The sequence below is a fragment of the Chitinophaga sp. genome, assembly GCF_017745275.1.
Classification (GTDB): domain Bacteria; phylum Bacteroidota; class Bacteroidia; order Chitinophagales; family Chitinophagaceae; genus Chitinophaga.
The window spans coordinates 1-115,343 of the sequence record NZ_JAGHZS010000006.1; the positions used below are offsets into that span (position 1 = coordinate 1).

Below are 115,343 nucleotides of genomic sequence, written 5' to 3' on the forward strand. Positions count from 1 at the left end.
AAGAAGCCTTATTCAGTAACCTGGATAATACCCGTGCAGCTAAACCGGTAGGCTATCCTGCGGAAGACAATGGCAGCAATAACCAGTCCGTGGCAAAATTAACCGCTGCCAATGGCGGAAAGAAAATAGGACCTTCTCTTGTATTACGTGTAATGGCAGGGGATACCATTCAAATAGGCGCTAAAGCATTTTATAAGTCATCAGGTCCTAAGGATAAAACATCTGGTAATAGTACTGCTGAAAATATGCTGGCAGACCTGGTACAAACATTCAGCGGTGCTTCTTCTTCTGGCGGAGCTCATGGTATCAGTGGCAATAGTAACGCAACGCCCTTTAATGCGAATTTCTATAAAAACGATTACCAGCGTCTGAAAGAAAAGGACCCGGATCAGGGCAAACCAGATCGCCCTAAGGCTTATCTTAATTTTGTTTTATTTGATGATCAGTTTAACTTAGTTGAAGAGAACAGTGGGGTGAAACAGGTGAAAGCTGAGCCAGATCAACTGCAGACACTAGCCCAGGATAAAATGCCGGTTAAGAAGAGTGGTTTCCTGTATGTGTACACCAGTAATGAAAGTCAGCAGGATGTGTTCTTTGATAATGTAGTAGTGGCGCAGGCATCAGGGCCGGTATTGGAGGAGACGCATTATTATCCGTTTGGGCTGACGATGGCGGGGATATCTTCTAATGCGCTGAAAGGAACTAACTATGCGGAGAATAGACTCAAGTATAATGGTAAGGAACTGCAGAATAGGGAGTTTGGAGATGGGAGTGGGTTGGAGTGGTACGACTATGGAGCAAGGATGTATGATGTACAGATAGGAAGATGGCATGTGCAAGATCCAATGGCATTTAAATATTCTAGTGTGTCAGTCTATAATTATGCGGCAAATAATCCTGTTATATTGATTGATCCAAATGGAATGGAGGTGGAATGGAAACGAGGAGAGAATGTTACCAAAAAAGATTTGCGGGAAGCAAAAAGATTAGCTAGACAAGCAAGTAGAGAATCAAGTGCTTTCAATAAGATGTATGGTGATTTGAAAAAGTCTGATAAAATGCATACGATAACTGTTACTAAACAAACTCCGAACGCAGATGGAAGTTCTCATAGTCAGACTGAGGCTAAAGGGGGAAATGAAAATATTACACGCAAAGGAGATGGAACTAATATCACATTTGATCTCAATGATAGAAAGTGGGATTTACCGGACCAATCTGAGTCAACTCAACAGACGATGGTCTTGAGTCATGAATTTGCACATGCCTGGGAGATTGATAACGGTTTGGTAAAGGCGGAGCCTGGGAGATATAAAGGCGATGTGATGGATTTTCAAAGTGTCAAAGAACATGTGAACTCTATGTTGGAATGGAGGAAGGGTGTTGAAACATCAGCAACACATTTAGAAAATATCATCCGAGCGCAGATAATGGGAATTGATAAATTAAGAGAGTATTTCCAGCCACCCAATAGAGCTGGTGATAGGTGGCCAACCATTAAACCGGGCTTTGACTATAAGAATGTGTCACCTGATTATTTTGATATGTTAAAAAAGCGGATTCAATAAGAGAAGCTTAAATAAGATAGAGATGAATGCAATACTATTGTTTTTAAATTTTTTGACTGTATATCATGCAAGGTTTCCTTTGAATGTGCAAGACACGTGTAAAGTGTTTGAGACCCCCATATCGAGCCCATTTAGAGAGATTGATAATTATAAAGATTATTATGTAAGATTCAGCGGTAACGATTCAAGTGATTATCAGGTTCTTTGTATTTCTATGCCATATGATGACTCTTATGGACATCTTGTATATTTTAGAATGGATGATAGTATAACAACTTCAGAGGTTGGCACAGCGGCGAGCATGAAGAAAAGCATTTTTTTAGCTAACGAGATCGAAAAAGTTAGAAAACAACTGGAAGTTATTGAAACAGGGGGCTATGGGTGTATATGCAATATGAACGCTTATACTATGGTTTATTCTATTTGTATTATTAAGAAGCAAAAGAATATAGTCTTTCAATACCAGGGTATCAATAAAAATATTCTTGCATTAAAGGGAAATGAAGGCGAAAGGTTAAAGAACGTTATAACACTGATTAGATCATTGAGGAGAGAGTAAGCTAAATTTGGAAGAGGGAACGCACTATTATCTATTTGGATTGACGATGGTCGGGATTAGTTCTAGTGCGTTGAAGAGGACTAATTACGCCGAAAACCGACTGAAATACAATGACAAAGAACTACAGTCAAAAGAGTTCGGAGATGGTTCAGGATTAGAATAGTATGACTATGGAGCGAGGACGTATGATGCATAGATAGGGAGGTGGCATACATGATACCCGTGACCGGTTGGTGTTTATGCAAGATGGCAACTTGAAAACGGCTAATACCTGGTTGGTTACTTTCTATTTTTGTGATTATGTTTTTAGTTGGGTTGTTAGCAGGAGGAGTTGTTTATTTAGCCAGAAAGTTATTTAAATAGGGTTGCTAAATAAAAAGGACACAAATATGACGTGCCCCCTAAAAGTTAGACACTTTTAGGGGGCTTTTTTATGAAATATAGTATTAAGAAAAAATTGAAGGCAGTAAAAAGTATGCTTTCAGGACCTAAGCAATAATTGCATGAAAGGAATAAAAGGCCATGTGCGACGTGTATTCAGGGATATGAACATGATATATGTGAACGCGTCCTTTGATTTAATGGGAGCAATTTTAGAATAACTGTTTGTGAGATCCTTTAACTTTTAAAAGACGATAACCTAAAGCCTGAATTTGAAGTTCGTTTATTGGCAAAGACTTGATAATCTGGAACCGGCCCAGTGAGTCTGTTCCTAACATTTCTTTGGTGTTATTCTTTCTTATCACCTTAACAGCTGCCCAGGTAATAGGTTTATTGGTTTTTACATCTCTAACGATGCCGTCTATTTTTAGGGAATCTACATCTTTTAATTCCAGTGTAATTTGTTCTTCAACTATACATCCATCTTTCCCGGCAATTCCATAATCCGGAATACGGTCAACAATTAATTGGTTGAGATGCACTCCATTATAAACAAACTGAGAGTACCTGTCTTTCTTTTGACAGAATGCAGTTAAAGATGTACAGAGTATAATAAGGGCCACGACGAGTGACTTTGATAGGTAGGGCATTGTGAATATTTTGAGTTAAGGTAAGGGATTTTAGTATCATCTTTATACCACCGGTCAGACCCCTTCAACAAGGATAGAATTTGTATTCGAAATACACCTTGTCCTCTCTCTGGATATACTAAATTTTCCATTTAAAAAATTGTCTCTTTTAGCTATTTTGTCAATAAGTCGCAGCATGATAATTTAAATTTATGTAGAGACGCCATTTGAACTATAGAAGTGTCTGTAAATCATTATGAAACAACGATGAGTGCATGTTTTTGTTCTGTTATTCTTAATTCATTACGATTCTAATCGCCTATTCCAATAACCATTAAGTAGATCATCCTGAACCTACTACGCCTACCTGTCAGTTAATCGAAAGCTCATTTACATATAACATATATTCAGTAACCTAAATCAATTATGTATGAAACATGTTGCTTCGCCCTCTAATGAGGCTTTTGCTGACATTTATTATCCTATCCACAATTTAGTTAGTAAGCATTCCGATGTCATGGAAGAGATAACAAGAAATTGGGTAGATAGCTATGACTGTCTGTCAACCGCATTCAAACAAAAAGCTAAAGGAGCTAATTACGGTGTACTAACCGCCGCAGTGATTCCCCGTGCCGAAATAGAAGTGTTGATACCTATTACCAGGTGGATGTTATGGGCATTCTGCTGGGATGATTATTACGGGCCATATGAGAAGCAGGACTTAAAAGCAATTTGCAAAACGGCATTAAGAATATTGAAAGGTATTGAGAAAGAAGGACAGTATGAAAACGCGCTCTTTAGCCAGTTGGCTGTAATACGGGAGGAATTGCAGGGAGTTTCTAATAGCGAATGGATGAGGAGATTTATAAATTCGCATATTTACTATTTTCAGGGATTATTGATGGATACTTATAGCTACAAAAAAAACTTGCAATATCCATCGGGTGCGGAGTATTTCAAAATCAGGGATAGGTTGATAGGCGGTTTTATGGTAATGGATTTGCTGGAATTGGTCGGCACTATTTTCCCCAAAGGGCTGTTTGAAAATCCTAAAATTCAAAAGTTACGTCTGTTGGCTTCCCGTCTTATGATTTATGATAATGATATATTTTCTTATAAAAAGGAAATTAAAGAAGGGGAGGCAATGAACATTGTACTTGTTTTACAGGCGGAAAATAAAATAAGCATCAATGATGCCCTGGCACTTGCCATTAAAATGAGAGAAAAGGAATATATAGAGTTATTGGCTTTTGAGCATCATTTCAGAGAATTTGGCAGGTATAGCAATATTGTGAGGAACTATTGGCAGAATACCATGATTTTGTTAGAAGGGCAGCTCAATTGGTACCGGCTCATGTCAAAGAGATATGAATGACATCCGAATAACTCCGATTCCCGACTTATTTTAGTATTATATGCTTATATTCACAGTGCCATGAAACCTACAACATGGCATTGTGAATATTTATTGTCCTCATATAACCCAAAAAAGGATCATGAACGCCTTCGGTATTTCTCAAATTGAAACTGTACTTAAGAAGATCTGTTATCTGATTGCTGCATTATCACTAACACTTGGCCTTTATGTGTATAAGATATTGGACTATACGCCTATGTTATACATTGAGTTGGCCATAGGGGTATTCTTCCTTATCATGCCATCGTTCACGAAAATAATAGGACTCGATTTAAACATTTCACTTTTTTTTATTGTCCTGAATTCAGCGCTGGTCTACTATGGTGTAATATTAGGTCCATTGTCAGAAATACATCTGTTAGTAGTTTTTTTAGTGGGTGCTTCTGTGTGTTTATTATGGGGAAAAAAGCTGATGTACTTCCCGGTTACGCTGGTGCTATCAATGCTGGTCTTTCTTGAACTCAACTACTATTATTTTTGGTTTGTTCCGCTAAATATAGAATATCCCAAAGCAATGATTGTCAGGTGGGTCGTTGTTTTTACCGGGAGCTTATTATCTATCGCTACTTTCTGGTATTTCGCAAAGCAGTGGGTTGCGGAAAAATTCAGAAAATTAATTACAGATTTGCGTAAGGCAAATGAGTCTAAATCCGTTTATTTACGTGAAACTTCACATGAATTACGAACACCGCTTTCTTCGATATTCGGTATAGCCCAATTATTACATTCGAAAAGAAATACCATCACGGATCCTGAATTAAAGAAGGAGATCGAGTATTTATTTGAATCAGCTTTTGTTGCAACTAAAATAGTAGATAATATTTTAGACATGTCGAAGATTGAGGCGGGAAAGTTTGATGTTATAAAAGAAGAAACAATAGATTTGAAGAAAGCCATAGAAACCTGCATGGTAATGCAGCGATATGTAGCAAGTTCCAGAGGGATAAAGATACGTTTAGACTATGATGAACAATTACCGCCTTACATTATTACGGATAAAATAGCACTATATAAAGTTATTAATAACCTCGCCTCAAATCTCGTAAAATATGCGCCAGAGCAAAGCAATGTTGAGATAAAAGTACTTCGTGAAAAACAAACGATCATCTTTCAAACAAAAAATACGGGGGGTATCAGCGCTAAGGGATTAAAGACAATATTTGAACCTTTTGCCTCCAGTAATGATACCGTAATGAGTACGGGATTAGGGTTACCTATCACCAAACATATTGTTCAACTACTTGGCGGTGATATTACAGTAGAATGTATTGACGAAAGCACCGTTTTTAAGTTGTTTATTCCGCTGATAATAGGGCATGAAGAAGATTTGTCGGCAAGCGATCGACCGTTTAAAGAGGGATCACTAAAGGGATATAGAATTTTATGTATTGATGATGATCCAATACAACAACATATTTTAAAAGTGACGGTTAAAATGACGGGAGCGGAGTCGATAATAGTAGATGGAGGAGAAGCTGCTTTTGATTTTCTGAATAAAGAAAAACCAGCACTTATCATTTGTGATGCAAATATGCCTTTAATGAATGGAAAACAATTTCTATCTAAATTAAAAGCGAGCGCGGAGTGTAAACACATTCCAGTTATAGTAATCTCTGGCGATGCCTTTGAAACCGAGAAAGAAGAAATGATGAAAGCCGGAGCTGATGAATATCTTACTAAACCTTTTCAGTTTGGAACGTTTTATTCTATACTGCAGAAGTATTTACCTCCAATTAGGATTTTGCTGGTGAATAAATGAACATTATTGTTATTGACTTAGAACACTCTGCGTGTAAATAACCTTTGGCATTACTCAATTATGAAATAAGTAGCATGGAAAAAGCTGTTCAACGTATAAAAAAGAAGTATAAATTAAAGCTAAACCGGGTATTTGGAACCTTTGCAGATAGAGGTCATTTCGTTTTTCAACTTGGTAATGATGGACAACTGATCTGTTGTTCAATAGAAGTATTAAATGAGGAACCGTTTTTGATTGGATACCCTAATGTTTGGCAGGTATCTGACGTTTCTCCAGAGGGAAAACAAATTGACGGAAGATTATTTGTGTCGGAATGCCCGAAGGGACCCTATAGCTGGTTTGATGTTCAAAGTATAATTTATTTATTGCCAAAACAACAGGAGCGTCTCTACAGGGACACGATTTAGGTCCTTGAAAAAGTAAGCCAGCCACAAGTGCACTGTTTGAATCGAATCAATATTCCTGGGTTTAAAATTATTTTTTTAACACTGTTATCGTCTGTGCTAGCCTGCCAGCCGTAAGGAAATAATTATTAAAATGAAAATCAGTGCTGACGCACTTAGGAAAAGGAAACTAGTGAATCTTTGTAAGTTTTTTTTGCAATATCTTACAATTTTGGCTATTGAAAACCCGGAAAAATAAATAAAGGTCCGCTACTGTAGTGAACCTTTATCTGTGACCCTTTCGGTACGGCTTTCCAACTTTTTTAAGGAAGATTTAAAGAGTCTCGCAAGCATGGTTGTTGAATAAACAGCCTGCCTGTGGGCGCCTTTTCTACAACGTTCTCAACACTCCACCATCGGCCCTTAGAGCGGCGCCGTTGATAGCGGAAGACAATGGGCTGGCTAAATATGCCGCCAGGCTTGCTATTTCAGCAGGTTCGATAAAACGTCCAAGCAATGAGTGCGGATTAGTACTTTGTATGATCTGTTCCTTTATCACCCCCACAGGCTGTTGATGTAGCGTTGCCAGATGTTCTATCGCAGATGCAACGCCTTCTGAGTAAGCAGGACCTCCCAGGATTGTATTGACTGTCACCGCTGTACCTTTGGTGAGTTTTGACAACCCATTACCCAGGGCTATCATGGCAGCTTTCGTGACACCATAATGAATCATATTGCCCGGAATATTCATGCCCGACTCGCTGCTGATAAAAATAATCCGGCCCCAATTCCGGGACAACATCCCTTGTAATACTTGCCTGGAGAGCCTTACTGCGCTCATTACATTCACCTGGAAAATATCATTCCACTCATCGTCGGTTATCGACTCAAAATCTCTTAATCCAAATACGCCTGCATTGTTGATCAGTATATCCACTACAGGCAACTGCCGTAACAGGCTTTCAGTCTCTTCCGCGATGCTGAGATCCGCTGCCCATCCACTGATGGCTGCTGTTGGGAATTCCGTCCGGAGTTTTTGCGCCGTGATGTCTACTTTAGTGGATGTTCTTCCATGAAGTATTACCTCCACACCTTCCTGTAGCAGCTGCCGGGCAATGGCAAATCCTATTCCCCGGGTAGAGCCACTGATAAAGGCTGTCTTACCGCTTAATTGTAAATCCATAAATATATTTTTGTAATGATCATTACATAATTAAACAAAAAATTTTACCGCAGTATGCTTAATTGCATTTCGATGAGCGCCTTCAGCTTTTCTTTATGAGGGTGCATTCGTCTGGTTACATTGAGACCATTCCAGCAGGTAATTAAATATCTACCTAAAACAGCTGCATCCGCAGGATTGGTAACAGCGCCTGTACGCTGGGCTTCCCGGATAGTGTCAGTAAACATTTTTTCTACATCCTTTAATATATTAACGGCTTCCGCTTCCAGGTCGTTATCGATAAAAGCCAGTGCTGTTGCCGTATTGGCCACAATACATCCCTTGAGGTGCGTATGCTCGTCTGCCAATGCCACACTGCTGAAAAAGTCCCTGATCAGATCCATCGGCGAAGCAGATTGTTTCAATTCCTTCTTAAACGCCTGGAAAGCTTCCCGTCGCTGCTGCAGCGCCTTTGAAAAAAGTTCCTTTTTACCACCCCTGAATGTGTTGTACAAACTGCCGCTACCCATCTGTGTAGCGTTTTGCAGGTCCTGCAAAGATGTAGCGCTGTAGCCCTTTTCCCAGAATACTTCCTGGGCTTTGAGCACCACCGCATCATTATCATATGTAGCTGGTCTCCCTCTCATTTTATTTCTGTAATGATCGATACAAAAATAATAATCCTGATGATTATTATCCAAAATTTTCTTTTATCCTGCCTAAATATTACTCGATTAAGATAATAAACTAGAAAATTTCTATCCTTAGTCTTGCCGATAGACACCCATGACGAACGGAATAGCAACATTATTTTTAGGGCTTCGGATCCTTAGCCGCAACTTATAAATACTGATGAATCAAGTAACTGTTGGATTTACAAATACCGGGGCACACAAATTGTTTTCAAGTTGGCAGGTTAGCAATTTCCATGCGTCTTCAATTTTTGGGGAGTAGATGTTGGGGTATCCGGAAATTAAATCTTTCTTTATCTCTCTTTAATTTCCTTTCTGTGGAAACAGGCCACCAGTAAAATAAAACACCCAACCTCAGTAAAACTAAGATTGGGTGAATTAAGTTTCAAGTGACCCCCCTGGGGCTCGAACCCAGGACCTACTGATTAAGAGTCAGTAGCTCTAACCAACTGAGCTAGGGAGTCATTCCAACGCGCTCTGTTAAAAAACGTGAGGGCAAATTTAACGGTTCTTCTGAATATTCGTGTACTTTATTTAATTAAATTTGGAAACAAGGACGAAATGTGGATAAATATCAATTATGTTGATAATCTAACCGTTAGCTCATTATAAAATTTTTTTTCATGCAGGAAGCTTATATAGTAGCCGGATACCGCACTGCGGTGGGTAAGTCTAAAAGAGGGGGATTTCGCTTTTACAGACCGGATGATCTGGCTGTTGATGTCATTACCGGGTTGCTGCAATCCTTGCCACAGCTGGATCCTAAGCGGGTCGACGACCTGATTGTGGGGAATGCGGTGCCGGAAGCAGAACAGGGTTTACAGATCGGCCGTATGATTTCAGTCCGGGCTTTAGGCATTGATGTGCCGGGCATGACGGTGAATCGTTACTGCGCCTCAGGACTGGAAACGATTGCCATCGCTACAGCTAAGATCCAGACAGGCATGGCAGATTGTATTATCGCTGGTGGTACAGAAAGTATGAGCCTGGTGCCTGTAGCTGGATGGAAAACCGTACCTAATTATACCGTAGCCAGCACTAATCCCGATTATTATATTGGCATGGGACTCACCGCTGAAGCAGTGGCCAACGAATTTAAAGTAAGCCGCCAGGACCAGGATGAGTTCTCATATAAATCACATCAGAAGGCATTGAATGCCATACAGCAAGGGTATTTTAAGCCAGGCATTTTACCAATTAATGTAGAAGAAGTGTACGTAGATGGAAATGGTAAAAAGCAAAAACGCACCTATACAGTAGATACAGATGAAGGGCCGCGTGCTGATACTTCCCTGGAAGCATTGGGTAAACTTAAGCCTGTTTTTGCAGCCGGCGGTTCTGTAACAGCAGGTAACTCGTCGCAAACTTCAGACGGCGCTGCCTTTGTGGTAGTGATGAGCGAAAGAATGGTCAATGAGCTGGGATTGAAGCCTATTGGCCGTTTGGTGGGGTGCGTGTCTGCGGGGGTACATCCGCGTATTATGGGTATAGGGCCCGTAGCAGCGATTCCGAAAGTATTACAGCGTGCCGGCAAAACCTTGCAGGATATAGATCTCGTTGAGCTGAATGAAGCATTTGCCTCTCAGTCTATTGCGGTGATCCGTGAGCTGGGAATTAACCCGGATATCGTGAATATCAATGGTGGCGCTATTGCGTTGGGACATCCCCTTGGATGTACCGGCGCTAAGTTAACCGTGCAGTTGTTGGGCGATTTAAAGCGACTCAATAAAAAATATGGTATCGTTACGGCCTGCGTTGGCGGTGGACAAGGAATTGCAGGTATCATAGAGAATATCAGTTAATATGGTCAACTCATCTTATAACGGAAAAAGGAGCCTACGGGCTCCTTTTTTTTATGCTTCCTGTTCCGGTGTATCATATACTTCCAGCTTGCTCAGATAAGCATAAGCGCTGGCTGAAATGCGACCTGGATCTGTAAATACAATTTTATGCAGATTTGGATGCTGACGTAAATCAATGCCAAATACTTCTATCATTCTAGTATGAAAAAAATCGCTACCTCTGGATCTTCCGGACTCGTAATGAACAAAACTTCCTTTTGATATACCAAGGAGGCCGCTCATTTCATGTTGTTTTAGTTTTAGCGCTGTGCGGATCAGTTTAATAAACCGCTTATTATATGGATACATAATGTCAGAGTTAAAAAAGTTACAAATCTGTTCCTACTGTAATAATAATTGACTATATTTGTATTGTAATATGTAAATCATTGATAACAATAGAATTAAATTGATCTGGACGAAGGTTTTTTGATTCAATGATTTTCATATTGAGCAAAGGGTCTCCGTTACCGATAATCTCGGTAGAAAAAGAAGGGGAAAGAAAGTCATCATAGTTTTGTGATACTATCGGCTGTCAAAAAAATCGGGTGGCTTAAAAGGAGGGGGACCAATAAAATTTCCTGATTGGATAAACCGGCGGATCGCCGTTTTCAATGTTACCATTTTGAATTCTTTTTTGTGTCACAACAAAAAACCAAAGGGGCTGTCTTTCTTACCAGGAATCGTCAGCTCCCTTTCGGTATGCCTGTATATCGACAGACATTTTTCAAAGATACTTATTTTCTGATCCGTGCGCAAATATTTCTATTTGTAAATGATTGATAATGAATGTGTCATAATGATATTTCCAAAATCATTTTGATAAATAAAAATCATCTTCCCATTTCTTAATAATATAATATCCCTTTCTCTTTAATTAGATTAAACTTTTTGTTAATTTGGACGAATAATCGGCCCCCTAGCCATCAACCATATCATTTTTTATGGATCGCAGACAATTCCTAACCTTATCGCCTAACCGCAGCCATACACAATATGCTGCCGCTTCGGCACGTACCGACTCCGGCATAACGCCTTATACCGGCAACTGGGAATCAACACAACTTATACACCTGCTGAAACGTACCCTCTTCGGCGTTTCTCCCGCTAACGTCAACGCCTTCAAAAGCATGACCATGCAACAGGCCGTAGATACCCTGCTCACCGCACAACCCGATCCCGCACCTCCCGTAAACAACTACGGTGTAGACGATACCGGCGTTACTCCCGGCGCTGTATGGGTGAAAGCCCCACTCGGCAACGAAATGCTGGAAAGGAAAAGAATCGCCTCCTATAAAGCCTGGTGGACCGGACAAATGATTAACCAACCTGCAAGCATACACGAAAAAATGGTGCTGTTCTGGCATAATCATTTTGTAACCGAAACAGGAATGGTCAACGATAGCCGATTTATCTATCAATATAACCTCACCCTGCGTAAACACGCACTCGGGAATTTCAAGGCGCTCACAAAAGCAATTACCCTGGATCCAGCCATGCTGGTATATCTCAACGGCTACCTCAACTCTAAGGAAGCAGCTGATGAAAACTACGCCAGGGAACTACATGAACTTTTTACCGTAGGAAAAGGCCCGGATTCTCATTATACGGAAGATGATGTACGCGCCACTGCACGCGTACTCACCGGTTTCCGCGTCGATAGAACAAACATCACCAGCTTCTTCGATACCACAAAACATGATATCACCAATAAACAGTTTTCCGGATTCTATCTCAACAAAGTAATATCCGGCCAAACGGGCCCCGATGGCGCGTCTGAAATAGATAACCTCCTGGATATCATCTTCGCACAACCAGAAGTGGCAAAATTCATCTGCCGGAAATTATATCGCTTCTTCGTATACTACGACATAGATCAGGCTACCGAAACGAATGTGATTGCACCACTCGCAGAAATATTTCGCAGCAGCCAGTACGATATAAAAACAACACTCAACGCCCTGTTTATCAGTCAACATTTCTTTGACCCGCTGAACATGGCCTGTCTTATTAAAAGTCCGGCCGACTTCTGCATCGGTATCTGCCGCGAATACAATATTACCTTCCCCAGTGATTATCCCAGTCGCTACACCGCCTGGATGGCCATACACGACAGAGCCGCATCAATGCTGCAAAACTTCGGGGATCCCCCACTGGTGGCCGGATGGGAAGCCTACTACCAGGAACCCGCCTTCCACGAACTATGGATCAATACCGATACACTACCTAAACGAAATAAACTCAGCGATGCCCTTATCAGCACCGGTGGATTCGCCGGCCTGCACATAGATACCATCGCCTTCGCCAGCCAGTTGCCTCATCCCGAAGATCCTGTGGCACTGGTCAGCGACTCCCTCGATATATTATATCGTGTAGGCGTTTCCGATACTACTAAGGCATTCATGAAAAATAATATTATCCTCTCCGGCCAGAATCCTAACAGCAATTACTATTGGACAGACGCATGGAACGCCTATAAAGCATCCCCTGGTGACGCTGCAGCAAAAGATAACGTGGAAACCCGCCTTAAAGCGCTGTATAAATACATCATGGACCTCTCAGAATATCAATTATCCTGATAGCTGAAAAACCTTTTTATGAAAAGAAGAGACTTTCTTAAATATACAGCGCCAGCCGCTATCCTGCCAACATTAATCAACGGCTTTTCTATAAAAGCATTCGCTGCTTCTCCTATGCTCAACGCATTGAGCAGCGCCTCCGCAGATAATGACCATGTACTCGTCATGATCCAGATGACCGGCGGAAACGATGGTCTTAACATGGTAATACCATTGGACGTATACGGTAAATACCAGGCAGCACGTACTAATATCGCCATCCAGGAAGGTAAAGTACTGCGATTGGATAACTATACTAAATCCGGGCTGCATCCGGCAATGACAGGTATTCAGCAGTTGTATAGCGATGGTAAAGTCAGCATCGTGCAAAGTGTGGGATATCCTTCTCCTAACTACTCGCATTTCCGTGCTACTGACATATGGCTCACCGGCTCCGATTCAAACGAAATACTCACTACCGGCTGGGGTGGCCGGTATCTCGATACACAATACCCTAACTTCCCTGATGGGTATCCTAATACTGACGCACCAGATCCACTGGCCATCCAGATAGGATCCATTGTATCGCCGGCATTCCAGGGACCTAATGCCAGCATGGGCATCGCTATTACCAGTGCAGATGATTTCTATAACCTGATAGATGGTATCAATGATCCTGTGCCCAATACCAAATGGGGAAAAGAACTGGAATATATCCGCCTGATCGCCAAACAAACCAACAGTTATGAACAGGCGATTACCAAGGCCGCTAAAAAAGTAACGTCACAGGGAGCATATCCGGCTAACAACAACCTGGCCGCGCAACTGAAAATTGTGGCGCGCCTCATCGCCGGCGGGCTCAAAACCAGGCTCTATATGGTGAGCATTGGTGGCTTTGATACACATGCCAATCAAACTGAAGGTGGCGATACCAGCAAAGGTGGTCACGCACAACTCCTTGGAGGCCTCTCCGATGCTATTAAAGCCTTCATGGACGACCTGAAAGGATTGCACGCTTCCCGCAGGGTAGTGGGCATGACGTTCTCCGAATTCGGCCGCCGTATTAAATCCAATTATAGCATGGGTACCGATCACGGCGCCGCTGCACCCATGATCATTTTCGGCGACTATGTCAACCAGGGCGTATTGGGTAATTCACCTGCATTGCCAGACAATAGCTCAGTGATTGATAATATCCCTATGCAGTACGACTTCCGTTCCATCTACGCTTCTATCCTGGAACAGTGGTTCTGCGTAGATACCACGGCCCTGCAAAAAATTATGGGGAAAGATTATCAACGCCTGCCACTGGTTAGCGGCGTGGCCTGTGGTACCATCACCGGTTTACCGGATCTGGATACCGATGGCAAAAAGCTCATCTTTAACGCACCCAATCCTTTCAGCGACTATACCTACATCACCTATATTACAGGCAGCGGTAATACCCTGATCCAGATTTTTGATACCACTGGTCGCCTTATCCAGGTGCCTGTTAATAAAGTACATACGCCAGGCACCTACAAAATCACCTTCGATGGCCGCCAACTGCCCGCCGGTATTTATTATGCCCGCCTGCAAAACGGCCCTATACAACAGGTTTGGCCTATGCTTAAAGTAAGATGATGTTAGATATCAATTAAAAATCCATGCAACATTGTTGCAAATAAGTAGATTTTGCTACCTTTGCTTCCGTGTATAAAAGCTATCTGCATAAAATAATAGCCATCATTCTCCTGGGAGTATTTACTATAAATACCCTCCCACGGGAATTTATACACGAATTTTCGGGACACCACGACACGACAGACGTGATACATCATCACGATGGCGTTACCATTTCTGAAGAGCACCGGCACTGTGATTTCCTGCAAATAGGCATTGAACCATATGAGCCGTTCGCTACCGTTTACATAGCACCGGCTCAAAAAGTAACCTGGGTATTTTACCCGCTATCCATCCCGGAAACAACCTATGCTACTTATTATAACCTCACTCCACGGGCGCCTCCTGCAGTAGCTTGACTCTTTTTATGCTGACGTGAACCTGTAATACACGTCGGTGGTTCATGATGGGCGATAGTCCATGCTTTACTGATTCTATATAATTTCAGATATGCATTATTTGCGTGTATTTATACTCGTTTGTGCGGGTATAATGTTACTGGCGTTGCCTGCTGCCTATGCAGGTACTACCCCCGAAGAAGGGGAATATGCGAATTCATTGTCCGGTAAGGTGGTGGATAAATTGTCTCATACGCCTTTACCCGGCGCTACAGTATACCTGCCGGATCTGCATGTGGGTGCAGCGGCCGATGCACAGGGTAATTACATCATTAAAAATCTGCCTAAAGGAAAATTCCTGGTGGAAGTACATTATATAGGCTATGCCGCTTATACGGAATCTGTTGCCATTTCAGGCGCTACCACCAAAGACTTTGTACTCGCCGAAACACTGATAGAAAAGAATGAAATAGTGATCACCGGCGCTAACCTGGCTACTTCTGTGAAGAAAACGCCTACGCCTATCAGCGTGATCCGCCGCGATTATCTCGACGACAATATCTCTACCAATATCATAGATGCTATTGCCAAAGTACCCGGCGTTACGCAATTATCTACAGGACCTGCCATCTCCAAACCCTTTATCCGCGGGCTCGGCTACAACCGTGTGGTGGTTGTAGGCGATGGCATCCGCCAGGAAGGCCAGCAATGGGGCGATGAGCATGGTATCGAAATAGATGATTATAATGTGAGCCGGATTGAAGTATTGAAAGGACCGGCCTCACTGATCTATGGCTCAGATGCACTGGCAGGTGTGGTGAATATTGTGCCGCCTGCACCACTGCCGTTGGGGAAAATAAAGGGAAATGTAGAGGCAAACTATCAAACCAACAACGGACTGATGGCTTATCACGCCGATATTGCCGGTAATAACAACGGCTTTAGCTGGGGGGCTTATGTGACACAGAAACAGGCACACGATTATAAAAATAAATACGATAACTACGTTTTCAATTCCCGCTTCAATAACACCAACTACGGCGCTACTATCGGTATCAATAAGCAATGGGGATACTCCCGCCTGAGCTTTTCGTCCTTTAATCAGCACCTCGGACTCGTGGAAGGCGACCGTGACAGCACCGGTGGTTTTATTAAGCCGGTCAACGAAAACGGGGTTGCAGAAGAAGCACCGGTTACTGGCAGCGATAATAAATCCTACAGCATGGCTGTGCCTAAACAACAGATCAATCACCAGAAAATAGTATGGGATAACAACCTGTATCTTCATAATGGTGGCCGTTTGGGACTCACGCTGGGATACCAGCTGAATCAGCGCAGGGAATATGGCAATGTGCTGGAGCCTAACACACCGGAATTATACCTGCATCTGCAAACATTCAACTATGCCCTGAAATATTACCTGCCTGAAATGAAAGGCTGGCAAACAACCGTAGGGGTAAATGGTATGCAGCAAACCAATCAAAACAAAGGAGAAGAGTTCCTTATTCCGGCGTACGACCTGTTCGACGTGGGCGCTTTTGCAGTGACCAGTAAAACATTCAATAAGCTCACGCTCAGCGGTGGGGTGCGCTTCGATAACCGTTCCATGAATGCTAAAGCATTGTTGCTCGATGCCAATGGCAAACCAGCTAACGCCGGCGAAGCAAAGTTCGATGCCTTTAAACGCAACTTCTCCAATGTGTCCGGTAGTGTAGGCCTCAGCTATGAAGCCAGCGATCGCGTAACCTTGAAGCTGAATGCTGCCAGGGGTTTCCGCGCACCTAATATCGCAGAGCTTTCAGCTAATGGCGTGCATGAAGGAACTATCAAGTATGAGTACGGTAACCAGGACCTGAAGCCGGAAGTAAGCACACAAGTGGATGCGGGCTTAGATTTCAATACGCAACACGTTTCCTTAACGGCCAATGTCTTCTACAATCATATAAATAACTTCATCTTCTCCCGCAAACTCTTTAACCAGGCGGGTACCGACTCAATCCCGGCTACAGATAATGAAAACGGCTTTGCCGCTTTTAAATATCAGCAAACAAATGCCAACCTGTACGGTGGGGAATTAATGCTGGATATACATCCGCATCCGATCGACTGGCTGCATTTCGAGAATACCGTTTCTTATGTAAGAGCCACCACTGCTAACAGTACCGACTCTACGAAGTATTTGCCAAATATTCCGGCGGGACGTTGGTTATCTGAGCTAAAAGGGAAGTTTAAAAAAGTGGGTAAAAGTCCGTTACAGAATGCTTACGTAGGCGTGCAGATGGATATGAACTTTGCCCAGAACAATATCTTTTCCGCTTATGAAACAGAAACAGCTACACCCGGTTATACCATTTTCAATGCCGGTATTGGATCTGATTTTGTGAACAAGAAAAGCAAAACCTTGTTCTCCCTGCATTTTGCGGTAAACAACTTTACAGATATCGCTTATCAAAATCACCTGAGCCGGCTGAAATACGCGGCTGTCAATGAAGTGACCGGCCGCACAGGCGTATATAACGTTGGCCGGAATTTCAGTGTTAAACTGGCTATTCCGATTGATTTCAAATAGTAGCTGCTAATTAATTTTCCGCTACATTTTGCTAAAAGCCGTTTTCTTTTAAGGCTCCTGCGTCAGCGGGAGCTTTTTTTATGGAGTCAGTGGCAGCCGGATTGTCTGCCGTTTTCGTATAGGTGGCCTTGTTATTTTTTATTTTGAAGAAGAATTTTCTGGCAGATGGTGCAGAAATGTTAAACCCTACAGAAGTATCTGTACCCACTATCAACAATTCGGGTACTGGAATCGTTGTTACATTTGAGTCAATGGCGCGCATGTAGTTAATCAGCCGTTTGCCATTTTGCGTAATGTGAATAGTTTGCATCCCTTCCGATGAATGTACAATGGTAGCTGTAATGCCTTTTGCTTCAAATACGGCGCTATCGCGGCTGTTGCTGCCATCAATCCGTTTAAATGGAACTGGTGCTGCGGCTTTGGACGGTTTGGCAGAACTGGTTCCGTTGTTTGTTCCCTGCCGGGCAGGTTCCTGGCAGCTAAATAGTAAAACAGGTAGCAATAGTAATATTCTGTACACGATAAGTTGGAGTTTGAAAAGATAAAGCTATCAAATTTTTATGGATCTCCTTTGGGAAGGTTTTTGTTATATAAGGTATAGTTATATATTGTATAAATATATTACATTATCTTTAATTATTATGCATAAAAGAACAGTGTAATAAACGGGAATCCATGTCAGACGGGCTTGATAAATAAAATCGTTTTAGTGCTACAATTGCCACGACTATTTACCATTGATGTAAATATTTAACCAAAATAAACGGAGATTTTGTAGTTTCGAATTATGTTATGGATTATGTGTGTGACTGAATGTCCTGCCCGGTAAAACAGATTCCCTCAGTTTTTTCAAAAATCGGTTTTTGCATTATTAAGTTTTTCTGACCACCATTGGTTCAGATTTTGGTTGAAAAAGAAAGGGGCTGTTTTTACAGCCCCATACTTTTTAAACTATTTTTCATGATGATGATGCGGTTTCTCCAACTTCGCCGTATCCTCGTCATAATACACAAAGAAGTAAAGATAAATTGCCCTCGATAAGCGCATCAGCCACGGCTGGATAAGTACCAGCAACACACCGTTGATACCAAGCCACCAGAATATACTGTTATCTCTCCAGCTGATACCAAAAAATACCCAGTACCAGATCAGGTTGAATACGCTGAAAGCCACCGACAACGCGTAACTCACATAACCCGTTCCAAACCAGAACCCGGTTTCCAGTTCGTACTTCTGCCCGCATACCGGACAGTTGTCATACATGTTGAAGATCTTCGAAAATTTCAGGTGAAAGGGATTCTGATCTTTGAACATATTTCCTTTCCTACATCTCGGACATTTCATTGTCAGCATGCTGACAAAATAGTTAGGGCGTTGTGTACTCATGTTGCAAAATTAATCAATTAATGCGAAGAGCCTGCAGGCTGCATTTTAAACTGCCTCCACTTTACGCTCTCCGATCTGTTGCCGCCACATGGCGTAATACAGCCCTTTTTCATCTACCAGGTCTTCATGCTTACCTACTTCCACCACACGACCCTTTTCCAGTACGTAGATACGGTCAGCATGCATAATGGTGCTCAAACGGTGCGCAATCATTACGGTAATATGCTGTTTGCTGGCAGTTACGTCCCTTACCGTAGTGGTAATTTCTTCTTCTGTGATAGAGTCCAGCGCAGACGTGGCCTCGTCAAACACCAGTAAACGCGGTTTACGTAACAGCGCCCTGGCAATGGATAAACGTTGCTTTTCACCGCCGGAAATTTTGATACCACCTTCGCCAATCACGGTTTCCAATCCTTTGTCTGCCCGCGCCAGCAAAGAATAGCACGACGCTTTATCCAATGCTTCCATCACTTCTGCATCTGTAGCACCAGGATTTACGAACAATAAATTTTCTTTGATAGTACCTGCAAACAACTGCGTATCCTGTGTTACAAAACCCACCTGGTGACGAAGATCTTCCATATCCACTTCACTGGCGTCTATACCGTTGTAGTAAATATGTCCTTCATTGGCTTTATATAAGCCTACCAACATCTTTACCAGCGTGGTTTTGCCGGAGCCTGAAGGTCCTACAAACGCAATGGTTTCACCTAGTTTGGCCGAGAAATTAACCTGGTCCAATGCCTTGGTAGCAGCGGTCAGGTGTTTAAATCCTACCTGTTTAAACTGCAACTCGTTGATATGGTTCACTTTCACCGGATTGGCAGGCATCTGCTCTACAGGCGTATTCAAAATGCTTTCAAAATTCAGTAACGATACCTGCGCTTCCCGATAGTTAAGAATAATATTGCCTAACTCCTGTAAAGGTCCGAAAATGAAGAAGGAATACAGCTGTAAGGTCATCAGTTGCCCAATACTTACTGAGTCGCGATAAATGTAAAATAAGAGCAGGAACAGGATGCTGGAGCGCATCAAGTTCACAAAAGTACCCTGCACAAAGCTGATACTGCGGATGCTCCGCACTTTCTTCAATTCCAGCGTTAAAATTTTCAACGTGGTGGAATTTAACCGGCGTATTTCCTGGTTGGTTAATCCCAAACTCTTTACCAGTTCAATGTTACGAAGCGATTCGGTAGTAGATCCGGCCAGTGCAGTCGTTTCTTTTACAATCGTCTTCTGTATCACTTTAATTTTCCGGCTTAATACGCTCATGAGAATGGTCAGTAAAATACAACCCGCCAGGTACACAAAGGGCAGGGTCCAGTGCACGCTGGTAGCATACACCATCACAAACACAACACCAATCAGTGATACAAACAACACATTCACAAAAGAAGTGATAAACTTTTCACAGTCTACCCGTACCTTTTGCAGAATGGCCAGCGTTTCACCGCTGCGTTGGTCTTCAAACTGCTGATACGGCAGCCGTAGAGAATGTTTTAGCCCATCCTGGTACACCTGGGCACCAAATTTCTGAACAATAACATTTACAAAATAGTCCTGGAATGCTTTCGCAATCCTCGATACCATGGCCACGCCTATGGCAGCACCTACCAACAGCAGTACGCCCCATAAATATTCGTTTTCCGGCCTGAAAATAGTCCCCCCTTTGGTAGTCACTTTAGGGTGAGAAGCAAACCTGTCAATGATCCATCCAAAAATCATCGGGTCCATCAGCGAGAAAAGCTGGTTAATACTGGCCAAAGCCATTGCTAATACAACCAACCATTTATATCTCTTTAAATAATGCAGTAGTAGTTTCATATATCCAATTTCCTGAGGTGCAAAGTTACTGTATGTTGTAACATATTGCGGGGAAAAGTGCTGGCTATTTTGAGCAAAAAACGTTAACTTAATAGTAGGTTCTTTCAAAAGCACAGGTGACAAAGGATTACCCAAAAAATCTCCACATATGAAAACGTATGATGAAAAACATATCAAAAACATCGTACTGTTAGGTGCACCCAAAAGCGGCAAAACTACCCTCTCTGAAACCATGTTATTCGAAGCCGGCATCATCAGTAAACGCGGTACTATTGAAGAGAAAAACACCATCTCTGACTATCATGAAATTGAGCATGAACGAGGGAACTCCGTATATGCTACCCTGATGCACACGGAATGGAAAGATTATAAAATCAACATTATAGATACCCCTGGCCTGGAGGATTTCATCGGGGAAGTAATTGCCGCCATTCGTGTATGCGATACCGCTGTATTACTGCTCAATGCCCAATACGGCGTAGAAGTAGGTACCGAACAGATATGGGATTATGTGGATAAATTCCAAAAACCAACCATATTAGCCGTTAACCAGCTGGATGCTGAACTGGCCAATTTTAATAAAACCGTAGAGGATGCAGAACGGGTACTCGGCCGCGCCGTCACGGTGATGCAATATCCCGTGAACCAGGGCCCCGGATTCAATGCCATCATCGATCTGCTGAAAATGACAATGTACCGTTTTCCCGAAAATGGCGGAAAACCGGAAAAATTACCCATTCCTGACAACGAAAAAGAACGCGCGGATCAGCTCCACAACGAACTGGTGGAAAAAGCCGCCGAAAATGATGATAAACTCATGGAGCTGTATTTTGAAAAAGGAAGCCTGGATGAAGATGAGTTGAGAGAAGGCATCAAGATAGGCATGCTGAATCACCAGGTATTTCCCCTCTTTTGCTTATCCGCCAAAAAGAACATGGGAAGCGGCCGCCTGATGGGCTTTATCGATAATGTAGCCCCCTCCGCGGTGGAAATGCCGCCGGAAACCACCACCAGCGGCACCGCCGTTCCCTGCGATGCTGCCGGCCCCACTGCGCTGTTTGTATTCAAAACTTTACAGGAACCACATATCGGCCGGCTTACCTATTTTAAGGTAATGTCGGGAGAAGTGAAAGGCGGTATGGAACTCATCAATACAGCCGAAAACACGACCGAACGTATCAGCCAACTGTTTATTGCAGACGGTAAAAACCGCAACACGGTAGAACGGCTGCAGGCAGGCGACATTGGCTGTACCCTCAAAATGAAGAACACCTTCACTAATCAAACACTCGCGGATAAAAATTTCCCCGGGGAAATAACGCCCATCGAGTTCCCATCTCCCAAAGTAAGAGTGGCCATCGAAGCTAAAAATAAAGCAGATGATGAGAAACTCAGTGAGGTATTGGCCGAAATACACATCGAAGATCCCACCCTGCAAACAGAATTCAACCGGGAGCTGAAGCAGGTCATCCTCCATGGACAAGGAGAACTGCACCTGCTCGTTACCAAATGGCGGCTGGAAAACATTTATAAAATGCAGATCGCCTACCATACAGCGAAAATTCCCTACCGCGAAACCATACAAAAGCCTGCCCAGGCATCTTATCGTCATAAAAAGCAATCCGGCGGCGCCGGCCAGTTTGGGGAAGTATTTATGAAGATAGAACCCTGGTACGAAGGAATGCCTCCCTATAAAGAACATGCTGTGCGCGACTCGGAAGAAATAGCCCTCAACTGGGGCGGAAAATTGGTATTCAATAACTGTATCGTTGGTGGTGCTATCGACAATCGCTTCCTGCCCTCCATCCTCAAAGGTGTTATGGAAAAAATGCAGGAAGGGCCACTAACGGGATCGTATGTACGTGATATACGCGTCAGCGTATACGATGGCAAAATGCACCCCGTAGATAGCAACGATATCTCTTTTAAAATCGCCGGCATGATGGCCTTCCGCGAAGCTTTCCACCAGGCCGCCCCACAATTGCTGGAGCCGGTATTCGACCTCGAAGCCACCGCCCCGGATGTGATGATGGGCGATATTATGAGCGAATTGCAAACACATCGCAGCATTATAACGGGAATGGATACACTGAATGGCTACCAGGTCATAAAAGCGCGCACCCCGCAGGCAGAAATTGATAAGCTCTTCGCTGCTCTCCGCAACGTTACACAAGGCAAAGCCAAACTGACATCCCGGTTTGCAGAATACGCCCCGGTACCTGCAGAAATGCAGAAAAAGCTTAGCGAAAGCTATAAGGAAGACCTGAATATTTAGTTACCCCAGCCTTCCCTGTCCAGGCTCCGGAACTGTATCGCTTCGGCCATATGCGCCGGCGTTACGTGTTCGCTGCCCTCCAGGTCTGCAATAGTGCGACTCACTTTCAGTATCCGGTCATATGCCCTTGCCGATAGCTTCAACTTTTGCATGGCTTGTCCCAACAATTCCAGGCAACGATCACTCACTACACATACGGTAGCCAGTAATTTACTATTCATCTGTGCATTGCAGTAAATATGTTGATAGCCCGTAAACCGGGCCGCCTGTATGGCTCGCGCGGCAATAACACGGTCACGGATATACGTACTTTTTTCGGTAACTGCACCCGACGATAAATCCTGGAATTTAACCGGCGTTACTTCTACATGTAAGTCGATACGATCCAGCAGTGGCCCGGATACTTTATTCAGGTAATGCTGCACCTGCCCGGGGGCGCAGGTACATTCTTTCTCGGGGTGGTTAAAATACCCGCAGGGACATGGATTCATAGAGGCCATCAGCATGAAGCTGGCGGGAAAATCGATGGCTGTTCTGGCGCGGGAAATAGTAACCTTTCTTTCCTCCACAGGTTGTCGCATCACCTCTAATACTTTGCGTTTAAACTCCGGTAATTCATCGAGGAATAATACGCCATTGTGGGCCAGTGAAATTTCTCCCGGTTGCGGAATACTGCCACCGCCTACCAGCGCTGCATCACTGATGGTATGATGCGGAGAACGGAAAGGCCGGTGTACAATCAGCGAAGCATGCGCTGGCAGCTTACCCGCCACGGAATGTATTTTAGTGGTTTCCAGCGCCTCCTGCAAGGTGAGTGGTGGCAGAATAGTAGGCAAACGCTTGGCCAGCATGGTTTTTCCTGCTCCCGGCGGCCCAATGAGAATCGCGTTATGTCCGCCTGCTGCAGCTATTTCCAGGGCCCGTTTTATTTGGTGTTGTCCTTTTACATCACAGAAGTCTACTTCAAACTGATCCTGCGTCCGGTAAAAATCATTTTGTGACGGAGCTGTTGGCGATAATGTATCCGGGTCATTTAAAAACTGGATGGCTTCCGAAATATGCGAAATGCCATATACTTTTAATCCGTCTACCATGGCGGCCTCCCGGGCATTCTGTTTGGGAAGTATACATCCCCGGAAGCCATCCTGTTGCGCCTGCATCGCCATAGGTAGCGCGCCTTTAACCGGCAATATGGTGCCATCGAGCGAGAGCTCGCCCATCATCAGCCAATGCTCCAGGTGGGTGGCTGGTATTTGCCCGGAAGCAGCCATGATACCTGCCGCAATAGGTAAATCATAAGCTGCGCCGGCTTTGCGGATATCTGCAGGCGCCATATTGACCACTGTCCGCGTTCTGGGCATACGGAAACCCATACACTGGATAGTAGATTCAATGCGTCGCTCACTCTCCTTTACGGAATTATCCGGTAAGCCTACTATAAATAATCTGTTGCCCTGAGAAGATACATTCACCTCTATGGTAATGGTGATGGCATTTACGCCCTGTATAGCGCTGCCGAAGGTTTTAACAATCATGTTTTGGGGTATGGTTAACAATACGAAGATAATTAAATTAAATGCAGAAAGCGTAAAGCAGAAAGCAAAAAGCTATTGAAGCGAATGACAAGCGCGGGTATTTTAAATATTTATCCGCTCCTATCATTCGCTTCAATAGCTTTTTGCTTTACGCTTTATGCTTTAAGCTCTCTAAGATATTTCTTTCAGCAAATCCAACACCTTCTCGCGTTTCAGGATCAGGTACCCGATTTTTTCTTTGGCAATACCATCTTTCAATAAATATGTAAAACGCAGGTCATCATCTATTACAGTTGACTCAAAGTATTTGAACTGTATGCGCTTCTCTCCACGTAATTCTTCTGCAATTTCATAGAGGTGTGTAGATAGTATAAAGAGGCAGTTAGTACTTTGTAATAATCCCCTGATAACGGCCAGGGAGCAGTTTCTGGCGTCTTCTATATTGGTGCCCTTAAACATCTCATCAATCAGCACCAACCAGTTTTTGCCGTTATTGATTTGCAGGATGGTATTTTTGATGCGTAATACTTCACTGTAGAAATAGCTTTCGCCTTTGAAGATATTATCCTGCACCTGTATGTTACTGAATATACCATGGAAGAAACTCAGCTCCATGCTTTTTGCCGGTACGCCCATACCAATATGCGCCAGGAAGGTGGCTACCCCAACGGCTTTGATGAAGGTGGTTTTACCTGCCATATTTGCGCCGGTCAGGAACATAAAATGGGTGGTTTCATCCAGCGTTACATCGTAAGCGATTGGTTCAGGTAAAATGATATGATAGAGTTGATCCGCTTTAATAACTGGTCTTGTGCTATTGGTGAAGGTGGGAAATACCAGCCCGTAATGCTTAATAGCCTTGGCCATGGCATAATACGCATCCAGTTGCTGATACAGGGTAACCAGCTCTATAATCACTTTTTTATGGCGCTTCCGGATATAGTTATCGTACCGGAGAATTTCGATATAGTTCAGTTTATTTTCTTCATCTGCTTTCAGGATATCATAAAAATCTTTCTTGGTAAGCAGGTGTTGTGCGCGATCCAGTAAGGATTTCAGTACTTTAGGGGTCGTATCTGAATTGAAGGCATTGATAAAAGAACGGAAGCCTTTCAACAGGTTTACCAGTTGGGTAAAAGAGAATTTGATAAATCCGAAGTCCGGTGCATACAATGTTTTGTTGATAACGGCCTGGATATACAAGGCCAATCCTTCGGTATTGGAAATCGGTTCTATCTGGGCCTCCATATAGTTTTCCACCACTACTACGGTACCATTGGAGATAATGGAAGGCCAGTTGTCTGCCCGCTCCAGTATATACTGTAATGCCTGCTGGCGCTGCTGGATTTGCGGAATATCTTCCAGTGGATTACTGAACAATTGCCGCAAAAATTCACGGCCGCCGGAGGTAGTAGTAAAGTCAAGGCGGTGAAATAGGGAATACTCTTCGTCGCGATTAAAGATAGACAGGTCGTAGTAGGATGTTTTGTCCAGTTGCATGCAGCATTCTTTTGGTGAATATATGGTGGAAGATGCAAGGATAGGGAAAATCCATAAATATAAGAAGCGGAAAGGTGAAAGCGGAAAGCAAAAAGCCATCGAAGCGACAGACAGCAGCGGATGAGTATCTTAAAAACCCGCTCTGGTCAATCGCTTCGATGGCTTTTTGCTTTCTGCTTTCAGTTACCGGGAAAAAGCTAACCGCTGTCCCCGTATATTTTCATTGAAAACACCATTTTCGTATGCCAGGTGGCCGCTCACAAAAGTATGCGTGATGGCTGCCGGGAAGGTATGACCTTCAAACGGGCTCCAGCCACATTTATATTGAATGTTGTCTTTGTTTACGTTGGTATGGCCTTGTAGATCTACGATGACGCAGTCTGCAAAGTATCCTTCTCTCAAAAATCCTCTTTCCTTTATCTGGAAACAGATAGCGGGCGCATGGCTCATCTTCTCTACTACTCTTTCGAGGGTAATATCTCCTTTGCGGGCATGTTCCAGCATCAGCAGCAGGCTGTGTTGTACCAATGGCACGCCGGAAGGGGCCTGCAGGTAAGGAAGCTGTTTTTCTTCCCAGGTATGGGGAGCATGATCGGTAGCAATGATATCCAGCCTGTCGTCCAGGAGGCCCTGCCACAGCGCAGTTTTGTTCTCCGGTGCTTTAATGGCCGGATTACATTTGATGAGATTGCCGTATTGTGCATAATCATCTGCGGTGAAATGAAGATGATGAACGCATACTTCTGCCGTAATACGTTTTTCTGCCAATGGCAGCATATTGCTGAACAGTTGCAGTTCGCGGGCTGTGGAGATATGCAAAATATGCAGACGGGCATTGTGTTTTTGTGCAAACTGTATGGCTACCAGCGAGGACTCAAAACACGCGTCTACATTACGTATCAGCGGATGATCAGCGGCGGTGAGGTGATCGCCTTTCTCGCGTTGAAAAGCTTCCATATTAGCGCGGATAATCTTCTCATCTTCACAGTGGGTAGCAATCAATAATTCACTGTTGGAAAAAACGGTTTCGAGGGTGAGATAGTTGTCTACCAGCATATTACCGGTGGAAGATCCCATGAATATTTTTACGCCGCAAACGCTTTCTTTTTTGGCGTTTGTTTTCAGGATTTCTTCTACATTATCATTGGCAGCTCCCATAAAGAAGGAGTAGTTCGCCAGTGAATGTTGTTGGGCGATGGTGTATTTATCTTCCAGTAATTCCTGGGTAAGCGCGGCGGGCTTGGTATTGGGCATTTCCATGAAACTGGTGGTACCACCGGCTACTGCTGCACGTGCTTCTGTATAAATAGTAGCTTTCTGTGTAAGACCGGGCTCGCGGAAATGTACCTGGTCGTCTATAACACCGGGGAGTAAGTGCTTTCCTTCTCCGTTAATTTCCGTGTATTGGCCACTGACAGTAATATGAGGCGCTATCTTTTCAAGGCGGCCGTTTCTGATCCATACATCCTGTACCGTGGTGTGGCCTTCGTTTACCACGGCTATATTCCTGATGAGGTAATTTTGCATGCCGCAAAAATAAGAATTACGAATTACAAATTACGAATTACGGATTTGTAGGGAGATGTAGCGCTGGTGTTACTCGCGTTTACGATCTTCTCACAAATCCGTAATTCGTAATTTTTAATTTGTAATTCTTTCTTACCCTTCCAGGTGGATGGAAAATACGATCATGCGCGACTGTAACTTTTCGATGACATTGGAATAGCGCAGGTTCGGATCTTTTACGAGTACATTACCAAAACCATTGCTGATTTTGAATTCAGGAGAGAAAATGAAGCTCTCAAAGTAAAACTCAAACCCGGCGCCCACTTCATAGCCATAATCGCCTTTCCTGATTTTCACCAGGTCGTCGGCCCGGCGTAAGCGGGCATTGGAGGCCAGATCGTAGTCATATTTAAGACCGGCGATGGTATACACCCTCATATTGCCGATCCGGTCCGATTTGAACTTGATCTGTATCGGAAAGCTCAGTAAAATAGACTCTATTTTCTTCTCCGTATCCTGTTGTTTGGGATAGGTATCGCGGTAATACAGATTTTTGGAGGCAAAGATGAGCTGCGGATTAAAACGTAGGTCAAAGTGCTCAGTCAGCCTGGCATTGGCCAGCAAGCCGAGGTTAAATCCCATTGTTTTCAATGGCTCCGCTACCATGGTAGAATCAGAGGCCAGGAAAGCAGGAGAGTGCTCGAGTTTAAAATAGGACTGGTTGGCAGCCAGCGTAATACCAAAGTAATAGGGTTTTGCATCATGTTCAATCATATTCATATTGGTTTGCGCCCTTGCAGGAAGCATTCCAACCAATAAAATGAATATCAGCGCGTAGCGCAGTAAATGGAACATATGCCGAATGTTAGCGTTTTGCATGTAACGGCCTGGAAACGGGTGTTAGTTAAAATAGTTCGCATTGCTTCACCCTGCGGAAACGCTTTCACAGATTCTGGCAGATAACTGTAAGCCGCCTGGCTCTTCGCTATCCATTTCCCGAGCAGCGGTGTAATATAACGAAAATACAGATTATATAATTGTTTAATGGGAAAAACAGTGGGATTGGAAAATTCAAGAATTACCAGTTTCCCGCCCGGCTTTAGCACACGATACATGTCAGACAGCCCCTTTTCCAGGTTCTCAAAGTTCCGCACGCCGAAAGCCACTGTTATGGCATCAAACGTCTGGTCCGGAAAACTTATTGTTTCACTATCACCTGATTGCAGGGTAATTTTATCTGTTAAGCCCAGTTTTTCGATCTTTTCCCGGCCGTGATTTAACATCCCCTCAGAAATATCAATGCCCACAATTTTATCCGGATGAAGGGTCTTCTCTGCCATAATCGCAAAATCCCCCGTGCCGGTAGCTACGTCCAGCATGAGTTTGGGCTGAATTGACTTCAAATACCCCAGCGCTTTTTTACGCCAGATAATGTCGATTCCCAGCGACATAAAATGGTTAAGAAAGTCATAGCGATGAGCAATATCATCAAACATGGTCGCTATCTGCTCCTTCTTGCTTAATTTTGACCCTTCAAAGGGAACGATCTTCTGAACATTTACATTTTCTGACATAGTCCGCAAAGTTAAAGAAATGTAGGTTGTAAATATGGAGATCCGGGTTTTTTAATGGAACAAAGCAAATATCATTATGGTAATTAAGTCAGCAGAATACCTTGTCAGTAGTCCGGATTGGGAAAAGTGCCCCAGCCCGATATGGCCGGAATATGCATTTATAGGCCGTTCTAACGTGGGTAAGTCTTCGTTGATCAATATATTGGCAAACAATGAAAAATTGGCCAAAACTTCCGGTACACCGGGAAAAACACAGATGATTAATCATTTTGCCATGAATAAAGCCTGGTACCTGGTAGATTTACCCGGTTATGGTTTTGCGAAAAGAAGTATGTCGCAACGCCGCCAGTGGGAGCAAATGATTGAAAATTATCTCCGTAAACGTCCTAACCTGGTAAGCGTATTTGTATTAATCGACAGCCGCCACCAGCCACAGAAAATAGACATCGACTTCGTCAACCAGCTGGGCGAATGGAATATCCCCTTCAGCCTCGTGTTTACCAAAGCTGATAAAAGCACCCAGGCGGAAGTGAGCAAAAATGTAAAGGCTTTCCTGAATAAAATGAAGGAAACCTGGCAGTTCCTGCCGGCTAATTTCGTAACCTCCACCGTAAAGAAAAGCGGCAGAGATGCGATCCTGAATTATATCGATGAATTGAATGCACAGTTCCGGGCCATTGCCTGATGAAGAATTGCTGAAAAATATAAGACCTGCATATAATTATATGCAGGTCTTTCTTTTATGCTGAAACCTATCATGTTTTCTTATAAATCAGCCCCACGCTATCCGCTTCAGGGCTATACAGATGAAGCAAGCCATCCTTGATGCGAATAAAGTATATTTCCCGGTACCCGATTCTTAACTGCCAGGCCTTGTCACCACTGCCCTTTCCGGGTTCTATACGATACGTATTGGCATTGAGTTGTAAATCGTTTGCCAGTAATTTATAGGTACCGTCCTTGAAGATGGCGGTTTGTTTATTGGTAATCGGCGTGCCTTTTTCACTGATGCCACCGGTAGTGGCAATTAAAATCCATTTCCCTTCCAACTGCGGGGCAGGAGTATTCACTTCTTTTTCACAGGCAGCCAGGAATACCAGTAGTAGTAATGCTACCAGTAAGTATTTATTTTTCATTCGCAATAAGTAAAGGATTCAATAGTTTATAATCGGTAATAATTTTATTGATACTTTTCATGAAATCATCCATGTAAGTTGCTTGCAGGAAAAAGCAGATGACAATGCCCAACAGCATCCCTGCTACCAGTGATTTTGGTGATTTCATAACAGTAAGGGTATTTGCTATATGAAGCGCAGCAACAAAAGAAAAGTTACAATCAGGGGGAAATTTGTAACACTGGATAAGAGGGGAGAGAAAGCCACGTGACGTGTTTTCACGTCAGGAAAATATTTGAGAGAGGTACAAAAAACAGGCGCCTTAATTCACTACTTTATTGGCGCAGCTGCTACTGGCAAAGGCTTCTGGCTTAGCTTTGAAGGCAAAACCCATACCGAGAATATAACCCATTGCTTCACGCAATGCCAGGTTACTTTTGAATTGAGGATTCGTATTGATGTCAGCGTGTACTTCCATGTCTACATCATACTCAGTAAACAGGTCGCATAATTCATACGCAATCTCAATACTCTTCGCTACTTCTACGAGCATACGCTCTTTTACAGAATAGCGGTCTTTCGTTTTTTCGTTGTGGATAAACATAAATCCGCCATGACCTTCCCGGAGGAAAACAATCACGGTAGCGAATTCTGTATCCAATCCTTTTACCTGGGAGTCGGTGCCAATGCATACTTTCAAACGAAAGCCCCTGGCGGTTTCCCGGACAATGGCCTGTCGTACTTCTTCCTTGACCGGAAGGTGGATGACCTCTCCATTAAATCTTCTCCATTGCATAAAATGTATATTAAAGGGTGAACATGCAAATTGGGTAATGCTATAATGCCTGCCTGTTGAAGTAATTCCATGCGTTGGATGGGGTAACAATATGGGATGTTTTCATTGGGGGATAACAGCAATATATACGAATATACGAAAAAGCTGTTAGCAAACACTAACAGCTTAATATTAAAAAAATAAGAAGAAGTAAAAAGAGGGAGCAGGCTAAAACTGGCCGGTGCTCAGCAACACCAGCGTACAAGCTTCAACAGGCTGAATATTATTTTGCTTCGCGATAGCTTCCAGTTCTTCATTTTCTGCACCCGGATTAAAAATAATGCGGCGGGGATGCAGTTGTAGAATGTAGTCGTAGTAAGCTTTCTGCGCTATCGGATTAAGATACATGGTCACCGTGTCTACCTGTTCCAGTGGCGGATGTTCCGTTATCACCGGAATATCGCCAATGCTGGCTGGCCTGTTACCAATAGCCACTACCGGATGTCCTTTGGCGGTAAGGCGGTTCACTGCCATGTTGCTATATCTTTCCGGGTTGGGTGATGCACCCAACACTACCGTGAGTTTTTTATCGTTGTTGGTTTCCATCCCACTAATTTACGGAATTCAGAACAGTTGGTAAGCGTGCCGCGGCAGATGCGCCAGGATATCACGAAACGCAGGTTTCAACTGCGGAAAGTTAAACCGGAAGCCAGCTTGCAATACCCTGGACGGAATCACCCACCTGCTTTTTAACAACAGTTCCGTTTCAGTACCAATGAGGGCTGCGCCTAATTTCAGTAAAAGAACAGGTGCCGGTAACCCGAACGGCTGACCACTTGCTTCCCGCAATGATTGCATAAACACTTTATTGGTAACAGGATCAGGGGCGGTGCAGTTAAAAGTACCGCTAAGTGTTTCATTTTCGTATAGCCACGCCATTATCCGGCAAACATCCGTGATATGTATCCACGTAAACATTTGTTTACCGCTGCCCTGGTGTCCACCCAGCCCAAATTTTACAAGATTCAGGTAAGGCTGCATTACGCCTCCCGGCTGCCAGCCAATGGTAACGCCTATACGTAGAACGATTTTCCGTGTATGCGGCAACGTAATATCATTAAAAGTTTGTTCCCATTGTTTACATACCTGTACTGAGAAGTCATTCGCTATCTCCCCGGTAAATTCGTCCATTGCCCGATCCTCCGCGTGGCGGTAAATAGTAGCGCTGCCGGCATTGATCCATACTTTGGGCGGGTGCTGCAAAGTGAGGATAACCGCGCCCAGTACGGCAGTGGCCTGTAGCCGGCTATCCAGTATAGCTTGTTTGTTAGCCGGAGTATAACGGCAGTTGACGCTTTTTCCTGTGAGATTGATAAGCAGGTCGGCCTTTTCCAGTGCGGCAGTCCAGGCGCCATGGCTTTTACCATCCCAGGCTACATAGCTGATATTACCAACAGCCTGGCGGGGACTGCGGGTCAGAATAATAATATCATTGTCGCTCCCGAAATAATCAACCAGGCTTCTGCCGATAAATCCTGTGCCGGCGGCTATTACAATGCGTTTATTCTTCATGTTGATCAATGATTACAATGGTTTCAGAAAAAGTGAGCAATAGGTAATAGCTGATTAACGAAGGTGTGCCGTACAAGAGCACTACCAGACCAGCCAGCGCAAAGTCGAGATGTACAATGAAAAATAGAAAGGCAAACACAGCACCAGGTGCAAGGATAAGTATCAGCAAAAAGTGATATAGCTTTCGGAAAGGAGAAGCGGGAAATTCCAGGTGAATAATGCAACTGAGCAACTGGTAGAGAAAAAGCGCTGAGAAGAAGCGCGTAAGTTCCTGCTGATTGCCCCGAAGCGCTAATACCAGGAGCAAAAGCTGTATAAGGATATCTGCCAGTAGTAGTAATTTTTTTATTTTCATATTTCAGAATTTTCAGAAAAAAATGAAATATTTAAGCAAAAAAAATTATTTGATGAGTTTCAGTAAACTGCTATAAAACCAGCTTTCTTCTGATTTGATAAATGCACCAATAGTTCTATCTGTTTGTTGGGCAAACTTGGTGATATTGGCAATAGAATCCTTAAAAGCCTTCATTTCTTTGTCTTTCGGGTCACCTTCGGCCTGTTGTAATTGCAACAACACCTTCATAATAGGATCGAGTTCACGTTTCTTCCTTTCACGGGCAATATAAGTAGCTACCTTCCAGATATCTTTTTCAGCCACAAAAAACTCCTTTCTTTCGCCCGGAATGAGGATACGCTCCACCAGTCCCCAGTTAATCAGTTCCCGCACGTTCATATTGGTATTACCACGGGAAATATTCAGCTCCTCCATGATATCATCTGCCGACAACGGATCTGGCATTACCAGCAACAACGCGTGAATTTGCGCCATGGTACGGTTAATGCCCCACTGAGCGCCCAAAGATCCCCAGGTTTGGATAAACTGTGCTTTTGCTTCCACTAAGTTCATGTAGGTTGTAATTTATATAGCGTTTGACAATTTACAGGATCAAATGTATACCAGGTTTTTGAACTTTCAAAATATAATGAAACATTTTACTGCAGAATGACGGGAAAAAACAAAAAAAGGCGGAGTATATCACTCCGCCTTTCGTATAGTTATTTATATTTTTTATACCAGCATGGTTACCGGATTTTCGAGGAATCCTTTCAGGGTAGCCAGGAAACGGGCGCCTACAGCTCCATCCACGCTTCTGTGGTCGCAGCTTAGGGTCAGTTTCATGATGTTGGCTATTTTCACCTGACCTTTTTCCACGATAGCGGTTTCGGTGATATTACCTACTGCCAGGATCGCAGAATCCGGAGGGTTGATAATAGCAGTGAATTCATCGATACCGAGCATACCCAGGTTGGAGATGCTAAAGGTATTGCCACTGAATTCCTGTGGTTGCAGTTTTTTGTTTTTAGCTTTATCGTAAAGACCTTTCGCATCGGCTGCAATCTGGCTCAGTGTTTTCTGATCAGCAAAGCGGATAACCGGTACAATCAAACCTTCTTCAATAGCTACTGCAGAACCAATGTGTACATGTTGATTCTGACGGATGAAATCTCCCATCCAGCTGCTGTTTACTGCAGGATGCTGACGCAGCGCCATCGCCGAAGCTTTGATCACCATATCGTTGAAGGAAATTTTCACCGGGGAAATTTCGTTAATTGATTTACGCGCTTCAATGGCTTTATCCATATTCACATCTATCTTCAGGTAGAAGTGAGGAGCGGTAAATTTACTTTCGCTGAGACGTCTGGCAATTACCTTACGCATTTGTGTCAGCGGAATATCGGTAAATCCTTCCTGTCCGGCCGGTACAAAGGCTGGAGCTGCAGGAGCAGCGCTGCCGGCGCTTTGTTGAGCAGGAGCCGCTGTTTTAGCAGCAGGAACGAAGTTATCCACATCTTTCTTAATAACACGGCCACCATCACCTGAACCAGGGATCTGGCTAATGTCAAAACCTTTTTCCTCCGCTATTTTCTTAGCCAGTGGAGAAGCTTTAACACGACCATCAGTAGTACCAGTAGCTTCAGCAGCAGGAGCGGCAGGAGCTGTGGTGGCGGCAGGAGCCGTACCATTCTGTGAAGGAGCAGCAGTTGCAGCAGGCGCGCCGTTTTCAGCAGCCAGTATAGCATCTACGTTGGTACCCGCTTTACCTACAATGGCAATAATACCATTTACTTTGGCAGCATCACCTTCTTTCACACCTATATATAATAAAGTACCGTCAGCATAACCCATCACTTCCATGGTCGCTTTGTCCGTTTCCACTTCCGCCAGTACATCATCATTTTTAACTATATCGCCTACTTTCTTATTCCAGGCAACTATTTTACCTTCTGTCATGGTATCGCTCAGCAGCGGCATACGGATAACAGTGGCATTTTTTAACGCTTCTTTTAAAGCAGCATCATCAACCGGTGCAGCAGTAGCAGCAGGAGCAGCCTGTGGTGCAGGTGCAGGTGCGGCAGCGGCCGGAGCAGCAGCAGGTGCAGCCCCTTTATTATCTTCCAGTAAAGAAGTATAATCTTCTCCTGGTTTACCTACAATGGCAATAATTCCATTTACTTTAGCTGCTTTTCCTTTCTCTACACCAATGTACAGGAGGGTACCTTCTGCATAACCCATCACTTCCATGGTTGCTTTATCGGTTTCCACTTCAGCTATAACATCGTCTGCCTTTACTGTATCGCCCACCTTTTTATGCCATTCCGCAATCACCCCTTCCGTCATCGTATCACTCAAAAGGGGCATTCTGATAACTTCTGCCATAGTGTTTTATTCAAAATTTTGTTCAAACCTACATGTTTTTGCGCAAAAACGCAAAGAAGGAATTGTAAACTGTTTAAAAATGTCTATCTCTCGTTAATATTTAATTACTGTAGCTGAACTAGAAATCCAGCTCCATATTAAGTCTGTCTTTGAGCTCTTTTACCAGGGGATATTTCTCTGCCATCAGCTGGAATTGTTCCCTGCTGGATAACGGAGCCGGGCCAATATCCTGCGTTTGCTGGCTCTCGTCCAGTTGCAGGGTAAGCACAATGGCCGGGTTGTTGAACTTCTTTTTCAGGAATTCGGCAATGATCAGTTTCTCTTCTTCCATAAACCGGAACTGCACAATATTACGACTTACAATCCCTACTTCGGCCGCTCCCAGCAGCTTCAGCTGGGCAAGCTGTAAGTTACTCACCACCGTCATTTTGTTCGCCTGCCGGTACAGATCGATAAATTCTTCCCAGTACACATGAATAGCTCCCTGGGTAATAGGAATCACCTGGACAGGCGTAGTACCCTGTTGTTTCGCCGCCATGGCTTCTTTCATCGCCGCCAGCCCGGTCAGTTTGCTGGTCGGAGCTGCGGTAGCTGCGGTATTGCCGGCTGCCGTAGCTGTAGCCGCCGGTGCTGGTGTGGCAACAGGAGCCGCTGGTGTAGAGGCGGAAGGTACTGTGACCGGTGGCGCAGGTGCTGCCGGTACAGGAGCCGTTTGTGAGGGACGTGGCGGAACAGGCGCTGCTACAGGCGTTGCCGTAAGTACCGGATTCCCGGCAGGTGCGGCGGCTCCACCGTCTACCGTTAAACGGGCTGCAGGTGCAGCAGCTATACTTTCTGTAGTAGCCGGTTTATCAGTGATTGTTTTGGCGGTTACCGGCTGGGCAGCAGGAGCGCGCAGCTTTTGTGGCACCGACCCGTCAGGAACTAATTTTTTTTTTGCCACCTCTCCGGTGCTGTCATCGCTGACCAATGTAACGGCTTGCTGCAGATAACACAGTTTAATCAATGCCATTTCCACATGTAAACGTTTATTACGCGCCATGCGGTAATTGATCTCAGTTTCATTGAGCAGGTGCAGGGCAGTAATCAGGTAAGCCGGACTTATCTGGCCGGACAATTGTTTGTACCGCTCTTTCAGGTTGCCGGATACTTCTACGAGGTGTAACGCTTTCTCTTCCTTGCACAATAAAAGGTTACGCAGGAATTCTGCCCATCCATTCAGGAAGTTATCTCCTTCAAATCCTTTCTGTAAAATTTCATCAAACAGGAGCAGGGCATTGGCGATGTCCTGTTGTAAAACACAGCCCATTACCCGGAAGAAATAATCGTAATCCAGGATGTTCAGGTGTTCCAGCGTATTCTGATAGGTGAGATGTCCACTGGTAAAGCTGACAATCTTGTCCAGGGTACTCAGGGAGTCGCGCATACACCCATCAGTTTTTTGCGCTACCAGGTGCAGGGCATCTGCATCTGCCTGGATATGTTCTTTGGTACAGATTTCCTGTAAATGGTCTACCGTATCCTGTATGGTAATGCGTTTGAAGTCGAAGATCTGGCAACGACTCAGGATAGTAGGTAATATCTTATGTTTTTCTGTAGTGGCCAGGATGAAGATAGCGTAGGAGGGCGGCTCTTCCAGCGTTTTCAGAAATGCATTGAAAGCCGAGGAACTAAGCATGTGTACCTCATCTATAATATAGATCTTATATTTCCCTGCCTGTGGCGCAAAACGCACCTGTTCTACCAGGGTACGGATATCATCTACCGAGTTATTGGAGGCGGCATCCAGTTCATGGATGTTAAACGAACTGCCTTCATTAAACGATTTACAGGAATGACATTCGTTACAGGCTTCTCCATCCGGCTGCAGGTTTTCGCAGTTAATGGTTTTAGCCAGGATACGCGCACAGGTAGTTTTCCCTACTCCGCGAGGTCCGCAAAAAAGGAAGGCATGTGCCAACTGGTTGTTGCGGATGGCATTTTTGAGAGTGGTGGTAATATGTGCTTGTCCAACAACAGTTGAAAAGTTCTGTGGACGGTATTTACGGGCTGAAACGATAAAATTCTCCATATGACTGCTACGCTTTCGCGAGCGCCGAAAATACGCACAAATTCAGTAAGAGAAAAATGCGCAGCAGGATCAGCGCTGACACAGGGTTTTAGTCCACTGTGTGTAAGGTTAAAATAAATTCCAGGTACGCTTTTTTTAATAATATGACCCCGTTGTTATAATGCTCCATCATCAGTGAGCTGATTTCATGCAACTCCTGTATGGCTACATAATTCGGGATCATGTCATCTATAAAGGTGCAGTCCTGTTGCCAGAACTCCTGCAGCTTCTGGTGAAGGTTGTCCGGAAAAGCGTGATAGAGCGGGGAATTGCAGATGTTTTCTGCCATCATGCGAAAACTCCAGCATTCGGCGGATAGTTCGTCAAACAGCGTGGGCATATTTTCCATTTCATGGTCCCCTCCGTTAAATAATAAGCTGATACAATGTATGATCCGTATTACCTGGTCATTCAGCTGGTGGCCGGTTTGCTGGTATTCCAGCAACTGCTCGTACTCTTTCTTTAAGCGGGCCGCTATGGCCGGATCCTTTTGCCATGCCAGTGTATAGTGGTACCGGAAGGCCGTTTCATCCTGCTGCAGTAGCCACTCCTGCTCCTCCGCCACCTTGGCAGACAGCATCCTGGCCAACTGCCTGGCCCGGGGTGCGCTGTATTTTTGCCCGTCAAATTCAAAATAACGGGTCTGAAATTGACCGCTGCTGATCGCCTGCAGGGTTTCTGCATCCTGGCGGTCCCGGTAAAAAGCCCGCATCCGGGAAATAATGTCCGAATGGTATATCTCCCGAAGACTATATTTTTTTATTTCTTCCGGAGATAACAACCGCGTATAGGCTTCCGTCATTTCATTAAATGGCCGGTTGTCATAGTAATCATTGAATACACGCGGATATTCATATAGCCGGTGACGTTGGGACAATTCGTCAATATATGCCGCCGGGCTTATTTCCGTGAAAGTATCTGTTGTAGGAGAAATAGTATAATTATACACCAGGGCTGTCATTTGCTGCTGCAATTGCTCCGGGTCATTAAACAGCACCCATGCGCTGTTATCAGGCATCGTACAGGATACATTGGCTTGCAGAAAGTGGGCTTCCCGGTCTTCCCTCGTTAAATGCGAGGTCCACTGTTCCCGCAACTGTACGCGGCTTTTTAGGAAATTTTGAAAGTAATGATTGTTGATAACAGGCAGCCCCGTTGGGTCCAGCGACAAATGATTCTGGGACGCATAATAATGAATGAGCGCGCGCTGAACGCTGAAAATATTGGAAAACCGAACTGTTTTTTCTGCCAGCTCCGGGAGTTTATGAAAGCAATGATCCAGACAGTAACCGCCCATTTCCACCCGGCGTAGGCCACTCACAGCGGTTTCTGTGCTGGTAAGCCCTACCGCTACAGTATCGGTGTAGAATTCCATTTCCCGGCTCAGGGTGAGATACTGCTGGTTAATCAGGAAATATATTTTCCGCAGTATCCACTGCATAAAATTTAATATCCGTGTAGTAATATGCGCAAAGAAACTTAACAGGCTGCCACCATTGCTCCAGCGCATTTCCATTTCTGTCCACCGCTCATTTTCATACAACATGTTGTACAATACCTTATTCAGGGAATAGATATAACTACCCAGTTTCATACTTCGCCGGGAAAAGTGCGCAAACTCATGGGCCAGCAACATTTTAAATTCACTGATATTCACGCTGTTAATAAGTCCCAGTCCGATTTCAAGGTTTTTACGGGCAGGGAGGAATAATCCCAGAAAGCTGGAATTATAGAAGATCGTGGCGTTCATATCCGGCACTACAAACACTTTATTCGGAAAACGCATCCGCGTTTCTTTCACCAGCCGGGTAATGAAATCAAACAAATCAGGATGATTGTCTGCAAAAATCTGAGTACGGTATGGGTTGGTAGCTGGCCGTTTGTTAAAAAGAAATTTGATGAGAAAAAACAACACCATGCCTCCCAGTAACACAAGACTAAATCCCGTGATACCGGAGAGCCAGGTAGGATACCTGCGGAATAGTATGATTCCTCCTGATATACAGGCTACTGCCAGGGCAACAGCTGTTACCAATAATACCACGTAGAGAATAAAGAACAAGACAACGCAGCTAAGGGCTTTCATTATCTGTTGTCTAAATAATACCGTGGGTTGAATGAGTGCCAGATCCGCATTTTCCGGACACCCAGGGTATAAGTTGGTCATAACACAGCATCTGGTTAGATACGATCGTAACTGCCCAAAGGGATTTAAAAGTAGGTAATATTCAGAAACTTCCCTGCTATCAATACCAGATCAGATATTGATATGGGGGAATGTGATAGTTACTGATTTGGCTTTGAGCGTGTTGATGTGATCTATATTTTTTATGGTAATGTATTGAATGTCTGAAGTATGGGCTAAGAGGGGAAAAGAATAGGGTAATGGCCAGGGAAAACATTAACAGATAAACGGCTCCGGATACAGGAAACTCCCGTATCCGGAGAGAAGACTTATCACACCATAGGATGTCTTTTATATGGGATGGTACGGTCAAATAAATAACGGTATGTAGTTAATTGCCTGGACGGTACAGCTCCCAGGCTTTCGGCTACATTTTGCATTCTTGGATTAAAATCGCCGATCCACTGCATTTCATAATCCACATAATGTTCGCTGTCGCTCTGAATGAGTTTAGCGCCTTCCACAATCATATAGGCATCAATGCCTTTGCCCTGGAATTCAGGGACAATACCGAATATAACCCCAACTATTTTTTTGCAATAACCGGTATTTTTCAACCACAGGAATTTGAGTTTTTGCCACAGGCCAAACTGCCCATTCATATGTTTAATATACTGGTTCAGATCGGGAAGATTAAGCCAGATTGCAATAGGTTCATCGTGATGGTATACGAACCAGGCGATCTTTTCATCCAGCAAAGGCTTCATCTGTTTAAAAATAGCGAGCGCCTGTGCTTTTCCCATTTCCTTACCGCCGGCATGTTGCGCCCAGGCCTTGTTATATACGATGCTGAACGCTTCGGCAAATTTAGGAAGTTCGTTTTTCTTAATATGCACCGCTTTAAAGGCCGGATCTTTGGCAATGGCATCATGCCGTTCAAAAAACTTGGACTGCAGTTGATCGCGTACTTTCATGCCATAGCAAATCTGGTGAAAGAACACCTGGAAGCCATATTGTTCAAATAAGCGGACATAGTATGGCGGGTTGAAGTTCATGCAGTAAATAGGCTCGTGGAAGCCTTTGGTCAGCAATCCCCACCAGTTATTACGCTCCCCAAAGTTAATAGGGCCGTCCATCGCCTGCATGCCTCTTTCCTGCAGCCATTGTTTAGCAGTATCAAAAAGCAGGTTAGCTGCCTCCTGGCTATCAATACAGTCAAAGAAGCCTACGCCACCTACCGGGCATTCGTCTCCTTTGTTTTTATATTTCTTATTCACAAAGGCCGCGATTCTTCCGATAAGCCTACCCTTCTCATCTTTCAGAATCCATCGTACCAGTTCTCCATGGCGGTATGCCTTGTTGTGCTCCGTATCAAATACGGCGTTGATATCCTTATCCAGGGGCCTGATCCAGCCCGGTACATCTTTATTCAAAGTAATATGTACATCGAGAAATAGCCTGGCTGTTAGTTCATCGTTTACAATAATCAGTTGCATTGAAACCATTTGTACAAATGTAATAAAAACTGTATTGGCATTATTTTTTCTCTTTCACGCCACATGAAAAGAACATATGTTTATCCCCTAATATTAGTACTACTGGTAGTTGTTTTTGGGCTGGGCTATTGTCAGCAACAACGATACGTCCGCAAAGTACTGGCTGAAAATCAACGTCTGTGGAACGAAAACCGCGATTTACGCAAAAGCCTGGATCAATCCGGGGTAGTAGACACGCAGATTGCTAATCACCAGGCAGTACAGCAAAGAGTAGCCGGACAGTTTATTGAACGCAGGGCTTATTACCGCCGTAACTGGCGCCAGTTCATTGCGGTGAGTGCCGGTGAATACCGTACCGGACTGCTCGGCGGTATCAAAGACCTGAACATCATTGTCAATAACCAAACAGAATATGCGCTGGATAATATAGTGGTGAAAGTGGAATACATGCGTAACAACAATGACATATTTAAAACTGAGCAGTATACCATCAGCAATATCCCTGAAAAGAGCACCCGTAGCGTAGCTGCTTCCAACAGCCGGAAAGGCAGTAAAGTGAACGTAACGCTGATAAGTATCACCAGTCAGCCCATGAACTTCTGCTGGTCTGTTAATAAGCCCGTTCCTGCCGGTAATCCGGATCCTTTTGAATGTGTACCTTCTGCTAAGGATAATCAGTAACTTGGCGATATGATTCAAATGAAACCGGTGAGTGTTGCCGATGCGGCAATACAAGACCTTTATGAAGAAGCATTTCCAAAGGAGGAAAGAAGACCCTGGCCCCAGCAGTTATCGCTCATTGCCGCGGGAAAGATCAGGATATTGCGTATCAGCAAGGGAGATCTTTTTGCAGGCTTTGTATTTTACTGGCACCTGCCCCTGTTTAATTTTATTGAGCATTTCGCTATTCACGCGGATGCCCGCGGTGGTGGCGCCGGTACCCAGGTGATGCAGTTGCTCGAAAAGCAATTAGGAACGATCATACTGGAAGTAGAGCCGCCAATAACGGAGCAGGCTATACGTAGAATTGCATTTTACGAAAGGCTGGGATATCAGACTTTCCCCGATGCATATGAGCAGCCTCCCTATTATCCTGAATTCCCGCCGCTTGCGTTACGCATTATGCACAAAGGATTTCCTCCGGGTGAGGCTAATTTTGCAGTGGTAAAAGATCAGCTTTATCAATACGTATACACAAAATAAAAGTACGAATGAAGAACCGGGTAAGCAGGATGTTATCTCACTAAACATCCGTTTCGGTTATCATTCGTACTTTTTTATTTTATACAGCGTTAGTGCTATCTGTTATCTTCCTACGCGTTGTGGTCTTCCCTGATCCTGTTGTGGCTGTTGTCTCTGCTGTTGTTGCTGTTGTTCTCTTTGTATACGCTGCTGTTGTTGCTGTTGTTGTTGTTGCTGCTGTTGCTGCTGTCGTTGTTGCTGTTGTATCTGTTCCCTTTGAATGCGTTGCTGCTGCTGTTGTTGCTGTTGCTGTTCTCTTTGTATACGCTGCTGTTGCTGTTGCTGTTGTTGCTGTATCCGCTGTTGTTGTTGTTCCTGTTGTATCCTTTGTTGGTCTATTCGCTGTTGCTGTTGTTGTTGCTGTTGTTGCTGTTGTATTCTCTGTTGTTCTATCCTTTGCTGTTGTTGCTGTTGTTGATCTCTCTGTACGCGCTGTTGTTCTTGCTGCTGTTGTTGTTGTATCCGCTGTAATTGCCGTTGCTGTTGCTGCTGGTCAAAAGATCTGTCTGGTGTAACCCTGGATGGTCTATTATAATCCGGATTATTATTGCCGGGTTGTGTATTACCATTTCCGGGATTAATCCTTCCGTTGTTATTATTTACCGGTTGATTGTTGTCGCGACCAGGATAATTAATCCTTCCTCCACTGTTATTTCCATTATTTACCGGCTGATTATTATCGCGGCCCGGATAGGTAACTCTACCACCACCGTTGTTTCCGTTATTGCTGTTATTACCGGAATTACCAGGTGTAATACGGCCAGGCCGGTTATTGTCAATTGTCTGAACCGGTCTGTTACGATCCGCTTCACGGCCTCTTTGTATAGCAGTAGCATCCGGACGGAAAATCTGCAGGCGGTTGTTGTCTATTCTGCCACTACCAGGTCTGTTCGTATTTTCCACTCTTATTGGTCTGACCTGCTCGCCGGAATAACGTTGTACCTCGCGGGCGTCCGGTCCGGTGTATACTCTGTTACCACGGTAGTTATTATAATTATTGATAACGGTGGTGTTGTTAATAATAGTTACGTTACGGCTATTGTTAACGTAGTAGTTGTTAATATTTCGGTTACCGATATATTGTCTGGGTACAAACGCCCAGTAAGCGGCAGGGGCGTTATAGGAATACTGAGGCCCCATTGGTGCCCATCCGTAATAATCGCCACCGGTTCTCCAGCTTACCCATGCCGGACCCCAGTCGTTGCCAGGTACCCACATCCAGCCCTGGAAATCGTCATATAACCAGCGACCGTAGTGGAAAGCGGCCCAGCCCCATGCATAATCAGACATCCAGGTCCATCCGTAGTCGGTATATACCCAATGCCCATTTGTATAGTAAGGTCTGAAGTCACGGCCTGCATTAGGGATCCATACCTGGTCATATCCAGGATAGCTTACCCAGCGGCCATAAGGGCTCAATTGATCATAAAAGGAAATGGAACCGCTGATTTGTACCTGCGGGCCTGATCCATAATCTGATCCGTAAGAAGAGCCGTATTGATCGTATTGATCATTGTAGTTGCCAGGTGCGTAAGTTGATGCGCAACTGCCTAAAAAGAAAGATATAAGTAACAGGGATAGACCTGTGTATTTCATTAATTGGTTCATAACTTCTGTTTTTTTAGTCCTGATAGGTTATTGTGAAGACCCTGGAGATGTCATGAATGTTGTTGTGTGTAAAGTTATTTTATCTCAACAAGCATTTTTTTAATGGTGTTTTTGAATGTTAAATTGCTGGCGGTATCATGGTGAAATGTTAAAGGATATTGTTAAAAATTTTATAACGCTTTTGCTGCAGTTCCGGCGTCTGTAGGGTATATGACAAAAATGATTCCAAAATAATTTTCGGTTGTAACCGCTTGTAGTACAGTGCTTAACGGAACAGTGATGGGAATAATAAAACATTCCTGTAATATTGCAGCGGTCGAATCAAATTATACAATGAATTCATTTTTCAGTATTGATCATACCTTCTTTACCGCGTTAGGATATTCCGTTAGTTATATAGAGTTTATAGGCACGCTAACAGGGTTACTATGTGTGTGGCTGGCGGCCCGTGATCATATACTGACCTGGCCTATAGGTCTTATTAATGTAAGTTGTTTCTTCCTTCTTTTCTGGCAGTTGCGGTTGTACGCCGACATGTTTTTGCAGATTTACTTTTTTGCTACGGGAGTTTATGGCTGGATATTCTGGTATCAGAAACAGCCTGAAAATGAACCAATATATGCTTTGTCAAACAAACGGCGATGGCTGCTGGGAGGTGCTGCTATCCTGCTTTCCGGCGTAACCGGTTTTGTGATAAGCCGCCTGCATACCTGGTGGCCGGGCACATTTGAACATCCCGCTGCCTATCCTTATACGGATTCGGTGGTGGCCGTGTTAAGTGTAATGGCCAACCTGCTGCTGGCAAAACGTATCTGGGAAAACTGGCTGCTATGGGTGATGGTAGACATAGTAGCTACTATCATTTACTTCCAGAAGGGGGTGAAGTTTTTAGGAATAGAATATTTCATTCTGCTCGTAGTTGCTACGCTGGGGCTCATTAAATGGGTGAAAGCATATCAACAGCAACCTGTTCAACCCAATTTATAACAATATCATATTCTCTAACCTATGTTAACTGTGAGGCAAAAATTCCGGCGTTTAGCCGTGGCATTTATAGCCCTTTTTATTGCCATGTTTCTTTTTAGAATACTCTATGGATATACCTATAAAGGCGTGGAATATGAGGAATCCGGAAGTCGTGAGTTTTTATCAGGAATTGAACGGGAGCGGAAAAATTATGCTTCTGAGAAAACGAAAGATTATAACCCTGTGAAAGGTGGCACTGCTGCGCCATCCAACATTACCAACAATCAGAAATATGAAAAAGTAGCAAGCGTACGTGCAAAGTCGTCGCATTTCACAGAAGATGAAAAGCTGCTCCACAGCATGGTGAAGCAGTTTGATGCGATTGTGCAATATCAGCAGGAATCGGGAAATAAGGGCAGCCGGGAAATCCAGATGTTGATTGGCGTATTGCCGGAGAAGTTCGATTCTTTTTATCATGCAGTGCAGGGAATAGGCACGATCAGGCATACTGCTATTACCAAAACAGATAAAACCAATGAATATCGTAAGCTGAATGCCAAGAAAATATCATTGGAGCAGTCGTTGGCGTCGTTGAATGAACTGAAAAAGAAGCCGGGAGAAATTAAAGAGTTTATTGATCTTGATACCCGGATTTCGGAGGTAGAAACGGAGTTACAGGGACTGGGGGTAGAGTTGGGAAACTTTGATTCAGAGAATGAATTTTGCACGGTACAATTTTCTATGTATGAAGGCAGTGCTGCAAAAACAATTGGGATAGTAACCCGGTTAAAAGTAGCGCTGGATTGGACTATCAAGTACTATGCAGTATTAGTGGCGAGTATTTTTGTTGCGGCAGCAGCATCCTGGATATTGCTGAAAGTGTCAATACTGGTAGCTACATTGGTAGCAGCAGCGAAAAAAGAAGCGTAAAGCAGAAAGCAAAAAGCTATTGTAGTGAATGATCAACGCGGATAATCTATACGCGCTAATCATTCACTACAATAGCTTTTTGCTTTCTGCCTTCTGCTTTCCGCTTTTACACGGTGTATTCGCCCACTTTGGTGCCATCATCTTTCAGCATGGTGAGTACCAGTTGCTGTTGATTGGCTTTTATTTTAATCAATGTTCTGGCGCCGTCTTTAGGGCCGCCACCAATGATCAACGGATATTCGTGTTGTCCTTTCACGGGGGCGTATACGCCGTATTGATGGGTATGTCCGCAAATAAGGATATCGATTTTGTGTTTGTTGAATAGGTCGCCGAATAGTTCGCGGCAATGTTTTACGCCATGCCATTCGCCGGAGTGGTAGTGTGGTATGTGCATCATCACTACTTTGTGTTTGGCTTTTTTAAAGGCGGGGCTTTGCAGTTGTTGTTCCAGCCAGTGTGCCTGTTGTACCCGGTAGGCGTCAAAGTCAACGATGCCCGCGTATACCGGGTGTTCATCTTCTTTATCTTCTCCCGTATCTAAAACAATAGCGGACACAGGTCCGATGGTAAATGTAAAATAGTTGCCATGGCCGGGATTGTTGAAGTACTGGTGCCATTCCCGGGCGTATTTACCGCGCGTTTCATGGTTGCCTCTTACATACATAAAAGGCGTTTGCGTGGAAAAGGTATCGCCGCAGGGGATGAGCAGATGGTCGATGATCTGTTGCTCATCGGCCTGGTAGTCGAATACATCTCCGTTAAAGAATACAAAGTCGTAAGGATCGTTCCCGTTCAATCCCATCAGGTGTGGGATAGAGGCGGGGCGGTCGTGGATATCATTGATGATGACCCATGATACTTCTTTTGCCTGCGGGTCGGGAGCGGTGAATGTATAGGTTTCACTGCTGATCGTTTCTCCGTAGATGAGTTTGTAGGGTTCAAAAGAGAGGATATCTTTCGAGTATACTTTATAGCTATATTTTTTTCCGGGCTCCAGGTGACTGAGTTCGATGCGGTGGAGGCGGTTGTTGGCGTCTACCAGTCCGTTGGTGATGCTATGGGCCTTTTTGTTGAGTTGTCCGTCGGTACCATATTCCACCCAGCTGTAGCAGGGGCGTCCGGTGAGCCACATCACGGAAATGCTGTTTGGGCCGGGATATTGAAGGTAGGGTTTGCAGAGGAAGCTATGTTCGGGAGCGGCGGTAGTGGGCTGGCTGGCCAGGTTGCCTGCTTTGGCAACGGCTGGTACCAGTCCGCTGATGCCGATGAGTCCGGCCGTGGAAAGATGTCCGAGGAATGACCTGCGGGATTGTTCACTGTTAATTTTTTTCATATTTATATATTATATATATCAGGATAGTGGCTAAAAATAGTAAACGGACCAGGAAAAGGAAGCTATTTTTATATGGACGGCGGAGCGTTGCAGGTACTTATTTATAAATAATAATTATTTATAATTTGATAGACTGCGCTTTGCATTGCCGGGGGATAAAAGTTTATTAATGATAAAAACGTGGAGAAATGGGCCGGGAAAAGGTTTTTTTTCATCGTTAGCGTTTTGATATTCACCTATTAACTCTTACCTTTGCGGCAAATTTTGGAGACTGTAGTGACGTATTGCTACGGTTTTTAGAACAGTTACATTTTAGTATTTTTATAAACCGCTTTAAAAATATGCCTAACACAGGTAAGATCAAACAAATTATCGGTCCCGTGGTGGACGTGCACTTTGATGACAAATTGCCCGAAATCTACAGCGCATTGGAAATTACCCGCGAAAATGGTCAGAAGGTAGTATTGGAAGTACAGCAGCACCTGGGTGAAGACAGCGTGCGTACCGTAGCGATGGACTCCACAGATGGTATGGTTCGTGGCATGGCTGTAGTTGATAAGGGCGCGCCTATTAAAATGCCAATTGGCGACCAGGTTAAAGGACGTTTGTTCAATGTGGTAGGTGAAGCGATTGACGGATTAGGAGATATCGATACTTCAAACGGTTACCCTATTCACCGTGAACCGCCTAAATTTGAAGATCTGGCAACTGAAACAGAAGTACTGTTCACTGGTATCAAAGTAATTGACCTGATTGAGCCATATGCAAAAGGTGGTAAAATTGGTTTGTTCGGTGGTGCCGGTGTGGGTAAAACAGTATTGATCCAGGAGCTGATCAACAACATCGCAAAAGGTTACGAAGGTTTGTCCGTATTCGCCGGTGTAGGTGAGCGTACCCGTGAAGGGAACGATCTGATGCGTGAGATGATCGAAGCGAACATCGTAAAATACGGTGATAAATTTAAAGAATCAATGGAACACGGTGACTGGAACGTTGCCGCTGTAGATAAAGAATTACTGAAACAATCACAGGCTACGTTTGTGTTTGGTCAGATGAACGAACCACCTGGAGCACGTGCACGTGTGGCTTTGTCTGGTTTGACCCTGGCAGAATATTTCCGTGATGGAGATGGCACTGCAGGTGGTGGTAGAGATATCCTGTTCTTCGTAGATAACATCTTCCGTTTCACCCAGGCAGGTTCTGAAGTATCCGCGCTGTTAGGCCGTATGCCTTCTGCGGTAGGTTACCAGCCAACCCTGGCAACTGAAATGGGTCTGATGCAGGAACGTATCACCTCCACTAAAAATGGTTCCATCACTTCCGTACAGGCGGTTTACGTACCTGCGGATGACTTGACGGATCCGGCTCCGGCAACAACCTTCTCCCACCTGGATGCTACCACCGTATTGGATCGTAAGATCTCCGATCTTGGTATCTATCCTGCGGTGAGCCCGCTGGAATCAACTTCCCGTATCCTGACACCAGCTATCGTGGGTGAAGCTCACTATAACTGTGCTCAGCGTGTGAAAATGATCCTGCAACGCTATAAAGAACTGCAAGATATCATCGCCATCCTCGGTCTGGATGAATTGAGCGATGAAGATAAACTGACAGTATCCCGCGCCCGTCGTGTACAACGTTTCCTGTCACAACCTTTCCACGTGGCAGAACAGTTTACCGGTCTGAAAGGTGTACTGGTACCAATCGAAGAAACTATCCGTGGCTTTAACATGATCATGGACGGTGAAGTAGATGAGTATCCTGAAGCAGCTTTCAACCTGGTAGGTAACATCGAAGCAGCTATTGAAAAAGGTAAGAAATTACTGGAAGCAGCGAATAACTAATTAAGTCAATGATCCCGGTTCCGCCGGGATCATTACCCTTCACCATTTACGATCATAACATGCTATTAGAAGTATTAACACCAGAAAGAAAATTATATGCCGGAGAAGTGTACGGAGTACAACTGCCGGGCATTGACGGTTCTTTTGAAATACTGGATAAACATGCGCCATTAATTGCAGCTCTCGGAAATGGTAAAATGAAAGTGCTGACAGATAAAACTCACGCCGAGTTTTTCACTATCAGCGGTGGATTCGTGGAAGTATTGCGCAATAAGGCTACCGTACTCGTAGAAGGCGCTGTAGCAGTGGAAAAATAAGCATACCAGCTAAAGATAATAACCAGGCCGGGTAAGATTACCCGGCCTTTGTTTTGTCCTAACTATTCCAATCTTAGATGACCCGCTTGTAAACAGGACTGCTCACCGGGATTTCCTCTCTATTCATCTATATACAATACATCACCTCCACGGCTATACGAGATAACCGCAGTGATATACTGTACATCAATAGTCAACCCCTATCAAGGGCTGAGTATATTACCTAATGAATATGCCTTGACAATAAATTATTAGTATTCAGGTAGAATCTGGTATCGGTTCGGTTCTATAGAAGGAGCAAAATGTTTTTCATAGGTTTTGCCTTCATAGGTGTATTCTTATCGGTTATTTACTTACCTGAAAACGGGTTATGTAACTGGTAATAATTAGCAATTACTTTAGCAAGATATCTAATTTGTTTTAAATAACTAACATTCCCGCTGTTCATTTTTTACTTTAAAAAACGAACCCGGCCGATGTTGTTCTTTTTCAGATTATTACCATCAGTTTAAGGAAGGATCAATAGGGTAATTTGCCATCAGGGCAAAGCTGCTGCCAAGATTTTTAAGAGACTGCTGCCATATTTGCTGCTCATTTGATTCAAATACCAGCGACGCATCCGTTTGAGAGAGAATCCACGACTTATCCTTCACCTCTTCCTCCAGTTGTCCTTCTGTCCAACCAGAATACCCGATAAAGAATTTTACTTTGTCCGGGTCCAGCAAACCCTGATTAAGCGCCGCTACCACCTCATCAAACCTGCCACCCCAGTATATACCAGGCATGATTTCCAGTCCCCCGGTTATCAATTCCGGCTGCCGGTGAATAAAATGTACGGTATCCATTTGTACCGGCCCCCCATAATAAACCGGTACATTACCAATCAACACTTCCGGTACCAGGTCACTCAGCGTTTGATCGAATAACTTATTGATTACAAAGCCAAAACTGCCTTTTTCCTGGTACTCGCAAAGCAATACTACCGTGCGGGTGAAATTCGGATCTTTTAAAAATGGATCAGCTATCAGCAAAATGCCGGGCGACAAAGTTACCATAGACATACAATTTTATAGCCTGTTCAAATTTAAATAAATGATTGAATAGTAAAGAAAAAAGAAAGCGGAGAGTAGGAAAAATAAAAAAAGGAGGCTAGAAAACCTCCTTACCATTTTATCAACCAAAATCTAAATCGCTTATGGAACGAATCCACATCGATGTATGTAGAAAGTTTAATTACTTTGTTATGATCTTATACTAATCAAATTTAGTACCAGATTCTGAAGCAAAGGTAAGGAAAGATGAATTAATAAAATCAGCAGTGCCCAGTTAAAATTACGTTAAAGTAATGTTGTATTGCTGTTAATAAAGCTGCTTGCCAGAGCCAGCCCGGAATTTTGTATCATAGTTGCTACAGCAAATATCTTTTTTAACATATTTTAGTATTTCTGTACACTTATCTTTGACGTAATTTAAAGTCTGACAAAAAGTTACATGATACCACTCAAGAAAATCTTTCCCGTTATCGTTGTGCTCATTACCTTGTCCCTGCTGGGAATTATTTACATCCAGGTAAGCTGGATCAAAAGTGCTGTTCTTATTAAACAGGAACAAATCTTTCAGCGGGCGGTTAGTATGACTAATGATGTATACAACGACATGATGTCACGCCGCCAGGCTGCCGTGTTGTTTAAGCTGGATAATTCAGTGGTAAAAGACCAGTCAGGCGTATCGAAAGGCTTTAACCTCGACGTAGCCCGTATGGGGTTTAATGCACCGGCAGTGAGCGATTTTTTCACAGTACAGGAAGTCAGACGTTGCATCAAGGCCAATATGAGGAAAAATCACCTCGATTCTACCAATTTTGAATTCGCCATCCTTGGACTAGTTCCAGGGTCAGATATCGCCACTATCAAAATGCAATCGGCCGGATTCGTGAAAATGTATGAAAAGAGCCAGAAAGATAGCCTGAAGAATATCAATGACTATAAAATACAGGTGATCCCCCTCTCGGAGCAGAACGACTACAGCGCCAAAGCAGAACGGCTCATGATCGTAATGCCTACTGATGACTCTATTGCAAAACAACTGGGAATGATGATTACGGGCGGGATCCTGTTCACCATGATCATCATCACCGCTTTTGCGCTCACTATCCGGACGCTGCTAAATCAGAAAAAACTTTCGGAAATAAAGTCGGACTTCATCAACAACATGACCCATGAGCTGAAAACGCCACTGGCCACCATCTCCCTGGCGATAGACGCCATCAGGAACGAAAAAGTCATGTCCAAACCGGAAAAAATCCAATACTTCTCCGGTATCATAAAAGAAGAAAATAAACGCATGAATAAACAGGTGGAAAGCATTCTGCAATCTGCCCTGCTGGAAAAAGATGAAATAGCCCTGAAATTACAGGCCACCGACGTACATGCTGTTATTCAGAATACCACTGATAACCTGCAATTACAGCTTGCTGCCAAAAATGGCGTAGTGGATCTGCAACTGGATGCCATTAACCCCGTAATTATGGCAGATGACGTGCATTTCTCCAACCTGATCTTTAACCTGATGGACAATGCCATCAAGTACTCCAATGATCAACTGGAAATAAAAATACAAACGTATAATACCCGCAAAAGCCTGTTCATCGTGATTGCCGACAACGGTATCGGTATGAGCCGCGATACTATTTCACGTATCTTTGAAAAATTCTATCGCGCCCATACCGGGAATGTGCATAATGTAAAAGGATTTGGGTTGGGACTCACCTACGTGAAGGCGATTGTGGATGCACACAAAGGAAAAATTAAGGTGGAAAGTACCATTGGTAAAGGCAGTAAGTTTACCCTGGAGTTTCCACAGGACTAGATAAACGAGAAAGCACATGATACTGAGTGAAAAAGAGATACAGCATTTCAAACATCCTATTGCCGTGCCGGGCATGGGGATCGGTATGCAGGAAAAGCTGAAGGAAGCCCGTGTACTGGTAGTAGGTGCCGGCGGACTAGGAAGCCCGGTGGTACAATACCTCAGCGCCAGCGGCATTGGTGTACTTGGCATTGCTGATTATGGCGTGATCAATGACGAAGATATGCACAGGCAGCCGGTATACCAGATGCAGGATATCCGTAAGCATAAGGCTAAAATGGCCGCCAGCAGGCTTTGGGCGGTAAATCCATATACCAAACATTATCCCATCCTCATGCAGGTAAAACCGGAATCCATTGGGATGATGCTGGTTGGATTTGACCTCGTAATAGATTGTACCCAGCATTCACCTACTCACCTGGTGATCAACGATGCCTGCCTGGTACATAACAAACCCTTTATTATCGGTGAAGTACACAACTGGATGGCCTGGTTTGCCGGCTTCAATATGCCGATGCCGGATGGCTCAAACCCTGCTTCTTACCGTTGTGCATTGCCACTTACAGAAGACTACCGCAATTTCGACGCAGGTGCTATCGGCGCAACCCACGGGGCTTTGGGCATGCAAATCGTGTGTGAAGTTATTAAATACCTGATGGGAGTTTCCGGAGGAATTGCCGGAAAATTATATGGTATTGATTACCTCCATAATCAAACCCAGGTGCATGAATTACAGGCGGATACTGCGCTGATTGAAGCCACCCGTGCGGCGGGCGTACTCACCGCAGAAGAATACGGACTGGAGATTGTACCGGATGTGGAAGACTAAATATTTGCTGTAACTCCCGTTGGCCGGGAGTTACAGCACCTTATATTTCAGATAAGATTGTTTTAGCCCCGATTTTCAATTCGTGCTTTACCCCTAATTTCAATGTGTAGTTAGCTGCCTGGTGCCCGCTGGGAAATCCAAAACAGATAGGGTATTCATAATCCTTGGTGATATTGCTGATGATTTCATATTCCGTTTGACCAAAAGGCGTATCGGTTTCTTTGCCGTCTGTAAAGGCGCCAACTACCAGTCCGGCCAGTTTATCCAGCCATCCGGCGCGTTTCAGGTTGTACATCATGCGGTCAATGTTATACCGGTATTCACCGATATCTTCGATCAGCAGGATTTTACCTTTGGTATTGATTTGCGATGGCGTTCCGGAAAGATTGGCGAGCAGCGATAAATTACCGCCTACCAATATGCCTCTCACTTTGCCTTCTTTGTTCAGTGGGTGTGCGGGGGCCGTGTAACGGTATGGTTTGCCTTTCAGGGCAGTAGCCAAACTGTGCACATATTCATTATCCACCGTTTCAGGAGTAATACCGCTGCACATCATGGAATGCATGGTGGCAATCCCAAACTGTCGTTGTATATGTGAATGCAGGGTGGTGATATCGCTATAGCCGCACAGCCACTTGGGTGATTTGCGGAAACGGGTAAAATCCAGTTTGTCGAGGATGCACACCATGCCGTAACCACCACGACCAAAAACGATGGCTTTTATTTCCGGGTCGTCGAGCATATCCTGTAGCTCTTCTAACCGCAGTTCATCCGGTGCGGAAAAATTATGAAAGCTGGTACCTACGGTGATACCGAGATGTACACGATACCCCCAGGACGTGAGTACACCCCTTGCGTACTCGGCTGCCAGCAGGTCCATTTTGCTGCTGGAGCAGGTAATTCCGATCAGATCACCTTTTTTCAAATATGGCGGAATTTTTACCATTGTACCTTTTGTTTACCTTTGCAGATTAGTTAGTGTAAATTCAATCATTATTTGCTGACTAAGGTGATAAATTGTTATGGGGATTCCAAAAACAATCGCCTGATTTAAAGTTTATTTAAGCATTCGTTAAGAGAATATGACAAAATTTAATAGATATTTAATAACTGCGGCATTACCGTATGCGAATGGCCCGGTACACATCGGTCACCTGGCTGGCTGCTACCTGCCTGCAGATATTTATGTGCGTTATTTACGCGCTAAAAAAGCTGATGTAAAATTTGTTTGCGGAACAGATGAACATGGGGTACCCATCACTATTAAAGCGATGAAAGAAGGCATCACTCCGCAGGATGTGGTAGATAAATACCATAAAATTATAGGCGACAGCTTCGCCGCCATGGGTATATCTTTCGACATATTTGCCCGCACCAGTGCCCCAATCCATCATAAAACTTCCCAGGACTTTTTCCTGAAGATGTACAACGATGGCCTGTTTGAAGAAAAAGAATCAGAGCAATATTTCGACCCGGAAAAACAAATGTTCCTGGCCGACAGATACATTGTAGGTACCTGCCCTAACTGCGGCAACGACAAAGCTTATGGTGACCAGTGCGAACGCTGCGGCAGAACCCTCAGCCCGGACGAACTCATTAACCCACACTCTGCCCTGAGCAACGCACCATTGGTGAAGAAAACCACCAAACACTGGTACATGCCGCTGCAGAACTATGAGCCATGGTTGAGAGAATATATCATTGAAGGCCATAAAGAGTGGAAAAATAACGTATACGGTCAATGTAAAAGCTGGTTGGATAGTGGCTTACAAAGCCGTGCCATGACACGCGACAGTAATTGGGGTATCAAGGTGCCTTTGGCGGATGCAGAAGGAAAAGTCTTGTACGTTTGGTTTGATGCACCTATTGGTTATATCTCTGCCACCAAAGAACTCACCGAAAACTGGGCAGACTACTGGTGTAAAGACGATACCAAACTGGTTCACTTCATCGGCAAGGATAACATCGTATTCCACTGCATTATTTTCCCGGCGATGCTGAAAGCTCATGGTGGTTTTGTTGTACCGGATAATGTACCAGCGAACGAGTTCCTGAATATCGAAGGAGAGAAAGTATCTACTTCCCGTAACTGGGCGGTATGGGTGAATGATTATATCCAGGATTTCCCTGATCAACAGGATGTGCTTCGCTATGTGCTTTGTGCTACTGCACCTGAAACAAAGGATAACGACTTTACCTGGAAAGACTTCCAGGATAGAAATAATAATGAGCTGGTAGCCGTTTTCGGCAACTTTGTGAACAGAACAATGGTGCTGATGCATAAGTTGTGTGGCGGAAAAGTACCACCATTGCATGAAGAGTTCATGGAAGACATGGACCGTGAAATGCTGAAGGAATTTGGACTGGCTAAAGAAAAGATAGAGAATAGTATTGAAAACTATCGTTTCCGTGAAGCATTGTCAGAGGTAATTGAGTTCGCCCGTAAAGGAAATCAATATCTTCAGAAAAGCGAACCATGGATACTGTCCAGTGTACTTGAAAAGATAAAGAGCGGAGAGCCCAATACCAAGCATCCTCAATATGAAGGCAAAAGCGAAGCATACTTGCAGGCGCGCATTGACATTAGCATGCATATTTGTCTGCAAATGACAGCGAACCTGGCAATTTTCGCCAATCCTTTCCTGCCCTTCACTACTAAGAAGATCTGTCACATGTTGAAAGTGGTAGATCGTATGCTGGAATGGGACAATGCCGGCAGTGCCACATTACTGAGCGTAGGCTACACATTACGTGGACCTGAATTGCTGTTCAAGAAAGTAGAAGATGAAGAAGTGACAGCCCAGGTAAAGAAACTCCATGATGGTCTCAAACAAGCCATGGAAGCAGCAGCAGCTGCAGCTCCGGCGCAGGTAGAAGAAACCCCTGTTGCTCCTGCTAAACCAGAAATCCAGTACGATGATTTCGCTAAACTGGATCTGCGTGTAGGCACCATCCTGCAAGCAGAAAAAGTGGCAAAAGCGGATAAATTGCTCAAATTGCTGGTAGATATCGGAACAGAACAACGTACCGTAGTATCAGGTATCGCGATGCATTTTGCACCGGAAGACATCATTGGAAAACAGGTAACACTTGTAGCCAACCTGGCGCCCCGCAAAATGCGCGGTATTGAAAGCCAGGGTATGATCCTCATGGCTGAAGATAACGGGAAACTGGTGTTTGTCAACCCTGCGGAAGCGGTAAAACCAGGTAGCGGAGTGAACTAAGCAGTTAGCTATTAGCTTTTAGCAGTTAGCAAGCGAAGATAGAAGCGGAGCTTGATTTTAAAGAATAATCTTAAAGTAGGCTGGTACTTATACCAGCCTACTTTTTTATATTTGGTATGTAAGATTTAGTTGTTAACCCAATATTTGTTTATCCAATGAGAAATTTCAAAAATCTAATCGTCTGGCAGAAATCCTTTAACCTTTGCCTGAAAATTTATGATCTTACAAAATCATTTCCTCCAGAAGAGAAGTTTGGCTTAGTGAGTCAGCTAAGAAGAGCTGCAGTATCGATCACTAGTAATATCGCCGAAGGAGCCGCCCAACCAACTAATGCACACTTCAGAAGGTTCCTGCTTATCGCTATTGGTTCTTCCTTTGAAATAGAATCTCAATTGTTAATCTCTTCCCAAATTTACCCATCACTCCAAAAAAGTATAGCAGAAAACCTTCTTCCTCTATTGATTGAAATCCAAAAAATGCTAAATTCAATGATCAGTAAACTTATAATCGCTGTCAGCTCCGCTAAAGACTAACTGCTAACAGCTAAAAGCTAAAAGCTATGAGACACATCAACAAAGTAGCCGTTTTAGGCTCGGGAGTAATGGGATCAAGGATTGCCTGTCATTTTGCGGGCATTGGCGTACAGGTTTTGCTGCTGGACATAGCGCCCAAAGAGCTGAATGACGCAGAAAAGAAAAAGAACCTGACCCTGGACCATCCCGCTGTGAAGAACCGGATCGTGAATGATGCACTGCAGGCTGCCATAAAATCTAATCCATCACCGGTGTTTACGAAAGAAGTGGCCAAACGTATCAAAACAGGCAACTTCACTGATGATATGAAGCGAGTGGCGGAAGTAGACTGGATCATTGAAGTAGTAGTGGAAAATCTGGAGGTAAAGAAAATTGTGTTCGAACAGGTAGAACAATTCCGTAAGCCCGGCACACTGATTACCTCCAATACTTCCGGTATTCCGATTCACCTGATGACAGAAGGCCGCAGTGCAGATTTTCAAAAACACTTCTGCGGTACACACTTCTTTAACCCTCCCCGCTATCTCCGTTTACTTGAAATAATTCCTACTCCACATACAGATCCTGCCATCATAGATTTCCTGATGCACTATGGTGATCTTTACCTCGGTAAAACAACCGTGTTGTGTAAAGATACCCCGGCGTTTATTGCCAACCGGGTAGGCGTATTTTCTATCATGGCCATTTTCCACATCATGCAGGAAATGGGATTGGGTATAGATGAAATAGATGCCCTCACCGGACCGGTAATTGGTCGCCCTAAATCGGCCACTTTCCGCACAGCAGACGTAGTAGGGATAGATACCCTCGTGAAAGTAGCTAAAGGGGTGATGGACAACTGTCCGCAGGACGAAGCCATCGGCATTTTCAAAATACCGGGCTTCCTGCAAAAAGTAGTAGAAAACAATTGGCTGGGAGATAAAACCGGACAAGGATTTTATAAAAAGACCAAGGGGGAAGGTGGCAGCAAGGAAATCCTGACGCTGAACCTGCAAACCATGGAATATGGCCCTAAGGTGAAAGCGAAGTTTGCCAGCATAGATGCTGCTAAACCAGTGGAAGACCTGAAGCAACGGATTAAAATGTTGTCCGCTGCGTCCGACAAAGCCGGTGAATTTTACAAACAATTCCATGCATACCTGTTCTCTTACGTTTCTCACCGTATCCCGGAAATAGCAGATGATCTCTATAAGGTAGATGACGCCATGAAAGCCGGCTTCGGCTGGGAGATAGGGCCATTCGAAACCTGGGACCTGCTGGGCGTGGAGGCATCTGTGAAACTCATTGAAGAAAAAGGACTCACCGTAGCTCAATGGGTAAAAGACATGCTGGGCAAGGGAATCAAGTCGTTCTATAAAGTAGATAATGGTAAGAAGTTCTATTATGACGCCGCTTCCCAGGCTTATAAAACATTGCCGGGAGAAGGTCAGTTTATTATCCTCGAGAATTTCTCTAACAATATTGTCTGGAAAAACAGCGCCTGCAACCTCATCGACATTGGAGATGGCGTGGTTTGCTTCGACTGGAAAACAAAAATGAATACCATTGGCGGTGAAGTGCTGGAAGGGTTGAATAAAGCGATAGACCGCGCTGAGAAAGATTTCCGTGGGTTGGTAGTAGGTAATGAAGGCACTAATTTTTCTGCCGGTGCCAATGTGGGTATGATTTTCATGCTGGCAGCCGAACAGGAATATGACGAGCTGGATATGGCAGTACGCCTGTTCCAGCGCAGCACCATGCGTTTACGTTACTCTTCCATCCCCGTAGTAGTAGCACCGCATGCACTCACCCTCGGTGGTGGTTGCGAAATGTGCTTACACGCAGATAAGGTACAGGCCGCGGCGGAAACTTATATCGGCCTCGTGGAGCTGGGCGTAGGCCTGATTCCTGGCGGTGGTGGTACTAAAGAAATGACGCTTCGCGCCAGCCTGGAATTTAAGGAAGGACGTATTGAAGAAGAGCCGTTGAAAGATTACTTTATGACCGTGGCTACTGCTAAAGTGGCTACTTCTGGTTTTGAAGGTTTTGAAATGGGCGTAATGCGCAAAGGACATGATGAAGTGACCATGAATCTCAGCCGCCTGATTGCAGATGCCAAGCGCAGCGTGATTGCGATGGCAGATGAAGGATACACCCGTCCGGTAGAAAGGACAGATATCAAAGTGATGGGCCGCGGTGCGCTGGGAGCTTTGCTGGCAGGCGTTTACGCCATGAAGTTCGGTAATTATATTTCCGAACACGACCAAAAAGTAGCGAATAAACTGGCGTATGTGATGTGTGGTGGAGATCTCACAGAGGCATCTTATGTAAGCGAACAATACTTGCTGGACTTAGAACGGGAAGCATTCCTGAGTCTTTGTGGAGAACGTAAAACATTGGAACGCCTGCAAAGTGTGATTAAAACGGGTAAGCCCGTACGAAACTAAAAACTGTTATTTTAAATTCAGGGAAATGTAGTGAAGATTAGCCATAAGATCATTCGCTGCATTTCCCTTTTTTATTCTCCATTTTTAATTATTTCCCGTGCCAATTCTATCCTTAAAAAATGTATCCAAGAAATACGGACCAGTACAGGCGTTGTCGGATATTTCCTTCGATGTACCGGCTGGTAGTGTTTTTGGGGTACTCGGTCCCAACGGTAGCGGCAAAACCACGTTGCTGGGCATTGTTACCGATGTACTCAAAGCCGACACCGGCAGTTTTACCTTATTCGACAAAGCACCTACCGGGCGTGAACGCCGGCAAATAGGAACGTTGCTGGAAACCCCCAACTTTTATCATTATCTCAGTGGCTATAAAAACCTGGAAATTGCTGCGGCTATCAAGCACCGGGATAAGGAAGACATTGGGCGTGTACTGGACATTTGCGGGCTTACCCAACGCCAACATTCTCCGTTCAAAACCTATTCATTGGGGATGAAGCAACGGCTGGCACTCGCATCTGTGCTGCTGGGTGACCCGGATGTCCTGATCCTGGATGAACCCACCAATGGGCTGGATCCCTCCGGTATCGCGGAAGTAAGAAGCCTGGTACGCAAACTGGCAGACAGCGGCAAAACCATTATCCTGGCCAGTCACCTGCTCGACGAAGTAGAGAAAGTATGTACGCATGTGGCTATTATCCGGTCGGGGAAATTATTGTTGTCGGGTGCGGTGAATGAAGTGATCAGTCGTAATGATTTCGTGGAATTATCGGCCGCTGATAATAATGCGCTGAAAGCTGCCCTGCTACAATATCCTGGGTGTACCAATGCAGAGGTATCCGGTGAAATAGTGAAGGCTTTCTTTGCCGTACCTCCTGATGCTGCGGCGATTAATAGCTATTGTGCACAACGGGGCATCTGGCTGAATCATTTACAACGCCGGAAGAAAAGTCTGGAAACCGCATTCCTGGAAATTACTAACCACGCTACCTCATGAAACAAATTATATATACTGAATGGCTGAAAGTGAAGACTTACCGCACTTTCTGGGCGATGTTGCTACTGGCACTGATTATTATTCCTGCAGCCAATTTTCTGGGAGCAGATAAGTTGAGTGGTCAACAGTTTAAGCAGGTAAGCAAGATGTTCGGTAATCCGTTTAGCTTCCCGGATATATGGTTAACCATGGCATCCATGAACAGCTACATGTCGCTGTTGTTTGGACTATTGCTGATTATCCTGGTCACGAATGAATATACTTATCGTACTAACCGGCAAAATGTGATAGATGGCTGGGAGCGACGGGATTTTGTGTACGCCAAACTCTTCTGGTTGCTGGCTATTTCGGTGACTACCCTGCTGGTAGCTACTATTAGCGCCACGTTGGTGGGGGTGATTTATGGAGAAAAGTCTTTCAGCCTGGAAGGATATCAATACATGCTGTATTATTTCCTGCAACTCAATGTGATGCTGACTATTGCACTGTTGATCAGTGTGTTGGTAAAACGGGCAGGGCTGGCTATTGTATTGTTCATTGCTTATAATATCATGGTAGATCAGTTATTGTCTTCCGTGTTAAAAAAATACGTGGGCGCAATAGGAGGGCTGCTACCGTTGCAAAGTGGCGACGAAATATTGCCCTGGCCTATGTTTGGCAAAATGATAGGTTCGGATAACCAATATGATACTTATGTATATGTCACTGTTATGTTTGCATACATTACTTTAGGCATCTACCTGGTTTTCAGGAAAATATTAAAATCCGATCTGTAGAATAATCCATATATTTCACATTCTTTTAAAGCGAAATGTTTGGCAGAGAGCTTAAATTTGTTCTGCAAAGCAAAAATGTGAATTATGGCTAAAAAGGAAAGGATAATTTTGGTAACGAATGATGACGGCATTACCGCACCGGGCATCCGTGCATTGATTGAAGCAGTAAAACCACTGGGTAAAGTGGTGGTGGTAGCGCCGGATAGTCCGCAGTCAGGTAAGGGGCATGCGATTACCATTGGTATTCCTTTGCGTTTGAACCAGGTCGATATTTTTGAAGGCATAGAAGCATGGCAATGTTCCGGTACACCGGTTGACTGTGTGAAACTGGCCCGCGATAAAATACTCCATGGTAATAAACCGGATATTTGTGTGAGTGGAATTAACCATGGCGCTAATCATTCCATTAATGTTATTTATTCCGGCACCATGTCAGCAGCCATGGAAGCGGCTATTGAAGGTATTCCTTCTGTTGGATTCTCTTTCCTGGAATACAGTTACGATGCAGACTTTTCTTTGCCGAAGAAGGTAGCGCATGAAGTAACCAAACGTATGCTGGAATCTGATTTACCTCCGGGTACGTTGTTCAACGTGAATATTCCGATTGTCAGCGAAGCAGAATTTAAAGGATTGAAAATAAGCCGGCAGGCAGATGCCAAGTGGGTAGAAGAATTTGACGAACGCCGGGATCCACATGGAAAAAAATATTATTGGTTAACAGGTGAATTTAAAAACCGGGATACGGGGGAAGATACAGACGTTTGGGCATTGGATAATAACTATGCCTCTGTTGTACCGGTACAGTTTGACCTGACGAACTATTCATTGAAAAAGAAGCTGGAGGCGGACTGGAAGGATCTGTAGAGAAATACATTCTCGTACATCATTGCCAGGCGCTAAAAGCCAAATGCTACTATCTGTATGTTAAAAAAAGACAATCTTTCATTAGGGATTTTGCTGGGGTTATTGACACCGGTGGCCGCGTTTTTTCTGTACTATATTTTTGTGATCCGGCTGAAGCACACCGATGTTGGATTTGGTCAGTTCCTGGGTATCATTAAAGACAACCGGCAAATGTTGCCTAAGCTTACCAGTATCTGTTTGTTACTGAATGGACTGGTATTTTTCCTATATACCAGGAAGCGGCTGGATATCACTGCCAAAGGCATTTTCCTGATGACCATGTTGTATGCGATTGTCATTTTATTGCTTAAACTCATCAGATAATTTTTAATCTATACGAAGTTGAAATATTACATTATTGCAGGAGAGGCGTCAGGTGATTTGCATGGCAGTAATCTTGTAAAACAATTAAGGCAGCTGGATACGTCTGCGGATATACGTAGTTGGGGTGGTGATTTGATGGAAGCCGCCGGCGCCCACGTGGTAAAGCATTACAAGGAACTGGCTTTTATGGGTTTTGTGGAAGTGGTGATGAACCTGCGTACTATTTTGCGTAATATAGATATCTGTAAAAAAGATATTGCCGCCTACCAGCCAGATGTATTGGTACTGGTAGATTATCCCGGTTTTAATATGCGGATTGCCGAATGGGGTAAGCAGCAAGGCTATAAAATAGTATATTATATTTCTCCGCAGGTATGGGCCTGGAAAGAGAATCGCGTGAAGAAGCTCAAGCAGAGCGTAGACAAAATGCTATGTATCCTTCCTTTCGAGAAAGCATTTTATCATAAATGGAATTACGAGGTAGAATATGTAGGGCATCCGCTGGTAGAAGTTATTAAAGCAGCGAAGGAGCAGCCGGCAGATGCGCCGTTGTCTGATAAACCCGTAATTGCCGTATTACCCGGTAGCCGTAAGCAGGAGGTAAGTGTAAAATTGCCGATCATGCTCACAATGGCCAAACATTTTCCGGAGTACCAGTTTATAGTAGCCCAGGCGCCAAGTTTAGATGACCACTTCCTGGAGGGCCTCACCGGTCAGCATCCTAACGTATCTATGGTAAAAGGGCAAACGTATAACTTGTTACGTCAGGCGAAAGCGGCATTGGTGACTTCCGGTACCGCCACCCTGGAAACAGCCTTGTTTGGTGTGCCGGAAGTAGTATGTTATAAAGGAAATCCGATCTCCTATTTCTTCGCAAAACATCTCATCAAGGTAAAATATATTTCGCTGGTAAACCTCGTAATGGATAAGCTGGTAGTGAAGGAACTGATTCAGCACGATCTTACGGAAGAGAACCTGTTGAAAGAACTCACCGCTTTGTTGAAAGACGATGCTGCCAGAAGTCGCGTCATGAAAGACTATGCAGAATTATGGCATAAGCTGGGGGAAAAGGATGCTTCCCGCCGCGCTGCAGAAGTGATTTATGAGTATGCGATTTCCTAATGTCTTCTGATCAGCTTAATGATCATAATTATAATCGCGATAATAAAAAGTAATAAGGATATTCTGTTCATCCCATGCATCATTGCCACATACCGTGTTTTTGGTGCATTGGGATCCTTCTTACCAATGTAGAGATACCTCAATATTTGTTGCCAGACACTTTTCATTTCTCAAAGATCGTAAATCAGTATTATTTTTGGTTCTTCTGAAAAAATAAGAGCATGAAATATTTTCTGTTTACGGCTTGTTTGTTTTTAGTCGTTTTTGCACATGTAGCAGCGCAGGACAACAGCCACCATCCCTTGTCTTCCGGATGGGAGTTTTCCCGTGCCGATGAAGGGATCTGGCGGTCGGCCACGGTACCAGGCACCGTGCATACCGATTTGCTGGCCCAGCATTTAATCCCTGATCCTTTCACAGGTACCAATGAAAAAGCCGTACAGTGGGTAGATAAAAAGGACTGGCAATACCGTAAAAAGTGGAAACTGAAAAAAGAAGAACTTCGTTTTGACGTAATAGAACTGGAGTTTAAAGGTTTGGATACTTATGCAGATGTATACCTCAACAATCACTTGATACTACAGTCGTCCAACATGTTTGTATCACAGATCGTCAACGTCAAAGAATGGTTGGTAGCGGGCGACAACGAATTACGTATCGCGTTTAAAAGTCCCATAAAAACGGATATGCCCAAATTTTTGCAGGATAGTATCATCTATCCTGCCGGCAACGATGCCAGTGATATTCCTTTAAGCATATATGCCCGCAAAGCCCCCTACCACTATGGATGGGATTGGGGCCCGCGCCTGGTAACCTCCGGCATCTGGCGCCCCATTTATTTGCATAGCTGGAATAAAGCTACTATCCGCGATGTATACTGGCAGCAGCAAAAACTGGATACCACTGTGGCGGAGATGACGGCTGAAATAACGATCGCTGCTGCCGTAGCAGGAGATTACAAAGTACAATTGCAGTCAATGGTACCGAACGTAAAAGCGCCGGAACTGGCTATGCAAACAGTGCAGCTAAAGGCTGGCGATAACGTAATAAAAGTACCTTTCTCCATCAAAAATCCCGCGTTATGGTGGCCTGCCGGTATAGGAAAGCCAGTGCAATACACGCTGCAAGCCAACTTACTGGATAATAAAAAAGTAATTGCCTCCCAACGCAACAAGGTGGGGCTACGTACTATTGAAGTAGTAAATAAGCCAGACAGCCTCGGAGAAGCTTTCTATGTGAAAGTAAACGGCAGGCCCGTGTTTATGAAGGGCGCCAATTACATTCCGCAGGATAACTTCCTGCCGCGGGTTACCAAAGAAAAGCAGGAGAAACTGTTTGCCGATATGACCGAATCACACTTCAACATGGTGCGCGTATGGGGCGGTGGTATTTACGAAGATGACCTGTTCTATCAGCTCGCCGACGAGAATGGTATTCTTGTGTGGCAGGATTTTATGTTTGCCTGTACGCTTTATCCTTCTGATCCGGCTTTCCTGGAAAGTGTAAAACAGGAAGCCGCGGACAATATCAAACGGCTGCGCAATCATCCTTCTATTGCTTTATGGTGTGGTAATAATGAAGTAGCCGTGGCGATTAAAAACTGGGGTTGGGAAAGTGGTTACGCCTATACGAAACCACAGTGGCAAAGCCTGTTGAAAGGTTATGACCAGTTATTTAAGGAAGTATTGCCCCAGCAGGTGGCAGCGTATCAGCCGGGAACCTTCTATTTCCACTCTTCTCCCATCAGCAACTGGGGTAAAACGGAAGATTTCACCAAAGGAGATAATCACTACTGGGGCGTATGGCATGGAATGGAGTGGTTCGAAGCTTTTAACACACACATTCCCCGCTTCATGAGCGAATATGGTTTCCAGTCCTTCCCATCCATGGAAACGATCCGCACATTTGCTACGAAAGAAGACGATGATATTTTTTCTAACGTGATGCAATCGCATCAAAAGAGCCCTGCTAAAGGAAATGCGGCGATCAAAACATATATGCTGCATTATTATCGTGAGCCGAAAGACTTCCCTTCATTTGTATACCTGAGCCAGGTGCTGCAGGCGGAGGGCATGAAAGTGGCCATAGAAGCACATCGCAGGGCCATGCCGTATTGTATGGGTACCCTTTACTGGCAACTGAATGATTGCTGGCCGGGTGCATCCTGGTCGGGGCGTGAATACAATGGCCGCTGGAAGGCACTGCAGTACTACGTAAAAGAGGCCTTCAAGCCATGCATAGTTTCCAGCGTAATAGAGAAAGGACAGCTTTGTACCTATGCCGTAACAGATGAATTCCGGGGTACTGCACAGCTGAAGCTGACAGCAACAGACCTCACCGGAAAGGTGATCTGGCAGGAAGAAGTAAACGATGTTCCGTTAAGCAGTAATAACAGTGTTCGACTCCATGCCGTAGACACGGCGGCTGTATTAAAGGGAAAAAATGCGTCAACGGTAATATTCTATGCGCAATTGCGAATTGACAATAAGGATATCGCAAGAAATATCTTTTATTTCGCTCCTGCGAAGGAGATGAACCTGGAAACACCACACCTGGAAATAGTCACCAGCAAAATAGCCAGCGATAAAAACGGGGTATACATCCGCCTCAAAACGGATAAATTGGTGAGGAATGTTTATTTGTCGCTGGACAACGCACCAGCGGCCACACATTTTGAAGAGAATTATTTCGACCTGTTGCCCGGAGAAACCCGGACCATCAGGTTGCAAACAAATCAATTGCCTGAAATTGTTCAGCAGGCATTGAAGATAACCACTTTAGAATCCACTTATAAACACTGACGATGAAGAAATTCTGGATTGTATTAGGCTGTGCATGGATGGGCATCAGCGCCGCGAACGCACAGAGCGGAGAGCCGGCTTACGTACCTGAGACGGATCAGGCAGTTGTACAGAAACTGGACGAATGGCAGGACTGGAAATTTGGGATGCTTATGCACTGGGGACCTTATTCCCAATGGGGCGTAGTGGAATCATGGAGCATTTGTCCTGAAGATGAGGGCTGGACACAGCGCAAACCAGCAGGTATTCCTTACTACGACTACCTGAAAAAGTATGAAGCACTGGGAAAAACATTTAACCCGGTTCACTTCAATCCGGAAAAATGGGCCAAAGCCGCCAGGGATGCAGGTATGAAATACCTGGTATTTACTACCAAGCACCACGACGGTTTCTGTATGTTTGATACCAAACAAACGGATTACAAGATAACCGCAGCGGATGGCGCTTTCAGCAAAAATCCACGCGCTAACCTGGCGAAAGAAGTATTCCAGGCATTCCGTGAGGAAGGTATTCACGCGGGCGCTTATTTCTCTAAACCTGACTGGCACACGAATTTCTACTGGTGGGATTACTTCCCTCCACGTGATAGAAATCCGAATTATGAGTTAAAGAAGTATCCGGAAAGATGGGAAAAATTCAAGCAGTTTACTTACAACCAGATCGAAGAACTGATGACTGGTTATGGTAAGCTGGATATCCTTTGGCTGGATGGTGGCTGGGTACGCCCGCTTAAACAGCAGACCAAAGAGTCGCTTTCCTGGAATCAGACAGCGCCGCAGGACCAGGATATTGACATGGGTAAGATCACGAAGATGGCCCGCAGTCACCAGCCCGGACTGATTGTGGTAGATCGCAGTGTACACGGACCGTACGAGAACTACCGTACTCCTGAACAGGAAATTCCTGCTGCTCCGTTGAGCTATCCCTGGGAAACCTGTATGACCATGGGAGCTTCCTGGTCTTACGTACCGGACGATAAATATAAATCCGTAAACACCCTGATCCACAACCTGGTGGACATTGTAGCCAAAGGAGGTAACTACCTGCTGAATGTAGGTCCTGGTCCGGATGGCGAATTACACGAAGCCGCTTATACTACTATGAAAGGTATTGGTGCCTGGATGCATGTGAATGGTGATGCTATTTATGGCACCCGCGCAGTAGCGCCTTATAAAGATGGTAAGGTATGTTTTACCCGCAAGAAGGATGGCAGCGTTTACGCCATCTACCTGTTGGATGAGAATGAGCAGTTACCAGCCGTCATTACGTTCAAAGGACTGAATCCTGCAAAAGGTACCCGCCTGCAGATGTTGGGAACCACCAATAACCTGGTGTGGAAAACTACAGCAGCCGGTGTAGAGATAAAAGTGCCTGCATCCCTTCGTCAGAAAGGATTTAAGCATGCAGTGGCTATAAAAATAGCTAGTGTGGAAAAAGTGTGAATTGATGTGAATTAGTGTTAATTAATAAAAAAAAGAGAGGATCGCTTACCCGCGGTCCTCTCTTTTTTGTTTTATAAACGGAGCGTGACATTCATCCTGCTTTTCAGCGGACCGAAAACCACGAAAACGCTTCCTGGCCCATTCAACTTTTGTAAAAAAGGATCAGCCAAAAAAGTAAAATCCGTTTGTTTAAAACAAATGGGACGTTCACAACCGGATTATCACAAATGATAGCTTTATGAACAGAAACCCAAGAGTCTTACTTGTTGAAGATGATAAAGCCTTTGGAGGCATTGTAAAACAACACCTGGAACAGGCCGGCTACAATGTAGAACACTGTTATGACGGGATAGACGCCTGGAATCTTTATAACCGGAACCGCTACGACATTTGCCTGATAGACATCGTTATCCCAAAGATGAATGGGTTTGAGCTGGCAAAGGAAATCCGGAACAGCACTATGCTGACCCCCATTTTCTTCCTGTCCTCTGAAAAGGTACAGGATGAAGACCGGATCAACGGCTTTACCCTGGGGGGAGATGGATACATGATAAAGCCCTTCAGCTTTGAAGAACTGGTGAAACGAATCCGCGTGATGCTGAAGTGGACCCGCCCTAACCGGACCGAATTACTGATCGGGCATAACCTGGGCACCTACACCTACCATTACCGGAAGCTGAAAATTTATGAAACAGAAAGCAAGCTGGTAAAAAGTAAGCTGTCGCCCATTGAAGCCAAAATGCTGCGCTATTTCCTGAGTCGCCCCAATATCATTGTGCAAAAAGACGAAGTGCTGCTGCGGGTTTGGGGGAAAGAGGATTTTTATGCCAGTCGCAGTATGGATGTATTTATTGGCCGCATCCGCAAGCAGTTGAAGCTGGAGCCGCGTGTAGAGCTGGAAACAGTGTATAATGTGGGGCTGCGGTTGAATGTACCAGAAACATTACTGCCAGTTAAAATATGTGTTCCTCTTACGTGACCTGCGAGTCATATAGCTAACCTAAACAATCATTTCCATCCTGCCCTTTCCTGGTGTAAAAGCCGGAAAGGGCAGGACATTTGTAGTCAACCCTGCTTTTTCCCTGTCGGCGCTTCTTTCAGATTATATTAAATCGTAACTTTATTGTAATGGAAACAGTGGTAGTACAAAAATATAATTTAGACGAAGAGCAGGAAAAGAAAGAGATCGTTCGGCATTACCGTGCTTTATTAAGGGCATTAAAACCCCGTTTGAAAAAAGGCGACAGGGAGCTGGTACGTACTGCTTTTGAAATGGCAGCTGATGCACATAAGGAAATGCGGCGTAAATCCGGAGAACCCTATATCCTGCATCCGCTGGCCGTAGCGCAGATTTGCGTGGAAGAAATCGGATTAGGTGTGCGCTCCGCCATCTGTGCCTTGCTGCACGATACGGTGGAAGATACTGAAGTAACCCTGGAAGATGTATCCCGTGAATTTGGTAATGAAATAGCACATATCGTAGATGGTCTGACCAAGATCTCTACCGTGATAGACTCCAGTACCAGTACGGCGCAGGCAGAAAATTTCAAGAAAATATTATTAACCCTGGCTGATGATCCCAGGGTAATTCTGATCAAGCTGGCCGACCGCTTACACAATATGCGTACGCTCGATAGCATGAGCCGGGAAAAGCAATTGAAAATAGCTTCTGAAACCGTATTTATATACGCCCCGCTGGCACACCGCCTCGGGCTGTATAATATTAAGTCGGAGATGGAAGACCTGGCCATGAAGTATACCGAGCAGCAAACCTACCGGGAAATCGCCAAACGCCTGAAAGAAACCAAACGTGAGCGCACCCGCTACATCAATGAGTTTATCAAGCCTATTAAGGAAGTGCTGCAGGAAGAAGGATTTCAGTTCGAAATATACGGACGTCCGAAATCCATTCATTCTATCCATAATAAAATCAAAACCAAAGGCGTAGCCTTTGAAGAAGTATACGATCTTTTTGCCATCCGTATTATCCTGGATTCCGCGCTGGAAAAGGAAAAGGCGGATTGCTGGAAAGTATATTCCATCATTACCGATTTTTATCATCCCAGCCCTGAAAGAACCCGCGACTGGCTCAGTAACCCCAAATCCAATGGGTATGAGGCGTTGCACGTAACAGTGATGGGCCCTAATGGTAAATGGGTGGAAGTACAGATCCGCTCCAAACGTATGAACGATTACGCGGAGAAAGGAGTGGCGGCGCACTGGCGGTACAAAGAGGGCAGTGGTGCATCTACCCAGCAGGAGTCTAAATTTGACCAGTGGTTTACCCAGATCCGGGAAATCCTGAACAACCCGGACTCTAATACCCTCGACTTCCTGGCTGATTTTAAAAGCAACCTCTTTACAGAAGAAATTTATGTTTATACGCCTAAAGGGGATCTGAAAATATTGCCGGTTAACTCCACAGCACTGGATTTTGCTTACTCTATCCACAGTGCGGTGGGAAATAAATGTATCGGCGCCAAAGTGAACTATAAGCTGGTACCGCTGAGCCATAAACTGCGCAGCGGTGACCAGGTAGAAATCATTACTTCCAATAAACAAAAGCCGTCGGAAGACTGGCTCAACTTTGTTTTAACGGCCAAAGCCAAATCCAAGATCAAAGATGCGCTCAAGGAAGAAAAGCGGAAAGTGGCTATGGACGGGAAGGCAGCCCTTGAAAGGAAGTTGTCTCACATGAATATTTCTACCAGTCAACATAATATCAATGAACTGGTACAATTCTATAAACAACCATCCCCGCTGGATCTGTATTACCAGGTAGCGGTAAAGAATATTGACCTGAAGGAGCTGAAACAATTCAGCATACTGGGTGATAAACTGGAACCCCCAAAACCGGTGAAGCTGCCGGAACACGTACCGGAGGAGCATGTGAAACATCAGCTGCCGTCTAAGAAAGATGCAGAACTGATTATTTTCGGGGAAAGCTCCGATAAAATAGCCTACAAACTGGCCAATTGCTGTCGCCCTATCCCGGGAGATGACGTATTTGGCTTTATTACCGCCAGCGAAGGCCTGAAAATACATCGTACCAATTGCCCCAATGCCGCACAGTTACTGGCTAATTACGGTCACCGGGTGGTGAAAACCAAATGGGTAAAGAACCGGGAAATTTCTTTCCTGACGGGTTTACGTATTATCGGTATGGACGATGTAGGTGTGATCCACAAAATCACCAATATCATTTCCGGTGAGTTGAAGATTAATATCTCGGCCCTCAGTATTGAGTCGAAAGAAGGCTTATTTGAGGGTTTGATTAAAGTGTACGTACATGACAAGGAGGAGTTGGATGAGTTGGTGGAGAGGCTTAAAAAGCTGGAAGGAATTCAATCTATACAACGCCTCGAGGAATCCTGAGGAAGTTTTTAGCTATTAACTTTTAGCTTTTAGTAAATGCAGCGAAGATATACGTAATTTAGTCTTCGCTGCATTTACTAAAAGCTAAAAGCTAATGGCTAAAAGCTGACAAAATTTGTATTTGTTAATATTCGCCTTAATTTTGCGACTTCTTTTAAAGCAACAACCTCCGATAATTAATTAAATCATTATGGTAGACGTTTTGTTAGGCCTGCAATGGGGCGACGAAGGCAAGGGTAAAATTGTGGACTATTTTGCCGGCAGGTACGACGTGATTGCCCGTTTTCAGGGTGGCCCGAACGCTGGTCACACCTTGTATATAAACGGACAGAAAGTAGTATTGCGTACAATCCCCTCTGGTGTATTCCATGATAAGACCATCAACCTCATTGGTAATGGTGTAGTGCTGGATCCCGTAGCTTTCAAAAAAGAAAGTGAAGATATTTCAGCACTGGGTGTGGATCTGACAAAAAATCTGTTTATAGCAGAAAAAACGCATATCATTGTGCCTACGCACCGTGCGTTGGATAAAGCTTCTGAAATGGCTAAAGGCCATGATAAAATCGGCTCTACTTTAAAAGGTATCGGCCCTGCTTACATGGACAAAACCGGTAGAAATGGTTTGCGTGTAGGAGACGTTTTATCCCCTGATTTTAAGACCTTGTATGAGAAGCTGAAGCAGAAACACCTGCAATTGCTCTCTCACTATGATATGAGCGAATTCACAGAAGATATTGCCAACTGGGAAGCTGAGTTTTTTGAAGCTATTCCTTTCCTGCAAAAAATGAATGTAGTCAGTGGTGAATATTTCCTGAATGAAAAGCTGAAAGCAGGTAAAAAAGTATTAGCAGAAGGCGCGCAGGGAAGCATGCTGGATGTGGACTTTGGCACCTATCCGTTTGTCACTTCTTCCAATACCATTTCTGCAGGTGTATGTACCGGTTTAGGTATTGCTCCTCAATGGATTAAAGAAGTAATTGGTGTTACCAAAGCTTATTGCACCCGTGTTGGTAGCGGACCTTTCCCTACTGAACTGCATGATGCTACCGGCGAACAGCTGCGTAGTGCAGGTCATGAATTTGGCGCTGTAACCGGCCGCCCCCGCCGTTGTGGCTGGATCGACCTGGTGGCACTGAACTATACCTGCATGCTGAGTGGTGTAACACAACTGGTAATGACGAAGAGTGATGTGCTGGATGAATTTGATGAAGTATTAGCCTGCACTGCATATGAAATTGATGGTAAACAAACTAAGCAATTGCCTTACCAGATAAACGGTCTGGACATTAAGCCTGTCTGGGAGACATTTAAAGGATGGAGTGATAAAACTTCTACCTGCAAGCAATTCAATGAGTTACCAGCAGAGATGAAAGCATTTGTTACAGCAGTAGATAGCTACCTGGGCGTTCCTGTGAAATACGTTTCCAATGGACCTGGACGCGATCAGATCCTTGAAAAGTAAAAGGAAAAAAGTAAGGAAAAAAAACGGCAAAAAAAATTTGGCGAATAAAAAAAACTATTAAAACTTTACGGCAAAGAAATAAGGCAACCTATTATGAAATCAAAATCTGATAAAGAGAAAGAGACCAAAAAAACTACTTCTCCTAAGACTGCAAAAGACGCTCCTAAAGCTGCGGCCAAGCCTAAGAAAGAGGTGGATGATGATGACGAGGAAGATGATGATGAAGATGTGAAACCTTCCAAATCTGCCTCAAAGAAATCAGATAAGTCCGCATCTAAATCCAAACGTAGCAAAGACGACGATGAGGATGATGATGACGCAGACGATGACGGAGATGATATTGATGATGCCTGGGAGAAAGGAGATGATGATGACTACGATCCTGATTTTGAAGAATTTGACATGCCTAAGTCAAAAGGAAAACGCGGTCGTCCTAGCACCGGTGGTAAAAAATCCTCCGATGATGACGATGATTTAGGTATCGATGATGAATTCAAAGACATGGACCTGTTCAACGATCGTTTTGACGATGACGATGATGATTTTTAAGCATTAAAAAACGATTGTTATCAGGATATTTCACACTTTTCCGGTAGATAATCAGAAAATATTTAAGCAACAAATGTTGGATTGGGCTAACCAGTTCAACATTTGTTGTTTTTTAGACAATAATAACTACGATTCTCCCTGGCACCAATATGAGGCAATGCTCGCTGCAGATGCATTGCATACCCTCGAAGTAAACGCCGGAAATGCGTTCCCCGCTTTACAGGCATTTCACCATACACATCAGGACTGGCTTTTTGGGCATCTCGCATATGATCTCAAAAATGAAACTGTTCCCGGTTTACAATCGCAACACCACGATGGGATCGGCTTCCCGGATATGTGCTTTTTTGTGCCACGCGTAATCATACAACTGCAGAAAAACGAAGTACATATTGGCGGCGAAGATTTCACTGAACAGGATGCCCACGACGTGCTGATGGCTTGTTTGCGTATGCCCGTTAACGTGGTGGCGCCTGCAACATCCCACTTACAGCCACTGCGCAGCCGGCTGGATCATGAGCGCTATATTACTGCAGTGAAAGCACTGCAACAACACATTCTTCACGGCGATTGCTATGAAGTCAACTTCTGCCGGGAAAACTACATGGAAGGAGTAACACTTCATCCACCGGCGTTATTCAGGCAGTTGAATACTTTATCACCAGCCCCCTTTGCCGCATATTACCGGCTGAACAACCGGTACATGGCTTGTTCCAGCCCGGAGCGCTTTATGCAGAAAAAAGGGAACACGGTGATTTCCCAACCTATTAAAGGCACCAGCCGCAAAGATCCTGACCCGGCGAAAGACCGGCAACTGCAGGAACAACTATTCAACAATGCAAAGGAACGCGCCGAAAATGTAATGGTTGTAGACCTGGTGCGCAACGACTTATCCCATACAGCGTTGCAGGGCACCGTGGCCGTATCGGAACTTTTTGGGATCTACTCTTTTGCACAGGTGCATCACATGATATCTACTGTCACTGCACAATTGCCGCCTCAGCAGCCATTTACAGAAGTATTACGTACGGCTTTTCCTATGGGATCTATGACGGGGGCGCCTAAAATACGGGTAATGCAACTCATTGAACAATATGAGGAAACCCGCCGTGGACTTTATTCCGGCGCAGTAGGCTATATCACTCCCAACGGTGATTTCGATTTTAATGTGGTGATTCGTAGCATGCTGTATAATGCAGCTAACCAATACCTGTCCTTCCAAACCGGCTCCGCTATTACTTTTTACAGTGATCCGGAAAAGGAATGGGAAGAAGTATTACTGAAAGCAGCAGCCATGAAAAAAACGATTACCGGCTGAATAACTGCTCCATCGCCTCATCAATGGTAGGATAAGAAAACTGAAAACCAGTTTGTTGTATTTTGCTGGCAGAAGCTTTCACACTTTTTAACACCTCTATACTCATTTCTCCCAGCGCTATTTTCAATGCAAAAGTAGGTACATAGGTGGTCATGAAGCTACCGCCTTTGGCGATGCGGCCCATGCTGTGAATCAGTTCGCGGTTGGTCACCGGGTTGGGACTCACGGCATTATATACGCCTTCCAGTTTATCATTCACAATCGCATTAAAGTATAAGCGAACAATATCGTGAATATGAATCCAGGGCACAAACTGTTCTCCTGAACCGAGTACAGTAGCAAAGCCAAACCGCAGCGGCTTATAAAATTCTTTGATGGCGCCGCCATCCCGGCTCAGCACAATGCCGGTACGGAAAATAACGAGCTTTTTATTCAGGGTAGTTACTTTCGAGATGCTGTCTTCCCAGGCTTTGGTAGTAGTACCGAGGAAGTCGGTATATGCCGGATCGGTTTCGGTAAAAGCGTGGTCTTTAAATTCGCCGTAATAGCCGGTAGCGGAAGCGCTGATCACCTTCTTTACTTTATTCGGAATGGTTTGCAGTGCAGTGAAAAGGAGCTCGCTGCTTTTGGTGCGGCTATCCACAATCTCCTGTTTCCTGGCGGCTGTCCATCGTTTATCGGCTACGTTGGCCCCTGCCAGGTGTATGATGTAGTCGGCCTCCTGGATGGCGGCTTTGTCTATTGTTTGCGTATCCACATTCCAATGGGCATAGCTGACTGCTTTATTGCTGCCGTTTTCAGGCCGCCTGGTGAGAATCGTTACTTTGTAGCCGCGTTCCAGCAGCAGCCGGGTCAATGCCGTCCCTATAAGTCCTGTTCCACCGGTAATAATAACGCTCTCCATCAAGTATAGCTGCTTTTTTAAAATAATTTAATAAAAATACACAATAAATCGGGCCTTTTGGAATTTATGTAAAAGCAGGACTTACCCACTTTAAATTGACAACTTAATTTCTGAATTTTAGTGTAAGTTTGAAAATGGGGCATGCAAATGTGCCATCTGCTTTATCATACAATACTTGAAACCTAATTTACCGCATGCATACGCTATACCGCCTACAGTTAGTATTGTTGCTGCTTTTTGCCGGCACGGCAGCAATGGCACAGAAAATTACTTATTCAGAACCGGAGAAAGACGATTATAAAAGCACAGAGTTTGAAATTATAGGCAAGGTAGCAGGCAATATCCTTGTATATAAAACAGACCGGGGAGACTATGTGGTATCAGTATATGATAACGAGATGCAGCTAAAGAACCGGGTTAAACTGGACTTCCTGCCCCGCAAGGTGGTAAGTATGGACTTTGTGGCCTATCCGAATAAAATACTGATGATTTATCAGTTCCAGCGTAAGGACGCGGTATACAGCTTTTGCGCTACCATGTCGCCGGAAGCCACTTTCAGCGATGCACCCATCCTGATTGATTCTACCCGTATCGGTATGTACTCCAAGGAGAGTAAAGTGTATTCTGTTGAAGTTTCGGAAGATAAGAACCGCATCATGGTGTATAAAATCAACCAGGACCGGGAAGACAACAACGTGTTTTATACCTTCCTGTACGACAGTGCCATGAGCCTCGTGAACAACAGTCGCTTATCACTGCCTATGCAGAAAAGACAATTCCTCAGCAACTTTAACCTCACTAATACCGGTGACTTCATCTTCAATAAACTGGAGCGCACATCCAACCGGGATTATGTAGTGAACGGCAGCATGGTCATTAAACGCTCGCTGGTAGATAGTTTTGAAACATCTCCCATGGCCTTTAAAGCCCAGTTGCTGGACGAGGTAAAAATGAAACTTGATAACAATAAGCACACCGCGCTGGTCACTGCTTTTTATTATAAACAAAAAAGAGGGAACGTAGAGGGACTATACCTTTACAAGTACGATTATGGCAATTACAAAACGCTTTATGAGAAATCCACCATATTTCCGGAAGATCTCAAAGTAAATGCCCGTGGAGAGTCCAGTACCAATGCCGCGTTTAACGACTACTTTATCCGCAAAATTATTAATACCGCTAATGGAGGCTTTTTGCTGACAGCAGAATCATTCTCTACCTCCTCCCGTTACCAGCCCTGGAACCGGTGGAATTATATGTATGGCAGCCCGTATGGCGGTATGTATGCACCTTACTACTATTCGCCTTATTCCTCTATGTACTACAACCCGTACTACTGGAACAATTCACAGGGACTGCGTTATCATTATGACAACGTAGCAGTGATGTCTTTTGATGATGAAGGCAATATGCAGTGGAACAACTTCGTCCATAAGAGCCAGTACGACGATAATGCGGATCTGTACCTGTCTTACCTGATGGTAAACGTAGGTAGTGAGCTGCGTTTCCTGTATAATGAGCTGGACAGAAGGAGCTATATGTTAACAGATGTGAGCCTGGCACCGGGTGGTAAGGTAAATCGTATGCCTACCTTACGTAACCTGGACAAGGGTTTTACCTGGATGCCCCGTTATGGAAAACAAATTACTGGTCGAACTGTAGTGATACCATGTATTTATAGGAATTATATTTGCTTTGCTAAAATTGAGTTTTAATCACACCTTTGTATTGTGATACGTTTTTTCCGTTCAGGCAATCCGCTTACGGTATTGCTGTTGCTGATATACACATTGCTGGTTAAATTTTATTATCTGATTCATCCGTCCACCTTTATGGCAGATGGATCGGAGGGACTTTTGTATCACCTGTTGGTGAAATGGATGCATAGTCTGGCAGGAGATAGTCCCCTGTTGTTTACATCGCTGGCGATACTGTTGTTGTTCCTGCAATCGCTGCTGTTTACCCGCATTATCAACCATCACCGGTTGTTTCCCCGGCCTACTTATTTGCCGGCTATGTGTTACCTGCTTTTTACGTCGATGCTGCATAGCTGGAATGTGTTTTCGCCGGCATTGCTGGTGAACCTGATTATGTTGTGGGTATTCTCCAGTATAACGGAATTGTATACACGTACCTCCGCCAGGGATGTGGTATTTAATATCGGTTTTGCGTTGGGTGTGTGTGGATTATTTTATTTCCCTTCTGTTATTTTCTGCTTTTTGCTGCTGGCGAGTATGTTGATTATGCGGGCTTTCAGGCTGGCGGAGTGGATTATTGCGGTGCTGGGATTGATTTGCCCGTTGTACCTGATGGGGACCTACCTGTTCCTCACCGGGCAAATGACGTTATTATGGAAGATTCCGAATATAGGGGCATCGTTGCCGATGATCACCGATTATAAGGTATGGGGTGCTATGGTGGCTTGTGTACTCTTTTTTGTGATTGGGTGGCTGTTACTACAGCGTCCGTTGAAGAAGATGCTGATACAGGGCCGTAAGATATGGGCGGCATTAATCATATATGTTGTAGTGGCTATGCTGGTACCGTTCTTTAATATACATTTTTCGGCTGCTTACTGGGTATTGGCGGTGTTGCCGGTTTCCATGTTTGCGGGGAATGTATTCTGGTCGGTTACCAACGATACTTTTGCCAACATTATCCACTTCATTACGCTGGCATATGTAATTGTTATGCAATATTTCAGCTAAATTCTCCATTTTAAGGGGCTGATTACCAGTATTTTGTTAAATCAGGACAAACGGCAATGGAAAATTGCGAACGGCGAAGTAATTTTGTCCTTTCCCAGTAGCTTTGTCGTTCGTGAAAAATGAGGATAAAATACCGGGGAAAAACGGATTTTAAAGCATTATTTACACATAAACACAAAACATTTTCAGATGAAATTTGGCGTTGTCACCTTTCCCGGTTCTAATTGTGATCATGATATGATTGATTCCCTGCGTAATGATCTGGGACAGGAAGTAATAGAACTGTGGCATAAGGATAAAGACCTGAGCGCATTCAGCACAGAAGATTGTATCATATTACCGGGTGGTTTTTCCTATGGTGACTACCTGCGTTGCGGCGCCATCGCAAGATTCAGCCCAATGATGCAGAGTGTGATCGAGTTTGCCAATAAAGGTGGCCGTGTAATTGGTGTTTGTAATGGTTTCCAGGTATTATGTGAAGCAGGTTTGTTGCCAGGCGTATTATTACAGAATGAGCGTCAGCAGTTTGTTTGCAAAAACGTATACATCAAAAGTGAAAACCCTACCGCATCCCTGACTAAAGACGTAGCTGGCAGATCCCTGATGATTCCTGTAGCTCACGGAGAAGGTCGTTACTATGCGGATGACGCCACCCTGGACGAACTGTTTAAGAACAACCAGGTGATTTTCCGCTACTGCGATGAGTTTGGCAATATTATTGAATCTGCTAACCCTAACGGCGCCATCCGTAACATTGCAGGTATCTGTAACAAAAACAGGAATGTTTTTGGTATGATGCCTCACCCGGAAAGGGCTACCAGCCTGGCTTTGGGTAATACTGATGGTCAGCTGATATTACAGAGTCTGATCAATAACAATTAATAGATTAAATCAACCAACCAATTAAAAAAGAAAAGCATGAAAAAATTACTCACAGCACTGGTTTTGTTCGCCTTGCCCATCCTGGCAAGCGCACAGATCGAAAATCCGGTAAAATGGAGCTTCACAGCTAAGAAAGTAAATGCCACTACCTACGAAGTACATGCTACTGCCACTATCGAATCCGGCTGGCACGTATATGCACAGGAAGCAGGTGAAGGACCGGTTCCAACCACCTTCAAATTCACTAAAAACCCGCTGGCTGCCGTATCTGGTAAAGTGGAAGAAGTAGGTAAACTGCACAAATCATTCGACAAGAACTTTAATTCTGAACTGAAATACTACGAGAATACCGTAAACTTCGTACAGAAAGTAACTGTTAAAGGTAAAGCCGCTACTAAAGTAAAAGGTTCGGTAGAATACATGGTTTGCGATGACCACCAGTGCTTGCCTCCTAAAGAAGTAGAATTTGCGGTGACTGTTGGAGGAAAATAATTTGCATCCGGTAACCGATAACAATATTCAGAGAACGAGTTCCTCCTTATAGGAACTCGTTTCTTGTTTTCTCAATTCTGTATTATTTAAAGCCTATTGACTTTATGAAGCATCTGCTTTCATTTTTAATACCTGTCTTTGCCATTTTTGCGCTTCGCGCAAATGCGCAGGACGCCAGCCCGAAGCCTGTTAAATGGCAGTTTTCTGCAGAAAAGAAAAGTGACCAGGAATATGTGCTACACTTGAAGGGGACTATAGAAAAAGGCTGGTTGCTTTTTTCTACCACTATGGGAAATGATGATCCTAATACGAGAGTGGTGCTGGATAGCAGCCTGAAGGCAACTATTGCAGGGATTACTGAAAACGGTAAACTGGAGAATCGCAAGGAGCCTTTATTCGATAATCTTGAAATAAAATATTTTGAGAATGAAGTAGAACTGTTGGCAGATGTGAAAGTGACAGTACCTGCTGATAAAATAAAAGGTACCATTAACTATATGGTGCTAAAAGGCGATGATGCAGTACCTGAAGAAGAAGCGTTCAGCGTAGCCGTAGAAAAGTCTGCTACCACCGCTGCTGCTACAACAGCTAATACAAGTGCGTCGCAAGGTGATGTTGCCGATGATGATGCCTCTAACAAATCTTTGTGGTGGATATTCATTGCCAGCTTCGGTGGCGGTTTCATTGCATTGATTACGCCTTGCGTATTCTCCATGATTCCAATTACCGTAAGCTTTTTTACTAAGCGTAGTGGCACCAGGGCACAAGGCATCAAAAATGCATTTGTCTATTCCCTGTCTATCATCATTATTTATACCCTGTTGGGCTTCCTGATCACCAAAATATTTGGTGCGAGCGCGCTCAATTCACTGGCCAGCAATGGAATTGCCAACATGATCTTCTTTGTGATTTTCCTGTTGTTCGCGTTTTCATTCCTGGGAGCCTTTGAAATCAGCTTGCCAAGTTCATGGGCAAACGTATCTGACTCAAAGGCGGGTATGGGTAGCATGGTAGGTATTTTCTTCATGGCACTGACCCTGGCGATTGTATCTTTCTCCTGCACTGGTCCTATTTTAGGAAACCTGCTGGTACTGGCTGCAAAGGGTGGTAACTCCGGCCCATTAGTGGGTATGTTTGGGTTCTCGCTGGCCCTGGCGATTCCTTTTTCCCTGTTTGCGCTGTTCCCAAGCCTGCTGAATAAAATCGGTAAGTCAGGTGGATGGCTGAATGCCGTTAAAGTAACGTTAGGCTTTGTGGAATTGGCGTTGGCGTTGAAATTCTTCTCTAACGTAGACATGGCTTATCACTGGAATCTGCTGGATCGCGAAATATTCCTGGCACTGTGGATCGCTATTTTTGGCCTGTTGACATTATACCTGATCGGTAAGCTGAAGTTCAGCCACGACAGCGATGTTCCGTTCCTGACGGTAACAAGACTCTGCTTCGCCATTGTTACATTTACCTTTGTAATCTATATGATTCCAGGTATGTGGGGCGCGCCTTTGAAGGGTATCAGTGGATTTTTGCCTCATGAAGGTTCACAGGACTTCAACCTGAATAAATCACTGGTAGATATACAGGCATCACTGGAAAGTGGTGCTGGTAGCGGAAGTGGCGGCCATACTGCCAATACCGTGAAACCTAAAAAGCTGGTAGATATCTTACATTCTGAAATCCCTGGGGTAGAAAGCACTTTCTTTGATTATGAAGAGGCACTGGCAGCAGCTAAAGCAGCTAACAAGCCGCTGATGCTTGACTTTACCGGACATACCTGTGTAAACTGCCGTAAGTTTGAAAAATCAGTGGTGTCGGCACCGGCGGTAATGAAGATATTGCGTAACGACTTTATCGTAGCCTCATTGTATACCGATGAGAAAACCTCTCTTTCTGATGAAGAGAAGTATGTTTCTAAAACTACTGGTGAAAAAGTGAACAACGTTGGTCAGAAGAACCAGGACCTGGAAGTGAGCAAGTTTAATCGTAACTCGCAGCCATACTACATCCCGGTTGATCTGGAAGGTAAACCACTGGTCAGCAAAGGATATGGTTATGATCCAAAAGAAGATGTAGAAGCATTTGTGAAGTACCTGGAAAATGCAAAAGCAGAATTTGCAAAACGTAACGCTAAATAGCGAATAGTTTAAAAAAGGAAGGCCGCCCCGCGTAGCGCAGGGCGGCCTTCCTTTTTTAAACTATTTATCAGAATGAATAGTTCTGCAACTCCGCCCCACTAATCTTATCCTGTTGGCGATTCGTCAAATTCTTCACGCTCAGCATATTCTCCTGCAGTTCTGATTCTCCCAGGATAATCACATAAGGAATGCCTCTTTTATCGGCATACTTCATTTGTTTATCCATCTTAGCATTTTCATGGAATAATTCAGCGGCAATACCTTTTTGGCGCAATTGCATCATATAGCTGAAAGCTGCGCGGGCGCTGTCTTCTCCGAGATTCAGGAACAATACTTTGGTAGATTGTTGTGCTGTTTCAGGGAAGAGTTTTAATTCTTCCAGTACATCGTAAATGCGGTCTACGCCGAAGGAGATGCCTACGCCGGAAATGCCTTCCAGGCCGAAGGTGCCGGTAAGGTTATCATATCGGCCACCACCGCCAATACTACCCATTTTCACTGTAGCAGGTGCTTTTACTTCTACAATCAGCCCGGTGTAGTAATTAAGACCACGGGCCAGTGTAAGGTCCAATATTGGAGTGGTGTTAAAAGTAGTATACCCTGAATGCAGTACAAAGTCGAGTTCTTCGATACCTTTTTTGCCGGTTTCTGAAGCAGCAAACAGTGTACGGAGCTGCGCCAGCACAGATTGATTATCTCCCGTAATACCCAGGAAATTTTCGATGATAGTAATATCTTCTGTTGTTAACCCACGTTCACGCAGTTCACCTTTTACACCATCCATTCCAATTTTATCCAGTTTATCTATGGAGATGGTAATGTCGGTGAGCATATCTGTTTTGCCAACCAGTTCCGCCAGGGCAGCGAGTATCTTGCGGTTATTAACGCGCAGTTCATATCCCTGCAGGCCTAATTTGGTGAATACGGAATCATAAATGAGTAGTAATTCCACTTCATTCAACAGTGAATTGCTGCCTACTACATCCGCATCACATTGGTAAAATTCGCGGTAACGGCCTTTGGCAGGGCGATCGCCTCTCCAAACGGGTTGCATTTGATAGCGTTTGAAAGGAAGCGCCAATTCATGTTGGTTCATGACCACATATCTTGCAAAAGGAATGGTAAGGTCGTATCTCAGTGCCTTCTCTGTTAACAGCGCCGCCAGTTCACGGCTGTCTTTCGCTTGTTGCGCCTGTTCGTAGATTTCCCCGTTGTTCAGGATTTTGAAGATCAGTTTATCACCTTCTTCACCGTATTTTCCCATGAGGGTCGACAAGTTCTCCATGGCAGGAGTTTCCAGCGGCTGAAAGCCGAATACTTCAAAAGTATCTCTGATGGTTTGGAAGATATAGTTACGTTTTCTTACTACCACCGGGCCAAAATCGCGGGTGCCTTTAGGAATGCCGGGTTTTATCATCTCAAAAAATTATTAAAAGTTTTATTGTTGCTGGTCTGCGATCTGTTCACAGGCCTCATAAATCATTTTATATACTGGGGCAAAGAGGGCATCGTCGAACCAGGGATCTGGTACTTCCCGCTGCCCAGGCAGCAGGAACTGGACTTTTGCCTTATCTGCCTCGTTGCGTGCTTTGCGTGTAACATCATTATAATTGCTCCGGTCCATTACATAGATACGATCAAAAGTATCGAAATCTGCAGGCTGAAACTGCCTGCCACGGAGGCCGGAGATATCTACGCCATTTTTCCGGGCAATGCTTACTGACCTGCGGTCAGGGGCATCACCAACGTGCCAGTTGCCGGTGCCGGCAGAATCAATTTCCCAATCCAGTTGCCTCGCTTCAGCGAGGTGCCTCATAATTCCTTCTGCCAGTGGCGAACGACAGATATTACCAAGGCAAACCATCAATATTTTCATGCGGATCAATAGTTGAATACAGGCCGCAAACCTACAAGATATTATGGAAATGTACATTGATTTGCATCTTTATCATGAAAACAGGGCTTAAAAGAAGGAATTTTAGAGTTATAAAGCATAAAAGGCTGCAAACTGTAAAATGCAGGAAATGATGATATTTTAAATCGAAATATTACAACATGTTGAAAAAATGCCTCAAATTGCGGCCGGATAAGCAAGAGAGTGCGGTTTTGCAGCAGTTTTTTAACATTCTTCTAAAATTCTCTATACCCGATTAAAAAATTTTTTTTTGTATAATTGTAATTCGCAACATGGAAACACACGAAGAACAAACAAGCAGAAGACAGGAAAGCAGGTATCGGCCAATGGGTGAGCTGATCAGAGGGTTGTTTTTTATACTCTTTGGTTTGTTCGCAATTTTTGCGGAAAAACTGGGACTGGCACAGTTCCGTATATCTCCTACTACAATGAGTATTGCGGGTGCGGTGTTAATGATCTACGGCCTCTTTAGGGTTTACAACGGAGTAAGAAAACTTTTTATTAACAGGAACTAAAGAGGTGTGATATGTTTTTCAGTTTTAGAAAGATGAATGCTGTATATTTAGCAGCAGTTACGTTGATGGCGGCCTGTGGCCCCAATCCAAATGCGAAAAAATTAGATACAGCTACAGAAGGAACCATCCGCATTAGTGTGGATGAAACATATAAACCGCTGATCGATTCTGAAATAAAAGTTTTTGAATCACTGTATCCCAAAGCACATATCATCCCCACTTATAAGCCGGAGACAGAGTGCTTTAAAGATCTTTTAAATGATAGTGCCCGACTGGTGATCGTTACCCGCGATTTTAACCAACAGGAACTGGATTATTTCAAGCAATTGAAATATAAGCCTACCAGCCTTTTATTGGCCTGGGATGCCCTGGCCCTGGTGGTAAATAAAGAGAATCCTGATTCTATATTAAATATGGAACAGGTACGCGGAATTATGAACGGCACCAATAATGAAAGAAAATGGCAACTGGTGTTTGATAATGCCAACTCAAGCACTGTGCGATACATCCTGGACTCCATCAATATGGGTAAACCTTTGCCGACCAATACCATGGCTGCCAAAACCAACCCGGAAGTGGTGGATTATGTGTCCAAAAATAAAGACGCAATAGGTGTGATAGGAGTGAGCTGGATCTCTGATCCTGCCGATTCCACAGCGATGGCTTTTACAAAAAAAGTATCGGTAGTGAGACTTAGGGCAGACAATGGTTCGGATTTTGTTAAACCATACCAGGCTTATATTGGTATTGGTACCTATCCATTAAAGCGTGGCTTCTTCTTTTGCCTGAATGAGCCTTATCATGGGCTTGGCAATGGATTCGCAACCTTTCTCGGCAGTTATGAAGGACAACTGGTAATAAAACAGTTCCGCTTATTTCCGGCCAGGTTGAATGTAGTATTCCGAGAAGCCAATCTGAAGTAGAAAAAAAACACACAACTAAAACTAAAAAACCAGATTGCATGAACAAACGGAACAGTTTAATCGTAGCACTGCTTTGCGCTGCCTCCAGTGGTGCGATGGCCCAATCTGTGGAAGATGGATTGAAAGACCTGTATTATGGTAAATATCTGTCTGCTAAACAGAACTTTGAGAAAGTGATTGCCGCAAAGCCTACGGAGGACAAAGCTTATTATTACCTCGGTATAGCACAACTCGGACAGGAGGATGTAGCAGGTGCTGCAGCTACTTTCCAGAAAGGGTTACAGTCAGTCCCTACTTCTGCTTTATTACAGGTAGGTATGGGCCGTATTGATCTGCTGAAAGGCGACGCTGCTGCTGCCAAAACAAAATTTGAAGCTGCCAGCGCTGCTACACAGGGTCGTGATGGAGATGTGGCCCGCGCTATCGCTGATGCCAACACAGAAGTGAAAGGTGGTGACCGCCCTTATGCACTCACCATCATGGAAAAGCTGCTGAACAACGAAGGCCGCAAGAAAAAAGAACAATACACTGCTACCGCAGCTGATTATATTGAACTGGGAGATGCTTACCGCTTCCTGGGTGGTGAAAATGGTGGTAAAGCCATCACTACTTACGAAAAAGCACTGGAGCTTGATCCTAATAATGCAGAAGCTGTAATGAAAGAAGGTTTGGTGAACTACAATGCAAGGCTGAAAGCTGAAGCAGTAGCTGATTACACCAAAGCTACCAACATGGACCCTAAGTATGGTCCTGCTTTCTACGAGCTGTTTAACTTCTACATTACGCCTAAAAAGGATCAATTGTCATGGGAAAATGCTGCTAAATACCTGGAGCAATACATGGCAGTAGCAGATCCGGCGGATAAAACCAAAAACGAATACCTGTCTGCTTACATCTCTTTCTTCAAGAAAGACTATGATGCGGCGATCTCCAAAGGTAAAGCTACCCTGCCAGGCGCGGATGCATTCTACCAGAATAAGCTGAGCCTCCTGATTGGTGACGCTTACCTGCAGAAAGGCGATTCCCTGAGCGCTAAACAGGTAATGGACGAATACGCTACTAAAGTGGGTGAATCCAAACTGGATTCCAACGACTATAAGCTGTTGAGTACCATTTATATGAAGCTGAAATCCAGCGATGCGGCTACTCAAACCGAGTACACCAACAAAGGATTGGCTTACCTGGAAAAATATGCAGGATCTATCACTGCTAAAGATCCGGAAACCTTTATCCAGATTGCAGAACAGCTGAAAACAGCTAAAAATTACACTGCTGCAGCTGAATGGTACGAAAAAGCCAACGAATTGTCTGTGGCTAATAAAGTACAACTGCAGGCTATCGATTACTTCAACGTAGGTCTCAACTACTTCTACGGTGCAGTAGCGGTAAATCCATATGACACTACCCTGCTGAATAAAGCAGATATGGCGTTCCAGAAAGTAATCGAAGTAAAACCAGATCTGGGTACCGGTTACTACTGGAGAGGATATACCAACAATGCAAAAGATCAGCAGGCACAAGCTGGTTTGGCTAAGCCTTACTACGATAAGTACATAGAAATGTCTGAAGGTGATGTGGCTAAAAATAAAGGTACCCTCATTAAAGCTTACAGCTATGAAATGCTGTACTACTATTACAAAGAGGATAAAGCCAATCTGAAAGTCTATGCAGACAAACTGCTTGCATTAGACCCGGCTAACGAAACGGCAAAACAAATCATGGATAACATGGCCGCTCGTGAAAAAGCAGCCAACAAGCCAGCCGCTAAACCTGCTGCAAAGCAAGGTCAGAACAAGAAATAGGTTGTAAATACGATAAAATAACTAAAAACCTCCTGTACCCACAGGAGGTTTTTTAGTTTCCGATTGGTGAAAAAAGATAATATTTTAACGGCTAATAGATTTGATATTTGGTCAACTTACAGTATTTTTGCGCATTCGGACAATGTTTTTATCGGGAAGCTTATGTATACAGACACTGTATTTTTGTCAGCAACGACTACTCCTTTTAGCTATTTCCCTATAGTATTGCAATTAGTTGCAGCTTTAGGTTTCGTAGGGATCACGATGTTAGCTACTCACTTTTTAGGTCCCAAGCGCAAAACCAGCGATAAGCTTATTAACTTTGAGAGTGGTATCGAGCAAAAGGGTAATGCCCGTCAGCCGATGGCCATCAAATACTTTCTTACCGCTATTCTTTTCGTGTTATTTGACGTAGAAGTAATCTTTTTCTATCCGTATGCGGTTAATTTCAAGGCACTGGGTTGGGAAGGCTTTATGGCAGTGTTGATGTTTGTGGGCTTCTTCTTATGTGGATTTATCTACATTACCAAGAAGGGCGCCCTGAAGTGGGAAGACTAATTTTAAAACGCTAAATTTAATCCAATGGCTCGTCCGGTTCAATATAATAACAAGGTGAAAATGGTGGAAATCCCTGAGGGATATTCCGGTGAAGGATTTTATGCCACATCATTTGACAAAGTAATAGGCCTGGCGCGTAAAAACTCCATCTGGCCTTTACCTTTTGCCACTTCCTGCTGTGGTATTGAATTCATGGCTACAATGGCGGCTACCTATGATATGGCCCGCTTTGGAGCGGAACGTATGGCGTTTACGCCCCGTCAGTGTGATTTGCTGATGGTAATGGGTACTATTTCCAAAAAAATGGGCCCTATCGTACGCCAGGTGTACCTGCAAATGGCTGAACCCCGCTGGGTGATGGCTGTAGGTGCCTGCGCCAGCAGCGGTGGTATCTTTGATACCTATTCCGTATTACAGGGTATTGATCAGGTGATTCCGGTAGATGTATATGTACCTGGATGCCCTCCAAGACCAGAAGGCATTATCGATGGTTTCATGAAAATACAGCAACTGGTAGGTAATGAAAGTCTTCGCCGCCGCAACTCCGACAGATATAAGGAGCTGATGGAATCATACGGCATCAAGTAAGGAGGAGAATGGTTAATTGTAAATCGTAAATTTCAAATTGTTAATGTCTTTAACAAACGAACGCATACAGCAACGCCTGACGGAGAAGTTTGGAGATGTGCTTACCGGCTTTGAAGAGCCGTTTGGACTGCTTACCCTCACCGCACAGAAAGATTATAACCTGAAAGTAATGCAATTCCTGTTTGATGATGAGGAATTGCGTTTTCGTTTTTTAACGGATATCACCGCGGTGCATTATCCGGATAGAAAAAATGAAGAGCTGGCAGTCGTATATCATCTGCATAACCTGCAGGACAATATCAGGCTTCGTCTGAAAGTGTTTACACCGGTAGCGAAACCAGATGTTTTCACCGCTACAAAACTGTACGAATCTGCTAACTGGATGGAGCGCGAAACATATGATTTCTTCGGAATTAACTTTGTTGGGCATCCTAACCTGATACGCGTACTGAATGTGGATGAAATGACCTATTTCCCTATGAGAAAGGAATTTCCGCTGGAAGACTCCATGCGTATTGATAAAGATGATGAGATGTTTGGAAGGGGAGGAACTTTTTAATACAACCAGGTTATGTTAGATCAGAAACAACATATAAAACTGCCGGAAGGCTCACTCGAAAAAGATACGACCACGCTTAACCTGGGTCCTACTCACCCGGCTACACACGGCGTATTTCAGAACATTCTGGAAATCGATGGCGAACGTATTGTAAGCGCTGTTTCTACCGTAGGGTATATCCACCGCGCTTTCGAAAAAATCGCAGAACGTCGTCCCTACTACCAGATTACACCACTCACCGATCGTTTGAATTATTGCTCTGCCCCTATTAATAATATGGGTTGGTTGCTGACCGTAGAAAAACTCCTGGGTATTGAAACACCTAAAAGAGTAGATTATCTGCGTGTGATCATCATGGAGCTGGCACGTATTGCAGATCACCTGATCTGTAGCTCCGTAATGGGAGTAGATACCGGTGCATTAACCGGTTTCGTATACGTGATGACCTATCGGGAATTGATATACGAAATTTATGAGGAGATATGCGGCTCCCGTCTTACCACCAACATCGGTCGTATTGGCGGTTTTGAAAGAAATTTCACTCCGGCTGCATTTGCCAAAATAGAACGCTTCCTCGCTGAATATCCTGCTGTACTGAAAGAATTTGAAACCCTGCTGACCCGCAACCGTATCTTCATGGAGCGTACCCAGGGCGTAGGTGGTATCAGCGCAGAAAGAGCCCTCAGCTATGGATTCACTGGTCCTAACCTGCGTGCAGCAGGCGTGGATTACGATGTACGCGTAGCTAATCCTTATTGCTCTTACCAGGACTTTGATTTCTCCATTCCTGTAGGTACTACCGGTGATAGCTACGACCGTTTCCAGGTACGTAACGCTGAAATGTGGGAAAGTATCAGCATCATCCGTCAGGCGATGGATAAACTGAAATCACTGCCTGATGATGTATACCATGCAGATATCCCTGCTTACTACCTGCCTGCTAAACAAGATGTATATACGAAAATGGAAGCCCTCATCTATCACTTTAAAATAGTGATGGGTGAAGCCGATATATTGCCAGGTGAAGTATACAACGCCGTAGAAGGGGCAAATGGGGAACTTGGATTTTACCTGATCAGCGATGGTGGCCGTAGTCCTTACAGATTGCATTTCCGCCGTCCCTGCTTCATTTATTACCAGGCATATGCTGAACTGGTAAAAGGTGGTATGTTGAGTGATGCGATCGTTTGTATGAGTAGTCTGAACCTGATTGCAGGTGAGCTGGATGCGTAGTAGCCACTTGCGGTGAGAATACGATTCTGCTAAAGAATATTTTGAAGATTAAAGCTGATTAAAAATAATGGCTGTGGTTCAATTTTCGGAAGAGAAACTGAATAAAGTAAAAGAAATCATTGCACGCTACCCGCAAGGGAAGCAGAAAAGTGCATTGATACCGGTGCTGCACCTGGCTCAGGAAGCATTTGGTGGATGGTTAAGTGCAGAAACAATGGACTACGTAGCAACGTTACTGCAACTCGAACCAATTGAAGTATACGAGGTAGCAACTTTCTATAGCATGTTCAATCTGAAACCAGTAGGCACCTATCTTTTTGAGGTATGCCAAACTGGTCCATGCATGGTAAGCGGCTCTGATCAGATCATTGATTATATTAAAACAAAACTGGGAATCGGTGTAGGCGAAACTACAGCAGACGGGTTATTTACCCTGAAAACGGTAGAGTGCCTCGGTGCCTGCGGATATGCACCCATGATGCAATTGGGTAAACATTACCGCGAACACCTCACACCAGCCAAGGTTGATGAAATCATTGCAGAATGCAGGGCTAAAGCAAACGCAAACTGATGCATCCGAAAAACAACACATTCATGCGTTTAAAGGAAATGTATCAGCGCCACAAGCTGCAATTTGTTGAAGCACTATTGCTGATGGGTTTACTCACAGCATTATGGCGGATCGACAACTGGTTTGTTTCCTTTATTTGTGGTGTTAGCGCCGGCCTGCTGTTTTACAGACTGGCAGACCGCATTTCGCAACACGGCATACGTAAGGCATAAAAGATATACACAAAAATCTGTTGATGGGACCGGGTATACCGGCACCATTACACCATAAGGAAGACAATGGGACGCAAATTACTGTTAGATAAAGCACATATTGAAGGCATCCGGTACTACGACACCTACCGGGCCAACGGCGGTTATGCGGCAGCTGAAAAGGCGCTGAAAACGATGGGGCCGGACGGCGTACTGGAAGAAGTGAAAAAGAGCGGCCTGAGAGGTCGTGGTGGTGCAGGGTTCCCTACCGGCATGAAATGGAGTTTCATCGCCAAACCAGAAGGTGTTCCCCGTTACCTCGTTTGTAACGCGGATGAATCAGAACCCGGTACATTTAAAGACCGCTACCTGATGGAGTTTATCCCACATCTCCTCATCGAAGGACTCCTCATCTCCAGCTTTACCCTCGGTGCTAACAGTTGCTATATCTACATCCGCGGTGAATACGCCTGGATTCCGGAAATCCTGGAACAGGCCATTGCAGAAGCAAAAAATAAAGGCTGGCTGGGTAAAAATATCCTGGGTACCGGTTTTGACCTGGAAATATATGTACAACGCGGTGCAGGCGCTTATATCTGCGGTGAAGAAACTGCCCTGATTGAATCCCTGGAAGGTAAACGCGGTAATCCACGTATTAAGCCACCATTCCCGGCGGTGAAAGGATTATGGCAATCTCCTACTGTAGTAAACAACGTTGAAACACTTGCAGCTGTAGTTCCTATCGTGAACATCGGCGGTGATGAATATATTAAATATGGCACCGGCAAATCTACCGGTACCAAACTGATTTCTGCCTGTGGTAATATCAACAAACCCGGTGTATATGAAATTGAAATGAATATCTCCGTAGAAGAATTTATCTATTCTGATGAATACTGCGGTGGTATCAAAAATAATAAACGCCTGAAAGCCTGTATCCCCGGTGGATCTTCTGTTCCGGTGTTACCAGCTAACCTGCTGCTGAAAACAGCGAAAGGTGAAACGCGCATGATGACTTACGAAAGCCTGGCAGATGGCGGATTTGCTACCGGTTCCATGTTGGGATCAGGTGGTTTTATTGTGATGGATGAAGACCAGTGCATTGTACGTAACACTCTCACCTTTGCCCGCTTCTATCACCACGAAAGCTGCGGTCAGTGTAGCCCTTGCCGTGAAGGTACCGGCTGGATGAAGAAAGTGCTGCACAACATTGAATACGGTAAAGGCAAAATGAGTGATATTGATTTGCTGTGGGATATTCAACGCAAAATTGAAGGAAATACGATCTGCCCGCTTGGTGATGCAGCAGCATGGCCGGTAGCAGCAGCTATCCGTCACTTCCGCGATGAATTCGAATGGCATGTGGCTAATCCACAGGAATCACAGACCCGTAATTTCGGATTGGCGCATTATGCAGATCCGTTACCAACACCAGCTGCCGTGTAATGTGGATTAACAAACCAATGAATAGTAAATAAGATACAAAATCATAAACTTTGCTTCGTAGCTAGCCTGCAGGCAAAAACTATAATAAGATGGCGGAGGAAAAAAAATTATTTAAGGTTAAAATCGATAACATCTCTGTAGAGGTGGAACCCGGTACAACCATACTGAACGCGGCCAGACAGATAGGAGGAGAAATAGTGCCGCCAGCCATGTGTTACTATTCCAAGCTGCAGGGTAGCGGTGGTAAATGCCGTACCTGCCTGGTAAAAGTATCCAAAGGTTCAGATGCCGATCCGCGCCCTATGCCTAAACTGGTGGCCAGCTGCCGTACTACCGTGATGGATGGTATGGAAGTAGCCAACATCACTTCTCCGGAAGTATTGGACGCACGTAAAGGAGTAGTGGAATTCCTGTTGCTAAATCACCCGCTGGATTGCCCGGTATGTGATCAGGCCGGGGAATGCCACCTGCAGGATCTGAGCTACGAACACGGTGCAGACGCTACCCGCTACGAATTCAAACGCAGAACTTTTGATAAAGTAGACCTCGGCGATCATATCAAATTACACATGACCCGTTGCATCCTTTGCTACCGTTGTGTGTACACCGCTGATCAACTCACTGAAAAACGTGAACACGGGGTGTTGGGCCGTGGAGATGCTTCCGAAATCAGTACTTACATCTCCCAATCCCTGGATAATGACTTTATCGGTAACGTGATCGATGTATGCCCGGTAGGCGCATTAACAGATCAGACCTTCCGTTTCAAAAATCGTGTATGGTTCCTGAAACCGGTAGATGCGCACCGTGACTGCGAAAATCCTAAATGCTGCGGTAAAACAGTATTGTGGATGCGCGGTGATGAAGTATTCCGTGTAACAGCCCGCAAAGATAAATACGGCGAAGTAGAAGCATTTATCTGCGATACCTGCCGTTTTGATAAAAAAGAGGCGAAAGACTGGATCATTGAAGGTCCACGCAAAATTGAACGTAACAGCGTTATTTCTCAGGGTCACTATGTGAATACCGTGAAACCTAAAGATGCGCTGGTGGAAGTATTGGATGGAAGACAACCTAAACTGGTGTTTAATATTCACTCTGAAAGCCAGGTAAACAGACCGGAGATAGATCTTTCTAAGATCCCCGGCCCGGCTCACTCTGATGATTTTAAGAAGTAACAATCGTAATTACGTGTAAGTATGACCTTATTAAGCATAGATTGGTTTTTTATAATTGAAAAAGTACTCCTGATATCAGTGGTACTGGTGCTTTCACTGGTAGTGGCTATGTATTCTACCTGGGGCGAAAGAAAAGTAGCGGCATGGATCCAGGATCGTTTGGGTCCTAATCGTGCAGGTCCGATGGGACTGTTACAGCCGCTCGCTGATGGTGGTAAACTCTTCTTCAAAGAGGAAATTATCCCTACTAATTCCAGCCGCTTCCTCTTTATCCTGGGACCATCTATTGCTATGATGGTGGCCTGTATGACCAGCGCTGTAATTCCCTGGGGCGATAGCCTGGTAATTGCCGGTCGTACTATTTCCCTGCAAATCGCTGATGTAAACATTGGTATCCTCTTCATCTTCGGTGTAGTGAGCATGGGTGTGTATGGTATCATGATTGGTGGATGGGCATCTAACAACAAGTTTTCCCTGTTGGCATCTATTCGTGCGGCTTCCCAGATTATCTCTTATGAGTTGCCTATGGGCCTGGCTTTGATTGCCCTGCTGATGTTAACCGGCTCCCTGAGCTTAAAAGATATCGTGGAGCAACAGCGCCACGGCTTGTGGAACGTGGTGTATCAGCCGCTGGGTTTCTTTATCTTCCTGGTATGTGCTTTCGCAGAGTGTAACCGCGCTCCTTTCGATTTACCGGAAGCGGAGAACGAGTTGAATGGTGGTTATCACCTGGAATATTCTTCTATGAAACTGGGTTTCTTCCTGTTTGCGGAATATATCAACATGTTTATCAGCTCTGCCCTGATTTCTACCATGTACTTCGGTGGCTATGCCTTCCCGTATATGGATAAACTGGGCCTGGATGGTAACTTGCTCACCATTCTTGGATTCCTGGCGTTGTTTATTAAAACACTTGGTTTCATATTTTTCTTTATGTGGGTGCGCTGGACTGTTCCGAGATTCCGTTATGATCAGCTGATGCGTTTGGGTTGGAAAATCATGATTCCACTGGCATTGGCGAATATGCTGATCACAGGAGCTTTAATACTGGCACGTCAACATTAATATCATCTAATTAAATACACACCTTGGTGTGGATTAAATAAAGCATTTATTATGCAAGCATTAACAAACAGGGCAAAAGCAGTAGATCGCCGGCCAATGAGCTTCGCGGAGAAGTTGTATATCCCGGCTATTGCAAAAGGGATGGGTATTACTTTCAAACACCTTTTTCAACGCAAGGCAACAGTAAGTTTCCCTGAGAAGAAACGAGAGTTTAGCCCGGTGTTCCGTGGTTTACATGTTTTGAACCGGGACGAAGAAGGACGTGAAAGATGTACTGCCTGCGGATTGTGCGCGGTAGCCTGTCCTGCTGAAGCCATTACCATGGAGGCAGCAGAAAGAAAACCAGGAGAAGAAAACCTGTACAGGGAAGAGAAATATGCGGCGAAGTATGAAATTAATATGCTGCGTTGCATTTTCTGTGGTTTTTGTGAAGAAGCCTGTCCTAAAGATGCGGTATATATGTCTGAAACCTTTGCTCCTGCAAACTATCAGCGTAAAGGGTTTATCTATGGAAAAGATGACCTGTTGATTCCTCATCCGAAAGAGAACAAATAATATTATTCACAGCGCACATTTAGCTAAAAATACAATAGTCAAACATAGCAGAGATGGGAATGAGTATACAACAAATAATTTTCATGGTGCTGTCGGTCATCGCGCTGGTATCAGCGTTGGGCGTGGTATTGAGTAAGAACCCTGTGACGAGCGTATTGTGCCTGATCGTAACATTCTTTACCATTGCCGGGCATTATATCATGCTGAATGCGCAGTTTCTGGCAGTAGTGCATATCATTGTATATGCGGGTGCTATCATGGTATTGTTCCTGTACGTGATGATGCTGATGAACCTGAATGCTGAACTGGAGCCGCAGAAACGCAACTGGCTGAAATATGCAGGAGCTATCAGCGGTGGTGCTTTACTGGTAGTATTGGTAGCCGCGCTGCGCGATGCCAGTATGCCGGCGCTGAGCACACAGGCTACTGAAATTGGTTTGATCCAAAACCTCGGTCAGTTGCTGTTCAAACAATACGTAGTACCATTTGAAGTGAGCAGTATCCTGTTCCTCAGTGCAATGGTGGGAGCCGTAGTAATTGGTAAAAAAGACTAGCAATATATGGATATACGGGTCTCTCCGTAATTCGTAATTCGTAATTCGTAATTTATTTTATGCCTGTTCAATATTACATATTCCTGAGTATCGCCTTGTTTTGCATAGGTGTGATGGGTGTACTGATGCGCAGAAATGCGATCATTATTTTTATGTGCATAGAGCTGATGCTGAATGCGGTGAACCTGTTGATGGTATCCTTCTCCAAAATGTGGGCAGATGCAGGCAGGGTAGATGCCGGATCGGCGCAGCTGTTTGTATTCTTTATTATGGTGGTAGCGGCTGCAGAAGTGGCGGTAGGATTGGCTATCATTACGATGGTCTACAGAAATACACACTCAGTAGATATTAACATTCTTAACAGGCTGAAAAATTAATAATTCTGCTTTCTTAATTATTAACTTTTTCGACGTCGTAAATAGAATTGATAAATGATTAATCTAGTTTGGCTGGTACCATTTTTACCATTATTAGGTTTCCTGGTGAATGGATTGGGACGCAGATTTTTATCCAAGTCCCTGGTAGGATTTGTTGGCAGTGGCGCTGTACTTGCGTCCTTTGTGATTAGCTTATTAATATTCCTGGAAGTGAAAACTCCGGGATTTTCCGCACAGGTAGTTACCCTGTTTGATTTCATTAATGTAGGTTCCCTGCATATTCCTTTTGCTTTCCAGGTAGATCAGTTGAGTGCCTTGTTCCTGCTGGTGATCACCGGCGTAGGTACCCTGATTCATATCTACTCCACTTCTTACATGCATGATGAAAGCAACGAAAGCTTCGCCAGGTATTTTGCTTACCTGAACCTCTTCGTTTTCTCCATGCTGATCCTGGTGTTGGGTGCCAACTATGTGATGATGTTTATTGGTTGGGAAGGTGTAGGTCTTTGCTCTTACCTCCTGATTGGTTTCTGGTTTAAGAATACCAGCTACAACAACGCCGCCAAGAAAGCATTTATCATGAACCGTATTGGTGACTTAGGTTTCCTGATCGCCATCTTCTTTATGATCATGCAATTTGGAACAGTTACTTTCCCGGATGTATTTGCTAAAGCAGCGCCACTGGGCATGAATAACGGTATTCTCACCGCTATTGCCATGTTGCTGTTTGTAGGTGCGATGGGTAAATCTGCCCAGATCCCTTTATATACCTGGTTACCGGATGCGATGGCGGGTCCTACTCCTGTATCTGCCCTGATCCACGCGGCTACCATGGTGACTGCCGGTATTTATATGATTGCACGCAGCAACGTAATATATACCCTGGCACCACATATCCAAACCGTGATTGCTATCATCGGTCTGGCTACGGCTTTATTTGCTGCCTCTATTGCGTTAAAGCAAAACGATATTAAAAAAGTACTGGCTTATTCTACGGTGAGCCAGTTAGGTTATATGTTCCTGGCCCTCGGCGTAGGTGCTTACGGAGCGGCTGTGTTTCACGTGATGACACACGCCTTCTTTAAAGCGCTGTTGTTCCTGGGTTCCGGTTCTGTGATTCATGCTATGGGTGGAGAGCAGGATATCCGGAAAATGGGTGGACTGAAAAAATTCATGCCTACAACAGCCTGGACATTCCTCGTAGGCTGTCTGGCAATTGCAGGTATCCCCGGCTTCTCCGGTTTCTTCTCGAAAGATGAGATCCTGGCGCAGGCATATGCCAATAACCCGGTATTATATGTATTGGGCCTGATTGGTGCGCTGATGACCGCCTTCTATATGTTCCGTTTATACTACATTACTTTCAGCGGTAAATTCCGTGGTACACATGACCAGGAACATCACCTGCATGAAAGTCCTTCTGCTATTACCATTCCATTGGTAATACTGGCAGTGCTGTCTGTAATAGGTGGTTATGTAGGTTTACCGGAAGTATTTGGAACGAAGAACCTGCTGGCAGAATACCTGGCGCCGGTTTTTGCGCCTTCTGCTCCTTTTGCAGTACCGCATCACCTGTCACATGGTACAGAGTGGCTGCTGATGGGTGTGAGCAGTGCATTGGTAATTGTATTCATCCTGTTTGCACGTCAGAAATTTGCGAACTATGAAGATGCTGGTACAGAAAGTACCGGTTTTGCCAAAGTGCTCGAAAATAAATGGTACATAGACGAATTGTATGATACTATCATCGTTAAGCCACTCTACGAATTAGGCCGTTTCTTCCGTGATACCGTGGAAAAAGCAGGTATCGACAGGTTGGTAAATGGTATAGGCCGTGGTGTACAATTGGGCGGACAGCGTATCCGGTTGTTACAAAGTGGCCAGGTAGGATTTTACATCTTTGCCATGGTGATTGGTATGATCGTATTATTTGTGATCGGATTCTTATTATAAACCAATAGCAGAAGTTACAAGCGCAGATAAATTATGTTGACAGTTTTATTAATATTGATTCCTTTCATAGCGGGCCTTATCGCATTTGGTCTGAAGGGGTCCGGGCCAAAGGTACTGGGCATCATTTCATCACTGGCAACAGTGGTGATATCAATTGGAACGTGGTGTACCTTTCGTACTACTCCTGATAGTCTGAACTTCGTTGCAGATTGGATCCCGCAGCTTGGAAGTCAGTTCAGGGTGGGGTTAGACGGAATGGCAGTAATGCTATGCTTACTTACAGCAGTAGGTTTTCTGTTGATTTTCATTACTATTTACAGTCGTAACTATGAAAATCCGGGTTCTTTCTATGGCTTGATGCTATTGGCGCAAGCTGGTTTGATGGGGGTGTTTACCGCATATGATGCCTTACTGTTTTATGTCTTCTGGGAGCTGGCATTGATACCGGTATATTTCCTCTGCTCTATGTGGGGTGGAGAAAAACGTATTGCTGTTACTTTCAAATTCTTCATTTATACTTTCCTGGGTTCTCTGCTGATGATGGTAGGTATTATCTACCTCTATTTCCAGACTCCGGACCATAGTTTCAGCTGGACAACTTTCAGTAGTCTGCCACTGGTTCCGGAACAACAGAAATGGTTGTTCTGGGTCTTCTTTATTGCCTTTGCTATCAAGATGCCGGTGTTTCCATTTCACACCTGGCAGCCGGATACTTATGAACAGTCTCCCACGCCGGTGACAATGATCCTGTCTGGTTTAATGGTGAAAATGGGATTATTCGGATTGATTCGCTGGTGTTTGCTGCTGGTTCCCCAGGGAGTTGGTATGTGGGCTGATGTGGCGATCGTGTTGTGTATTATCGGCATTATTTACGCATCTGCTATTGCAATGGTGCAGAATGATCTCAAGCGTTTGATTGCCTATTCTTCCATCGCCCATATTGGTTTGATGTGTGCTGCTATATTTGCAGATAATGAGCAAAGCCTGCAGGGAGCACTTGTACAGATGTTCAACCACGGGATTAATATTATTGGCCTGTGGATAATCGTAGATGCAATTCAGCAACGCCTTGGAGTAAAGAATATGGATCAGCTGGGCGGCATAGCCCGGAAAGCACCACGTATGGCGATCTTCTTCGTTATTATCTGTCTTGCTAATATTGGTTTACCGCTTACGAATGGTTTCATTGGCGAGTTCCTGATGTTCAGCGGATTGTTCCAATATAATCACTGGTTCATGGCCTTTGCCGGATTGGGAATTATTCTTTCTGCAGTATATACCCTGGGTATGATCCAGAAAGTAATATTCGGAGAAAGTAATGACTTAACCGAAACTACTACTGATCTGCAACCGGGAGAAACGTTGGCCCTGAGCCTGATAGTGATGATGATCCTTGTACTGGGTGTATATCCTAAACCGATGCTGGATCTGGTGAGTAGCACCACCGAGGTATTCAATAAAGTATTTTGATATCCGGGAGTATGAAAACGGAATTTCAGAAGAGAAAAATTTGTAACGGGGTTTTGTAACGCAAAAATATGAATGCACTAATTTCTACTGCTTTATCGGGCGTTGTACTGATGTTTGTTGGTTTATTTGTACGCAATAAGCAGCATATTAAATTTTTTGCCATCGCGGCCATCCTGATAGCATTTATTGCTAACCTGGCACAGTATCCGTCTGTGGAACTTGGCGGATATGTAATGTACGGCATGATTGAAGTGACCAAATTTGGGGTGATATTCAATGCAGTAGCGTTGGGAGCCACCTTGTTATATTTCCTGTTATCCGGCAGTGAGTTTGAAAAAGTGGGAGAGCATGTAGGTGATTATTTTGCACTTATTTTCTTCATCCTGGCGGGTATTACCCTGGCGTCTTCTTTCAGCAACCTGCTGATGTTGTTCCTGGCCATCGAAATCATGTCTATCCCTCAGTACATACTGGCTGGGGCAGATAAGAAGAGCCTGAAAAGCAATGAAGCATCGCTGAAATATTTCCTGATGGGATCTTTCTCTACTGGTATCCTGCTGATGGGTATAACCCTGATTTATGGCGCTGCCGGTACCTTTGATCTTTCCGGGTTAGGAGTAGGCGCAGGAAGCGTGCATCCGCTGGCGTTATGTGGTATTATTCTTATCGTATTTGCATTATCATTTAAAGTGTCTGCGGCACCGTTTCACTTCTGGACACCAGATGTATACGATGGTTCGCCTACCGTGTTCACCTCTTTCATGTCTACCATTGTGAAAGCGGGTGCTTTTGTAGCTTTCCTGCGGATGTTCCACACTTCTTTTGCAGGGGGCAGCATCAGCCAGCACTGGACTTTAATATTATCTATCATCACCGCCGTTACCCTGGTTATCGGTAACTTCAGCGCAGTATTTCAGCAGAGTGTTAAACGTATGCTGGCTTACTCCAGTATTGCCCAGGCAGGTTTTATGCTTTTTGCAGTAGTAGCGATGAATAATCTGGGCGGACAAGGCATTGTGTTGTATGCCGCTGCTTATAGCATTGCTACCATCGGCGTGTTTGCAGTATTGATGAAACTGAAAGATTATACCTTCGAAGGATTCAATGGCCTGGCACGTAAGCAGCCTTTACTGGCAGCAGCTGTGGCAGTATTCATGTTTTCACTGGCAGGTATTCCTGTAACTGCAGGTTTCTTTGCGAAATATTTTGTGTTGTCTGCTGCTATCCAACACGGTCATTTACTGTGGCTGGTGATTATTGCAATACTCTGTGCAGCTATCAGCGTATACTACTATTTCCGCGTGATTATCGCGATGTATTTCAAAACCGGTGAGCCGGAAGTTGAGCCGGTATCTGGTGGCTTTAAAGCTGCCCTGATACTCACCATTGCATTGGTGCTGGTGTTGGGATTATTCCCTAACCTGCTGCTGTGCTGGATCTAGAAAAAGCAGAAAGCGTAAAGCAGAAAGCAAAAAGCTATTAAAGCGAATGACCGAAGCGGCTTCGGTCATTCGCTTTAATAGCTTTTTGCTTTCTGCTTTACGCTTTCTGCTTTATGCCGTTCATCCCAAAACAGATGGATTAAATAGGTATATTACATTAACTTTATAGGTAACCCTTCATTATGCAATCAAAAGATATTTTTTCACTGGCATATCGTTCTGTAACTGGGAATAAGTTGCGTACAGGTCTTACTGTGGCTATTATCGCATTAGGTATTACGGTGCTGGTAGGCATTCTGACTGCAATAGACAGTATGAAGAGCAGTATCTACAGCAGTTTCGCCAGTATGGGAGCCAACAGCTTTTCGATCCGTAACCGGGGCATGCAGGTGCATATTGGGGATGATAACAGCAAAGCGTCTAAGGGCAACAAGAATATTAAGAAGGTAAAAAAATCCAATAGTAATAAGACGATCACTTACCAGGAAGCCATTGCTTTCCGCGATCGCTATCATTTTCCGGCTATTGTAAGCGTTTCTTTTCAAGCTTCGGGTATTGCCACCATTTATAAAGATGAAAAGAAAACAAATCCTAATGTGCAGGTAATTGGAGGAGATGAACACTACCTGGAGATTTCCAATTATGAGATCGCCCAGGGAAGGGATTTTAACCAGTTGGATGTGGAATCTGGCAGAAACGTAGCCATTTTGGGGAAGGATGTGGCGGAGAAAATATTTGGTAAGGAGATGAAGAACGTGGTGAATAGCAGTATCCGGGTGGGAGATATCCGTTATCGCGTAATAGGAGTGTTAGCAAAGAAGGGAAGTAGTAAAATGATGAGTGCGGATAACGTGGTGATTACTACTGTGAATAATACACGCAGAGTGTTTAACCGTCCTAATGCCAGCTACCAGATAGGGGTGAGTGTAAAAGATATCAAGCAGATGGATGCCGCGCAGGGAGAGGCTACCGGGCTTTTCCGGGTTATCCGTGGATTGGCGGTGAATGAAGAAGATAACTTTATGATCAGTAAAAGTGATAGCATTGCTGAAATGTTATTTGCCAGCCTGAGCAAGGTGAATTTGTTGGCCATTGTTATAGCGTTTATTACGTTATTGGGTTCTGCCATTGGGTTAATGAATATTATGCTGGTGTCTGTAGCGGAGCGTACCCGTGAAATAGGCGTTACAAAAGCATTAGGTGCAACCAGTCATGTAGTGCGCACCCAGTTCCTGTATGAATCTATTATCATCAGTGTAATGGGGGGAGTAATAGGCGTTATTATGGGAATGTTGGCAGGCAACATTGTTTCGGCCCTGTTGAATTCTTCTTTTATCATCCCGTGGTTATGGATTTTTATCGGGGTGAGTATCTGCGCTGCGGTGGGACTGGTATCGGGTCTTTATCCGGCCTATAAGGCTTCTAAATTAGATCCTATCATTGCCTTGAGATACGAATAATATTTCATTATCTTGTTGTTTTCCGTGTTCATGTAAAACAGTAAGCTATGCCCTTATTGATCGTTATTGCAGCTATTATTTTACTGGTAATACTGGTAACCTGGTTGCGCTTGAATACCTTCCTTTCTTTCCTGGTTGTGTCTATACTGATGGGGTTGGCGTTACATATGAGTGTAACGGACATCACCCAGTCTATTCAAACCGGTATTGGCAAAACGTTGGGATCCCTGATTGTGGTGATTGTGTTTGGGGCTATGTTAGGAAAGCTGGTGGCGGAAAGTGGAGCCGCGCAACAAATAGCCGGCAAACTAATGAACCTGTTCGGTCCTAAATACGTGCAATGGTCGCTGATGCTTACCGGCTTTATAGTAGGTATTCCCCTGTTTTATACCATTGGATTTGTATTGATGGTGCCGCTGATTTTTACTGTGGCAGCGCGCACTAAATTGCCGGCGGTATACCTGGGTATTCCGATGCTGGCCTCTCTTTCTGTTACACATGGTTATTTACCGCCGCATCCGTCTCCTACTGCATTGGTAGCGCAGTTTCATGCCAATATGGGGATGACGCTGGTATTCGGAATAATAGTAGCGGTGCCGGCCATCATTTTGGCGGGACCGGTGTTTTCCCGTTTTCTTAAGCAGTATGAAACGCCGCCCGGAAAATTATTTGTGGCGCCCCCGGTTCCGGAAGAGCAGCTGCCAGGACTGTTTATCAGCCTTTTTGCGGCATTGTTGCCGGTATTCCTATTGGCGGTAACGGCCGTCGTTAAATTATATACGAAAGAGGGAGAAGTAATATTCCAGGTAGCTAATTGGTTGGGAGACCCCTTAATTGTGATGTTGCTGGCAGTATTGAACGCGATGGTGTTATTAGGTTTAAGGAGGGGAATGCCAGCAAAAAAAATACTGGGTTTTATGGATGACGCGGTACGGGATGTGGCGGTGATCATCCTGATTATAGGTGGTTCCGGTGCGCTCACGCAGTTGCTGCATGATAGTAAAGTAAGCAGTTATATTGCTGAAACGCTGCAAAACCTGCACCTGCATCCGTTGCTATTGGCCTGGGGTATTGCCGCAATTATCAGGGTTTGTATCGGGTCTGCTACGGTGGCAGGATTAACCACTGCGGGTATTGTGGCGCCCATGATAGCTGCTTCCGGTGTAAATCCCAACCTGATGGTGCTGGCCACCGGTGCTGGCAGCCTTATGTTTTCTCATATCAATGATGCCGGTTTCTGGATGTTCAAAGAATACTTTAATTTGTCAGTGAAGGATACCATCAAAACATGGTCGGTGATGGAAACAATTGTTTCGGTAACAGGATTAATCGGGTGTTTGTTGTTAAGTATGGTGGTATAACGGAGATGTATATACGTAAAAATAAATAGCCTCTAAATATTTTTTCATGGAATGGTATCAGCTCACAAACGCAGCGCAGGTGGATTCTCCTGCTGTTGTTGTTTATAAAGACAGGGTAATAGAGAACATTGCATTGCTAAAAACAATGATCGATGACATACAACGGTTACGCCCACACGTAAAAACAAACAAGATAGCGGAAGTCGCGCAGCTCATGCAGGACGAAGGAATAAAGCGTTTCAAGTGCGCGACCATCGCCGAGGCGGAAATGCTGGGTATGACAAAGGCGCCCGATGTCTTAATGGCATATCAGCCGGTAGGCCCAAAAGTGGTGCGCTTACTGGAGTTGGTACAGAAATATCCGCAAACATCCTTCTCATGTATTACTGACAGTGCAGACGCGGCTTTAGCTATCAGCGATGCTTTTGCGGCGCAGGGACGTCGGTTGCCGGTATACGTGGATTTGAATGTAGGTATGAACCGCACCGGTATTAAGCCCGGGCAGGCAGCATTGGAACTGTACCAATACCTGCATACGCTACCGGGTATTATTCCCGTGGGACTTCATGTATACGATGGGCATCTTCATGATACGGACATCACTATACGAAAAGAAAAATGCGATACCGCATATGCACCGGTGGCAGCGCTGGCAGCACAGATTACAGCCAGCGGTCTTCCGGCGCCGGTAATTGTTGCCGGTGGCAGCCCCACCTTCCCGATACATGCGCAAAGAAAGGATATTCAATGCAGCCCCGGTACCTTTATTTTCTGGGATTGGGGATATGGCCGGAATTTACCGGACCAGCCGTTTAAATGGGCGGCATTGGTGATCAGCCGGGTGATTTCTGTGATTGATGAAACGCATATCTGCCTGGACCTGGGACATAAATCAGTAGCTGCTGAAAATCCACAGCCAAGGGTACACTTTCTTAATGCGCCAGCGGCAACACCGGTATCTCAAAGTGAAGAACACCTCGTGTTGCAGGTAGCTGACTCGTCACAGTATCCGGTAGGTACTTTATTTTATGGAGTACCGCTGCATATTTGCCCCACAGTAGCACTATACGAAAAAGCATATGTAACGGAAGGGAATACAGTAATTGCGAACTGGCGCATCGTAGCGCGTGACAGGCAAATTATTTTGTAAGCATAAAGCATAAAGCAGAAAGCAAAAAGCTATTGAGGCGATTGATCTAAGCGAGTATAATATCCGTTTTAATCAATCGCCTCAATAGCTTTTTGCTTTCTGCTTTATGCTCAATAATATAATTGCGACAACACATCCGTTTCATCATACGACTTGGGTTTCAACCCCAGGTATTCTGTGTACTGTGTGAGTGTAAACAAAGGTTTTAATTTTGCGTGCAAACCATTTTGTATGCTGTTCATTTTGGTGGTATAAGCTTTCTCATTACTTTGTTGCAAGGACTGCAGGGCTACTTTTTGCCGGAGGTATCCGGTTACAATGTTCAGTAATTTAGGCTTTTGTACGGCCGTTAATGATAACGATTTATCCAGCTTACTGACAATGGAACTGGCAGTACCTTCTATATTCATGGTTGGCGCCTGAAACAATGTATTCATCGCCAATGCGGTATAGGAAAAAAAGCATACCAGCAAGAGTCCTGAAGCGATCAGTTTTTTCATGTGTAGCGTGGATTTAGATGTTGTTGGTGATAGCTATTTAAATATATTAAATAGTCCCTATTGCATCACCATTTTCACGTATTGAATTTGTGTGTTGCCTTCTTCATCAATAGTGATGTATTCAGACAGGATGGTTTTATTATTTATCCATTGCACCATGCCGGGGCCCCAATCGGTCAGGCTTGCTTCTCCCACTGGCTTTATATCGTTGTTATCCACGGAAAATAATTGAAATCCATTCGGATCAAAGGCTGCTACCAGGTCCATTGAAGCAGTGAGAATATATTTTTTGTCAGGGGAAATATAGGGTGCTGACCAGGTCATCATGGAATCACCATTCACAGTGTTAACCAGTTCAAAGGCACTGCCTTCATAGTAGGTAACGAAAAATCCTTTTCTTTTAATAGATGGATAATTAGCGGCAAAAGTATATCCGATATAATCTTCTCCTTCGCTGTTGTTGTTGGCCATCACTCTTTGCTTGCCATTGGCCAGCTGAATGGTTAGTTTGGTGCCTTCTCTTTTTACGGCAGTATCTTTGGCGAGTACGTCGGTTTCAACAGAATCTACTGCAGGGAAAGGATATTTATCAAAGTCAGCTTTCTCAATAAAGTAAACGAAGAAAGTTTTATTGCCTAACTGAACGGTATCGTCCGGAATACTATGAATAGCGGGAGGGGTAGAATCGTTGGCGGCGGTTGCATTACCTGCCTGCTTATTCTTGCACCCCACCACCAGTATGGCAGCAGTATACAGGAGGAACCAAAACTTATTCATCATCTTTTGTCGCATTTAAGTATACAAATGTAAGTATTTAGACTTTTGGGAAGGCGGCTAAGCGGATAGTCTTTCTCCATCTGTTTTTGTTAACGTGAAGAAGAGCAGATATCCGAGAAGCGTGCCACTCAGAAAGCCGGCCAAATGTGCCGCGTTATCTACTCCCTGCGAGATAACGGCAGCTATTACGTTTAAAGCTATAAATAAGCCGATATAAGCCAGTAATGCCTGTCGTACCTTCCGGTGGAAGAGAGGGGTGGTCAGCAGCGCCATAAACACTCCGAAAATGCCGAAAATGGCCCCTGAGGCACCCACGCCCACTGCACTTTTATGGCACCAGATACTCACATAATCTGAAATAATACCGGTAAGGAGGTACGCCATTCCATAACGAAGGCTTCGTAACACAGGCTCCAGGAAAAAGCCACCAATGAAAAGTCCCAGCATATTGGTGATAAGGTGCCATAATCCTACGTGTAAAAACATACTGCTTAATAAGCGCCAATACTCCCGCTGGCCAACGGTTAGCGGCCAATAGTTTGCACCGGTATGCAGTAATTGAGCGCCATCTCCAAGCCATATATCCATGCCTGTTATAGCGGTATATCCGAACACCCCGATGTTTATTCCTATTACCACCAGCGTAACCGGCATTAATTTGAGTCGGTCTGTGATTTTCATCTCCTAAAAGTTAATGAAAAATCACCAATCACGCTTACTCGTAATGATATTCCATTACAAATTCGGTGTCTGTACCTGGCTGTGTAAAGCCTTTACTGTGCAGGTGTACCCAGGCGCCCAGTGGGAATCCGTTGGCATTGTAGTAATAAGTATACTGATACAGCGACGAGCGCTCGTATGGTTGGTAATGTGGCTGATAAACGGGTGTTTCCTTCTCTGTAATCCTTACCAGCGATGGATTTTTGTTGCTCAGGTGTAAAAAAGCATTGGAAAGATTACCTACCGGTGTCAGGTGGGTAGCCGGCGCTACGGCGCAACTGATCAGCAACTGGTTCACGATTGGCCGCATAGGATTAATAGAGTCATCCCATTCGTATTGAGCTGTCCGCAGGGTCACCAGGGTGTCTTCTTTTTTCCCGGAACAGTTATCTACACAGATATCTTTCCGCCTGGATTCGTACTTGCTGTAGTCCCAGCTAATGGCCTGCATGGAATCTGAATACTTCATGACTTCCGGCAATCCTTTGTTCCAGCGGATACTGGCGGTACGCAAGGGCTTTTCCGTTGCATCAAAGTATTTTATTTCAGTAACGTTGCCTTCTTCATCCCAGGCGGTTACCTGTGCCCGTTGCTGTACCTGGTTGGTGTCGCGGTTAGAAAGCACCATAGCGGTAATGCGGTGGGCTTTGTCGTAGAAGAAGGTGCTGACATTGGTATCATTCGACTGTTCATGATGTACCAGCTCCTGCAGATTACCTGCTTCATCGTAATGGAAGGTGTATTGCGGGGTATCATCTCCGCGGATACCAATAGTGGTCAGCCTTGGAGCGGCAGCCTTGTATTTATTGGTACTACAGGCGGAAATAGTGATAACGGCAATTAAACAATAGATTACATTTTTCATACTCATGGCGGAATAAGGGTATGAAAATACTAATAAGATTTGAGTTTTTCAGCGGTAGCTTTACTCAGGTTTCGAAAGCTGGAAATGATGTAATCTTTCAATGTATTATTGGAGTGTAGGATAATGGAGCAATGAATATCCATGTCCTGCGTGTGGATGGATTCGTTGTATTTCTCAAGATAATTACACTTTTGAGATCTGTACCAGTATTCAAATATACGCATTCTTGCCGCGCCTCTTTGGTCTGCACTGTCACATACAAAGAATAATACACGATCTTGGTTACCAATTATTAAGCTGGTAAATACATCTGTAATCGTAATTCTAATGCGTATATCATGGGGTTTGTAGTTTGATGTTTTTATCCTATCGAATCCGAAGGTCAGAACATCATCGGAAAATTCGGGGTAATCTTGAAAATAGCTTTTGCCATCTCCAAAATAAACATGATAAACAACTTGTTGGTCAGTTGTAAATTCATATATCCCGGCTTGTAGTTCGGAGAGATTATAAGGGCTGAACAAACTTAATACCTTTAGATTTTAATTCTGATAAATCACGGCCATTCGTAATGTAATCATGAATTAATTTCTTATCCTCTATCATCTTCTTTAAGATAGCAATGATTTTAGGATCAGGTGTTGATATGTGTTTTTCTGGTTTCATTGTGGTTACATTACAAATATAACCAAATATATCGAGAACCTTTTCGTTGTCTGTTAACCCAACACAAACAATCTCATTCTGCCACAAAAAAAATCCCGGACTGCATACAGTCCGGGAAGTTTCTTTTTCCAACAAGTTGGAATATTACTCAGCTACTACTTCGAATTCCAGTTCGGTTTCGTTGCCTTTACCAAAATCGAGGCGAGCTTTGTATGTACCAAGTTCTTTCACATCATCCAGGATGTGGATGCGGCGACGGTCGATTTCATAACCTTTCTGTTCTTTAATTGCACGGGCAATCTGAACACCAGTTACGCTACCGAAGATCTTACCGGATGTACCGGTTTTAGCGCCAATTTTAATAGGAGAAGCTTTCAACACTTCTACTACTTTCGCAATTTCAGCCAGCAGTTTCTCTTCTTTTACTTTCTGCACTTTCAGGCGCTCCTGAAGTTGCTTCATGTTAGAAGGACTAGCTTCTACTGCAAATTTCTGAGGAATCAGAAAGTTCCTGGCGTAACCATTTTTTACGTTAACCAGTTCATTCTTCTGACCCAGGTTATCTACGTCTTGTATTAAGATAATTTGCATAACTTCTTACTTTAAAAGGTCAGTAACATAAGGCAATAAAGCCATTTGACGAGCTTTCTTAATAGCCTGGGCTACTTTACGCTGAAATTTCAGGGAGTTACCCGTAATACGACGTGGCAACATCTTGCCCTGGTCGTTCAAAAATTTCTTCAAAAACTCCGCGTCTTTGTAATCTACGTACCTGATGCCCATTTTCTTAAAACGGCAGTATTTCTTCTGACGTTTTTCAGTTTTTACGGCTGTTAAGTACTTAATTTCTTGTTTAGGTTTAACTGCCATAATTTTAAGCTTCAGTGGTTTTAGATTCAGCATTTACACCATGTCTTTTGCGACCGTTGTAAGCAACAGCGTGCTTATCCAGTGCAGTAATCATGTGGCGTAATACATTTTCATCGCGATTCAGCTGGATTTTCAGCTTCTCATTGAGGTCGGATGGCGCAGTGTATTCCAGAACAACATACATACCTGTAGTTTTCTTCCGGATTGGATACGCCAGTGATCTTAATCCCCAGGGATTTTCGTGCGTGATTTCTCCGCCGTTGTCTTTGATAACATCAGCGAATTTCTTTTGGGCGGCTTTGTAGTCGTCCTCAGAAAGCACAGGGGTAAAGATCACCATCAATTCGTAGTTCATAATTCCCTGTTTTAAATGGTTTAATTAAAAAATTAGGACCGCAAAGATACTGAACTATTCCTTATTTCCACAAGATTACACCGTTATTCGCCAAATATTTGATGGTGAATGTGTATTTTATTAATAACCAACGATTTGTCATATATAAAAAGCCGCCCCGGGGTTCCAGGGCGGCGTCTCGTTTGCATGGTTTTATCAAAAAGATCAGTGGTTAACGAGAATCTTGCTAACCTGGACCTGGTCACCCGATTGTGACCGTACCCTCAGGAAGTAAACACCCGTCGGCAGTTGCTCTATATCTATTGTCTTATAATTTTTTCCCTTTATAAATTCTGCCCTCCGCTGATAACGGACATGCCCCTGCACATCTATTAACTCCACAATGGCAGGCCCACCCTGTGGCCAGTCTACCCAATATTGCAACTGGCGGCCAAAGATACACCATATTAGTTTCCATAACAGATCTCTATCCAGCATAAAGACCGTTTTTACCGGGCTGTACCTTATGCTGCTGTCCAGCCCCACGATCTTTAACCGGTACGCTGAGAATCCCATCCATGGTTTTTCATCATACGTCATATACGCCGATGCTTCCCGGGTACTACCTTGTGCACTAATCGTATCCACTGTCTCATATGTCTGGTAATTACGGGAACGCTCTACCACAAAGTGTTTGCTGTTGATCTCATAAGGTGTACGCCAGGTTAATAATACCTTTCCTCCCTCCGGTTTAGCGCTGAAATCCAATACCGGTAAAGGATTAGCCAATACCGGCACGCTATAACGACTCATCACCGGATAGTGATCCGTAGTAGTGGTACCATAACTGCTGACCAGCTTCTCTACCTGGGTTTGAATGGCCGCAGATGCCGGGATATAAGCTACACCTGTTTCATTGGACGCAATCACGTTGTCAATCACCGAAGGATAACTCACGGTAGAACGTTTCCCCGCTAAGCTCAATGGCAGCGTTAATGGCTTATAGTCAGTACTGTCGGTGATAAAATCAATATAAGAAGTAGTGGTATCCGGGAGTAGTTCCGTAGTAATGGTTTTGGATAAATCGTCATTAAAATCGCCCAGCATAATTATGTTACTATACGGGTACTGCGCATCCAGGGTATCTTTCAATTCTTTCACGCCATCTTTACGACGATGCCAGGACGTAATTTTCTCTGTACTGGTGCCGGTATTGGCTTTGGCATGTATCAACACAAATTGTATGCGTGCGGAATCATTGTCCAACTTAGCCGTAGCTTCCATCAGGTAAGGGAAACGGCCGGATGACCAATTGTAATATGCGGTACTGCTGCCACCCCGGCGCAATACACCATAAGTGCGGATTTTCCGGATCACTGATGTTTTATAAACAAATGCCAGCTTCTGCGCACTCACATAATCAGCATCGGTAGTACTGTCTGCATAAGAGCCAAAGTCCGATAATACATAGTCGTATCCCGGTAACTGTTGTACTACCGCGCGGAAGCGGGCGGTATCCACCACTTCTGCCAATGCAAAGATGTCGGCATCCAGTTTTTTAAGTACGGTAGTAACATTGGCCTGTTGTAAGCTGTCATTGGCAGGGTTTTGCACGGGGCTACCAAACCATTCTATATTCCAGTTGACTACTTTCAGTGAACGCAATGAAGTACCGGATAAAGTGATATGCTGATCTGAAAAATTAGTGGCGCTAAATTGGAGTGTACCGCTGTAGGACTGTCCGGTAGCGGTAGGCGCAAATTGCACATACACTTCCTGTGGTCCGGCATTGATATCGGCCAGCGCAAAAGTTACCTGGCTGCTGAAATTGCTGTTATCGCGCGATACCCTGAAACCAGCCGGAGCACTGATACGCAGGTCACTGGTGAAGTCGTTGGCCCAGAAGCCAATGCTTTGTGATGTAGAAGTTTGCCCGGATTTTACATAATCAAAATCCAGGGCTGCCGGGTTGCTGTTCAGTGTGGGCGCCGGTGCCGCAGTGGTATCTTTGATACTGAAATTATCTATCGTCCAGCGGGCCGCCTGTATAGCCGGTCCGGAAGTATATACAAATGCCACATATACATTGCTTTGCTTAAAGGCGGTAAGATTAATACCGGAAGATAACTGCCACACATCACTACCTGTCTCAGGAAAGCGACCATTGATAGTAGTCCAGGTAGCTTGCCGCGGATCTCCGCTACCGGTGTAGTTGGTGGATACGCGAAGACTTAGCGGTGCGCCGGCAAAGGCAGTGCGACTGCTAAACTGCAGCAGGGGAAAATGTAAACCTGTCAGGTCAAATACCGGAGAAATCAGCCAATCTTCGTTTTCAACAGGTCCTCCGCTATAGCCGTTAATTTGTATACCGTTGCTGTTGTTTTGTCCGAAAGTGCTGCAAGCCCAAACCTGTGCCCCGCTTACGCTATATTGGGTAAATCCGCCACTTAGCATGCTGCTGCCACTCGGAGTGCAGTCGTTAAACGTGTAATTGAGCTCCTGGTTGCCGGTGCTAAAGCCCCATTGCGTGCTATCAGTGATACCGGCAAACCCGTTGCCGGAAAGGTCTTTCACCAGGCCACTGTCAGCCGTAATATAGTAATGACTGTTGGGGCGTAGTATTCTTTTAATCGTCAGCGTATTGTTGCCAATGATAACGGCAGCGTTGCTGATACCGATGCTGTCAACGGCGCCGGTGTTGCTGTTATGCAGCCAGATAAACCCTGTACCGGGTTGTATGTTTTCTGTAAAAGTAATTTTGGGAGATGTAACAGGTGATACATCTATTGCAGTATTAGATGGTTCCAGGAGGCTGATAACAGGGGGAGTGGTATCCCTGCCAGATCCGTTGATGATAATATTGTCAACCGCAAACCCTGGTCTGGAGCCAGCTCCGCTGATTTGCCGGTTTACCCAGCGAAGTTGTATCAACGCCTGGTTGTTGCAGGCCGGCGGCAGTATCAACGATTTATTAACACTGTTTTGCGGTTGTGTAACACCAGATCCGGTTTGTGTAATAGTGTCATTCTGATACGCTGTTTCATTCAAATTGACAAAACTACCGGTGTTGCCTATACGATATTGTAGAATGACTTCATTGATACGTGTATTGGTATTCCCATCATAAGGATTCCTGATCGTCATTGCATCATAAGTCAGTTGTATATTTTGCTGACCACTGGTGTTGATAGCCAGTGTTAATGCATTATCAACGCTGCCGCTGTTCAGGAAACCCAGTTTGCCGGTGTAATTATACACACCGTTCCCTGTGGAAGATGCGCTGCCATTGGCTATCAGCGGTTTGTCGCCTGCCGGAGCGGCCGTATTAAAATTGCCCGAAGGTGCGCCGGAAAGCAACCATCCCTGCCATCCGTCCGGGTAAGTGGTGCTTGTAGCCGGTAGGGCATCAAAGTTCTGCTGATAAGGCAATGTTTGTGCTGCAGGATTTGTTTGCCCGGTGGCCAGGTGAGCGGTGAGTAAACAAATAAACAGTAACGGGAGTAGAGGTTTTTCCATAGTGTGTTTTTAAAATGGGGTAATCAGATTTCGGTGGTTTAAATCTACGGAAAACATCTCTTTTCATGATATGATTTTTTTGTTAATAGTGAAGAAATATCACTATATCATATGTTTATAGGAGTGTTCGGAAAAGATGGTGCGGGTTCCTGCCATCATTGTTACAGGTAAACTATGTAGCGCACCTGTCTCCTGAAAATATATTTTATATAATTATAATTTGTTTGTTGTCATCTTGTCAGTATCCTTCTGCTGGCACACCCTTTGAAAAGTTCACTCAAAAAATCAGATAACCGATGCAAAAAGGTGCAATACGTGTTCAAACAGAGAACATTTTCCCAATTATCAAGAAGTTCCTGTATTCCGATCATGAAATTTTTATCCGCGAGCTGGTAAGTAACGCGGTAGATGCTACCCAGAAGTTAAAGACCCTGGCCAGTGTTGGTGAGTTCAAAGGTGATCTGGGAGATATCTCCATTGATGTAAGAGTAGATAAAGAGAAAAAAACAATTACCATCGCAGATCATGGTATTGGTATGACTGCGGAAGAGGTGGACAAATATATTAACCAGGTGGCTTTTTCCGGAGCAGAAGAGTTCCTGAAAAAGTACAAAGGACAGGAGAGTGGCACCAATATCATCGGACATTTTGGTCTTGGTTTTTACTCTTCTTTCATGGTGAGCAGCAAGGTAGAAATCTTCTCCAAATCCTGGAAAGAAGACGCCACCGCCGTTCGCTGGGAATGTGATGGCAGCCCTGAATATGAATTGGAAGAAACCAGCAAAGCCGACAGAGGTACCGAAATTGTGATGTACATCAATGAGGAAAGCGAAGAATTCCTGGAAGATGGACGCATCCGTTCTATACTCGATAAATTCTGTAAATTCCTGCCTGTTCCGGTTACTTTTGAAGGAACACAGATCAACAACACCAATCCTGCGTGGACTAAAAAACCAAGCGAACTCACAACAGAAGATTATCAGAATTTTTATAAGGAATTGTATCCATTTGCGGAACCACCTTTATTCTGGATTCACCTGAATGTAGATTATCCTTTTAATTTAACCGGTATTCTCTACTTCCCGAAAATTAACAAGACCTATGAAATGCAGAAAGATAAAATCAATCTGTATTCCAACCAGGTGTATGTAACGGATGAAGTAAAAGATATTGTGCCTGAATTCCTCATGCTGCTGCATGGTGTAATTGATAGCCCGGATATCCCGCTGAACGTAAGTCGTAGCTATCTGCAGGGCGATCCTAACGTGAAGAAAATTAACGCGCATATCACCAAAAAAGTAGCCGATAAACTGGATGAAATTTTCCGTAATGATCGCACCTCTTTTGAAGATAAATGGGAGTCAATTGGCTTGTTCGTGAAATACGGTATGATGACCGATGATAAGTTCATGGAAAAAGCGAACAAATTCCTGATTATGGAAGATGTGGCCGGTGGTAAATTCTATACCCAGGAAGAATACCGCACTGCTGCTGCCGCGCTGCAAACCAATAAAGAGCAGAAACTGGTGATATTGTATGCTACAAACCCGGTGCAACAGGACAGTTACATACAGGCAGCAAAAAATAAAGGTTTCATCGTAGTGAAGATGGAAACGCTGGTAGATGCAGCTTTCATCAACAATATGGAAATGAAATGGGACAACGTTTCATTTACCCGTGTAGACGCGGATATTGCAGATAACCTGATTGATAAAGATGAAAATGCTACTACTGTATTATCGCAGGAGCAGGAAGGTACACTGAAAGAATTATTTGGTGCGCAGGTAACACAGCCTAACATCAAGGTAGAAATGAAAGGTTTGAGTGCAGAAGCACAGCCGGTAATTGTTACCCGTCCGGAGCTGATGCGCCGTATGAAAGATATGGCTGCAATGGGCGGTGGAGGAATGAACTGGTATGCCAATATGCCTGATGAAATCAACATGACGGTAAATGCGAACCACCCGGTATACACGCAAATTCTGAAAGAAGGTAATAGTGAGTTACAGCAGAAGCAAATCAAGAACCTGGCTGACCTGGCGTTATTATCCCAGAATCTGTTGACCGGCGCAGATCTGACTGCTTTTGTAAACAGGAGCGTGGAATTAATGCATGAAAAAAAATAGTGTAACTACACAATAAAAAATATTTCTTTTCCTGTTTTTTTAGTTGTTATTTGCAGCAACCCCCGAAGCTGCTGATAAAATAAAGCAGGAGAAAAATATTGTAAAACCTAGTCCCTTCACGCTACAAGCGTGGAGGGACTTTTAGTTTATAGTAGTTATATGAAAAAAGAAGTAATTAAGATTTTTAGCCATATCTGCGTGTTTAGTATGCTCGCACTTTTTTCCTGCTCTAAAACAGGAACTGTTACCCCTATTGAACCAACACCACCAGTAACCACGCCGCCGGTAACACCTCCGGCAGATACTTTCGCCCAACAAACTCCCGGTATCACCGTACAAAAAATAGATACCAGGGGTGGAAATATAAGCAACTACCTGTTATACATCCCGGATAAGTATAACAGTGAAAAAAGTTATAAATGGCCGGTAGTCATTTTCCTGCATGGAATAGGGGAAATGGGTAATGACATTAATGCATTGAGAAATGCAGGACTGGTAAAGGTAGTAGGTGGAAAACCTTTTGTGATGATAGCTCCACAATGTTTAAGTGGTTGGTGGAATCCGCAATACCTGGATATCCTTTACAAGGAGGTATTGGCTAAATATCATGTGGATCCCTCAAAGGTTTACCTGACCGGTTTGAGTATGGGAGGATATGGTACCTGGGACTGGAGTTCTGCCCGTCCGGAAAAATTTGCTGCCATTATTCCTATTTGTGGCGGAGGTGATGTAAATCGCATGCCGGCGCTGAAAAATATGCCTGCCTGGG

Annotated in this window: 104 protein-coding genes and 1 tRNA gene (1 of these 105 running past the window's edge); 63 read left to right on the plus strand and 42 right to left on the minus strand. The window is 44.3% G+C overall.

What is annotated here, in order from left to right:
• Together J7623_RS17105 and J7623_RS17110 are read left to right on the plus strand one after the other, a co-directional pair.
• On the plus strand, positions 1-1,568 hold a 1,568-nt coding region (locus tag J7623_RS17105), incomplete at its 5' end, for an RHS repeat-associated core domain-containing protein (RefSeq protein WP_291922546.1).
• Positions 1,569-1,590: 22 nt separating this feature from the next.
• On the plus strand, positions 1,591-2,127 hold the full coding sequence (locus J7623_RS17110) for a hypothetical protein (RefSeq protein ID WP_291922548.1): 537 nt from the start codon (positions 1,591-1,593) through the stop codon (positions 2,125-2,127).
• Positions 2,128-2,720: 593 nt separating this feature from the next.
• On the opposite strand, the gene J7623_RS17115 is transcribed toward J7623_RS17110, so the two are convergent.
• A complete protein-coding gene (locus J7623_RS17115; RefSeq protein ID WP_291922550.1) occupies positions 2,721-3,158 on the minus strand; it encodes a hypothetical protein in 438 nt (145 codons plus the stop codon).
• Positions 3,159-3,567: 409 nt separating this feature from the next.
• Here J7623_RS17115 and J7623_RS17120 point away from each other — a divergent pair, with 409 nt between their 5' ends.
• The 3 genes from J7623_RS17120 to J7623_RS17130 all read left to right on the plus strand — a co-directional run bounded on the left by J7623_RS17120 (position 3,568) and on the right by J7623_RS17130 (position 6,720).
• The gene (locus tag J7623_RS17120) at positions 3,568-4,512 is read left to right on the plus strand and encodes a terpene synthase family protein (RefSeq protein ID WP_291922551.1); all 945 of its coding nucleotides are present in this window, start codon (positions 3,568-3,570) and stop codon (positions 4,510-4,512) included.
• A 121-nt stretch (positions 4,513-4,633) separates the two neighbouring features.
• Entirely contained in the window at positions 4,634-6,313 is a 1,680-nt protein-coding gene (locus J7623_RS17125; protein ID WP_291922553.1) for a response regulator, read from the plus strand.
• 74 nt (positions 6,314-6,387) lie between these two features.
• Positions 6,388-6,720, plus strand: coding sequence for a hypothetical protein (locus J7623_RS17130; RefSeq protein ID WP_291922555.1), 333 nt, complete (start codon positions 6,388-6,390; stop codon positions 6,718-6,720).
• Between the two features lie 367 nt (positions 6,721-7,087).
• On the opposite strand, the gene J7623_RS17135 is transcribed toward J7623_RS17130, so the two are convergent.
• From J7623_RS17135 to J7623_RS17145, 3 genes are all read right to left on the minus strand, one after another.
• On the minus strand, positions 7,088-7,879 hold the full coding sequence (locus J7623_RS17135; RefSeq protein WP_291922557.1) for an SDR family oxidoreductase: 792 nt from the start codon (positions 7,877-7,879) through the stop codon (positions 7,088-7,090).
• Between the two features lie 44 nt (positions 7,880-7,923).
• A complete protein-coding gene (locus J7623_RS17140) occupies positions 7,924-8,505 on the minus strand; it encodes a TetR/AcrR family transcriptional regulator (protein WP_291922559.1) in 582 nt (193 codons plus the stop codon).
• Positions 8,506-8,940: 435 nt separating this feature from the next.
• Positions 8,941-9,014: transfer RNA gene (locus tag J7623_RS17145), tRNA-Lys, on the minus strand.
• Positions 9,015-9,173: 159 nt separating this feature from the next.
• On the opposite strand from J7623_RS17145, the gene J7623_RS17150 reads away from it, so the two are divergent.
• Positions 9,174-10,352 (plus strand): acetyl-CoA C-acyltransferase, encoded by a 1,179-nt coding sequence (locus J7623_RS17150; protein ID WP_291922561.1) that lies wholly within the window; start codon positions 9,174-9,176, stop codon positions 10,350-10,352.
• A gap of 51 nt (positions 10,353-10,403) precedes the next feature.
• Here J7623_RS17150 and J7623_RS17155 read toward each other — a convergent pair whose 3' ends face one another.
• On the minus strand, positions 10,404-10,547 hold the full coding sequence (locus J7623_RS17155) for a hypothetical protein (RefSeq protein WP_291922564.1): 144 nt from the start codon (positions 10,545-10,547) through the stop codon (positions 10,404-10,406).
• Positions 10,548-11,335: 788 nt separating this feature from the next.
• On the opposite strand from J7623_RS17155, the gene J7623_RS17160 reads away from it, so the two are divergent.
• The 4 genes from J7623_RS17160 to J7623_RS17175 all read left to right on the plus strand — a co-directional run bounded on the left by J7623_RS17160 (position 11,336) and on the right by J7623_RS17175 (position 17,518).
• Positions 11,336-12,970: a DUF1800 domain-containing protein gene (locus J7623_RS17160; RefSeq protein WP_291922566.1), complete on the plus strand. Its 1,635-nt coding sequence runs from the start codon at positions 11,336-11,338 to the stop codon at positions 12,968-12,970.
• A gap of 18 nt (positions 12,971-12,988) precedes the next feature.
• Complete coding sequence (locus J7623_RS17165) at positions 12,989-14,572, plus strand: DUF1501 domain-containing protein (RefSeq protein WP_291922568.1); 1,584 nt, start codon at positions 12,989-12,991, stop codon at positions 14,570-14,572.
• A gap of 68 nt (positions 14,573-14,640) precedes the next feature.
• Positions 14,641-14,970, plus strand: a complete 330-nt coding sequence (locus J7623_RS17170; protein WP_291922570.1) for a hypothetical protein — start codon at positions 14,641-14,643, stop codon at positions 14,968-14,970.
• 91 nt (positions 14,971-15,061) lie between these two features.
• Positions 15,062-17,518: a TonB-dependent receptor gene (locus J7623_RS17175; protein WP_291922572.1), complete on the plus strand. Its 2,457-nt coding sequence runs from the start codon at positions 15,062-15,064 to the stop codon at positions 17,516-17,518.
• A gap of 31 nt (positions 17,519-17,549) precedes the next feature.
• Here J7623_RS17175 and J7623_RS17180 read toward each other — a convergent pair whose 3' ends face one another.
• From J7623_RS17180 to J7623_RS17190, 3 genes are all read right to left on the minus strand, one after another.
• A complete protein-coding gene (locus J7623_RS17180; protein ID WP_291922574.1) occupies positions 17,550-18,038 on the minus strand; it encodes a hypothetical protein in 489 nt (162 codons plus the stop codon).
• A 431-nt stretch (positions 18,039-18,469) separates the two neighbouring features.
• A complete protein-coding gene (locus J7623_RS17185) occupies positions 18,470-18,904 on the minus strand; it encodes a DUF983 domain-containing protein (RefSeq protein WP_291922576.1) in 435 nt (144 codons plus the stop codon).
• A gap of 45 nt (positions 18,905-18,949) precedes the next feature.
• The gene (locus J7623_RS17190) at positions 18,950-20,728 is read right to left on the minus strand and encodes an ABC transporter ATP-binding protein (protein ID WP_291922577.1); all 1,779 of its coding nucleotides are present in this window, start codon (positions 20,726-20,728) and stop codon (positions 18,950-18,952) included.
• A 148-nt stretch (positions 20,729-20,876) separates the two neighbouring features.
• Between J7623_RS17190 and J7623_RS17195 the strand changes: the two genes are divergently transcribed.
• On the plus strand, positions 20,877-23,003 hold the full coding sequence (locus tag J7623_RS17195; RefSeq protein ID WP_291922579.1) for an elongation factor G: 2,127 nt from the start codon (positions 20,877-20,879) through the stop codon (positions 23,001-23,003).
• Here the strand turns inward: J7623_RS17195 and J7623_RS17200 are convergent.
• The 5 genes from J7623_RS17200 to ubiE all read right to left on the minus strand — a co-directional run bounded on the left by J7623_RS17200 (position 23,000) and on the right by ubiE (position 29,118).
• On the minus strand, positions 23,000-24,538 hold the full coding sequence (locus J7623_RS17200; RefSeq protein ID WP_291922581.1) for a YifB family Mg chelatase-like AAA ATPase: 1,539 nt from the start codon (positions 24,536-24,538) through the stop codon (positions 23,000-23,002). The genes J7623_RS17195 and J7623_RS17200 overlap by 4 nt on opposite strands.
• Positions 24,539-24,709: 171 nt before the next feature.
• Positions 24,710-26,038, minus strand: a complete 1,329-nt coding sequence (locus tag J7623_RS17205) for a DNA mismatch repair protein MutS (RefSeq protein ID WP_291922583.1) — start codon at positions 26,036-26,038, stop codon at positions 24,710-24,712.
• Positions 26,039-26,221: 183 nt separating this feature from the next.
• Positions 26,222-27,565 (minus strand): dihydroorotase, encoded by a 1,344-nt coding sequence (locus tag J7623_RS17210; protein WP_291922585.1) that lies wholly within the window; start codon positions 27,563-27,565, stop codon positions 26,222-26,224.
• Between the two features lie 132 nt (positions 27,566-27,697).
• A complete protein-coding gene (locus J7623_RS17215; protein ID WP_291922587.1) occupies positions 27,698-28,399 on the minus strand; it encodes a porin family protein in 702 nt (233 codons plus the stop codon).
• Entirely contained in the window at positions 28,372-29,118 is a 747-nt protein-coding gene (gene ubiE, locus J7623_RS17220) for a bifunctional demethylmenaquinone methyltransferase/2-methoxy-6-polyprenyl-1,4-benzoquinol methylase UbiE (RefSeq protein WP_291922589.1), read from the minus strand. Before ubiE ends, J7623_RS17215 begins: the two co-directional genes overlap by 28 nt.
• A 76-nt stretch (positions 29,119-29,194) precedes the next feature.
• Here ubiE and yihA point away from each other — a divergent pair, with 76 nt between their 5' ends.
• Entirely contained in the window at positions 29,195-29,803 is a 609-nt protein-coding gene (gene yihA, locus J7623_RS17225; protein ID WP_291922591.1) for a ribosome biogenesis GTP-binding protein YihA/YsxC, read from the plus strand.
• Between the two features lie 70 nt (positions 29,804-29,873).
• Here the strand turns inward: yihA and J7623_RS17230 are convergent, their stop codons facing one another.
• The 11 genes from J7623_RS17230 to J7623_RS17280 form a co-directional block, all read right to left on the minus strand.
• Positions 29,874-30,254: a hypothetical protein gene (locus J7623_RS17230; protein ID WP_291922593.1), complete on the minus strand. Its 381-nt coding sequence runs from the start codon at positions 30,252-30,254 to the stop codon at positions 29,874-29,876.
• The gene (locus J7623_RS17235; RefSeq protein ID WP_291922595.1) at positions 30,244-30,402 is read right to left on the minus strand and encodes a hypothetical protein; all 159 of its coding nucleotides are present in this window, start codon (positions 30,400-30,402) and stop codon (positions 30,244-30,246) included. The genes J7623_RS17230 and J7623_RS17235 overlap by 11 nt, the downstream gene beginning before the upstream one ends.
• Before the next feature lie 153 nt (positions 30,403-30,555).
• The gene (locus tag J7623_RS17240) at positions 30,556-31,029 is read right to left on the minus strand and encodes a ribonuclease H-like YkuK family protein (RefSeq protein WP_291922597.1); all 474 of its coding nucleotides are present in this window, start codon (positions 31,027-31,029) and stop codon (positions 30,556-30,558) included.
• 207 nt (positions 31,030-31,236) lie between these two features.
• Entirely contained in the window at positions 31,237-31,614 is a 378-nt protein-coding gene (locus J7623_RS17245) for a CoA-binding protein (RefSeq protein WP_291922599.1), read from the minus strand.
• An 18-nt stretch (positions 31,615-31,632) separates the two neighbouring features.
• A complete protein-coding gene (locus J7623_RS17250) occupies positions 31,633-32,580 on the minus strand; it encodes a TIGR01777 family oxidoreductase (protein ID WP_291922601.1) in 948 nt (315 codons plus the stop codon).
• A complete protein-coding gene (locus J7623_RS17255) occupies positions 32,570-32,935 on the minus strand; it encodes a hypothetical protein (RefSeq protein WP_291922603.1) in 366 nt (121 codons plus the stop codon). Before J7623_RS17255 ends, J7623_RS17250 begins: the two co-directional genes overlap by 11 nt.
• A gap of 45 nt (positions 32,936-32,980) precedes the next feature.
• Positions 32,981-33,487, minus strand: coding sequence for a MarR family transcriptional regulator (locus J7623_RS17260; protein ID WP_291922605.1), 507 nt, complete (start codon positions 33,485-33,487; stop codon positions 32,981-32,983).
• A gap of 162 nt (positions 33,488-33,649) precedes the next feature.
• Positions 33,650-35,299 carry a pyruvate dehydrogenase complex dihydrolipoamide acetyltransferase gene (locus J7623_RS17265; RefSeq protein WP_291922607.1) on the minus strand — a complete coding sequence of 550 codons (1,650 nt, stop codon included), beginning with the start codon at positions 35,297-35,299 and terminating at the stop codon, positions 33,650-33,652.
• Positions 35,300-35,417: 118 nt separating this feature from the next.
• Positions 35,418-37,370, minus strand: coding sequence for a DNA polymerase III subunit gamma/tau (locus J7623_RS17270; protein WP_291922609.1), 1,953 nt, complete (start codon positions 37,368-37,370; stop codon positions 35,418-35,420).
• 88 nt (positions 37,371-37,458) lie between these two features.
• Positions 37,459-39,576, minus strand: coding sequence for a M48 family metalloprotease (locus J7623_RS17275; RefSeq protein ID WP_291922611.1), 2,118 nt, complete (start codon positions 39,574-39,576; stop codon positions 37,459-37,461).
• A 290-nt stretch (positions 39,577-39,866) separates the two neighbouring features.
• A complete protein-coding gene (locus J7623_RS17280) occupies positions 39,867-41,030 on the minus strand; it encodes a hypothetical protein (RefSeq protein WP_291922613.1) in 1,164 nt (387 codons plus the stop codon).
• Between the two features lie 63 nt (positions 41,031-41,093).
• Between J7623_RS17280 and J7623_RS17285 the strand changes: the two genes are divergently transcribed.
• Together J7623_RS17285 and J7623_RS17290 are read left to right on the plus strand one after the other, a co-directional pair.
• The gene (locus tag J7623_RS17285) at positions 41,094-41,711 is read left to right on the plus strand and encodes a hypothetical protein (RefSeq protein ID WP_291922615.1); all 618 of its coding nucleotides are present in this window, start codon (positions 41,094-41,096) and stop codon (positions 41,709-41,711) included.
• Between the two features lie 9 nt (positions 41,712-41,720).
• On the plus strand, positions 41,721-42,233 hold the full coding sequence (locus J7623_RS17290; RefSeq protein WP_291922617.1) for a GNAT family N-acetyltransferase: 513 nt from the start codon (positions 41,721-41,723) through the stop codon (positions 42,231-42,233).
• Positions 42,234-42,335: 102 nt separating this feature from the next.
• Here the strand turns inward: J7623_RS17290 and J7623_RS17295 are convergent, their stop codons facing one another.
• Complete coding sequence (locus J7623_RS17295) at positions 42,336-43,880, minus strand: DUF6600 domain-containing protein (RefSeq protein ID WP_291922619.1); 1,545 nt, start codon at positions 43,878-43,880, stop codon at positions 42,336-42,338.
• 333 nt (positions 43,881-44,213) lie between these two features.
• Between J7623_RS17295 and pnuC the strand changes: the two genes are divergently transcribed.
• Together pnuC and J7623_RS17305 are read left to right on the plus strand one after the other, a co-directional pair.
• The gene (gene pnuC, locus J7623_RS17300; RefSeq protein ID WP_291922621.1) at positions 44,214-44,867 is read left to right on the plus strand and encodes a nicotinamide riboside transporter PnuC; all 654 of its coding nucleotides are present in this window, start codon (positions 44,214-44,216) and stop codon (positions 44,865-44,867) included.
• Positions 44,868-44,924: 57 nt separating this feature from the next.
• On the plus strand, positions 44,925-45,776 hold the full coding sequence (locus tag J7623_RS17305; protein ID WP_291922623.1) for a DUF4349 domain-containing protein: 852 nt from the start codon (positions 44,925-44,927) through the stop codon (positions 45,774-45,776).
• A gap of 106 nt (positions 45,777-45,882) precedes the next feature.
• On the opposite strand, the gene J7623_RS17310 is transcribed toward J7623_RS17305, so the two are convergent.
• Positions 45,883-47,109: a metallophosphoesterase family protein gene (locus J7623_RS17310; RefSeq protein ID WP_291922625.1), complete on the minus strand. Its 1,227-nt coding sequence runs from the start codon at positions 47,107-47,109 to the stop codon at positions 45,883-45,885.
• Positions 47,110-47,450: 341 nt separating this feature from the next.
• Here J7623_RS17310 and atpD point away from each other — a divergent pair, with 341 nt between their 5' ends.
• On the plus strand, positions 47,451-48,953 hold the full coding sequence (atpD, locus tag J7623_RS17315; RefSeq protein ID WP_291922627.1) for a F0F1 ATP synthase subunit beta: 1,503 nt from the start codon (positions 47,451-47,453) through the stop codon (positions 48,951-48,953).
• A gap of 59 nt (positions 48,954-49,012) precedes the next feature.
• Positions 49,013-49,270 carry an ATP synthase F1 subunit epsilon gene (gene atpC / locus J7623_RS17320; RefSeq protein ID WP_291922630.1) on the plus strand — a complete coding sequence of 86 codons (258 nt, stop codon included), beginning with the start codon at positions 49,013-49,015 and terminating at the stop codon, positions 49,268-49,270.
• 503 nt (positions 49,271-49,773) lie between these two features.
• Here atpC and J7623_RS17325 read toward each other — a convergent pair.
• Positions 49,774-50,331 (minus strand): YqgE/AlgH family protein, encoded by a 558-nt coding sequence (locus J7623_RS17325; RefSeq protein ID WP_291922632.1) that lies wholly within the window; start codon positions 50,329-50,331, stop codon positions 49,774-49,776.
• 430 nt (positions 50,332-50,761) lie between these two features.
• On the opposite strand from J7623_RS17325, the gene J7623_RS17330 reads away from it, so the two are divergent.
• Both J7623_RS17330 and J7623_RS17335 read left to right on the plus strand, forming a co-directional pair.
• A complete protein-coding gene (locus J7623_RS17330) occupies positions 50,762-52,138 on the plus strand; it encodes a HAMP domain-containing sensor histidine kinase (protein ID WP_291922634.1) in 1,377 nt (458 codons plus the stop codon).
• 16 nt (positions 52,139-52,154) lie between these two features.
• Entirely contained in the window at positions 52,155-52,967 is an 813-nt protein-coding gene (locus tag J7623_RS17335) for a HesA/MoeB/ThiF family protein (protein ID WP_291922636.1), read from the plus strand.
• A gap of 40 nt (positions 52,968-53,007) precedes the next feature.
• Here the strand turns inward: J7623_RS17335 and J7623_RS17340 are convergent, their stop codons facing one another.
• The gene (locus tag J7623_RS17340) at positions 53,008-53,892 is read right to left on the minus strand and encodes an LD-carboxypeptidase (protein ID WP_291922638.1); all 885 of its coding nucleotides are present in this window, start codon (positions 53,890-53,892) and stop codon (positions 53,008-53,010) included.
• Positions 53,893-54,049: 157 nt separating this feature from the next.
• Between J7623_RS17340 and metG the strand changes: the two genes are divergently transcribed.
• The 8 genes from metG (at position 54,050) to lpxB (ending at position 63,269) form a co-directional block, all read left to right on the plus strand.
• Positions 54,050-56,191, plus strand: a complete 2,142-nt coding sequence (gene metG, locus J7623_RS17345; RefSeq protein ID WP_291922640.1) for a methionine--tRNA ligase — start codon at positions 54,050-54,052, stop codon at positions 56,189-56,191.
• Between the two features lie 155 nt (positions 56,192-56,346).
• Positions 56,347-56,724 carry a four helix bundle protein gene (locus J7623_RS17350; protein ID WP_291922642.1) on the plus strand — a complete coding sequence of 126 codons (378 nt, stop codon included), beginning with the start codon at positions 56,347-56,349 and terminating at the stop codon, positions 56,722-56,724.
• 26 nt (positions 56,725-56,750) lie between these two features.
• Complete coding sequence (locus J7623_RS17355; RefSeq protein ID WP_291922645.1) at positions 56,751-59,150, plus strand: 3-hydroxyacyl-CoA dehydrogenase/enoyl-CoA hydratase family protein; 2,400 nt, start codon at positions 56,751-56,753, stop codon at positions 59,148-59,150.
• Positions 59,151-59,247: 97 nt separating this feature from the next.
• Complete coding sequence (locus J7623_RS17360; protein ID WP_291922646.1) at positions 59,248-60,144, plus strand: ATP-binding cassette domain-containing protein; 897 nt, start codon at positions 59,248-59,250, stop codon at positions 60,142-60,144.
• A complete protein-coding gene (locus J7623_RS17365) occupies positions 60,141-60,920 on the plus strand; it encodes an ABC transporter permease (protein WP_291922648.1) in 780 nt (259 codons plus the stop codon). The genes J7623_RS17360 and J7623_RS17365 overlap by 4 nt, the downstream gene beginning before the upstream one ends.
• 84 nt (positions 60,921-61,004) lie before the next feature.
• Positions 61,005-61,784, plus strand: coding sequence for a 5'/3'-nucleotidase SurE (surE, locus tag J7623_RS17370; RefSeq protein WP_291922650.1), 780 nt, complete (start codon positions 61,005-61,007; stop codon positions 61,782-61,784).
• Positions 61,785-61,841: 57 nt separating this feature from the next.
• Positions 61,842-62,147, plus strand: coding sequence for a hypothetical protein (locus tag J7623_RS17375; protein WP_291922653.1), 306 nt, complete (start codon positions 61,842-61,844; stop codon positions 62,145-62,147).
• Positions 62,148-62,165: 18 nt separating this feature from the next.
• Positions 62,166-63,269, plus strand: coding sequence for a lipid-A-disaccharide synthase (gene lpxB / locus J7623_RS17380; protein ID WP_291922655.1), 1,104 nt, complete (start codon positions 62,166-62,168; stop codon positions 63,267-63,269).
• Here the strand turns inward: lpxB and J7623_RS31760 are convergent.
• Positions 63,266-63,436, minus strand: a complete 171-nt coding sequence (locus J7623_RS31760; protein ID WP_366839253.1) for a DUF6728 family protein — start codon at positions 63,434-63,436, stop codon at positions 63,266-63,268. The two genes, lpxB and J7623_RS31760, sit on opposite strands and share 4 nt — an antisense overlap.
• Positions 63,437-63,490: 54 nt before the next feature.
• On the opposite strand from J7623_RS31760, the gene J7623_RS17385 reads away from it, so the two are divergent.
• From J7623_RS17385 to J7623_RS17415, 7 genes are all read left to right on the plus strand, one after another.
• A complete protein-coding gene (locus J7623_RS17385; RefSeq protein WP_291922657.1) occupies positions 63,491-66,070 on the plus strand; it encodes a glycoside hydrolase family 2 protein in 2,580 nt (859 codons plus the stop codon).
• Between the two features lie 2 nt (positions 66,071-66,072).
• A complete protein-coding gene (locus J7623_RS17390) occupies positions 66,073-67,512 on the plus strand; it encodes an alpha-L-fucosidase (protein ID WP_291922659.1) in 1,440 nt (479 codons plus the stop codon).
• Positions 67,513-67,750: 238 nt separating this feature from the next.
• A complete protein-coding gene (locus J7623_RS17395) occupies positions 67,751-68,491 on the plus strand; it encodes a response regulator transcription factor (RefSeq protein ID WP_291922661.1) in 741 nt (246 codons plus the stop codon).
• A gap of 149 nt (positions 68,492-68,640) precedes the next feature.
• Complete coding sequence (locus J7623_RS17400; protein WP_291922662.1) at positions 68,641-70,887, plus strand: bifunctional (p)ppGpp synthetase/guanosine-3',5'-bis(diphosphate) 3'-pyrophosphohydrolase; 2,247 nt, start codon at positions 68,641-68,643, stop codon at positions 70,885-70,887.
• 190 nt (positions 70,888-71,077) lie between these two features.
• Positions 71,078-72,349: an adenylosuccinate synthase gene (locus J7623_RS17405; RefSeq protein ID WP_291922664.1), complete on the plus strand. Its 1,272-nt coding sequence runs from the start codon at positions 71,078-71,080 to the stop codon at positions 72,347-72,349.
• Between the two features lie 93 nt (positions 72,350-72,442).
• Entirely contained in the window at positions 72,443-72,898 is a 456-nt protein-coding gene (locus tag J7623_RS17410; protein WP_291922666.1) for a hypothetical protein, read from the plus strand.
• Positions 72,899-72,971: 73 nt separating this feature from the next.
• A complete protein-coding gene (locus J7623_RS17415) occupies positions 72,972-74,216 on the plus strand; it encodes an anthranilate synthase component I family protein (protein WP_291922668.1) in 1,245 nt (414 codons plus the stop codon).
• Here the strand turns inward: J7623_RS17415 and J7623_RS17420 are convergent.
• Positions 74,206-75,120, minus strand: a complete 915-nt coding sequence (locus J7623_RS17420; protein ID WP_291922670.1) for a TIGR01777 family oxidoreductase — start codon at positions 75,118-75,120, stop codon at positions 74,206-74,208. The genes J7623_RS17415 and J7623_RS17420 overlap by 11 nt on opposite strands.
• A gap of 194 nt (positions 75,121-75,314) precedes the next feature.
• Here J7623_RS17420 and J7623_RS17425 point away from each other — a divergent pair, with 194 nt between their 5' ends.
• The 5 genes from J7623_RS17425 (at position 75,315) to J7623_RS17445 (ending at position 81,334) form a co-directional block, all read left to right on the plus strand.
• Positions 75,315-76,835 (plus strand): hypothetical protein, encoded by a 1,521-nt coding sequence (locus J7623_RS17425; protein WP_291922672.1) that lies wholly within the window; start codon positions 75,315-75,317, stop codon positions 76,833-76,835.
• Between the two features lie 15 nt (positions 76,836-76,850).
• Positions 76,851-77,828: a hypothetical protein gene (locus J7623_RS17430; RefSeq protein ID WP_291922675.1), complete on the plus strand. Its 978-nt coding sequence runs from the start codon at positions 76,851-76,853 to the stop codon at positions 77,826-77,828.
• A gap of 189 nt (positions 77,829-78,017) precedes the next feature.
• A complete protein-coding gene (gene purQ / locus J7623_RS17435; protein ID WP_291922677.1) occupies positions 78,018-78,710 on the plus strand; it encodes a phosphoribosylformylglycinamidine synthase subunit PurQ in 693 nt (230 codons plus the stop codon).
• A gap of 36 nt (positions 78,711-78,746) precedes the next feature.
• Positions 78,747-79,202 (plus strand): protein-disulfide reductase DsbD domain-containing protein, encoded by a 456-nt coding sequence (locus tag J7623_RS17440; protein WP_291922679.1) that lies wholly within the window; start codon positions 78,747-78,749, stop codon positions 79,200-79,202.
• Positions 79,203-79,306: 104 nt separating this feature from the next.
• Positions 79,307-81,334 carry a thioredoxin family protein gene (locus tag J7623_RS17445; RefSeq protein WP_291922681.1) on the plus strand — a complete coding sequence of 676 codons (2,028 nt, stop codon included), beginning with the start codon at positions 79,307-79,309 and terminating at the stop codon, positions 81,332-81,334.
• Positions 81,335-81,401: 67 nt separating this feature from the next.
• Here the strand turns inward: J7623_RS17445 and hisS are convergent, their stop codons facing one another.
• Both hisS and J7623_RS17455 read right to left on the minus strand, forming a co-directional pair.
• Positions 81,402-82,751, minus strand: a complete 1,350-nt coding sequence (gene hisS, locus J7623_RS17450) for a histidine--tRNA ligase (RefSeq protein WP_291922683.1) — start codon at positions 82,749-82,751, stop codon at positions 81,402-81,404.
• A 21-nt stretch (positions 82,752-82,772) separates the two neighbouring features.
• Positions 82,773-83,210: a low molecular weight protein-tyrosine-phosphatase gene (locus J7623_RS17455; RefSeq protein ID WP_291922685.1), complete on the minus strand. Its 438-nt coding sequence runs from the start codon at positions 83,208-83,210 to the stop codon at positions 82,773-82,775.
• A gap of 311 nt (positions 83,211-83,521) precedes the next feature.
• Here J7623_RS17455 and J7623_RS17460 point away from each other — a divergent pair, with 311 nt between their 5' ends.
• From J7623_RS17460 to J7623_RS17560, 21 genes are all read left to right on the plus strand, one after another.
• On the plus strand, positions 83,522-83,764 hold the full coding sequence (locus J7623_RS17460) for a hypothetical protein (RefSeq protein WP_291922686.1): 243 nt from the start codon (positions 83,522-83,524) through the stop codon (positions 83,762-83,764).
• An 11-nt stretch (positions 83,765-83,775) separates the two neighbouring features.
• On the plus strand, positions 83,776-84,687 hold the full coding sequence (locus tag J7623_RS17465) for a substrate-binding domain-containing protein (RefSeq protein ID WP_291922688.1): 912 nt from the start codon (positions 83,776-83,778) through the stop codon (positions 84,685-84,687).
• 38 nt (positions 84,688-84,725) lie between these two features.
• Positions 84,726-86,489 carry a tetratricopeptide repeat protein gene (locus tag J7623_RS17470; protein WP_291922690.1) on the plus strand — a complete coding sequence of 588 codons (1,764 nt, stop codon included), beginning with the start codon at positions 84,726-84,728 and terminating at the stop codon, positions 86,487-86,489.
• A gap of 162 nt (positions 86,490-86,651) precedes the next feature.
• Positions 86,652-87,047: an NADH-quinone oxidoreductase subunit A gene (locus tag J7623_RS17475; protein WP_291922692.1), complete on the plus strand. Its 396-nt coding sequence runs from the start codon at positions 86,652-86,654 to the stop codon at positions 87,045-87,047.
• 24 nt (positions 87,048-87,071) lie between these two features.
• Positions 87,072-87,635, plus strand: a complete 564-nt coding sequence (locus J7623_RS17480) for an NADH-quinone oxidoreductase subunit B (RefSeq protein ID WP_291922694.1) — start codon at positions 87,072-87,074, stop codon at positions 87,633-87,635.
• 43 nt (positions 87,636-87,678) lie between these two features.
• A complete protein-coding gene (locus tag J7623_RS17485) occupies positions 87,679-88,194 on the plus strand; it encodes an NADH-quinone oxidoreductase subunit C (protein ID WP_291922696.1) in 516 nt (171 codons plus the stop codon).
• Between the two features lie 12 nt (positions 88,195-88,206).
• A complete protein-coding gene (locus J7623_RS17490; protein ID WP_291922698.1) occupies positions 88,207-89,427 on the plus strand; it encodes an NADH-quinone oxidoreductase subunit D in 1,221 nt (406 codons plus the stop codon).
• A gap of 67 nt (positions 89,428-89,494) precedes the next feature.
• Positions 89,495-89,998, plus strand: a complete 504-nt coding sequence (locus J7623_RS17495) for an NAD(P)H-dependent oxidoreductase subunit E (RefSeq protein WP_291922700.1) — start codon at positions 89,495-89,497, stop codon at positions 89,996-89,998.
• Between the two features lie 23 nt (positions 89,999-90,021).
• The gene (locus J7623_RS17500) at positions 90,022-90,210 is read left to right on the plus strand and encodes a hypothetical protein (RefSeq protein WP_291922702.1); all 189 of its coding nucleotides are present in this window, start codon (positions 90,022-90,024) and stop codon (positions 90,208-90,210) included.
• A 66-nt stretch (positions 90,211-90,276) separates the two neighbouring features.
• On the plus strand, positions 90,277-91,635 hold the full coding sequence (nuoF, locus tag J7623_RS17505) for an NADH-quinone oxidoreductase subunit NuoF (protein ID WP_291922705.1): 1,359 nt from the start codon (positions 90,277-90,279) through the stop codon (positions 91,633-91,635).
• An 89-nt stretch (positions 91,636-91,724) separates the two neighbouring features.
• Positions 91,725-92,813, plus strand: a complete 1,089-nt coding sequence (locus tag J7623_RS17510) for a 2Fe-2S iron-sulfur cluster-binding protein (protein ID WP_291922707.1) — start codon at positions 91,725-91,727, stop codon at positions 92,811-92,813.
• Between the two features lie 21 nt (positions 92,814-92,834).
• Complete coding sequence (nuoH, locus tag J7623_RS17515; protein ID WP_291922709.1) at positions 92,835-93,878, plus strand: NADH-quinone oxidoreductase subunit NuoH; 1,044 nt, start codon at positions 92,835-92,837, stop codon at positions 93,876-93,878.
• Between the two features lie 51 nt (positions 93,879-93,929).
• Positions 93,930-94,433 carry an NADH-quinone oxidoreductase subunit NuoI gene (nuoI, locus tag J7623_RS17520; RefSeq protein WP_291922711.1) on the plus strand — a complete coding sequence of 168 codons (504 nt, stop codon included), beginning with the start codon at positions 93,930-93,932 and terminating at the stop codon, positions 94,431-94,433.
• Between the two features lie 53 nt (positions 94,434-94,486).
• Positions 94,487-94,987, plus strand: coding sequence for an NADH-quinone oxidoreductase subunit J (locus tag J7623_RS17525; RefSeq protein WP_291922713.1), 501 nt, complete (start codon positions 94,487-94,489; stop codon positions 94,985-94,987).
• A gap of 59 nt (positions 94,988-95,046) precedes the next feature.
• Entirely contained in the window at positions 95,047-95,364 is a 318-nt protein-coding gene (gene nuoK, locus J7623_RS17530) for an NADH-quinone oxidoreductase subunit NuoK (RefSeq protein ID WP_079469422.1), read from the plus strand.
• Positions 95,365-95,418: 54 nt separating this feature from the next.
• A complete protein-coding gene (gene nuoL / locus J7623_RS17535) occupies positions 95,419-97,317 on the plus strand; it encodes an NADH-quinone oxidoreductase subunit L (RefSeq protein ID WP_291922715.1) in 1,899 nt (632 codons plus the stop codon).
• 33 nt (positions 97,318-97,350) lie between these two features.
• Positions 97,351-98,787, plus strand: a complete 1,437-nt coding sequence (locus tag J7623_RS17540) for an NADH-quinone oxidoreductase subunit M (protein WP_291922716.1) — start codon at positions 97,351-97,353, stop codon at positions 98,785-98,787.
• A gap of 68 nt (positions 98,788-98,855) precedes the next feature.
• Complete coding sequence (locus J7623_RS17545) at positions 98,856-100,229, plus strand: NADH-quinone oxidoreductase subunit N (protein ID WP_291922717.1); 1,374 nt, start codon at positions 98,856-98,858, stop codon at positions 100,227-100,229.
• Positions 100,230-100,411: 182 nt separating this feature from the next.
• A complete protein-coding gene (locus J7623_RS17550; protein WP_291922718.1) occupies positions 100,412-101,689 on the plus strand; it encodes an ABC transporter permease in 1,278 nt (425 codons plus the stop codon).
• A 47-nt stretch (positions 101,690-101,736) separates the two neighbouring features.
• The gene (locus J7623_RS17555) at positions 101,737-103,050 is read left to right on the plus strand and encodes a gluconate:H+ symporter (RefSeq protein WP_291922719.1); all 1,314 of its coding nucleotides are present in this window, start codon (positions 101,737-101,739) and stop codon (positions 103,048-103,050) included.
• A gap of 46 nt (positions 103,051-103,096) precedes the next feature.
• Entirely contained in the window at positions 103,097-104,200 is a 1,104-nt protein-coding gene (locus J7623_RS17560; protein WP_291922720.1) for a D-TA family PLP-dependent enzyme, read from the plus strand.
• Positions 104,201-104,310: 110 nt separating this feature from the next.
• Here J7623_RS17560 and J7623_RS17565 read toward each other — a convergent pair whose 3' ends face one another.
• From J7623_RS17565 to J7623_RS17605, 10 genes are all read right to left on the minus strand, one after another.
• On the minus strand, positions 104,311-104,700 hold the full coding sequence (locus tag J7623_RS17565) for a hypothetical protein (protein ID WP_291922721.1): 390 nt from the start codon (positions 104,698-104,700) through the stop codon (positions 104,311-104,313).
• 57 nt (positions 104,701-104,757) lie between these two features.
• Positions 104,758-105,480, minus strand: a complete 723-nt coding sequence (locus J7623_RS17570; RefSeq protein ID WP_291922722.1) for a hypothetical protein — start codon at positions 105,478-105,480, stop codon at positions 104,758-104,760.
• A gap of 54 nt (positions 105,481-105,534) precedes the next feature.
• Positions 105,535-106,158 (minus strand): rhomboid family intramembrane serine protease, encoded by a 624-nt coding sequence (locus J7623_RS17575; protein ID WP_291922723.1) that lies wholly within the window; start codon positions 106,156-106,158, stop codon positions 105,535-105,537.
• Positions 106,159-106,192: 34 nt separating this feature from the next.
• Positions 106,193-107,062, minus strand: a complete 870-nt coding sequence (locus J7623_RS17580; protein WP_291922724.1) for a hypothetical protein — start codon at positions 107,060-107,062, stop codon at positions 106,193-106,195.
• A 29-nt stretch (positions 107,063-107,091) separates the two neighbouring features.
• A complete protein-coding gene (locus tag J7623_RS31765; RefSeq protein WP_366839267.1) occupies positions 107,092-107,586 on the minus strand; it encodes a DUF6169 family protein in 495 nt (164 codons plus the stop codon).
• On the minus strand, positions 107,570-107,860 hold the full coding sequence (locus tag J7623_RS17585) for a hypothetical protein (RefSeq protein WP_291922725.1): 291 nt from the start codon (positions 107,858-107,860) through the stop codon (positions 107,570-107,572). The genes J7623_RS31765 and J7623_RS17585 overlap by 17 nt, the downstream gene beginning before the upstream one ends.
• Before the next feature lie 12 nt (positions 107,861-107,872).
• Positions 107,873-108,319 (minus strand): 50S ribosomal protein L9, encoded by a 447-nt coding sequence (gene rplI / locus J7623_RS17590; RefSeq protein WP_291922726.1) that lies wholly within the window; start codon positions 108,317-108,319, stop codon positions 107,873-107,875.
• Positions 108,320-108,325: 6 nt separating this feature from the next.
• A complete protein-coding gene (rpsR, locus tag J7623_RS17595) occupies positions 108,326-108,598 on the minus strand; it encodes a 30S ribosomal protein S18 (RefSeq protein ID WP_106527276.1) in 273 nt (90 codons plus the stop codon).
• A gap of 4 nt (positions 108,599-108,602) precedes the next feature.
• Positions 108,603-108,953, minus strand: coding sequence for a 30S ribosomal protein S6 (rpsF, locus tag J7623_RS17600; protein ID WP_291922727.1), 351 nt, complete (start codon positions 108,951-108,953; stop codon positions 108,603-108,605).
• A 204-nt stretch (positions 108,954-109,157) separates the two neighbouring features.
• Positions 109,158-112,448, minus strand: a complete 3,291-nt coding sequence (locus tag J7623_RS17605; RefSeq protein WP_291922728.1) for an Ig-like domain-containing protein — start codon at positions 112,446-112,448, stop codon at positions 109,158-109,160.
• Between the two features lie 296 nt (positions 112,449-112,744).
• Here J7623_RS17605 and htpG point away from each other — a divergent pair, with 296 nt between their 5' ends.
• Together htpG and J7623_RS17615 are read left to right on the plus strand one after the other, a co-directional pair.
• Positions 112,745-114,574, plus strand: coding sequence for a molecular chaperone HtpG (htpG, locus tag J7623_RS17610; RefSeq protein WP_291922729.1), 1,830 nt, complete (start codon positions 112,745-112,747; stop codon positions 114,572-114,574).
• Positions 114,575-114,733: 159 nt separating this feature from the next.
• A protein-coding gene (locus J7623_RS17615) for a dienelactone hydrolase family protein (RefSeq protein ID WP_291922730.1) crosses the window boundary here: on the plus strand, positions 114,734-115,343 show its 5' portion. The gene runs 182 nt beyond the window's last position; the window shows 610 of its 792 coding nt (coding positions 1-610); its start codon is at positions 114,734-114,736; the stop codon falls past the right edge of the window.

Coding starts and splice junctions, on each gene's coding strand:
- J7623_RS17110 (WP_291922548.1), top strand. CDS start 1,591: ATGAATGCAATACTATTGTTTTTAAATTTTTTGACTGTATATCATGCA.
- J7623_RS17115 (WP_291922550.1), bottom strand. CDS start 3,158: ATGCCCTACCTATCAAAGTCACTCGTCGTGGCCCTTATTATACTCTGT.
- J7623_RS17120 (WP_291922551.1), top strand. CDS start 3,568: ATGAAACATGTTGCTTCGCCCTCTAATGAGGCTTTTGCTGACATTTAT.
- J7623_RS17125 (WP_291922553.1), top strand. CDS start 4,634: ATGAACGCCTTCGGTATTTCTCAAATTGAAACTGTACTTAAGAAGATC.
- J7623_RS17130 (WP_291922555.1), top strand. CDS start 6,388: ATGGAAAAAGCTGTTCAACGTATAAAAAAGAAGTATAAATTAAAGCTA.
- J7623_RS17135 (WP_291922557.1), bottom strand. CDS start 7,879: ATGGATTTACAATTAAGCGGTAAGACAGCCTTTATCAGTGGCTCTACC.
- J7623_RS17140 (WP_291922559.1), bottom strand. CDS start 8,505: ATGAGAGGGAGACCAGCTACATATGATAATGATGCGGTGGTGCTCAAA.
- J7623_RS17150 (WP_291922561.1), top strand. CDS start 9,174: ATGCAGGAAGCTTATATAGTAGCCGGATACCGCACTGCGGTGGGTAAG.
- J7623_RS17155 (WP_291922564.1), bottom strand. CDS start 10,547: ATGATAGAAGTATTTGGCATTGATTTACGTCAGCATCCAAATCTGCAT.
- J7623_RS17160 (WP_291922566.1), top strand. CDS start 11,336: ATGGATCGCAGACAATTCCTAACCTTATCGCCTAACCGCAGCCATACA.
- J7623_RS17165 (WP_291922568.1), top strand. CDS start 12,989: ATGAAAAGAAGAGACTTTCTTAAATATACAGCGCCAGCCGCTATCCTG.
- J7623_RS17175 (WP_291922572.1), top strand. CDS start 15,062: ATGCATTATTTGCGTGTATTTATACTCGTTTGTGCGGGTATAATGTTA.
- J7623_RS17185 (WP_291922576.1), bottom strand. CDS start 18,904: ATGAGTACACAACGCCCTAACTATTTTGTCAGCATGCTGACAATGAAA.
- J7623_RS17190 (WP_291922577.1), bottom strand. CDS start 20,728: ATGAAACTACTACTGCATTATTTAAAGAGATATAAATGGTTGGTTGTA.
- J7623_RS17195 (WP_291922579.1), top strand. CDS start 20,877: ATGAAAACGTATGATGAAAAACATATCAAAAACATCGTACTGTTAGGT.
- J7623_RS17200 (WP_291922581.1), bottom strand. CDS start 24,538: ATGATTGTTAAAACCTTCGGCAGCGCTATACAGGGCGTAAATGCCATC.
- J7623_RS17205 (WP_291922583.1), bottom strand. CDS start 26,038: ATGCAACTGGACAAAACATCCTACTACGACCTGTCTATCTTTAATCGC.
- J7623_RS17210 (WP_291922585.1), bottom strand. CDS start 27,565: ATGCAAAATTACCTCATCAGGAATATAGCCGTGGTAAACGAAGGCCAC.
- J7623_RS17215 (WP_291922587.1), bottom strand. CDS start 28,399: ATGTTCCATTTACTGCGCTACGCGCTGATATTCATTTTATTGGTTGGA.
- ubiE (WP_291922589.1), bottom strand. CDS start 29,118: ATGTCAGAAAATGTAAATGTTCAGAAGATCGTTCCCTTTGAAGGGTCA.
- yihA (WP_291922591.1), top strand. CDS start 29,195: ATGGTAATTAAGTCAGCAGAATACCTTGTCAGTAGTCCGGATTGGGAA.
- J7623_RS17230 (WP_291922593.1), bottom strand. CDS start 30,254: ATGAAAAATAAATACTTACTGGTAGCATTACTACTACTGGTATTCCTG.
- J7623_RS17235 (WP_291922595.1), bottom strand. CDS start 30,402: ATGAAATCACCAAAATCACTGGTAGCAGGGATGCTGTTGGGCATTGTC.
- J7623_RS17240 (WP_291922597.1), bottom strand. CDS start 31,029: ATGCAATGGAGAAGATTTAATGGAGAGGTCATCCACCTTCCGGTCAAG.
- J7623_RS17245 (WP_291922599.1), bottom strand. CDS start 31,614: ATGGAAACCAACAACGATAAAAAACTCACGGTAGTGTTGGGTGCATCA.
- J7623_RS17250 (WP_291922601.1), bottom strand. CDS start 32,580: ATGAAGAATAAACGCATTGTAATAGCCGCCGGCACAGGATTTATCGGC.
- J7623_RS17255 (WP_291922603.1), bottom strand. CDS start 32,935: ATGAAAATAAAAAAATTACTACTACTGGCAGATATCCTTATACAGCTT.
- J7623_RS17260 (WP_291922605.1), bottom strand. CDS start 33,487: ATGAACTTAGTGGAAGCAAAAGCACAGTTTATCCAAACCTGGGGATCT.
- J7623_RS17265 (WP_291922607.1), bottom strand. CDS start 35,299: ATGGCAGAAGTTATCAGAATGCCCCTTTTGAGTGATACGATGACGGAA.
- J7623_RS17270 (WP_291922609.1), bottom strand. CDS start 37,370: ATGGAGAATTTTATCGTTTCAGCCCGTAAATACCGTCCACAGAACTTT.
- J7623_RS17275 (WP_291922611.1), bottom strand. CDS start 39,576: ATGACCAACTTATACCCTGGGTGTCCGGAAAATGCGGATCTGGCACTC.
- J7623_RS17280 (WP_291922613.1), bottom strand. CDS start 41,030: ATGCAACTGATTATTGTAAACGATGAACTAACAGCCAGGCTATTTCTC.
- J7623_RS17285 (WP_291922615.1), top strand. CDS start 41,094: ATGAAAAGAACATATGTTTATCCCCTAATATTAGTACTACTGGTAGTT.
- J7623_RS17290 (WP_291922617.1), top strand. CDS start 41,721: ATGATTCAAATGAAACCGGTGAGTGTTGCCGATGCGGCAATACAAGAC.
- J7623_RS17295 (WP_291922619.1), bottom strand. CDS start 43,880: ATGAACCAATTAATGAAATACACAGGTCTATCCCTGTTACTTATATCT.
- pnuC (WP_291922621.1), top strand. CDS start 44,214: ATGAATTCATTTTTCAGTATTGATCATACCTTCTTTACCGCGTTAGGA.
- J7623_RS17310 (WP_291922625.1), bottom strand. CDS start 47,109: ATGAAAAAAATTAACAGTGAACAATCCCGCAGGTCATTCCTCGGACAT.
- atpD (WP_291922627.1), top strand. CDS start 47,451: ATGCCTAACACAGGTAAGATCAAACAAATTATCGGTCCCGTGGTGGAC.
- atpC (WP_291922630.1), top strand. CDS start 49,013: ATGCTATTAGAAGTATTAACACCAGAAAGAAAATTATATGCCGGAGAA.
- J7623_RS17325 (WP_291922632.1), bottom strand. CDS start 50,331: ATGTCTATGGTAACTTTGTCGCCCGGCATTTTGCTGATAGCTGATCCA.
- J7623_RS17330 (WP_291922634.1), top strand. CDS start 50,762: ATGATACCACTCAAGAAAATCTTTCCCGTTATCGTTGTGCTCATTACC.
- J7623_RS17335 (WP_291922636.1), top strand. CDS start 52,155: ATGATACTGAGTGAAAAAGAGATACAGCATTTCAAACATCCTATTGCC.
- metG (WP_291922640.1), top strand. CDS start 54,050: ATGACAAAATTTAATAGATATTTAATAACTGCGGCATTACCGTATGCG.
- J7623_RS17350 (WP_291922642.1), top strand. CDS start 56,347: ATGAGAAATTTCAAAAATCTAATCGTCTGGCAGAAATCCTTTAACCTT.
- J7623_RS17355 (WP_291922645.1), top strand. CDS start 56,751: ATGAGACACATCAACAAAGTAGCCGTTTTAGGCTCGGGAGTAATGGGA.
- J7623_RS17365 (WP_291922648.1), top strand. CDS start 60,141: ATGAAACAAATTATATATACTGAATGGCTGAAAGTGAAGACTTACCGC.
- surE (WP_291922650.1), top strand. CDS start 61,005: ATGGCTAAAAAGGAAAGGATAATTTTGGTAACGAATGATGACGGCATT.
- J7623_RS17375 (WP_291922653.1), top strand. CDS start 61,842: ATGTTAAAAAAAGACAATCTTTCATTAGGGATTTTGCTGGGGTTATTG.
- J7623_RS31760 (WP_366839253.1), bottom strand. CDS start 63,436: ATGAAAAGTGTCTGGCAACAAATATTGAGGTATCTCTACATTGGTAAG.
- J7623_RS17385 (WP_291922657.1), top strand. CDS start 63,491: ATGAAATATTTTCTGTTTACGGCTTGTTTGTTTTTAGTCGTTTTTGCA.
- J7623_RS17390 (WP_291922659.1), top strand. CDS start 66,073: ATGAAGAAATTCTGGATTGTATTAGGCTGTGCATGGATGGGCATCAGC.
- J7623_RS17395 (WP_291922661.1), top strand. CDS start 67,751: ATGAACAGAAACCCAAGAGTCTTACTTGTTGAAGATGATAAAGCCTTT.
- J7623_RS17400 (WP_291922662.1), top strand. CDS start 68,641: ATGGAAACAGTGGTAGTACAAAAATATAATTTAGACGAAGAGCAGGAA.
- J7623_RS17405 (WP_291922664.1), top strand. CDS start 71,078: ATGGTAGACGTTTTGTTAGGCCTGCAATGGGGCGACGAAGGCAAGGGT.
- J7623_RS17410 (WP_291922666.1), top strand. CDS start 72,443: ATGAAATCAAAATCTGATAAAGAGAAAGAGACCAAAAAAACTACTTCT.
- J7623_RS17415 (WP_291922668.1), top strand. CDS start 72,972: ATGTTGGATTGGGCTAACCAGTTCAACATTTGTTGTTTTTTAGACAAT.
- J7623_RS17420 (WP_291922670.1), bottom strand. CDS start 75,120: ATGGAGAGCGTTATTATTACCGGTGGAACAGGACTTATAGGGACGGCA.
- J7623_RS17425 (WP_291922672.1), top strand. CDS start 75,315: ATGCATACGCTATACCGCCTACAGTTAGTATTGTTGCTGCTTTTTGCC.
- purQ (WP_291922677.1), top strand. CDS start 78,018: ATGAAATTTGGCGTTGTCACCTTTCCCGGTTCTAATTGTGATCATGAT.
- J7623_RS17440 (WP_291922679.1), top strand. CDS start 78,747: ATGAAAAAATTACTCACAGCACTGGTTTTGTTCGCCTTGCCCATCCTG.
- J7623_RS17445 (WP_291922681.1), top strand. CDS start 79,307: ATGAAGCATCTGCTTTCATTTTTAATACCTGTCTTTGCCATTTTTGCG.
- hisS (WP_291922683.1), bottom strand. CDS start 82,751: ATGATAAAACCCGGCATTCCTAAAGGCACCCGCGATTTTGGCCCGGTG.
- J7623_RS17455 (WP_291922685.1), bottom strand. CDS start 83,210: ATGAAAATATTGATGGTTTGCCTTGGTAATATCTGTCGTTCGCCACTG.
- J7623_RS17460 (WP_291922686.1), top strand. CDS start 83,522: ATGGAAACACACGAAGAACAAACAAGCAGAAGACAGGAAAGCAGGTAT.
- J7623_RS17465 (WP_291922688.1), top strand. CDS start 83,776: ATGTTTTTCAGTTTTAGAAAGATGAATGCTGTATATTTAGCAGCAGTT.
- J7623_RS17470 (WP_291922690.1), top strand. CDS start 84,726: ATGAACAAACGGAACAGTTTAATCGTAGCACTGCTTTGCGCTGCCTCC.
- J7623_RS17475 (WP_291922692.1), top strand. CDS start 86,652: ATGTATACAGACACTGTATTTTTGTCAGCAACGACTACTCCTTTTAGC.
- J7623_RS17480 (WP_291922694.1), top strand. CDS start 87,072: ATGGCTCGTCCGGTTCAATATAATAACAAGGTGAAAATGGTGGAAATC.
- J7623_RS17485 (WP_291922696.1), top strand. CDS start 87,679: ATGTCTTTAACAAACGAACGCATACAGCAACGCCTGACGGAGAAGTTT.
- J7623_RS17490 (WP_291922698.1), top strand. CDS start 88,207: ATGTTAGATCAGAAACAACATATAAAACTGCCGGAAGGCTCACTCGAA.
- J7623_RS17495 (WP_291922700.1), top strand. CDS start 89,495: ATGGCTGTGGTTCAATTTTCGGAAGAGAAACTGAATAAAGTAAAAGAA.
- J7623_RS17500 (WP_291922702.1), top strand. CDS start 90,022: ATGCGTTTAAAGGAAATGTATCAGCGCCACAAGCTGCAATTTGTTGAA.
- nuoF (WP_291922705.1), top strand. CDS start 90,277: ATGGGACGCAAATTACTGTTAGATAAAGCACATATTGAAGGCATCCGG.
- J7623_RS17510 (WP_291922707.1), top strand. CDS start 91,725: ATGGCGGAGGAAAAAAAATTATTTAAGGTTAAAATCGATAACATCTCT.
- nuoH (WP_291922709.1), top strand. CDS start 92,835: ATGACCTTATTAAGCATAGATTGGTTTTTTATAATTGAAAAAGTACTC.
- nuoI (WP_291922711.1), top strand. CDS start 93,930: ATGCAAGCATTAACAAACAGGGCAAAAGCAGTAGATCGCCGGCCAATG.
- J7623_RS17525 (WP_291922713.1), top strand. CDS start 94,487: ATGGGAATGAGTATACAACAAATAATTTTCATGGTGCTGTCGGTCATC.
- nuoK (WP_079469422.1), top strand. CDS start 95,047: ATGCCTGTTCAATATTACATATTCCTGAGTATCGCCTTGTTTTGCATA.
- nuoL (WP_291922715.1), top strand. CDS start 95,419: ATGATTAATCTAGTTTGGCTGGTACCATTTTTACCATTATTAGGTTTC.
- J7623_RS17540 (WP_291922716.1), top strand. CDS start 97,351: ATGTTGACAGTTTTATTAATATTGATTCCTTTCATAGCGGGCCTTATC.
- J7623_RS17545 (WP_291922717.1), top strand. CDS start 98,856: ATGAATGCACTAATTTCTACTGCTTTATCGGGCGTTGTACTGATGTTT.
- J7623_RS17550 (WP_291922718.1), top strand. CDS start 100,412: ATGCAATCAAAAGATATTTTTTCACTGGCATATCGTTCTGTAACTGGG.
- J7623_RS17555 (WP_291922719.1), top strand. CDS start 101,737: ATGCCCTTATTGATCGTTATTGCAGCTATTATTTTACTGGTAATACTG.
- J7623_RS17560 (WP_291922720.1), top strand. CDS start 103,097: ATGGAATGGTATCAGCTCACAAACGCAGCGCAGGTGGATTCTCCTGCT.
- J7623_RS17565 (WP_291922721.1), bottom strand. CDS start 104,700: ATGAAAAAACTGATCGCTTCAGGACTCTTGCTGGTATGCTTTTTTTCC.
- J7623_RS17570 (WP_291922722.1), bottom strand. CDS start 105,480: ATGATGAATAAGTTTTGGTTCCTCCTGTATACTGCTGCCATACTGGTG.
- J7623_RS17575 (WP_291922723.1), bottom strand. CDS start 106,158: ATGAAAATCACAGACCGACTCAAATTAATGCCGGTTACGCTGGTGGTA.
- J7623_RS17580 (WP_291922724.1), bottom strand. CDS start 107,062: ATGAAAAATGTAATCTATTGTTTAATTGCCGTTATCACTATTTCCGCC.
- rplI (WP_291922726.1), bottom strand. CDS start 108,319: ATGCAAATTATCTTAATACAAGACGTAGATAACCTGGGTCAGAAGAAT.
- rpsR (WP_106527276.1), bottom strand. CDS start 108,598: ATGGCAGTTAAACCTAAACAAGAAATTAAGTACTTAACAGCCGTAAAA.
- rpsF (WP_291922727.1), bottom strand. CDS start 108,953: ATGAACTACGAATTGATGGTGATCTTTACCCCTGTGCTTTCTGAGGAC.
- J7623_RS17605 (WP_291922728.1), bottom strand. CDS start 112,448: ATGGAAAAACCTCTACTCCCGTTACTGTTTATTTGTTTACTCACCGCT.
- htpG (WP_291922729.1), top strand. CDS start 112,745: ATGCAAAAAGGTGCAATACGTGTTCAAACAGAGAACATTTTCCCAATT.